Below are 108,644 nucleotides of genomic sequence, written 5' to 3'. Positions count from 1 at the left end.
TGTTGGCTTCTTTCAGTCACCCAAGTCACATACTTTTGTATGCTCCATGGGATGCCTTCACTTGCCGCCTTGCCACAACGTGAACTATTTAGGGTAAACCTGTTTAATATTACTAGGATAAAATCTGTTTAATATTATTAGGGTAAACCCGTTCAGTTTCCCGCAGTGGCGGTTGTGTATGCTCCTTGGGATGCCTTTGTTTTGCCGCCTTGTTACAACCCGAACTATTTAGAGGATTAGCGTGAATTACCGTTATATTTGGGTTTAGAGCACAATTTGCATTGCGCCCCATGGAATAATTTAATGAGAGATTAGAATAGAGCGCATTAAATCAGCCCCATGCTAATCAAGATCTCCCACCAACCTAAACCGATAGTCATGTGAACGAATAAGCTAATGAAGGCCACTAACCCGCCAATGATCCACCAAGAACGGATATCGTTATAACCCGCACCGAATACGATAGGTGCTGCGGCGCCGCCATAGTGAGTTACGCTTCCGCCGTAAGCATTCGAGAACAGCAAGCCTAGAGCGAGTAACATCGGAGGAGCCCCTGCAACCATACCTACAGTGGCAAATACCGGCACCATGGCTGCAACGTAGGCACCACCAGAGGCGAATAAGTAGCGAATGGCAACACTGATGAACATGATGACAAAGAACGCCAGCATCGCTTGGTCACCGAAAGAAAGGTATTGGCTCATGGTATCTGCGAGCCACTTGAAGAAGCCTGCTTTTGTGAGTACGCCTGACATACTGATAATACCACCGTACCAAATCAGGGTATTCCAGCCACCTTTATTCTTCAGTACGTCATCCCAAGTTACAACACCGAGGATCAGGGTTAATGCCATGACCGCAATCGCGACGCTAGACGCGCTAACACCGATAAGGTCAGAGAAAATCCAGCCGCACAGCGCGATAACAAAGACAATCCCCAGCAATTTTTCACGCATAGTCATTGGGCCTAAATCTTCAAGGCCTTTAGCTGCGATCTCTTTGTTATTCACCTTTTTCAACTCAGGCGGATACAGTTTGTAGATCATTAACGGCGTCAAAATCAGCATAATTAAACCCGGTACAGAGGCGGCAAGTGCCCATCCGCCCCAACTTAAATGGATGCCCATAATGTCACTCATCATGGCAAGGGCGAGTGCATTCGGCGCCATTGCTGTCAAGAACATATAGCTGGTGGTTTTGGTCACCATATACACGTTGACGAGGAGGTAGTGACCTGCTTTACGTGGGCTTTTTTCTGGATCAGACCCTAAAGCAACGGCCACACTATTGATAATTGGGAAAACAATTCCCCCAGCACGTGCTGTATTCGATGGCGTCGCAGGAGCGATAATTAAATCAAGGATTGCGGTTACATAACCGAGCCCTAATGTTGTACCGCCTAATTTACCAATCAAAATATAAGAAAGACGTTTACCTAAACCAGTAATAACAAAGGCAGCACTCAGAGTAAATGCAGCAAATACAAGCCATGTCGTACCGGATGCATATCCACTTAAAACTTCACTTGCTTTGACATCTTTAGTACCTGTTACTCCAATAATTACTGCACTTGCAGCAATAGTGGCTAATAAAATAACAGGCTCTGAATATGGTTTAAGTACCAAACCGACAATAGCGGCAAGATAAAGACCGAATAACAACCACGCAATATGTGGTAGCCCCGTTGGTGTAGGTATTAACGCAATAATAATTGGAATGGCTATTAACACGAATAGCTTCCATATTTTTTCTTTTTGCATAAGCCAATTTCCTTGATTAAATCAATATTAAATTTATTTAATATTAAATTGAATGAACTTTAATATTAGGAATTTGTTAAAATGATAATTTTTAATATGGCTGTATCTTGAATGAAATATAATGATTTTAATTTTCAATAATAATTCACTCTAAGGTATATAATTTAGTTAAATAATTAATTGGTTTTTATTTGGTTAAATTGTTTTATTTTTAAATTATTCCTGTTTTATTAATGTTAAAAAATACGTAATGTTAAATAAAGGATTGATTGGGTAATCGAGCAAAAAACCAAGTTAGAATTAATAAATCCGCACTTCCCCCTGGACTCACATTTAGCTGAATACATTCACTATCGAAATGTTTAACCTTAACTAAGTCATCATGGGTATTTATACCAGCAGTTAATAGCTGTTTTGCACGTTGCTTGATCCACGTTAAACTCTTGATACCACCACGATTGACAATATTCGTATCATCATTCAGGCTCATGAGTAAAATTAAGGTATCAAGTAGAGCGATATCGGCGAGTTTGCCTTTAGCAAGTTGCTGCAAATAATAAGGAAGTGAATGTTTGATTACTAACGAATAACCGCCCTCAGCTTCACCTCTTGCACCTGTTAGCCCATGTTTCTGATATAGGCGGTGGCCAGCGGTAGGGTTTTCGGTTTTTTGTTTAAGTTCACTGGTAATTCCCTTACACATACTAGCAACCAATAAGCTGATATTTTCAGGTGAGACACATTGTTGCTGTGCAATCAAACGGCCTATTGCGGTTAAAGCTAAACCTAAGGAGAAAATACTGCCTTTATGGGTATTGACCCCTTTTGTTGCATGGAACATCGACCTTTCACAATCCATTCCGATAGGACGAATGTGGGGTAATAGTTGCTCTACAAGACAATTTTTGTGTTGAGCACCGGCCTGCAAAAATCGTGGAAAATGTGTCGCGATGGCATTGGCACTTAAATGAAAATCTGTCAGTGCCATATCTTTATGGGCACCGGTATTGTGTTTATCCACTAACCCGGGTTTAGGGGTTAAATTCACTTCAGCTAACATCGCCTGCCATGCTAATTGGCTGTAATAGTGGGTTAATTTATCATTTATATGGCTGAGTTGTTTAATAGGTTGCATGCGCTAACTCCTCGATACGATTAAGTATCTCAACCAATGAATGTGTCCGTTGACGAGCACAAGTTTTCGCTTCATTTTCACAAATTAAGCACTGTCTTGGTGGCAGATTTAATTGTGAGCGTGAATATTGTTGTCCATTCGCATCAAACACATCAAAATCCCATAACCGACCAACAGCAGACGATTCTTCCATGCGAATTAACGCTTTTTTAATCTCGATAGCATCCCCGTCAATGGCAGCCAAGCATTCCGGCCCCGTTTTTAATGCCCAAGATTGTTGTGATAAAAACACCCACGGCCCGCATGAAGCAATTTGTTTAAGCGCATTTAGGCCCTGATTAAACACATGTCTAACAAGAGAGTTGTCTTTGACAGCTCCAGGAAAAACGACAGTAAATGAAATCAAGGTTACCTGATGGAGACCAATCCACGCTTGTTGGCGAGCCTGACGGACATCTCGGCTACCCAACAGTTCAGGTAAAGAAATTTCAAATTGCTCTTGAGTATCAGGCAGTGGGTAAAACATATTTACTCCTTCACTTGATGAACAACATCAATGACTGAGCCATCACGATAACGAACGACCGCAACAGCTTTATCTGTAAATTCAATTGGATTAGGAGTACCAGTTAATAATTGTGCTCGTTCGCGTAACCAGCTCATTGAAACGGTTTTAATACCTTGGCTTTCAAGTTGCTGTTTTAATTCAGGACGAGCAGGGTTAACTGTAATTCCATGGTCAGTGACAAGAATATCGACACTGGAACCAGGTGTAACACACGTGAGAACTTCATCCACGAGTGTTGGAATACGGCCACGTACCAGTGGTGCAACAATGATAGATAATTTTGATGCAACAGCTGTATCACTATGGCCACCAGATGCACCACGAATAATGCCATCAGAACCCGTTAACACATTGACATTAAAGCGAGTATCGATTTCTAACGCGCTGAGCACAACGACATCAAGCATATCAACGGAAGCACCTTTTGAATCAAAACACGCATATTGGTTAGCACTGATTTCAATATGATTCGGATTGCGAGCGAGTGATTCAGCTGCCGCTTTATCAAAACTTTGGACATCCAATAATTTACGAATTAACCCTTTTTCATGCAGATCAACGATAGTTGAGGTAATACCGCCAAGTGCGAAGCCTGCTTGAATATTATGGCGTCTCATTTTGTCTTCAAGGAAGCGAGTGACGGCAAGAGAAGCCCCGCCCGTACCCGTTTGTAATGAAAAACCATCTTTGAAGTAACCTGATTTTTCAATAACATCAGCTGCAGTACGAGCAATCAGCAGCTCACGAGGGTTCGACGTCATACGTGTCGCATCAGCCCCAATTTTATCGGCATCACCCACCCGTTTAACTTTGACGATGTAATCGACTTCATCTTGCTTAATACTGGATGGGTTATGGGGGTAATCTAATATCTCTTCAGTGAGCATCACCACTTTTTTCGCGGTTTCAGCATCAATTTTGGCGTAACCTAAAGAACCACAACTTGCGCTTCCGGTGTAGCCATTGGCATTACCGTACTCATCGCAAGAAGGAACCCCGATGAACGCCACATCAATAACTAGTTCACCGCTATGAATTAAATTAGCTCTTCCACCATGCGAATGAATTTGTACAGGTTCTTCTAATTCACCACGTGAAATGGCTTCAGCGAGTGGGCCTCGGATACCAGAGGTATAAATTTTACGGATAACACCATGACGAATATGTTCAACAAGTGGTGAATGGCAAGCACTTAATGAACTAGATGCAAGAGTTAAGTTGCGAAAACCCATTTCAGCAATGACTTGCATCACCATATTGACCGTAAGATCTCCACCACGGAAGGCGTGATGGAAAGAAATAGTCATACCATCTTTAAGACCAGAACGACGGATCGCGACTTGTAAGTCATCACATAATTTGCGATTTCTCGGCTTTTGTACCTGTTGTTGTACTTTGCCGATATCTTTAAATTCACGTAGTACATCGTCAGTATTTGGTTGTAAGTAGGCTGATACGCGAGCCTGGCGCTGAGTATTATTTGTCATTTTATTGCCCCTCACTCTTCCCGAATTCCTGATAATGCTGCTCGTGATAACACGAGGCGAGCTCTGTCAATAACTGGGCCATCGACCATTTTCCCGTTCAATGAAACCACACCTTTACCTTCAAGGGCTGCAGCATCAGCGGCTTCAACAACACGCTGTGCATGGTCGACTTCTTTTTGAGTTGGTGCATATAAATTATGAAGTAACTCAATTTGTCTTGGGTTAATTAATGATTTGCCATCAAAGCCGAGCTGTTTAATGTGAGCGGCTTCGCGTAGGAAACCTTCTTCATTATTCGCATCAGAATATACGGTATCAAACGCTTGAATACCGGCTGAACGAGCGGCTTGTAAAATGGCGCACCGAGCATAGAGGAGTTCTACGCCGTCTGGAGACCGCTCGGTGCGCAAATTGCGGACATAGTCCTCGGCACCTAATGCGATGCCTATAAGTCTTGGTGATGAATGAGCAATATTGACTGCTTGAGTGATGCCCATTGGAGATTCGATAGCGGCGAGCAAACCCGTGCTACCTTCTTCGCGGCCACAACTTTTTTCTATACGTAAGATTTCACTTTCAATATCAATAACATCTTGCGCAGTATCTGTTTTAGGAAGGCGGACAATATTTGCACCACCACGAACAACGGCCTCAAGGTCAGCAACACCAAAGGCGGAATCTAATGCATTGACCCGTACAATGGTTTCAATATCTTGATAAAGCGGGTGCTGCAATGCATGGTAAACCAAGCGACGAGCCGTGTCTTTTTCGCGTAAAGTTACAGAGTCCTCAAGGTCGAACATTAAAGCATCCGCTTTATAAATAAAGGAATTGCTTAACATGGCTGCATTGGAACCGGGCACAAATAGCATACTTCTGCGTGTACGTGATTTTTGTTCTGGAGTCATTATTTATCCTCCCAAGGCAGATAGTCGATATCACAGGCGCGAGCCAATAAGGCTTCTAAACGCGCTTTAAGTACGCATTCCAGTGCACCTTTATCATCTACAATGATTTGTGCTCCTTGAATATCATGCTGCTGAATCATTTCTTGTACGATTTTTGCGATAGCATCCCCAAACTGCTTTTCAACACTACTGGTAATTTGTATTGAGACCTCTTGAGTGTCTTCTAGCGGTTCGATACGAACCATGACATCACTTGATTCAAGTGTGCCAGCTACTGCTGCGTGTTTTATCTTCATATTTCACCTATGGCTAATTCAGAACTTTCGGTGTGGCTTTGAGCGGATGCGACTTGATTGGCGACCATCTCTTGTAAATATTGATAGGTTGCCTCAGGTACAATCGGCTTAATCGCCGCAAGATCTTTTTTAGCGAGCAATCGTCTAACTTGTGAGGCAGAAACTGCCGTTCCATTGATGATTGTTCGCGGAAATTCAACGAGTTCTATAGGTGGAAAATTCATAGCATCGGTTTTTAACCAAAAGCGCATGTCTTGGTTATATTGGTTGGTGACTTGGCAAAATGGTTCCGAGCCTACGAATCGATGGGTTATCCCCAGAGCAGGGGCGATATATTGACGAAATATCTTAATGTCTATTTCGGTATAACAGTTATTGGCAACCGTTTTGTCTTTAATAAAGTAACAAGGAAAAGTCGCCCGAGAAATAATATACTCGGAGCCTTTGTGGATAGTGAGATTTTCTATTCCTTTAGTCCCAGCTTCGATTAAATTTAATCTAACTTTATAAGGGAAACGAGAGGTATCTTCTTTGACAACAAATAGGTGTAGCCAGTCACAGGCCTTCGCGGCTTGTTCTATTAAATAGCGATGGCCAAGGGTGAAGGGATTGGCATTCATGACGATTGCGCCAATTTTTTTTCCTTCCTTACGTTGTGCTTTTAAACTTTCGATATAACGTTTTAGATAACAGCAACTGTTTTCCATTAACACCATAATATCAGGAACGGTGGCAATAGTATGGAAGCCACATTGTTGGAATAAGCTTTCATTTTGAAATTTAGTATAAATAAACAAATGAGTTGTATTATTTTCGTAAGCAAGATTAACCAGTTCTGTTGCTAATTTTAATGCAAGGCCTTCACCTCGAGCATCATCACTAATAGCAACGCATTTAATAACATTTTTTGCTAAGCCTCCGCACGCAATTAATTTTTCATTGCGTGAGATTGTAATAAAAACGTCAATGCTTGAATCAAGCTCTAAATCGTTTTCCTTTAAAAACTGAGTTATTTCAGCAAGTTTCCTGTTCTCATGACGTTTTACTTGGTTAAACGTTATGTTTTCGAACATAATAGTATCCTGCATCTCATTTAGAGATGTTTTTAAAATGTTGCTAATGTTAAAGTTAATTAAATAAATATTTTTGGTTATTCTTATAGAATTAAATATAAATTCTTATTTAATTATCCTCTCTGATATTTATATTAAAGATACTGTATTTAATATATTTGACCTATTTCATGTTTCTTAAATGAGATTGTATTTGTTTAATGGTTTTAAAGTTTTTAATTATTGGATATGTTTTTTATTGCTTGGTTTTAATGTGTTTAATTATTAATATGTGTATTATACCTTTGGCTTGAATCCGATTTATCGGTTATCCTACCTTTTTTGAATTAACAAATTTTTTACTTTTCAGCCAGTAACGAGATATAACATGAAAAAAGAATATGCATTCTCTTCATTGAAAAAAGTAAATTCAGTTTCATTTTCAGTACGAGTTTTTTTTCTGTTATTGATTGTTTCTGTTTTTTTAACGTTCGGGTTGGGCAAATATTTCACGGATACGGCTGAAAATCGATTGATTGCAAACATTCAATCGTTAGCGATGAGCCAAGCAAAGCTGATTGCTTCTATTGATGGTGTGGTGCAATCAGTAAAGAATAGAGATATTCCGAGACTGAAGGTTATTGCTGACAAACTAAACCAAGATTCCAACTATGATTATGTGGTTATCGGTGATGAAAAATCAATTCGGTTATATCACCCAAATAGCCAAAAAATTGGTTTTGAAATGCAGTGGAACAAACCAGGTGCTTTAGATAAAGGAGAAAGTTATTTCATTAATGGCGAAGGTTCGATGGGAAATGCTGTTAGAGCTAAGACGCCTATTTTTGATGAACAAGGTAAAGTGATTGGCGTAGTTTCTATTGGTTACTTATCAAACAAAATTGATACGTCACGCAGTGAATTGTTTGTGCAAACAGGTGCTACCTTTTTAGGAATATTGGTTATTTTGCTGTTTTTATCTTGGGGGTTTTCACGTTTAATTCAAAAACAAATGTTGGGAATGGAACCTGAAGAGATTACTCAACTGGTGTTAGTACAAAAAGGAATATTTGAAGCCGTTTTTGAAGGTGTGATTGCGGTAAATACACAAGGGCAAATAATCAATATCAACTCAAATGCGAGAAAGATGTTATCCCTAAGTAAGCCATTGGGTCAGTTAACAGGAACATTTGTATCAGAGCATATATCGCCAGCTGATTTTTTTATTACCGATCTTGAAACAACTAAGCATGATGTGATTGGCGAGTTTAATGGTTTAAATGTGATTGCAAACCGGGTTGCGATCCGTGATGGTGAACATCTGGTGGGGGCAGTTATTAGCTTTCGTAGTCAAAATGATATTGAATCGTTAAACTCTCAGTTGACCCAAGTTCGTCAATATATTGAAAATTTACGCACTTTGCGGCACGAACATCTTAATTGGATGTCAACATTAAGTGGGTTATTGCAAATGAAAGAATATGACCAAGCGTTGGCTTTGATTAAAGGGGAATCAGAATCTCAGCAGCAATTAATTGATACACTTCGCGGGCAGTTTTTTGATAAGCAGGTTGCTGGTTTATTATTTGGTAAGCACCATCGAGCTAAAGAACTAGGGTTACAGTTAAAATTTATTGCCGGTAGTCAGTTGCATGAATTACCCGATTCGTTAAATAGTACTGAATTTTGTGCGATATTGGGAAATTTACTCGATAATGCATTTGAAGCAAGTTTGAAAAATAATCAGGGTAATAAACAAGTAGAATTATACCTTTCTGATGAAGGGAAGGAGATTGTCATTGAAGTCGCGGATCAGGGGTGTGGTTTCCCATCAGAAATGCAAGATAAATGGTTCGAGCGCGGTGTGACAACGAAAACCGATGTGACAGATGGCCATGGTATCGGGTTATATCTTGTTGCGTCTTATGTTAAACGCTGTAATGGTGCGGTTATTATTGAAGAAAATCAACCGCATGGTACAGTATTTTCAATTTTTATTCCGAAAGTGAAGATATAAAATGATTAAGATAAAAATCCTCATTGTGGAAGATGAGTTACTACTTGCTGAAATGCACAGTGAATATATAAAAGCCTATCCCGCATGTGAGAAAGTGTGGCTTGCAGGTAACCTTGCTGAAGCGAGAAAAATGATTGAATACATGAAACCAGACCTGATTTTATTAGACAACTATTTACCAGATGGTAAAGGGATTGATCTGGTTCATGAGTTAATACAAGAAAGGAATAATGCAGACATTGTATTTACTACGGCTGCAAGTGATATGGATACGGTTTCTGAAGCTATTCGTTTAGGCGTTTTTGACTATTTAGTGAAGCCAATTGCCTATGAGCGTTTAGGCCAAACATTGGATAGGTATATTCAACGTAAATCTGTTGTACAGGACAATAGCAAAACCAACCAAAGTAAAATTGATGATATGTTCAATACCTATGCGCGAGGGGAATCAAAGGAAGAACTTCCAACAGGCATTGATATTATTACACTTGAAAAAATACTCGCTTTGTTCACTGAACCTGATGTGCAATATACGGCAGAAAGTATTGCTGAAACCATCAAACTCAGTCGTACCACTGCAAGGCGTTATTTGGAGTATTGTTTAGCGAAGGATAAAATTGAAGCCGAAATTGAGTATGGCAAAGTTGGCCGACCGCAGCGAATTTACCGTGGCAAGATATGAGTGAATGTTAAAATAAGTAGCTACACCGCCAGAAAATCTGCATTGATTATATTCAATGTAGATTTTCTGGTGTATTACATATCAATTTTTGTTGATCGCATATTATGCTTCAGAGGCTATTTGGGTAAATCACTTACATGTTGATTAGCGTTCATTGTGAGAGTCGAGCGAACCTTCCATAATTGTGGGAAATGCTTTAGATAAATCCGTTGTGCCATTGTGTCTGACATTGTGCCTTTTGTTCCTATACTATTATGGCCTATTGTGCGTATCACCATTTGGTAATGACGCATACGCCATAAGATAGTTTGCTCATCCCAGCCAATTAGCGCTTCACATAAATTGAATACTTCATCATGGATTGATTTTGTATACACCTGAATTAAATCAATATTTTTTTCTTTAATATAAAGTTGAAATCGCTTGTATAACGCTTTCGCGCTCATGGTAACGTTATGCCATCCAGGTGAATCCATACCAGAACCTGTTCCAAATGCGGGACGTATAGTTAAAAAATCATGAGGAGTGAGATGATTGAGTATGTTAATTTGCTCAGTGACTAAATGAATGCATTCTTTCGCACGTTGTATCAAGGCGATAGCATGAGTAACTCGGTGGTGTTGTAGTTCATGTATGGCTTCTGTTATTTCTTCGTTATTTAATTTTAACCATAACTCTGTTGATTGATGGGTAATTTGAAATATTAATTCATCGCGATGCAGCCAATTTTCTTTAGTACGCTGTAATGATAATAATGTTTCAGTTCTGATATATTTTTCGTAATCATTTTTGCCTTCCCCTGAGAGTAAAGACGTAGAAAAATCTTTACTAGCCAAATTCATTTTCTTGTCCATTAAGCTCTCCTTTTTGACACTTATCAAACTAATATAAAGATAAATTGATAGATTATCAGTGACAAAATTTAATGGTCATCTAATTGAATTTATAACATTATATTTTAAATATTTATTACTATTATCGATAGGGTAGAAGTATTTTTACTATCAAGATCACTTGTGTTTATTTTCTAAAATTAACACTTTCTTTTCAGCACGCTCATGGCCTTTAGCGGCTGCGAGTTGATACCAGCGTAGGGCTTTTTTATCATCGGCTTCAACACCCATACCATATTGGTAGCAGGCTCCTGCTGCATATTGCGCATCGACACTATTTTGCTGAGCGGCTTTTATAAACCAGTGACACGCTTTTGCTTGGTCAGCCTTGATACCATCACCGCGCGCATAAATAAGCGCAACATTAAATTGAGCGGAAACTTCACCTTGTTCAGCGGCTTGGGTTAGCCATTTTATGGCTGATTGGGTATTTTTTGGGGTGCCTTGCCCGGTTAGGTACAGCATACCTAAGCTATTTTGTGCGGGGGAAAAACCCAATTCTGCGGCACGGGTAAAATATTGAAAGGCAAGAGGGTAGTTCACCTTATCATACATGCCTACAGCAGCCTGATAACCCAATAAATAGAGTGCTTGAGGATGGTTTTTTTCAGCAAGAGCAAGATATATTTTTTGGGCTTTTTGCTGGTCTTTTGTAACAGCTTTTCCCTCTTCATACCAATAGGCGAGGGTGAGCATAGCAGGTTGAAAATGTTGTTCGGCCGCTTTTTCTAGCCACTGTTCTGCTTTTTCTGGGTTTTTCTCTAATAAATTATCAAGGCCGTATAAGGTATATTCGGCCATATTCATTTGGCCAATAGGATCACCATTTTCGGCTGCTCTGCTCATCCAGTGCAGCATTTGTTTCTCATCTAACTTAACCCCGGTACCTTGTTGGTACATCAAACCAAGGTTAATTTGTGCTTTTGTAAAGCCTTGATTAGCAGAGAGAAGATACCAATGTAAAGCTTGGTCAAACTGATGGTGAGACTGATAAAACATACCTAAATTAAACTGAGCTTCGGCTTGGCCCTGTTCCGCAAGTGCAATTAGCGTTTTTTCATTAATTAGTGGCGTCGCTTCTTCTGCAAAGGCAGGAGAGAAAAATACGTTAATAAAGATAAAAAACAGTAAAAATACTTTTTTCACATGACATCCTTTGGACTAAGCTCTTAACGGCTACGTTATCTTGTTAGATAAGTTCCTGCAATGATATGAAAGACATTTTATATTAATTCTACTAAATCAGATGGTTAATTGTTGCTATTAGCGCATAGAGCAAAAAATACATAAATAATTTAAAAAAAGATGAACTTTTTTCAGTGATACTGTGTCTTAGTAGTATCTATATACTGTTTGCTTGCGTAAACATTCATATATTTACCCTCATCATTCATTTCTTTACACGAAGTAATGTAATAATGCACCTACGTAGTGATAGTTTGAATTTAGCAAAAAGATCCTTGAGTAGAATGCATTATGCCCAGTTTTCAACTGGGCTTTTTTTTATCCAAAATTCCAGTTTGAATGTCTCTTTAGCTGCGACTCTCTAAATCCTTTCTTATCATAAAAGATCATAAAAGAAAAAAGTGTTCATTTGTTATGGATATTTTTAGTTTCCCATAACGTTTAAAGCAATAAATCATAGAGTTATAAACAGGGTGTTATAGTTTCACTATAGAATAATGTTCTTAACATTTAATAAACAAATGACTAATTAGTAATCGATAATAATTTGGTGATTTTGTAAAAAATTGAAGTAAATCACGATTAAATTCAATTCAAGCAGTAATTAATACTAGCTAATTCTTTAATTTTGGTGCATAAATAACGTATATGGCTTAATTGATTATTGGGTTCTGGGCGGGTTATCTGCCAATTAATGTTGAATAAATAATCAAATGTGCTTTAACTCATTGAATTTATGTTTGAGATCCATAAACAAGTCTACACACAGTTTTGTTTGTTTTGAGGTCAGGGAATGATACTCCTCCTACCAAAAGTGAATCTTTTCAACTTTGAATTCTTGAGATCATAACAATGCGAGAGCGCATAGAGCGTTCCGTGGTTTTTTTGCATATGTACAGGTTGTACTAGAGGTAACTTGTGTCCACAACAAATAACAAAGAGGAAGTCAGTCTTAACGCGTTTAAGCAACCTCGCTCATTCTATCTTATTTTTTCTATCGAACTCTGGGAACGTTTTGGTTACTACGGTCTTCAAGGGATCCTTCCAATATACCTAAGCCAAGTGCTGGGTATGTCAGAAACAGAATCAATTACACTTTTCTCGGCGTTTGCAGCATTAGTTTATGGTTTTGTTGCGGTAGGTGGTTGGTTAGGGGATAAAGTTCTCGGAACAAAACGTGTTATTGTTCTTGGAACGATAACACTGATTGCGGGGTACGCATTTGTTGCTTTCTCAGGGCATGACGTGTCGATGGTGTATGTTGGCTTAGCGACTATTGCAGTTGGTAATGGTTTGTTTAAAGCAAACCCATCATCACTGTTATCAACCTGCTATGAAAAAGACGACCCTCGTTTGGACGGTGCATTCACCATGTACTATATGTCCGTGAATATCGGCTCATTCTTCTCAATGATTGCAACACCATGGTTAGCAAAACATTATGGCTGGGATGTTGCGTTCTCTCTTAGTGTTGTAGGCCTGATTATCACATTGATTAACTTCTATATGTGTAAAAAATGGGTTTCTCAACATGGCTCAAAGCCTGACTTCGCTCCTGTCGTGATCTCAAGGTTGGTCGCAACTGTCGCTGGTGTTGTTGCACTCATTGCGATTTCAACATGGCTATTGCATAACCTCGGTATTGCTCGTACAGCATTAGCGATTATTTCTTTGGGTATTTTAGTTATCTTTATCAAAGAAACATTAGCACTGAAAGGTACGGCGCGTCGCCGCATGATTGTTGCATTGATTCTAATGCTTGAAGCGATTGTATTCTTTGTTCTTTATAGCCAAATGCCTACATCGCTAAACTTCTTTGCATTACATAACGTAGAGCATGAAGTTTTTGGTTTTTCTATTGAGCCTGCACAATACCAAGCTCTGAATCCATTATGGATCATGATTGGAAGCCCAATTTTAGCTGCAATTTATAATAAAATGGGCGACAACTTACCGATGCCACATAAATTTGCTATTGGTATGTTGCTATGTTCCGCGGCATTCTTAGTTTTGCCATTAGGTGCGAAATTTGCAAATGAAGCTGGGATTGTTTCTGTTCAATGGCTAGTTATCTGCTATGGCTTCCAAAGTATTGGTGAGCTGATGATCTCAGGTCTTGGCCTTGCGATGGTAGCTCAGTTAGTTCCACAGCGTTTAATGGGCTTTATTATGGGCGCGTGGTTCCTGACTAACTCAGCAGCAGCATTTATCGCAGGGTATGTTGCCTCAATGGCAGCGGCACCAGAAGGTGAACTTACTAGTAAAGTTGAATCTTTAGCTGTGTACAGTGACGTATTCCTGAAGATTGGTTTAGTGACTGGTGTGATGGCAATTTTGATGGTTTTAACTGCTCCGATGTTAAATCGTATGACTCTTGAGCGTTAATTTTCATCTTAAATAGTTGTAATCAAAAGGGCTGAAAAGCCCTTTTGATATATATGACATACTGTATTGTTGCATTAATTAAAATAGCGATTATTAATCAGTTTTAGCGAACGGTCACGGCCATTAACCAAAATGGTATTTGAAATGCGGCTGTAAGCATCTATTGATACACCATCCATCAAGATTGTTGGTGTGATAGCTGTGGCGGCAAATATGACATCAGAAGTACTCACCATCTGGTCTAAAGATAACACCTCACCAATTTCTAACCCCATTTGCTGACAGCGCAAAATTTCTTGTGCCGCGAGCTGTTTGTTTTCTTCGCTATCACCTTTGGCTTTATCTCGAGAAATTAGCCTTGCTTGCATATCACCGCCTAAAGCGCGTGCGATGGCTGCACTGATAATGCCTTCAGGAGCACCACCAGTCCCATACATCATATCAATGGGATGCTCCGGAAGAATGGTAAGTAATGAGGCGAGTACATCACCATCAGGGATGGTAATCACATTCGCACCAAAATTACGGATAGTTTTAATAATATGTTGATGGCGAGGTTTATCAAGCACTGCGATTGAAAGATTTGAAATGGGTTTATTCAGTGCGGAGGAAAGAAATTCTAAATTTTTTTCTAGGGGATTTGCTAGGTGAACAGCTCCTTTCGCTGCGGCACCAACAACAAGTTTTTCCATATACATATCAGGTGCTTGAAGCAGTGTTCCCGTTGGCGCGGCAGCAAGTACGGCAATGGCATTTTTTTCATTACAAGCCACCATACGTGTTCCATCAATAGGATCTACTGCGATATCTAACCCAACAGACCCGGATTGTTTGCCAACTTGCTCGCCAATATATAGCATGGGAGCATCGTCGATTTCACCTTCACCAATGACAATTTTGCCATGAAAATCAATTTCATTTAGGCGATTTCTCATTGCTTCAACAGCGGCTTTATCTGCGGCATTTTTATCTTGTTTACCTACCCAATCGAAGGCAGCTACAGCAGCGACTTCAGTAACGGAAGCGATAGCGGAAGCTAACTCATCACTAATTTTCATTTTTTGTTCGTATCCTAGGTGTATAAAAGAAAAGTACTTATCTCTATGATACGTTTTTTGTGATCTGTCTGGCAAATTATAGGTGATAAAAGCAACAGAGAATTTAGTGCCGCAATGAAATGGCAGCCTATGTTTAGGCTACCATTAATTTGAAAGCTAAAGCATTTCGACGATAGTGATACCGCCAATAATCGAAATTAAGGCAGCAAGTGTACTTAATAACACGGTTCCAGCAGAGGTTTCCGTATAGGCCTGATTACTAATTGCTAATGCAGGAACAGCGGTCGCGGTGGGTAATACACCAATGATAAACGCGGCTTTAAGTAAATCATCTTGTAATCCTAAAGCGAGCCCAGTCCCTAAAATAAGAGCGGCTTGAACAAAGTTTTTTATAAAGACGTTAAATATAATTTCCTTACTTATTGTCAGTTTGATTCCTGAAAGGAGCAATCCAAGGAAGAATAAAGCGACTCCGCCTGCTGTTTTACCTAATTCATTAACTGAGTTTTGTAATATTTCAGGTAATTTAACACCAAAAATAGCCAATAATGCCCCTAGAATAGGAAGAAAAACTAAGGGCTGGGCAATGGCTTTCCCAACAGATTTAAAGACACTATGCCCTTGTTGTGAGCCACTGATCATTAAGAGAGTAAATGGGATAATAATGACAGTATAAATAAGGTTGCCTAATACCATAGCGATTAAGCCTGATGACCCGACAGTTGCGAGCAAGACAGGTGGCCCACAGTAGGCCATATCAGGAAAAGACACCGACAATGCTTGCATTGCAGCATCTTTCTTATTATGACGAAAAATAAACTTACCAAAAATAAAACCAATCACGTATGTTGCAATTAGTCCTACAGATAATGCTAATAAGTAGTCAATATTGAGCAATACTGAGGGGGGAGCCTGTGCAGCAGCTAGAAATAATGCAAATGGTAATGCTATTTTAACTACAAAGTCAGCAAAGGCTTGGGAATACTCTCGTTTGATAAACCCATATTTACCTGATAGCCAACCGACGGCTAATCCAAGAACAATGGGCCCTAAAGCAGCAAGTATAATGTGAGTCAGCATTAAAAATTCTCCCGATATTATGCGATAGGCTTTATTGTATAAAAAATAAGTGAAATTATAGTTAACATTTTCCCTTGTATTAACTTTATTTAAATTAAAACATTTATGTTTTTATCAGTGCTTAATTAAGAAACTAATTAACATAATTATAAATGACTTTAGTCATTTAAGGATAATAAGTATTAGAGTAATGTTTGAAGATAGAGCTATTATATAGATAACATAATAAAAAAAATTGTACTAATAAAATTTTAATGACTAATTTTTTGAGCATCTAAAAAGGAATATTAAGAATAGATAGTTATATCAGTTACTTATTCTTTATGAATGAAATTATCATTAAATGATGATTAAGGGTTTTCTTAGTTACTAAAATAACTAATGGGAGTATTAATAAGTCATAAAAGAAGGGATGTATCGCTTCTTTTTTGTCGAGGGTATACCTAAAAGCAGAATGTAACAAATTATTTTGTAACAGTATATTACATTTAGTTGGCAAGGGGATCAATGCTATCTACACTAGCAATAATCGTGGTCATTATTTTCCAGATTCTAAATTGTGAATTTTATTATGAGGAAACCTATTTGTGGATACTTGGATACTAGTAGGACTCGTATTAGTTTTTCTGCTAGTGCTAGCTCCGATTCTTGCTATTATTGCCATCAATCGAACAGGTCGGTTGCAGTACCAAATTTCGCTGTTAAATCAGAAGGTTTCCTCTTTAGAAACTTTACTTTCAAAAGCAAAATACACGCAAAGCATATCCGTTGATGATGAGACATCTCCCCAACCAAGCTTAGACGAAGGGCGAGGCGCGTCCATAGAGCAAGAGCGGTATGAATTTTCTTTTAGTGCGGATAGTGCGGACGTTAAATTAGACAACGAGATGGGAGCAACTAAAGAGAGCTCCTCAATAAGCCATGTTGCTTACCAGCAAGCTGAAAAAGAACGTAGTTTATCTGATAATGTGAACTCGATTTCTATGAGGGAACAATCTACTCATGAAAATATTAACCCAAATAGGTTTGATAACACGGTAGTACAGCAAATTGACCCAAATCGATTTAATCATAATAAACCTAATACAAATCAAAATAATCAGCATACGGTTAGTCATGATAAATCAATATTCAGCCATTTCTTTAGTTGGTTATTTAAAGGAAACCCGGTTGCGAAAATAGGTATCCTGCTGTTATTCCTAGGTGTAGCATATTTACTGAATTACAGCGTGCAAAATGAAATCATTTCACCGCAAATGCGGTTAATTTTCAGTGCAGTAGGGTGCTTAGCCTTACTAGGAGTTGGCTGGTGGTTACGAAACAAAAAGGCATTATTTGGGTTGATTTTACAAGGAGGGGCGATAGGTTGCTTGTATATCACTATTTTTGCTGCCTTTAAATTATATACGATGGTGCCATATGGAATGGCATTTGCGTTTATGTTACTTATTTGTACCGCAAGTATTGCTTTGGCATTATTGCAGCGAACTATTAGTTTAGCCGTTTTAGCATCAATAGGTGGATATTTAGCACCTGTATTGCTTTCTACTGGCGGTGGAAGCCATGTTGTCTTGTTCTCTTATTACCTGATGCTGTCTATTGGTATTTTGGTTATTAGTGTGTGGCAAGCTTGGCGCCCTTTAAATTTAGTTGGTATGGTGATGACTTATGGTGTTGCCATTTTATGGGGATTAGATAATTACCAGCCAGACTACTATTTATCCAGCCAACTCTTTATCATCGCTAATTTAGTCGTATTTAATGCCTTAACTCAACTGTTTTCACTGCGTTTTGAACATAGCAAGCAACTGATTGTTGATAATACACTTCTGTTTGTTCCCCCTTTTATTAGTATCGCCCTTCAATTCTTTATTTCACAAGGGGAAGATCTACTGCCAGCCTTTATTTCACTGATGGTAGGTTTGTTATATCTGATAACTGGATTACAAGTACATAAGCGCTATAAATCTGCTGGCAAAAATATGGCATTAGCGAATATTATTATTGGTGCTGGTTTTATTACTTTAGCTATTCCACTAGCGTTAACATTTGAGTGGACTTCCATTATTTGGTCATTAGAAGGGCTGTTAATTCTTTGGTTCGGTTTACAGCAAAACCAGAAAAAAATGGCGGCTATTGGCTCTTTATTGATTGTTATTAGCGCAATAACCTTATTAAGTGATTATCCTTATTTATATTGGAGTCGCAGTAGTACTTATATGGTGCCAGTGCTATTAATCGCATGTTTTATGGCCGGAGGGCTTTTCCATACTCGTCGTCATGAAGACAGCAACTTTACTTTATTTAGCTACGGTTTCTTAATTATTGGCTTGGTGACTTGGTTTTGCTGGCTCCCCTTATTTACGGATATTTTATCATGGAGCCGTGAATCTGAAGGCTTTATTATTTTAGTTTTGGTCGTTATTTCTGTTTGGTTCTGGCGTTTATATGCTATCCATATAAATTGGGTGCCATTGCTACTTTGCCAATCCATCCTATGGATTGCGGGATATTATTATCTTGGTTTAGATTTCTTAAATGACCAAAACCCGATGGGGCGTGGCGAAGGTTCTCTTATATGGCCAGTTGTATTGGGTAGTTCTGTTTTATTTGTTATTCATGCGTATAAACTTCGTGATCGCTGGATGCAAAGAGTACTTCATAGCGCTAATTTATGGCTAATTCTTGCATTTATTGGTACTCAGGTGAATTGGTTTGTCTCCATTTTGCCATGGGGAATGCACGAAGTGGGGTATTTTATTTATGTCATGGCGATAACGCTAACCGTGATTGTTCTTTATTGGCTACAACAAAATAGAATGCCACCAATGAAACGTAATGGGTTAATTTACTGGTATGCAATGCTCCCTGTGACAGTGGGGTTAATTGTATTATCTTGCTATGCGAATTTAGAAGATGGCAAATTGACCTTTTGGAGTTATGTGCCGTTAATCAACCCACTAGATGAAGCTGGGTTATTTAGTATTGCGACTCTAATTTTAATACGTAAAGGTTTCACTCAAAAAATACGCAACATGACAGTGGCTAATTTTTGGGTTCTACGTAGTTTATTAGTGGCTATAATTGCACTTTCTGCTTATTGGTTTAACGGTATCTTAATTCGTGCAATAGCAGATTTCGCTGAGCTAAATTGGAACTATGATACTCTTTATGATTCGCGCTTATTGCAAACTGTGCTTTCTATCAGTTGGGCATTGGCTGCACTAGCCTGTATCACTATTGCCGCTATTAAGAAAAATCGTATTTGGTGGTTTATGGGAGCCGGTATTTTTGCTTGTGTTATTGCCAAGTTATTCTTAATTGATATTTATGGGCAGGGTGGTATTTCTCGCGCAATTTCATTTATTGGCGTTGCATTATTAATTTTAATTGTTGGGTATTTTTCACCATTACCACCAAAAGAAACAAAAGGGAAAGTCGAACAGGAGAAACAATCATGAGTTTAATAAAAAATACCGGGCTAAGAAGGTTTTTTGCAGTCTTCTCTTTGTCATTATTGTTTTCAAGTTACTTAAATGCGCAGACAGTAGAAGAGGCTACACCTTATAGCTTTTATCAAGGCTCAGAAATAAATGTACTCGATACATCGACTCCTTTTTATTGGTTAGAGCTCCCTGTAAATGCATACATTAATTCAGCGTACCCCAAGACCTTGCAAGATGTTCGCGTCTTTAACGGTACGGGTAATGAAATTCCTTCAGTCTTATTTTCTGATACGGAAAAGTCCATTTCTAATGAGAAGGTGACTTTTACGCCACAACGTTTAGTGACGCAGGTTGATAGCGTTAATTCTCATGATGATGTGCGTAGAGAAAGGCAACATCTATTAGTTGAATCTATTCCAGGCAAGGTAGATAGAATTGAGTTGCCTAGTATGCAGGTAAAAGACAATGTTGCTTATCAGGCTTATTTATTAACGAGAAATCAAAGTCAAACTAAAGATACGCCAATTAAAAACCTGACATTAGACTGGGCCAAAAGTGAGAATGAATGGCAGGCAAAGGTATTTGTTTTTTCCAGTGATGACAAAGAAAACTGGCTAAATATAGCAACAAACCAGCCAATTATGAATTTGAAGTTAAATTCTGAAACTATCGCAAGTAATAATATTGAATTATTAAATGGTAATTCAAAGGCATTGAATGCACCTTATCTTATGGCTGTGATTGTCAGTGGCCCTGATATTGTTATCCCTGACTTATTAAAAGTAAATGCTACTTCTAGTATACTTAATTCAACTTATCGCCAGGAATTATTCCATTTTGAAATGACCAATGATGGAGTTTCAAAAGACCATGTTATATATCAATTGCCAAGAGCTCAGCCATTAAGTGAATTACAAATACAATTGCAGCAATCAAATCGCGTGATCCCACTAAAAATTGAGTATTCATCTGATAGAGGTGAAAGTTGGAAATTACTCACTAATGTTGTTGCATATAATCAAATAATAGATGGTGAATTAGTTAGTAATCCGAGCACTATACTTTATGGCGAAATGGTAGGTAAAGTAAGAATTTCTGCACTCAAAGGCAGTTGGGAGGACCAACCACCAAGGTTAACGGGGAAACGAGATGCTTATAACCTTATTTTTAATTTACAAGGTCCCGCTCCGTATTTGCTTGTTTGGGGGAATAAACAAGCAAGCTTTGATAAATTGACCACAAGCCAGCTGATAGGGAAACCAGATAGCATTGATGAACTAATGACGAATTACCCTCAGCTTTTTCTTGATAATACAGTCATTGAATTGGGTGGTGTAGATAGGTTAACTGCAACAGACGCAGTTGATGATAATTTTAACTGGCTGACAATTACCTTATGGGTATTGTTATTTATTGGAATATTAGTATTAGGGTATTTTTGCTGGTATTTATTAAGAGAAGTTAACTCTTCAGATAAAACAAATAATGAAGAGCTATAACTAGATTTTTATTAACCAAATAGGGAATGGTTCCCTATTTGGTATTAATTTACGTCGTTGACAGTTTTGACATCTCTTTACTTAATCATGATAACTCTTACTTGTAGTCTGTTTTTTCTGACGGGGATTTGCGCTAAAACAGTTCTAACAGAATAGGAGATGATGATGAAAAAAACATTACTGGCTCGTATATTTATTATGGTTGTTATTTTGACTGGTTTTTCAATAGCTGCCCAAGCTACGAGTAATACGGTATTAACAGAAATTGCAATGCATAATAAAGTGACGTATGAATATGTACTACAAAACACAGATGGAAATGACGCAGATATTGAATTTGAACGGGAAACGAAAGAATTTAATAGTTCACAGTTGCGGAGTATTGTTAACGATAAACGTTTTAGCGGGCGACAATTCAGAATAGATGAAAGGTAAATCATCACTTAACTTTTCTGCGGACATGTTCATATTGAGATTATAAATCTACGATCAAAATAAAGGGGATTCTATGCATCAAGGCCAATGTTTGTGTGGTTCTGTAAAAATCACAACTACAAAAGATATTAGTCATGTCAGTGTATGCCATTGCGGAATGTGCCAAAAATGGAATGGCGGCCCAGGTTTTAGTGTTGATTGCGGTAACGATTTAATAATTAAGGGGCAAGAAGCTGTGACAATTTTCGCGTCATCTCAATGGGGAGAACGTGCATTTTGTAAAAATTGTGGTTCACACCTTTTTTATCATTTACTTTCACCTTCAACATATTATGCATCAGCCGCTTTATTTAAAGAGAGCCAAGATGCGCAAATGAGTATGCAAATTTACATCGATAGCAAGCCTAAGTATTATAACTTTGTAGAAAAAACACCTATGTTGACAGAGAAGGATATTATGGAAATGATGTCCCCATCATCTGACTAAAGTTTCTAGTTATAGTATTAATAGCAAGAAATAGGCAATTCGGCAGTAGCTATTCAGACTGTATTTTTTGATTTTATTGGTTAAATTAAGTTCTTATTTGTCATGCGAACGACTTAAATTTGTTTTACAATTAAGGTAATAACTAGACTTAGAAGTTGTTCAGAGGGATAAAAAATGAACAGTATGAAAGGAATGCGTCATGCGAGTAATATCGCGTGGGTACTGCAATGGATATTAAATATAGGCTTGATAGCACTCGCTGCTGTACTTGTATTCTTCTTAGCTAAAGAAACAGTGACAATGGCTTCATTAATGTTTGGTAGCTCAAAAGGAGCAACGGCTTATGAGTTACTAGAAGGTATTGTCATTTATTTTCTGTATTTTGAGTTTATTGCTTTGATAATAAAGTATTTTATGTCGGGCTATCACTTCCCACTAAGGTATTTTATATATATAGGTATTACCGCAATTATTCGCTTAATTATTGTTGACCATAGTGACCCAATGACAACTCTGTTACATGCAGGGGCGATTTTGGTTCTTGTTGTAGCACTTTATATTGCAAATACTGAAAAATTAAAGCGTGAATAACATACATTAGTGTAATTTACTTGCATACAAAAAAAGGTGTGATTATTATTCCTTTTTTTGTATGCGTAACCACGAAGCCAAACACTTAAGTGATATATTCTACATCTAAACCTATAAGTTTATAAAATTTAAGATATAGCATATTTGAAATATAAAATTAATATAAATAATTCTAATGTTTTAATTTGCAACTGGTTTATCCTGTTAAAACTAATCACAAAAGTATTTTACTTTTATATATAGGTTATTTACTGTTATAAAGTTTCTATTCTAATAACATAAGTAGCTTGTAAATATGACAACTAAAACACTTCCCAAGAAAAAAGGGTTCTTAAACCGTGTTGAGCGCATTGGTAATGTTATGCCTGATGTGACTATGCTGTTTGTTTATGCCCTGATTATATGTTGGTTTTTATCTTATCTACTTTCTTTCGTAGATTTTAGTTATTACCATCCTATTTCAAAAGAAAAAATTGCTATAGTTAATATGTTTCAGTATGAGGAAATAATATTATTTATTACTGCGGCAGTTAAAAACTTCATTAATTTCCCTCCTCTCGGTATAACGATAGTGGCAACGTTAGGTATTGGTATTGCTGAAAGCAGTGGTTTTATTAATACTGCATTGAAAAAAATGTTGTCGTTTATTTCTCCTAGAATGTTAACGCCTACCGTGGTGTTTGTCGGGATTGTTTCTCATATTGCTTCAGACTCTGCCTATGTGATTTTAATGCCAGTGGCAGCGATGATGTTTTATGCGAGTGGTCGTCATCCATTAGCTGGGATTGCTGCTGCATTTGCAGGTTTAGCGGGTGGATTTACTGCAAGCTATACGCCGTCAATTATTGACCCAATAATGCAAAGTTTTACGCAAGATGCCGCACAAATGCTAGCGCCAGGTTATAGCGTAAATGTTTTATGTAACTATTTTTTTAGTTTGGGTGGTACATTTGGGGTTATTTTCACGTGCTGGTTTATTACTGAAAAGATTGTTGAACCATGGTTAAATAAAAATTGCCCGATCAATTCAAACGAAGTGGATACTGATTCTGAAAAAGATTTAGGTAAAATTACGGCTGTTGAGAATCGTGCTTTTCGTATTTCAGGTTTAGTGCTAATTGCGTTAGGTATCGGATTATTTGCATTGTTATGGCCAGAGAACTCTCCATTACGTGGGCCTGATGGCAGCTTAACTAGCCCTAAAGCACCTATTATGCAAATCGTTGTGCCTTTACTGTTTATTTTCTTTGCTTTGCCAGGCATTGTTTATGGTTATATGACGAAATCTTTTACGTCAACAAAAGATGTTGTTAAGGCAATGGAAAATATTACTAAGTCACTTATCCCATTTATTGTTTTTGCTTTTTTTGCTGCCCAATTTTTATATTCATTTCAACATTCTAATTTAGGCACATTATTAGCACTTTCAGGAGCTGAGTTATTACGTACACTTGATATGCCATCTGGAATGACTGTTTTTGGCGTCATTCTATTAACCGCTATTTTAAATATCATGATTACTTCAGCGACATCAAAATGGGCAATCATGGCGCCAGTATTGGTACCGATGCTAATGGCAGTGGGAATTTCACCTGAGTTAACACAAGCGGCATTTCGTGTCAGTGACTCAGCAATGAACGTGAGCACACCGATGTTTCCGTTTTATCCGTTAATCCTGATGTATTGTCAAAAATACTATAAAAATGCAGGAATAGGAACATTGTGCTCAATGATGATCCCGTTTACTGTTGGTTTATTAATTATTTTGACTTCAACATTATATTTGTTCTGGGCTTTTGATATCCCAATTGGTTTCGACAGCGGTTACACCTGGCATCCTGCACAGTAAGTAGGGCCAATACCCTATCTATTAAGTAAATAGATAGGGTAAATATAGTCAATGCAAGGAATATGAAATGAACGAATTAGGTAAACAATTAGAGCAGCGTTTTTACCGCTATCTCGCTATTGAAAGCCAAAGTGACGCAGCAAGCATAGTTGTTCCAAGTACAGAAGGACAACGTGAACTAGCAAAATTATTAGCTCAAGAGCTTGAAAGCTATGGTCTGAAAAATATTTATATTGATGACCATGCCATCTTATATGCAATGCGCCCAGGAAATAAGCCTTCAGCGCCAAAAATAGGTTTTGTGACTCATTTAGATACTGTCGATGTTGGGTTATCTCCCATCATTAAGCCTCAAACTTTGAGGTACGAAGGCCAGGATTTATGTTTAAATGAAAAAGAAAACATTTGGTTTAAGACTGCCGAGCACCCTGAAGCCGCACCTTATATTGGTGAAGATATTATTTTTAGTGATGGAACCAGCGTACTGGGTGCTGATAATAAAGCCGCTGTAACGGTTGTTATGGAATTAATGCATAAACTGCAATATGCGGATTTTGATTGTGGAGATATCTACGTTGCGTTTGTACCTGATGAAGAAATTGGTCTACGCGGTTCTAAAATTATGGATTTAACCCGCTTTAATGTTGATTTTGCTTATACTATTGACTGCTGTGCGCTTGGTGAGGTTGTGTATGAAACGTTTAATGCAGCTTCTATCGAAGTTTCAATTAAAGGTATTACCGCACATCCCATGTCAGCTAAGAATGTATTATTGAACCCTATTCGGGTTGCGCATGATTTTATTGGCTGTTTTGACCGTTTTGATACCCCAGAGCACACAGAGCATCGCGAAGGCTATTTTTATGTCACAGATTTAATCGCAAACCCTGATAATGCTAAAATTAAAATGGCGATCCGTGATTTTGACCGCCATAGTTTTGCAGCTCGAAAACGTTTTATAGAACAAGCTATTGAATTAATAAAAGCACGTCATCCAAGAGCAAAAATTGAATGCAGCATTGTAGATGTGTATAGCAATATTAGTGACTCGTTAGGTGATGATCGTACAGCGATTGATTTAATTTTCGATGCATTGAAAACTCAAGAGGTTGAGCCTAAAGTGATCCCGATGCGTGGTGGTACGGATGGTTCAGCTTTATCAGCAAGAGGCGTCTTAACCCCAAATTATTTTACTGGCGCACTTAATTTCCACTCATGCTTTGAATTTCTACCAATCAGTTCTTTTGAGAAAAGCTACTTAGTATCAGAAACTATTTGTCGTTTAGTTGGGAAAAAATAACGCATCAGTTAACTCGTAATAATAAGGCCACTTAATAAGGTGGTCTTTAATTATTAATTTTCATGAGTCATTCACTTAAATTATAATTTAATATTATTTTTAATAAAACAAAGATAAATTAAAATGTGTATATGACTTTTTTATTTATTCATTTATTATTTTTACAATTAATTTTAAAATCCAATAGGGGAATTAATTGATTAATATTATAATAATTGACGATAATAATATTGCAATTCGTGGTTTTGAGGCGGTTTTTTCACGTCATATACGCTATAAGGTTGTTGCTTCTTTTCCAACAGTGGAACATGCGATTACATGGAATAGATGCCAAAAAGCAAATATGATTTTAATCAGTAGCGATAGCTTTCGTTATGATTCACTAAAAACAATTCAGACACTGCGCAGAACTCAACCGGATGTTGGGATCATTATTTACAATGTCAGAAATAATCCGTCATTTTTTTAAAAGCGCTAGATATCGGTATTTTTGGTTTATTAAGTATTAATGTTACAGAAGAAGATCTTATTGAAGCTATCCAGATTGTGAGTGTTAAACGGCGAATTATCTCTCCGGATATTGCGCAAGACCTTGCTCTCCAGCGGTTAATTTATAGCAATCAACAAGATATATATGATTTATTATCAGGGCGGGAGTTGGAAATCATGTTAATGATTACTCAGGGGATACCTATCAAACGGGTGGCAGAGTCGCTTTCTTTGAGTCCTAAAACAGTAAATACCTATCGATATCGAATGTTTAGTAAACTTAATATCTGTAGTGATGTAGAATTAACTCATATAGCCATCAGTTATGGTTTAATTACAGCAAAACAGGGTTTATCCGAGTGTCAGAACAGTTCGAGCCGAAAGCTTTCTTAAAAACAGTCACTAATCAACCTGGTGTATACCGTATGTATGACGCTGGGGAAACGGTCATATATGTAGGGAAAGCAAAGGATCTTAAAAAACGCTTATCCAGTTATTTTCGTGAAAATGTGGGAAGTCGTAAAACAGAGCAGTTGGTTAAGCAAATCGCCTCTATTGATGTTACGGTGACTCATACTGAAACAGAAGCACTATTACTTGAACACAACTATATTAAGTTGTATCAACCACGTTATAACGTATTGCTGCGTGATGATAAATCTTATCCTTACCTATTTTTGAGCAGTGAAACACATCCTCGAATTTCGATGCATCGGGGGGCGAAACATGCGAAAGGTGAGTACTTTGGCCCTTTCCCCAGTTCTTATGCGGTGAGAGAAACACTGGCGTTAATGCAGAAGTTATTTCCGATACGTCAATGTGAAGATAGCATGTATCGAAATCGCTCAAGGCCTTGTCTGCAATATCAAATTGGCCGTTGCTTAGGTCCTTGTGTTAAAGGCTTGGTTTCCGATGAAGACTATAATCAACAAGTAGAATATGTCCGTTTATTTTTAACCGGAAAAGATAAACAAGTTTTGGCGGGTCTCGTTGAGCGTATGGAAAAGGCAAGTTTAGAACTACGCTTTGAAGATGCCGCACGTTTTAGAGATCAAATTCAAGCGGTAAGGGCTGTTACGGAAGAGCAGTATGTATCTGGGGACAGCGATGACCTAGACGTTATTGGCGTTTCTTTTGAGTCTGGCCTTGCTTGCGTGCATGTACTTTTTATTCGTCAAGGGAAAGTCCTTGGCAGCCGTAGCTATTTTCCTAAAATTCCAGCAGATACACAGCTTGAGGAAGTGGTTCAAACCTTCTTAGGTCAGTTTTATTTACAAGGCAGCGAAAATAGAACGCTACCGGGTGAAATATTATTAGATTTTGCATTAACAGAAAAAGAATTATTAGCGGAGTCTCTTTCTGAGATAGCCGGACGTAAAATTAATATTCAAAGCCAGCCGCGTGGTGTGAGGGCTCGTTACTTAAAATTAGCGAGAACGAATGCATCAATTGCGCTTTCTACAAAATTAGCGCAACACTCGACGGTACAACAACGCATGGCAGCACTAGCAAAAGTCGTTAATTTAGAAAATATTAACCGCATGGAGTGCTTTGATATTTCACATACGATGGGGGAGCAAACCGTCGCCTCTTGCGTTGTATTTGATAAATCAGGGCCAGTTAAATCAGAGTATCGGCGCTATAATATTACAGGGATCACTCCGGGGGATGATTATGCGGCGATGCATCAAGTCTTAACGCGTCGTTATGGTAAACATATTGATGAAAGCAAAGTGCCTGACATCATCTTTATTGATGGTGGTAAAGGCCAACTAGGGCAGGCAAGGGATGTATTTAATTCACTTGAGGTCGATTGGGATAAAAAACACCCATTGCTAATTGGTGTAGCTAAGGGAAGCGACCGTAAAGCGGGGCTTGAAACGTTATTTTTAAAACCTGAAGGTGAAGGTTTTTCATTACCACCAGATTCTCCGGCGTTGCATGTGATCCAGCATATCCGAGATGAGTCGCATAATCATGCGATTACAGGGCATCGACAACGACGAGCAAAGGTCAAAAGTACTAGCGCATTAGAATCTATTGAAGGGGTTGGGCCAAAACGTCGGCAGATGTTGCTAAAATATATGGGCGGGTTACAGCCTTTACGTAATGCAAGTATAGAAGAAATCGCAAAAGTGCCCTCGATCTCATACGCCCTTGCAGAAAAGATTTATAATGCATTGAAACAGTGAGTGTCTTAGGGCAACATATTCATAATATCCAACTTGGTCAAAAAGTTAGTGAGCGTGATGAAATTAAACATACCAACGTGGTTGACATTATTTCGCGTCATCCTAATACCGTTTTTTGTATTAGCCTTTTATCTCCCTGTTACTTGGGGGCCGTTTGCATGTGCGCTTATTTTTGTTATCGCAGCGGTAACTGATTGGTTTGATGGTTTTTTAGCCAGATTGTGGAAGCAAACCACAAAGTTTGGTGCTTTTTTAGATCCAGTTGCTGATAAAGTCATGGTTGCAACGGCGTTAGTGTTAGTCACAGAAAGTTATGATGTTTGGTATGTGACTTTACCTGCGGCAACTATGATTGCACGTGAAATCATTATTTCATCTTTACGTGAATGGATGGCAGAGATAGGTAAACGTAGCAGTGTGGCTGTTTCTTGGATCGGGAAATTTAAAACAACAGCTCAAATGATGTCATTAGTCGGTTTATTGTGGCGCCCAACACTATTAATTGAAAACCTTTCAATTGCACTTATGTATGTGGCGGCTATCTTAACATTTTGGTCAATGTTCCAATATTTAAAGGCTGCATGGAGCGATTTGAGCGAAGCGTGATCGAAATGATTGAAAAAACAGCGAACGATCCAATTATTTCAATAATTGTATTGACTCGATAGGTGAAATCAGTAGAATGCAACGCATCGAACGGCAACATGGTTTACGAAAATAAATAAGTAAATCAGCCAGTTTGAAAAGCATAAGCTGAAAAGTGAAGCTTTACGCGGGAATAGCTCAGTTGGTAGAGCACGACCTTGCCAAGGTCGGGGTCGCGAGTTCGAGTCTCGTTTCCCGCTCCAAATTTCGAAAGAAATTCGGATAAGGCGCGTTAGCAAAGCGGTTATGCACCGGATTGCAAATCCGTGTAGCTCGGTTCGACTCCGGGACGCGCCTCCAAAATTTAGCCCAGGTGGTGAAATCGGTAGACACAAGGGATTTAAAATCCCTCGGCCTTTAGGCTGTGCGGGTTCAAGTCCCGCCCTGGGCACCATCTTAAAGTAATTAAACACCATTAAGTGTTTTATTTTAAGTTAGCTAACCACTATGCATCGTTATTGAATATATGGTTAGTCGGGTAAATTAATAATTTATCCAAGTTTGTGAGAAAGACAATTTGGCCCAGGTGGTGAAATCGGTAGACACAAGGGATTTAAAATCCCTCGGCCTTTAGGCTGTGCGGGTTCAAGTCCCGCCCTGGGCACCATCTCAATTTCAATCAGTCATGATTTAAAATTAACAATTAGCCACCTATAGGTGGTTTTTTTGTATCTAATCCTCTTTAAATCCGTTGTATCTACTCAACTAATATCGGTTTGTTAGTTATATTTCTTCTTTATATTCAATGCATTATTTTTATAAAAGCCCAAAAGTTGCTTTGTTGTGTCAGCTAACGCGTAATTCGTGTAAAAAACCGTAAGTCAGACCGTTCTGTTGATGTTTTGTGGCACTATTTTGATTCTTGAAGAGGATCGAGCTATGTCTAACATGAAAACTGAAGTTGTTGTTGTACGATTAACGAAACACGAACGAGCACTACTAGACACAGTAAAAACAAAACCTTTATTAGCGGATTGGCTGAAAGAAATTGCTATGGCAAAGGCTAAACAGCAGGAGAGTAAAGAAGAATAAGATGGCCTTAACTACGCAGAAATCAATTGAGTCATTTAATGTAATGATAGAAAAGTTAATTTTTGATTAATTATTCGTTTTTGGTAGTATCAAATTAGATGACTTAATTGGAATTTGAGAAGTGATGAATAAAGGGATTTTGTTTACGTTAATACTGGTGTTTGCTTCTGGTTGTACAACGAAAAAATTGGATGCCCCCTATGGGTTCAAATGGGGGCAAACCCCCGTTGATATAAAAAAATTGCATTTAAAAGGATTACAATGCACTGAATTTGAAGAGGGAGGTGCTTTATGTTCATCAGAAAACTCTCCTCAAATAGCAAATAAACTGTTTTTATTGATGTTTTCTCGGGAAAAAAATACATTAATGTTAGTTTCTTCTCAAGGAAAAGATAGCCGCGACCAATCAGTCATTTTGGCCGAGTATGATGCGATTAACCAGAAAATGTTTGAAGTATATGGTTTGCCAAAGCAAACAATCGAGCGTTATAAACGGGATATTTATTTCTTAGATAAAATATCTGATGACGAAACAACGCCATTTAAGCGAGTTTATGAAAAAAATAGCATGCAGATTATGGTTGGTATTGTTAGTAATGCCCATTTTCGCAAAATTCACGATAAAAAAGATATTGTTTACTCAGTTATGGTTATCCATAATTTAATACCAACTAAACCGCAATAAGCGGCTATCAAGTTATTTGACACACGCTAATGTTGTTTTTTATTTCGTTTAGTTATCAGCTCGCACATATCTTTTTGCCGCTGGATGAGTTCTTTAATTTCTGTCGCATAAGTGTCGATAAAGCTGCATTCGAGAGTGGTGGCTTCACCATCGAAAACTTCAACAAAAGTTCCATCCTGTTTTACGCCCCAATAATGGTTACCGTCACCCATGATTTTTAATAGTGGCAAAACATCGGTTAGCTCATAAAGTTCAACTAAACTTTCATAGGCATTTTGTATATTAGCCCATTCAGGAAGATCTTCTGCTTCGATTCCTAAAATGACTAAACCTCGATGAAATGTCCACGCTGGGCCAACATCGAATAATTTAGCTTCAGGCCATAATTCTTCTCGGGCCATGATGCAAAGTGCATTAGTTTTTTGCGAAAAGGCTAAAAAATCTTTGGGTAATGCTATTCCTGTGGATGTAGCTAAATTGGCAATTGCTTTATCCGTAGGCGGTTTAGCTGCAACAGCATGAAATTCATTTTTGTTAATATCTTGCAGTATTTCCCACATGCGGTCATGGAATTGCTCTGGGGACATGATTATTAATTCCTTCATCTCAATAATGTATGTTTCAAGAACACCTATCTTTCAATATTTTATACATAAGTGCGGTGATTATTTAACTAAGATAAATCTCGTAGATGAAAATACTCATAAATGTTGGACTAGTAGAAATTATTTTATGAGTTATATCAGGAAATTATCATGAGAAAAACGTTATTAGTCGCTCTCTTGGCGCTATTTATCCCATTTTCTTCGCAAGCAGGCTCAAAATACTATGATTGCGGAAAAACGCTCATGAGTTTAGAGCAGCAACTGCGTCACGCTTCATACCATGGTAATAAAAACAAAGTGTCCAAAATCAGGAAGAAAATCCATAAAATTAGTAATAAGTGTTATGATAGCCACTCTGGCGCTACTAGAATATATGACCATTATTCTAGAGGAAAAGAAACTAGCCTTGAGCGGGAATTAGATTCATTACGTCGTGTTATTGAAGCGCTTAACGATTTAAAATAGATAATTAATGAGAAAATAAGCCATAAACTGGTCTGTTCTCCCTATTTATTTTCACTCTGTCTTAAGTAAATGGATAATATCAGGTATATTAGACCCTGATTGTTAGCTACCAAGAAAAAATGACTATGATTATCAAACCTAAAATTCGTGGTTTTATCTGCACTACAGCTCATCCGGCAGGCTGTGAAGCCAATGTGCGTGAGCAAATTGCCTACGTGAAATCACGTGGTGAACTGAAAAACGGCCCTAAGAAAGTTTTAGTTATTGGTGCATCTACCGGTTATGGCCTGGCCTCTCGTATCAATGCTGCATTTGGCAGCGGTGCGGCTACCATCGGTGTATTTTTTGAAAAGCCAGGCAGTGAAGGTAAAACAGGCTCTGCGGGCTGGTACAATTCTGCAGGTTTTGACAAAGCAGCGAAAGAAGAAGGCTTGTATGCGAAAAGCATTAATGGTGATGCTTTTTCTGATGAATGCCGTCAAACCGTTATTGATTTAATTAAACAAGATTTAGGCCAAATTGATTTAGTAGTTTATTCACTGGCCTCACCTGTGCGTAAAATGCCTGAAACAGGTGAAATCGTACGTTCGGCCTTGAAACCTATTGGCGAACCGTACAAATCTGTTGCTCTGGATACCAACAAAGATGTGCTAATTGAAGCCGTTGTTGAGCCCGCAAATGAACAAGAAATTGCAGATACAGTAAAAGTCATGGGCGGCCAAGATTGGGAACTGTGGATGAATGCATTAGATGAAGCAGGTGTTTTAGCTGATAATGCACAATCTGTAGCTTATTCTTATATTGGTACAGATTTAACATGGCCAATTTATTGGCATGGTACATTAGGTAAAGCAAAAGAAGATTTAGACCGTGCGGCTCATGCAATTAACCAAAAATTGCAAGCTAAGGGTGGGGCAGCGTATGTTGCTGTATTAAAATCTGTCGTAACACAAGCCTCTTCTGCAATTCCTGTAATGCCTTTATATATCTCTATTGTCTTTAAAATCATGAAAGAGAAAGGGATCCATGAAGGTTGTATTGAACAAATTCAACGCTTATTTGCCACTAAATTATTCAATGACGCAGTGCCAGATACCGATGAAAAGCATCGTCTACGTTTAGATGATTGGGAATTGCGTGATGATGTTCAAAATACATGTCGTGAAATTTGGCAGCAGTTGAATGATAATAACATCAATGAGCTAACAGATTACCAAGGTTATAAAGCTGAGTTTCTCCGTTTGTTTGGCTTCGGTCTAAACGGTGTTGATTATGATGCTGACCTTAGCGGTGAAGTGAATTTTGAAGTAAAAGAGCTGATTTAGTCGCTTTGTCCTTGATTGTTAATATCTTAGAAACCCGCTAATTGCGGGTTTCTTTTTTAGCTATCTTGTAAATCATATGCTTCTGCTTTATTTTGTTCATTAAATTATTCTACTACGATGGCCTCACCATCACGGATCAGTGTTTTAGAAATAATCGCTCCATTTTCATCAAATTCAGTTACTGTGCCAACAAGTTCTCCATTTTTAAAAGTACCAGTAATGCTTGGTTTATTACTTGGAGTGTTATGGTAGATTTTAAATGGTGCCTTGTAGCGCGGTTAATTCGATATCGATACGGCCATTCTCATAGTAGGTTTTGATGTATTTATCCAGACATCCTTTAGATACCCAAGTTTTGAATTTTGGCTGGCCATTATCGTACTCAGTTTCAAATGCGCCTTCAGCAAGATCTTTAGGTGTTTCTGTGGAAGGAAACTCTATCGTTTTTAACTCATTTAATTCCCCAAATTTTGAATCTGAGTTTGAATTGGAATTTGTAGAGCCCCCAAGTTGACATCCGGAAATAAAAATAAAGAAAGTAGTGCGATAGACTTAATTAGTTTTAGCTTGAAAATGTAGCCTCTATTATTACGATAAAAAATAATGGATTCAATTGCATATAAACTATAGCCTTTTTATGACTCACATATTGTGATAGTTATCCTAAACTATTTGTTTCTAATAGATTATAGGTGACTTTTGAAGAGCAGTTTTGCTGAATAAATATTAATGTTAGTCAGCTTAATAATAAGGTAATTTAGCAAGTTAATGTAATTTGCATAATAAGGGAGTTATGGATGTTAGTTGTTGAAATGTTGAGTACTGGCGATGAGGTTTTACACGGACAAATAATTGATACAAATGCCGCTTGGTTAGCAGACTGTTTTTTTCAACAAGGTCTCCCTTTGAGTAGCCGAACAACTGTTGGTGATGATTTAGATAGTTTAGTCGCTACTTTCCTTGAACGTAGTTTATCTGCAGATGTTCTGATTGTTAATGGTGGGCTTGGGCCAACAAGTGATGACTTAAGTGCTTTGGCAGCGGCTAAAGCTGCGGGAGTTCCATTAGTTGAGCATTCACAGTGGATTGAGGTTATGGAGCGCTATTTTATTGCCAGAGGGCGAGTTATGCCTGAGACAAATCGTAAGCAAGCGCTACTTCCTGCCAATGCGGAATTAATTGATAACCCAGTCGGAACAGCTTGTGGCTTTTCATTAGTTTTGAATGATTGTCTAATTTTTTTTACACCGGGGGTTCCTTCAGAGTTTAAAGTTATGGTGAATGAGCAAATTTTGCCGAGGTTACGTGAACGGTTTACATTGCCAGAGCCACCAATTTGTTTACGTCTAACCAGTTTTGGTCGTAGTGAAAGTAGTCTTGCGAAGCAATTTGATAGCTTACCTTTACCTGAAAATTGTGTTTTAGGCTACCGCTCCTCAATGCCTATTATTGAATTAAAACTGACGGGGCCTGCATCACAAAAAGAATTGATGGAGAGAGATTGGCAACTCGTGAAGCAAGGAGTAGGGGATAATCTGATATTTGAAGGTACTGAAGGTTTAGCACAAAAAATTGGTAACTTATTAAAAGAAAAGAAATTAAACGTAATAGCTAGTGAACAATATAGTGCTGGGTTATTAAATTGGACATTGGATTCAGCAGGAATCGTTATTTCTGACAGTCAAATTTTACCATTTGATGTGGAGCAAACATTAGAAACTCTAGCGCAAAGAGCTCAGAATATAACGATTAACCACCCCTTATCTATTGGTTTAGTGATTGGTGAATATCAGGAGCAGTATCTAAACGTTGCATTATCAACCCCAGATAAGTGTTATGTGCAAAGAATTCACTATTTACCAAATAATCATTCGCAGAAAGAAAAGCAAGAAGTCAGTGTAATGTTAGTACTAGATATGCTGTCTCGCTGGTTAAATGGTCGTGAGGTTATTGGCTATTATGAATGGTTAGTACAAACAGAAACACTTATCTTAGAGAGTTAGTGAGTTATGAAATTAAAAGATTATGCGTATATCCCTGTTCTTGAGGAAAGGCCTTTTCAATCGGAATTTCAGTTAGTAATAACAGAATCTATTTACTGGCTGAGTCACATACTAAAAGAAAAGCTCCATAGCCTATATGTTTATGGCAGTGTTGCAAAGGGCTGTGCAAAACCTCAACAATCAGATTTAGATCTGTGCATCATATTACGTGACGATCTTACCCAATCTGAGACAACCAGACTTAATGAAATACAACTACAATTAACGATTAGTCACATCGAGATAAGCAAAATTGATTTTGATATTGGTATACTTACGGATGTGATGAGTGAGGCTAATTTATATAGTTGGGGATATTGGATTAAGCATCATTGCCGTTGCATTTATGGGTATGATTTAGCTACATATTTTAGCCAATTTATCCCTTCGCGGGAAATAGCAGAAGCAGTTAATGGTGATTTTGTTAATGTACTCAATGATTATATTGACCAAATTAATCATTGTAATGATGACGCTGAACTAAAGTTATTATATCGGGCGGCATCGAGAAAACTCATTCGTTCGACCAACATTTTACGTTGGAAAAATGACAATGACTGGCCAGAAACATTATCTGAATATACACAGAAATTAGTCCAACGTTACCCTGAACGGCAATTTGAGATAAATTATTTTTTATATCAAGGAACTGTTCCGTTTGCTGATGAGCAATTCGTGGGGAAATTAATCCAGTTTATCAATTGGTTAGATTGTGAGCGCTCTAATAGTATTAATAAATAAACCCGTTATAGCTCATCAGGCTGCAGTGCATTAACGATATAATTAATACTTGAAACACCCTTTTTGCAGGCCTTGTCTTTTAATATAGTCGGAGTTTTATCAATAGCCATTTTTACTGAAGACAATTGATCTGTGTAGGTTTGTGCCTCAATAATCTCTGGATTATTATTTAAGTATTCAATAACTTCATCAACTTTTTGATAAAATTGGCCACAGGAGTCACCATCAATTTCTAAGGTTTTTAATTCATTTAGCGTATTTGGAATCAGTTGCTTGGTTTGCTGTTGTATCTGCTCGATATACTTTCCTGTTTTTACTTGCTCAACGATAGTCATTACCTGATTTTTCATGTTAAAAAACAAGGTAATAGATGTAATTAAGGCGATAGCAAGAATAATGTTGATGCTTATACTGATCCAGAGAAAGTATCTTTTCATTACATTCCTTGAGTGAAAAATAAACCTGTAATATATAGCCTAGTAGAGTGAATAATGTCGATATGTAAGCTTAACACGAAAAAACAAGGTAACCCAATAATAGGTTACCTAGGTTATTATAATTGATAGTGGTTATCGAACCGTTAAAACAGAAATTTTTGAATTTTGAATAACCATTGATGCTGTAGAACCTAAAAAATATGTGGACATACCGGGACGCTTTGAGCCAATCACAATTAAATCAGCAGAAATTTCTTCAGCAACGCGTAAAATCTCATCCCTTGGTGTTCCCATTAAAACTTGCGCGCTGTACTTATCACTTGAAAGATTAAATTCTTTAATAATCTCTGTGAGTTGTTTTGTGACATTTTCTTGTTCACTATCCGCTTTTTCAGCAAAACCAAATCCCATCGTGGTATAGAAAGGGACAGTAGGAATAATCGCTAAAAAGTGAATGTGTGCTTTTTCATATTTAGCAAGGTATTGAATATGTGTCATAACTAAATGTGCTAAGCTTTTTTCTGTTATATCAATCGGAACCAAAATCTTATTATACATATTTTTCTCCAGCTTTTATTTATTGGTTTATGCAGTAATCGGGTCGTTAGTTTATAAATAGTAGGGCTGTTAAATCAGTAAATGGCCGAGTCAATTAAAATAATGTTAATTTACACATAGGAATTACATACCTCGGGCTCCATCATAGCGGATCAACAAAATAAATACTTTGATGGCGGATTTAACTTAAGAAACTTAATGGTGATATTTATAGGCTGTTTTTCATGCGCTTTGTGCTATACAAAACGTGAGTACTTTGAATCATCACCTTCCTGTTATATGATCTATACATGGTTTGTATACATATCATATTGTTGAGGTTATTTTGGGTATCGTAAAAATTTCAGATGAATTGCATGATTATCTACGCCATGCGAGCCAAGTTATGTCCCGGTCGATTAATTCACAGGCAGAATTTTGGATTAAAATTGGAATGCAAGCTGAATTAAACCCGAATAAGACATTTACTATGTTAATCAATGAAATGTTAGAGAAAGAGTCAATTGAATTAAAAGGAAAGGTTCATGAATAATATTACAATTAAAACAGCAGAAGAAATTGAACTGATGCGTGAGTCTGGACGACTTTTGGCTAGTGTTTTTAAGATGTTGGATTCATTTATCGTACCTGGTATTTCTACGATGGAAATTAATGATAAAGTTGAAAGCTATATTGTTAATGAGTTACAAGCAAGGCCTGCCAGTAAAGGGCAATATGGCTACCAATATGTTTTGAACACGTCTCTAAATGAAGTCGTTTGCCATGGCGTTCCAAAAACAGATGAAATTTTAAAAGCAAAAGACATTATTAATGTTGATATTACGCTAGAGAAAAATGGTTTCATTGCCGATTCAAGTAAAATGTATGTGATGCCGGAAGCTTCACCACTGGCACGTAAGTTAGTTAAAGATACTTATGCCGCTATGTGGGAAGGCATAAAGCAAGTTAAACCAGGCGCAACGTTAGGTGATATTGGTTCTGCTATTCAACATTATGCGGAATCTAAAGGTTATAGTGTTGTACGTGAATATTGTGGGCATGGTATTGGCCGTGAAATGCATGAAGACCCGCAAGTTCTTCATTATGGCGTACGAGGGAAAGGGGTAGAATTAAAAGAAGGAATGACATTTACGATAGAGCCAATGATCAACCAAGGTGGAATGAAAATTAAAACAAAAAAAGATGGCTGGACGGTCGTAACGAGAGATAAAAAATTATCTGCACAATCGGAACATACGGTATTAGTTACTAAAGATGGTTATGAAGTTTTAACACTACGCGATGAAGAAAAATAGCGTTAAAAATAGAGTTTATAAGCTTGCTGCCATTATGGTAACAAGCTTTTTTTATGCAAATTTTTACTATTGTCTCAGTGCTATTGCTATACGATTAAATGCACTCATTAAACCAATAGCGATGGTTAGATCAGAAATTTGAGCATCAGAAAAATGGTGTTTTAATTCATTAAAGAGAGCATCTGATGTACCACTGGTAGCTATATTAACAACCGCTTCTGTCCAAGCTAATGCAGCGCGTTCTAATGAATTAAAATGATGACTGACCTGCCAGCCAGCGAGAGTATCAATTTTTTTGTTACTAACGCCATTTGAACGCAATGAATTTGCATGCATATCTAGGCAAAATGCACAGCCATTGATTTGTGAAACTCTTAAATAGATGAGTTCTATCAGTTCGTTATCTAACCCGCTCTTATCCAATGCATTTTTGCAATCAATAAGCCCTTTATAAGCTTCAGGTGATAAATTGTAATAGGCTAATCTCAGTTCACTCATGAGTGATTCCTTACATATTTTGTTGTCAGATAAAATGCAATGTTTGGTGCGGTTTGGTTGGAAGGTTGCGCTACTTTATTTTATAAAGAAATCACGTTCAATAGCATTAAGTGGCATTTGTGGAAACCAATATTAGATTAGTACGACAAGAATCTATAAATTTTTGATGAATATCGAGAGGAAGTTGGTTGTCTGTAATAATATCTGTGAATTCGTCTATTTGAGCGACACGAAATAATGACCATTTACCGTATTTACTACTATCAGCAAGCATAACAGAACGTGTAGCATTTGTTATTAGATCACGTTTTAGCCCAGCTTTTTCTTCTGTTGGTGTTGTAATTCCTTTTTCTAAACTCCAAGAGTTACAACTAATGAATGCGATATCAGGATAAATACTACGTAATAAAACGCGCCCATGCTCACCAATACAAGATTGGCTACTATCGTCAATTCGTCCACCAACAATTGTGACTTCAATTTGTTTGAATTCAGAAAGAAAAAGAGCAATATGGAGGTCAGAGGTGATAACACGCAGGGGCATATGAGTGAGCTCCCGCGCTAGCTCAAGCATGGTTGTTCCTGCGTCAAGTAAAACTGTGCTACCTGGTTCAATTAAACGGGCTGCTGTTTTCGCAATAGCCCGTTTTTCTCTTAGATTACGCTGGTTTTTTTCCGATGTAGTGGGCTGAACAGGAATGAAACGATTGAGGGTTACACCGCCATGTGTGCGAGAGATAACCCCAGTTTCATCAAGTTTAATGAGATCACGCCGGATAGTAGCCGCTGATACGGATAGTGCTTGTACTAGTTCCTCAACAGTGACGAGGTTATGCTGTTTAAGATACTCAAGTATTAAATCTAATCTATCCATTGTGCTCATTAGTTATACTACATTCATCGCAAGTTTAAGTGAGATGGCCATACTTTCAGGATTTGCTTTACCCGTCCAAGCAATATCAAATGCGGTACCGTGATCGGCTGATGTGCGCAAGAACGGAAGACCCGCAGTGATATTAACACCATCATAAAAACCTAATAATTTCAAAGGAATATGACCCTGGTCGTGATACATGGCAACGACAATGTCATATTGCCCTTGATAGGCTTGTAAAAATACAGTATCTGGAGGACAAGGGCCATAAACATCAATACCTTCAGACCTTACCTGTTCTATAGCTGGTTGTAAATATACGATTTCTTCATCACCAAATAAACCATTTTCCCCAGCATGAGGATTAACGCCTGCGATAGCAATACGCGGTTTTTCATAACCAACGCGTTTTAAAAAGTCTGATGCGATACGAGACACGGTTATGATACGCTCGCTATTTAATGTATCTAAAAATTTACGCAATGCAATATGTGTCGTGACATGGATGACTTTTAATTTTTCTGTATAAAGCACCATGGCATAATCTTTGGTATTGGTTAGCTGGGCAAGAAGTTCAGTGTGACCTGGGTAGTTGTGCCCAGCAAGGTGTAATGCTTCTTTATTTAAAGGTGCAGTAGCAATCGCTTTCACTTCGCCTGCGAGTGCTAGTTCAGTCGCACGTTTAATACAACGAAATGCTAAGTCACCAGCTTGAGCTTGGACCTTGCCCGCAATAAGCGCGCTAGGATCGGCTAAGGGTTCATCAATAATATTGATGGTATCCGCTGAAAATTGAGCTTCTTTGATATTTTGTATCACATTGATTTTTACCTGAGGAACTAACCCCGATTTAATTAATCGCTGCATTGTTGATGCACAACCGATAACAACGGCAGAGGCTCCTGCAAGTTCACCTTCTGCAAGGGATTTGACGATAATTTCTGGGCCAATACCAGCAGGATCTCCCATCGTAATAGCAACAACATTATTTTTCACAATAAATTTCCTCAATATATTTGATGGCTTCGCATAAAGTGGTTATTTGACCAAACCCTCCCGCTTTGGTGATCACGGGTAAATCATCAATTTCACTGTCAATAAAAGTGCCGCAAGGTATACATGGCATTACTTCAGATTGAATTCGATAACCTTTTGCTCCCAAAGTATTGGCAACCGCAATCGCAATATCTCCACCTGTTAAAAAAAGTCCCCCGATGCTGGAAACAGACAGCGTTTTTAAGGTCAGCAAACTAATAAAGTCGCTGATATTTTTTCCCAATTCATTACGTGTCATACCGTAGGTAGTGCATAGGTCATCAATATGATGCCTATCTTGCACATCTCGGCTGGTTCGTATGATGGTGTGTTTTTGTTGGTTTAATGTTTGACTAATTTCTTTGATGAGCGCAGCCATATAGTTATCTTGTGTAGTGGCTGCAAGTACTTGCGTTACATCAACATCAATAACACTGGCATCACAATGCGTTTGTGCATAGTTTACCTGTTCAATTGTTGCGCTGCTCATTGAGCCAGCGACAATAAATAACGGTAGCCCTTGCTTTTTATCCATGAAAATAATCTCAGGCAATGCATTTGCAAAGCCCGCAGCTCCAACGAGTAGGCAAGGTTGAGCTATTGAAAATACAGCCTTAGCAATTAGGGTTAGATCTTCATCATTTTCAGCATCCGTGACGATGATACTGGCTTGCGTTGGCTTTTGTGCTTGTAACCATGTTACGAATTGGCCTGAACGTATTTGGTCTAGATACACTTCAATAACAGGCAGGGTAGTCTGTTGATGGACGATAGTTTGGATGCGTGATGAAACTATTGGTGTTTTAGGGTCAGAAGCAAATTCAGTTTCAACAAGTGCTTTTCCATGAACGAGGCATTCACCATTTAACGTTACGCGTCCTGCCGCAGGAATAGCTGCGGCAACAATAGCAAATTTTAAGCCTGTTTCTGACATAATTGTCTCTATTTCTGCACCGATATTACCGCGAAATGTTGAGTCAATTTTTTTATAAATGACAGGTTTATCCTTCTGAGATAAAAAAGGTTTCAGGCTATTTCGTAGGTTTTCTGAAGCAACTTGTGCATTTAATGCACGACTTTCTGTGTTAAGCACAACGACATCAGCAAACCAAGAATGTTTTTGTGTACTATCAAGAAGTATCTCTGTACGCGCATGCTTTTTAGCAAATTGAACACCGGTATCATTTGCCCCTGTAAAGTCATCCGCAATAACTAATAGCTTCATAAATAACTCCTTACTCTTCAGTTTGTTGGGGTTGTCTTGCTTGTTGACGTTTAGCAACCCAAGAGGTCAGGATAGGGGTTAGAATAGCGGTGGTAATCACGGATGCAGCAATCAATGGAGCCGCAGAAAGCGCGATAGCCTCTAAGGATGGGTCGGCTTGTGCGATAGCGAGTGGTGTTGCCACTGCATTTCCTGCGGTACTTGAGGCTGCAGCACCTGCTATACCAGAGCCTCCAACTAGACGGTCTGCTCGAATATTAAACCAGCCGCCAACAAACGTAGTCAGCGCACCGAGTAAAATACCCGCGAGCCCACCTTGTAATAGCATTTCTAAGTTGATCCCTGCGCCTAGTGCAAACGCGAAGAAAGGAATTAATATTGGCCCACCTTTTGTTAGAAAATCGCGCATATGTGGGTCTAGATTTCCTAAGATCATACCAACAATTAACGGAACAAGAACCGCAACTAATGCCATTAAAGGGATATTTGCCATACCAGCTGCGCCTAGCGCGATCATCGTAAAGAAGGGGCCATCATTAAGAGATAAAATTGAGATAGCACCAACGTCTCGTTTATTACCAAACTCCCCAACTAAAGCGGCATATAAACCACCATTTGAATTACTCATTGCTGCAATAATTGCAACACCAGTTAAACCAAAAATCCCTTCCATTCCAAAGAGATAATCGACTCCTAGGCCAAGAGCAATCGCAACGACTAATTTTGTTAAGGTAATTGTACCTCCTTGTAATAAAGCTTGAGGTGCTGCCTTGAAACTAATTCCTGCACCCATACAAAGCAAGAATGCGCCAATAAGAGCAGGGGCACCATTTTTAAATAGTGATGTCGTAAAGCCACCGATTTCGAGAGCTTGAGGAGCAAAGGTGTTGATTAGGGCACCAAGTACTAATGGCACAACCATCATGCCACCAGGTATACGTTCAATCGATTTTTTTATTTGCATGGTTTTCTCCGCCATGATTTATTTTAGTCACAATGATTATATTTAATCAATCAAAAACAACAGTGATCAAGATCGCAATAATCCCCTTTATTATTAATCGGCGTTACATGCTTAAAATTGCTGTTTTTTTGGTTGAAAATAACGATTTATTGATTTTAAGATGGGGTGAACGTCATCTCAACTGATTAAGGTGGTGATTATAAATAATCATTCATATGTTTTATGATTGAAAATAAGCAGTAATAATTTAAAAGGATAAAACTAGCTTTATAAAAAAATTATCTGTAATGACTTATCAATACATTTTTACCAAGATAGAAACAGTAAATTTAGTGTTTTTAAATTTAGGATTATTAGACTTGTAGTTAGAAAGCAAGTAGTGACAATAGGCGCTTTATTATAATTATTATTTGATAGGGATTAACTCATGCAATTTAAATCAATGATTAAATTGGTTGTTGGCGCTGCATTACTACTAGTTATCGGCCTTGTAGGTATTAACTCATATACCATTGTCCAAGATGGTTCGGTTAAGGTAGGAACATTTTTAGGAAAAGTCGATCCAGTTGCTTATGATGCAGGTTTACATTTTCCAATTAACCCGTTTACAACGTTTGATACGTACTCAACAAAAGATATTCGTGTATCACTAAAAGAGCTAAGAGTACCTTCACAAGATAAACTAAAATCTATTGTTGATATTACGGTAATGCTTCAGTTTGATGGTTCTAAAGCTCCGGTATTACGTATTAATGGTGGTACAGAAAGTGAAGCTTTAGATAAATATGTACGCCAAAAATTGATTTCAACGATTTTGGAATTTGGTAAAGATGTTGCTAATGCGCAAGATCTTTATACAGCAGATACACAAAGAAAATTACAAGAATCTATTCGTGATGCTATTCAAGGGTATGCATCCCCTTATGGCTATACAATAAAAGAAATTATGATCCAAGATATTACTTTGCCTGAAGTTGTACAAGAGCAAGTGGTTAATACTAAAATGCGCCAAGAGCAAATTAACCAAGCAAAAGCAGAGGCAGAAAAAGAGCGTGAATTAGCTCAGAAAAAGGTTGTTATTGCTGAAGCGGAAAGAGAGTCTGCTGAACAACAAGCCATCGCTAGAGAACGTAATGCACAAGCAAGTTCATTTGCGATGCGCCAAGAAGCGGATGCAAAATTGTATGCTGCACAGAAAGAAGCTGAAGCTAATGCGATATTACAACGTACTATTACCCGTGAAATGATCAATTGGAAACAGTTAGAGATTGAACAAATTAAAGCTCACAAATATAAAGGTGAGGTGCCTAATATTGTGGTTGGTGCAGACTATGATGGCAAAATGATTATGGATATGCGTAATAGCCAGTAATTTTCATTAAAAGAATGAATACATTTACAACCTGTTCTATTAAGCTTGAAGTAACCACATAAAGTTGGGCACTTTTAGTCAATTGATTGTATAGCCTGATTTCGATATATAATCGGAATCAGTCTATTTAATATATAGAAGGGCACGTCCAATACTTTTGTTATGCTAAAAATAACTTATTTGCATGATTGGTGAAAATAATTCTGTTATTACCCAATATTCCTATAAATCAATTACAAGATGGTTTACCGGTACGATGATTTAGTGCACCATTATCAATAAGGAATTTTTGCATTTCTGGAAGATTATTTTTACATACATAAGTTAATGCACTTTGGTCATAAGAAAACATGGTTACATCATCAGTCGTTGTACTTCGGTTAATATCTGCCCCTTGCGATAATAAGTATTTAACCGTTTCCATTCTATTATTACTTGCAGCTATCATGATTAATGTTTCACCATCACTTTCAATCTGCTGATTATTCAAGTCTACTTCATTTTTCATTAGCTGATGGACTTTTTTTACAACATTGACATTATTACCGAGTACCGCGGATTTTAGTACGTTATATACGTCACCTGTATCAGTTGCCCAAAGATTAGCATTTTGCGAGATAAGATAATCAACCATTGCTTCATCACCAATAAAGGCAGCCCATCCTAGAGCCGTTTGGTCTAAGCTACCAGTGTCTTTGGCTTCTATATCTTGCCCCTCAGTAACCATTTGTTTTACTTTGTCTAAATCTCCCTGCTTTACGGCATCAAACCATTCGGCATTGACGCCTTCACTAGGACTTTCATAGAAGACTCTCCAAGGTAAACGTTCTTTATTCGCTAGTTCGACCATCGTAGCGTAATCTGTTTTAAAATGCCTATATTTTAAAGGGTTATTATTATTAACAACTTGGGCTTGTGATACTGCCCCAAAAGTAATTAATGAAAAAGCAAATATAATTTTTTTAATATACATATTTAAACCTTATTAATATTTAGTTATTTATCAGTATTGAAAAATAAACGACACAAAGCAATACAAATCATACTTATTGTATTTTTATGCGGTTATTCCGATTTATTTTACTTGAATATATTAAATTTAAATTTTACCTCAAGGAACGATGACATAATCTGGAGCGGCGATAGCAAATAGCTCATTTTTTTCTAATTCAGGCGGGTATATCCACTTAGTATTTATTTCTTGTTTTATTTTTTTCCCTTCCTTTTTAATATAATGTATTTCTCTCTGCCAACCTTCGGTATAAAGAGCCCCCCAAGCCCCTAAATCAAGGCAGGTTACATATTTAGGCTGACTGTAAGGATGAAGAGGAAGCCCTAACAGTTCAGCGGCTGCATTATGCCCTGCAACACGGCCTAAACTTAGGGCATGTTGGCAAGTCATTAAATTATGATTTCCTTGATTATCAGTGGGAGCTTTGACAGTATCTCCTGCGACGAAAACATTTGAGACAGCTTGTGCGTGTAAATAATTATCCGAGATAATCCTATTACTAGCGTCACGTTCACCGCGAATCTGTTCCGTTAGAGAACTTGCTTTTACTCCTGTCGCTAATACGACAGTATTTGATTCGATGTACTCACCGTTTGACAGAGTAACTCCATCATGGCTTAGTGCTTCGACTCGTAATCCCGCGCGTAATTCAACGCCACATTCAATTAAAGCTTGTTGAATTACAGGAGAGATGTCTGCTCCCATTCCGGCTCCCACAGTGGGTTCTGAGTCAATTATAAATACTCGGCTCTTTGTAGATCCACCTAGAATTTTTTTCAGGCGTGTTGGCATTTCCGCGGCGCTTTCTATGCCTGTTAACCCTCCACCTACTACCACAACGGTGTTTCTAGCTAAAGTTTCCGGTTTGTTCTTTAGTGCTTGTAAATGTGTTTCAAGACGATGCGCAGCTTCTAATGAATCAACATCAAAGCCATACTTATCAAATCCAGGAACAGGAGGTACGTTTAATTGGCTACCCGTTGCCAGAATAAAGCGCTCATAAACTAGTGAAGTTTGGTTGCCATTAGCTAGATTAATGGTTAATAATTTTGCATCTGTATCGATATTTTGGATTTTACCTGCAATATATTCAACTCCGACGGCAGCTAGCTGCTTTGAAATATCTGGGGACATATTATCCAGCTTTGCTTCATATAAACGCGGTCGTATAGTGAGGTTAGGCCTTGCTGAAATTAAAATAACTTTGATGCTATTTTCTTTATTAGCTTGTGAAATTACCCGCATTGCTGAAATAGCAGCCCAAAAACCAGCAAAACCAGATCCTGCAATAACAATTTTAGCTGTCATTATTGAATTCCTTTGAAGATTAACGTTAAGTGCTCATTTGCAAATTTTAAATAATAAAAACCCGCACCAGTGAAGATGTTATTAATTAAATACAAACGATGTGAATTTAAGGTAAGGCTATAGGATTATATGTTATGTTTTCCCACGACCTCCTTTGTTTGAACGAACTGTTCTAGCCTCAATTTTTTGATCCATCCAGGAGTTTACATCTCTATAAAAGCTATTAGGCGCGATTTGACATAGACGCTGCGCCACATCAGCAAGGGTTTGGTTAGCTAATACATCTCTCATTGCATTTTCAGCTTGAAGAATGACTTTATGTACGGAGCAGGTACCAGAAATAGCCCATTGTGGTAGACCATTTTCTTCGAAAACAGCACAACGGCGCCGTATTTCCTGACACTCGAAAAGAGGTTTATAGCCTTCTATTGCATCAATTATAGATAGAAATGTAATTTTTTCAGGAGGCAATGCCAATCGATATCCACCTCTAATTCCCTCATTCGAACTCACGATCCCAGCCTTTTCTAACCGAGGCAAAATTTTTGCTAGAAAACTTGGAGAGATGCCTTGTAACTCTGCAAGTTCTCTACTGCTAAGAGAGCGTTCGGGATTATCAACAAACCAAAGTAGACAATGGATACCATATTCAACACTGACAGTAATGTGTGCCATTTATTTAAATTTCCTAAGCATCTATTTATAAACAAGGACAATACAGGTCTCCGTTTTAATTGTCAATAGAACTAAGATAAGGTTAGTCCGCGTTATTAATGTAAGCTGCAACAAGTTGCATTATGGCATTTGATAAATAGAGCTATGGGGCTACAAGCGCTGTCCTTTGTCGTACATATTTCTATGTATGATCCTTAGTTAGAGGCGCTTTATCTTAAGATTGAACGAATTTTTATTGATATATTGAATGAAAATCTAAATGCGGTTTGGTTTTTGCTGAGCTTTTTTGCTATCTGTTCAAATATTCTTATTGGTTACAATATACGCGGAACAAAAGGGAAAAATTGGTTGATACTCATATTGCCATCATTAACCACGTTAGCACTATTTATGATTGCGGAAATTGATGTTCCCGGAGAAGGTATGATCCACGTAACACCGGATGATTTAATTATGCTACAGGAGTTTTTATTTAGAGATGGGGCTTGGCTGGGAAAGTAGGGTAACCGCAAACAACTCCCCACTCGCAAATTTGCGATGGGGAGTCTTACCTTAGCGAACTATAATGCCTAATAAAATTCCGATTGCGCCAAAGTCAGCGTCACTGAATGTCGTATTAGCAATACCAATATCCCCAAGAACAGGTAATAGGAATACAGGTAGGAAGGTAATTAGTAATCCTTGAGCAAATGCACCCAAGATAGCCCCACGACGACCGCCTGTTGCATTACCAAAAACACCTGCAGCAGCACCCACGAAGAAATGCGGTACAACGCCTGGAATAATCACCGTCATATTTAATGCATACAGAACGAACATTCCCAAAACACCAGCAGCGAAACTACTTAAAAAACCGACTAACACCGCGTTTGGTGCATATGGGAAGACAACTGGGCAGTCTAAAGCCGGTTTTGCGTTAGGGACTAATTTGTCAGAGATACCTTTAAACGCAGGAACAATTTCTGCAATAACCATGCGCACACCTTGCAGAATAATATATACACCGGCAGCAAATGTAATGGATTGCATCAATGAGAACATGAACCAATTCTTGCCACCACTGACTTCGCGAACGAAATCACCGCCGGCAAATAAGCATGTAATGATAAAAATAATGAACATGGTGAAAGAGATAGCGACAGGAGTATCTCTTAAAAACAGCAAGCTTTTCGGGACATTCATATCTTCTGTTGAATGTTCTTTGTTACCGAACTTGCTACCAATGAACCCAGCTAAAACATAAGAAATCGTTGAGAAATGACCAATCGCAACGTCATCTGAACCCGTCACTTTTTTCATATAAGGGTGGGCAATTGCAGGGAAAAATACCATACAAAAGCCAACAATTAATGAACCAACAGTCACTAATAGGGTTCCTTCCATTCCTGCGGTAGCTAAGATAACCGCAATCATCATGGACATGAATAAAGTATGGTGCCCTGTAAGGAAAATAAATTTCCAGGGTGTTAAGCGAGCAATCAAGATATTGATTAGCATCGCAAAGAACATAATCATTGCCATTTCACGGCCGAAGCTTTTTTGTGCGATAGACACGATAGCTTCGTTATTTGGAACAACGCCGTTAATACCAAAGGCATGTTGGAAAATGGCTGAGAAATCGCCTAGCGAGCTGACGACTAAGCCTGCACCAGCACCTAAGATCACAAAACCCATGATGGTTTTGATGGTGCCTTTAATACATTCAGTTACCGGTTTTTTCTGCGCGATCAAACCAATAAGTGCGATTAAACCTACAAGAATGGCTGGCTCAGATAAAACATCCTGCATCAGAAAACGAAAAAATGACATAGTGCCTCCGCTTACATTGCACCAAGTTTTTGTAAAGCAACAGTCAGGCGCTCTTTCATTGCAACTTTATCAATCATATTTTCCAGAGCAACGATTTCACCACCAACTTGTTGAGCAACTAATTGCTCTGCAATGTCGCTTGTACCAACAAAGATATCGCTTACGGTGCCTTTTGCGGAACCTAAATCCACATGGTCAACATCTGCACTGACTTGCAGATCTTTTAAAATATTCTTAATGCTCATTTCCATCATTAAGCTTGTGCCCAAGCCATTTCCACAAACAACAGTAATTTTCATAATATTTACCTTAATATCTAATTATTCATATTTAGCGATGATTTTAAGAATGTCATCTACGTTTTCTGATTGCATGATGCTGTCAATATCTTCTTGATTATCAAAAAGTTCAGCTAATTTTGCGATGGCGCCGATATGGCTATTGCTATCGGTTGCTGCGAGTACAATTAATAATTTGATTGGGTCATTGCCCTCAGAACCAAATTCAACCCCTTGTTTAAGAACGGTTAAACCAAGGGATAATTGGTTCACGCCATCTTCAGGGCGTGCGTGAGGCATGGCAATTCCTGGACCTAATACATAATAAGGACCGATTTTTTCGTGCGATTGAATTATTGCATCAACATATCTCGGTTCAATGAGTTTATTATTAATTAATGGGTTACAGGCGATTTTTATCGCTTCTTGCCAATCACTGGCTCTGTCGACGACTTGAATGACGTTAGGGGTCAGTAATGTCGTTAGCATCGGGTTGCTCCTGGTAGAGTGAAATTATTATCTTTGTAATGGTTGAATGAATAGTAGTGTTCTATGGTAGCGCTATCTAGCTGAATCTTTCATTTTCGTGATAGCGCTATCATTTTAAGAAAATATAGCGAACAAAAACAAAATGAGTACACTTGTCGGCTGATTAACAAATTCAACCTGTGGTAAGTTAATCTGAGCTGGTGATTTTTAGTGTTTCTTTAGATTTCAGAGAACCATATTGGCTATTTTTAGCTCATTTAATCTAGAACACGAAAAAAGCAAAAAAAACACGCTTGATTCGAATGAAAATTGTCCATTGAAGAGCAACAACCTTAGGGTTAATAATGAGTTTAGGCTAAGTAAAAGTATTACATGCAAAAAATACGAAAAAGAAAAAATACAGGGCGAGTCACGTTGCAGGATGTCGCAAAATTTGCAGGCGTTGGGTCCATGACGGTCTCTCGAGCTCTGCGTACACCTGAATTAGTATCCGACAAATTACGTGAAAAAATTAATGCTGCGGTTGAAGAACTTGGTTATATACCTAATTCTGCGGCAGGTATTTTGGCTTCTGGTCAAAGCCGTACTGTTGCTGTTTTAATTCCGTCTCTGCGTGATAATGCCAGTTCAGTTTTTCTGCAATCTTTACAAGAAGTGCTGAACAAAAATAATTATCAAGTTGTTATTGGTAGCCATGATTACCAGCAAAAAAAAGAGTCTGAAGTTTTATCGACACTATTACAGAGTAACCCCGCGGCATTGATTATTTTTGGGGCAATAAATTCAGAAAGTGTGTCTAATTATCTAAAGAATTTAGATATTCCAGTTGTCAGTGTTGCAGGGGAGTCGAACCATCCAGTCACGTTGAATATCAAGAGTAACGTTGGTGATGCGGTTAATTTTTTAACTAACTATATGTTACAAAAAGGGTATAAGAAGATAGGCTATATTGGCGCTCAAATGGACAGTAAAATGCAAAGCCAACAATTAAGTGGCTGGAACCGAGCGATGCTGACGTATAACCAAAGTGCAGATCAAAGTATTACAACGCCGTATGTTGCAACGATGGATTTTGGTCGTCAGGCAATTAGTGAGATGTTGACTCGCCAACCTGAGCTTGAAGCTGTGATTTGCAGCCATGAAATGATTGCGCTTGGCGTCATTTTTGAGTGCCAGAGACGTTTAATTCAGATACCTAAAATGTTAGCAATTGCTTGTGTTGAAGGTTCTTCAAATTGTGATCACATTCATCCATCACTGACTTCCGTGCGGATTGATTACAGTAAAATGGCTCGAGAAACAGCGAAAAGACTACAAAAATGGCTTGCTGATGTCGATTGTGATTTTGTTGAACGTAAAGAAGGAGTTGTTTTTCCGTATAAATTTGAAGCAAGACAAAGTGCGTAAAATTTAATTTATTGTTATTAATCACGTTTTATTGAATATCTTGCTTGTCCTTAGTGAATAATAGTGCGGTAACTCACTATTTTGTATAAACAATGGTGGTTTTTTTTTCTCTCGAAATAAGATTGTCGACTTGGTCACTACATCTTTTTTATTCTCTGTTAATGTATGAAAACTGCAAGTTAATGAATTCAGCTTAGCTAGAATTTTATTCAACACTTGCACTATTTTGTCATATTAGATATTCACAGGGGAAAACAATGAAATTACTAAAAACAGTTATTTCCACTACAATTTTAGTTTCTTGCGGTGCGATGGCATCGATGACGGGTTCTGAAGTTTTAAAAGTACAGGATGGAGGAACGCCAAATAAAGTTTACACTTCAAACAAACCGACAATTAAAGTTGCAACGTATAACATTGGTAAAAATGAGTTGGCATCAGATGTCAGTAATCTTGATGAGTTAAATAAGGCGATTGCGAAAATAGATGCTGATGTGATTGTTTTAACAGAAATTGATAATAAAACAGCCCGCAGTAAAAAAGTTCACCAGATAGAAGAAATAGCTAAAGCCAATAAGATGGATTTTGCTTTTGGTAAGGCATTGGATTTTGATGGTGGGGAATATGGTGTGGGAATTTTATCAAAATATAAAATCGATAAATCTAAAGTAATTAATTTACCTTCGGGTGATGCTGAACAACGTGTTGTATTAATATCCCAAATATCAAAACCAGGTTTTGATGCACCAATTATAGTGATGGGAACGCACCTTGATTGGCAGAAAGATCCAACCATTCGCATTGGACAAATTCGCCATATTTTAGATGCAAGTATTGGGGATACGGATACGGGATTTGATAATATTGCGGCATCAATAAAAATATTAGCAGGGGACTTTAATTCAACAGCGAATGAACAGCCTATCCAAGAAATTCGTTATATGTGGAACCCAGTTGAATTAAAGGGTATTGATTATCGTAGCTGGCCAGCGGTAAACCCAGCGATAGATATTGACCATATTTTTACATTTAAAGGCCAAGTTTGGGATGTGAAAAATATGGAAATCCCAACAGATAGCAAAGAGTTTCAATGGTCAAGTGTTAGCGACCACCTACCTATAATTGCTGAATTAGAGCTACAAGAGCAATAGAAGCTTAACAGAAAAATTATCGATAAAAGGCCTTATTTAGTTTGTAGGCCTTTTCAACTGTAAATGCTAACTTAATTGGTTAGCAATTTTTTCCTTTCAACATACCGTTTTTCGGCTACTTCCAAATAAGACTCAACTGTTGAGTATATTTGCTGACTCTGTTCGGCTAATTGTTGAGATGCATCCAATGTTGCATCTGTCTGCTGCTTAAATACGGTAAGAAAATCTTGAATGCTATCGAAATGACCTGCGACGTTAGCATAGTAAAATTGGTATACATAAGACTCCTGAGAGTGGCTTAGCTCTGTGTTATTTTTGATGTTATTAGTTGCAAGTAATAGTAATTGAATATTTGTCATGGTTTACCCTTTTCTTTGGAAAACAATGCTACATGAGATAAAAAAAATATTTTGTCAAATTTGGCCGGATAATTTTATGTATTGGCTAAAAGAAGCAATTTTTACTAGGAATATTCTGTAATTTAGATTGGTGGTATATATCAAAAATTGGATAAAAGAAGATATATAGAGAAGTTTAATGGTAAATTACTATATGGATATTGTTAAATATTCTTATGCATTTTGAGGTTGACTATTAATGTTAACTGTTTGGTATCATAGTAATAACATTTTATTAATTAACTATTTGTTTATTTTTGTTTTATTAATCAATTGGTTGTGTTGTATTGTGCTTAAGGTGGAAGCGATAACTCGGCTAATTTAGTCTGAAAAAAGAGATTAATGAACAATAGGTTAAAAATTAAGATGGCAAATGGTATAAGCTAATGTTTTTTTATATCAAATTGAATTTTAAATGTTTTTTATTTTTTAATGGTGGGATCTAACAAGGAGGGCTTATTTGAAAATAACGAATACATTATAATTTAATTTTAATTTACGCTTATATTGAGTTTAAATACTCATTAAGTGAGTTAATTAACATTTAGACATGACTATTATTAAATTGAATTCTTTTATTACATATTTGGGTTTATTTTTGTTAAGCTATGATGAACAATTAAGGCTTATTATTGTTTCTATGTTTTGGTAAATGAAACTTCTCTAGTTAAAAAAATACAAATTGAAACAGTTAATGTTTCAAGTACTATTTATATTCTTAGTTTAATACTGGTATGCTTACTCATGTGATGTGTAAAATAAAGTATAAATACGAACAGCCTTTATAAATTTAATTGTGTTTGTTTGCTCTGTTGGTGGTGGTTATCGGAGACAGTAATTAGAAAAAACAAGCTATCTAATAAGGTATTCTTATATAGACAAGACTGGATATTATTAAAATAATTATTATTTACTTACAATTGGCTAATGATAACTACTTAAGTGTATTTTTGGGCGGGGTGATTAGGTCATCCTGGTCAATTGGCTTGTTATTGAATAAATGAGAGCTTAAGAATATGAATATTATAAAGTTGCTCACAATTTTATTGTTAACTGGGGGCTCTTTTATTTTAGGGGTGACATTGAACTATTCCCCTACGCCTGATCTTGTGAAAATGGCAAAAAGTAGTGTTGAAGACTATTTATCTTTCCCTGAATCCGCTTCATTTAAAAATGTGAAATATAATTTTATTCGCCAAACTGCGGATAAGGGTGATTTAGGCTACGTTTGTGGTGAAGTGTTTCGGGTTAAGAATGCAAGATTAGAAGGGTATAAAAAATTCATTGTGAAAGCCTATAGTGATAAACAAGGGAAGGTATCCTTGTCAATTCCTATGGTTGAGGGAGATTACGATTTAATGCCAAAGGAAATGGTTGATTCGTTATGGGCAAGATATTGTTTTTAAAATTGAGTGATAGCGTATGCCTTTTATTAAATTAAACGCAATAAGGTAATACGAATCCTAAATAAAGAAAGCCGTAAGCCAGCTTTCTTTAGTATAAATATGACTCAACGTCATATTAGCGTGATTAGCCTTTTAATTCTCTAGCACATTGCTGTAAATGCAAGAAAGAAGTAAATCTTGTATCGTGGCGTGCTTTATAAGCTTCATTGGCTTGGTAGGTGAGGTCAATTGCACTAAATTGGTCCATGGCTTGTGCAACATCGTCACAGACTTTTCCTGCAACTGCACCGAGGATAGCTGAACCGAGTAAAACAGGCTCACTGGCTTGTGTTGAAATCACAGGGACACCGCACGCATCCGCAAGTAATTGGCGGATCAACGGGTGTTGGCCAGCACCGCCACTGACGACAATATTTTCAATTGCAGCACCGGATTTTGCCTGAGCTTCAATGATTTGTCGTAACCCATAGCCAATGCCACACACACCAGCAACATAGAAAGAAAGTAAATTTTCCATGCTGTTATCCATGGTTAAGCCAGCAATGACGGCTCTGGCATGAGGGTCAGCAAAAGGGGCTCGATTTCCTAAAAACTCAGGGACAACATGTATTTTTTCAGCTAGCTCAACAGACTGCGATGGTGACGATGCTTTTTCTAATACTAAATCCGCTAACATAACAGGCAAGGGTTTACCTTGTTCTTTTGCAGTGAGTTTTGCTTGTGCTGAAGCGGGGTGTAAGGAAAGTAACTGGTCAATTGCAGCACCTGCCGCACTTTGGCCACCTTCATTTAGCCACATACCTGGCACCATTGCACTGAAATAAGGCCCCCATACACCGGGTATAAATACGGGTTCTTTGGTGGTCGTCATCGTGCATGAAGATGTACCAAATACGTAGGCCATATTAGCGGTTGCATCGCCATTAACACCAACGGTACCAATACCGCCTGCATGAGCATCTATCATACCTGCGGCGACAGGAGTTCCTGCTAGTAAGCCCATTTGCTGAGCTGCGGTTTCCGTCAAGCCTTCACCACAAGGCGTTCCTGGTTCGACAATAAGCTGCCCAATACGCGCGAAATTTTCATCTGCGAGTTCAGATAAACCAATTTGTTGAAAGTAATCTGCATCCCAGCGCTTTTCATGGGCTAGATATGTCCACTTACAGGTTACCGTACAGGTTGAACGAGCCAAAGAATTAGTCGATTTCCAAGTTAAAAAATCGGCTAAATCAAAAAATTGCCATGCATTATCATAGGATTGACGTAGATTTTCTTTTAGCCATAAAATCTTAGGTGTTTCCATTTCAGGCGAAATTTTACCGCCAACATAGTTTAAAACTGGATGTTTTAATTGATTAATACGCTCAGCTTGCTCTGTCGCGCGGTGATCCATCCACACAATAATATTGCGCTCAGGGTCATTCGATGGGCTAACTGTAATTGGTTGTGTATCTGTTCCGATGACAACTAGTGAACAGGTTGCATCAAAGCCAATACCAGTCACTTGTTGTGGTTTTGCTTTTGATGATGCCATTGCGTGTTTGACACAATAACAAACCGCTTCCCAAATTTCGTTACTTGATTGCTCCGCGAAATTGGCGTTGTCACGAAATAGTGTAATATCATGTTTGGCAGACGCTAACATATTGCCAGACATATCAAAGACACCTGCGCGTGCACTACCTGTGCCAACATCGATACCAATAACGACTTTATCGTTATCTTTTAATGGTGCATGTGAATTATTCATTTTCCCTCCAAGGTGCTAACTGCAATGAATTGCGAGATGACAAGTTAGAGATCAACACTATTAGGCACAATAACAAGGTCACGAATAGTGACATTACGTGGGCGAGTTAACATAAATAATACCGCTTCAGCCACTTCAATTGGTTGCATTAAGCTACCATTTGCTAAGGCTTCCTCCATTTTTTCTTTTGGCCAATCATCAAGTAAGGCAGTAACCACAGGGCCGGGTAATACCGCACCAACACGCACACCATGCTCAGAGACTTGACGGCGTGTTGAATGGACGAAGGCTTGAACAGCAAATTTTGATGCGGTGTAAATCGGTTCCCAAATCACAGGAACAACACCTGCAATTGAACTGGTGAATAACACATCGCCTGATTTTTGAGCAATAAAATGAGGTAATACCGCGCGAACACAACGGAAAGCAGCATTAATATTTAAATTTAAAACTTTATCCCATACATCAGGGTCACCTTCAGCAACGGGGCCGCCAATATAGGCACCAGCGTTAGCATGGAAAATGTCTAAACCGCCTGCTTTTTGTAAAATGGCATCTAACATTCCATCAACTTGTTCCGGTTTCATTAAATCGATAACTAATGGAATTGCATTTTCACCTAATTCTTCAACAAGTTGGTTTAATCGCTCTTCTGCGCGGTCAATTAGAACGACTTTTGCACCTGCTTTGATCAGTGTGCGTGCACATTCAAGCCCAATACCTGAGGCAGCTCCGGTAATTGCTGCGACTTTGTTTTCAATAGAAATGGCCATAATTTACTCCAATCGGATATTTTAGCGAAATGTAAGAATGAAAAGCGCCTGAAATTAATGAAACAGCAATGAGTCACGGGGATGGATAGGTGGCTACATGCGATGGGTTGATAGTATTTATTTTGCAGTATATCAACTCATGCATCATCAATTTCAATATTGCTCAATCGATGTAGCAGTATTGCGACTTTTCGACTTTGGTGTCAAGCTAGTAAAAAATGGAGATGAGAATCTGTGACAAAGATCAGACAAAATAAGAAAACAACGATCTATGACCTTGCCGAATTAGCAGGGGTTTCAGCGAGTGCAGTGAGTGCAATACTCAATGGTAATTGGCAAAAAAGGCGAATTAGCGCACAACTTGCTGAAAAAGTGATCCGCATCGCCGAAGAACAAAATTATGCAGTCAATAAGCAAGCCAGCTTATTGCGCAGTAATAAATCCAAAATAATCGGTATGTTAGTTCCGAAGTATGACAACCGCTATTTTGGTTCTATTGTCGAACATTTTGAGGAAATGGCGCGTGAAAGAGGGTTATTTCCTATCATTACCTGCACGCGGCGTGACCCTGAATTAGAAATAGAAGCCGCACGTGCAATGATTTCTTATCAGGTTGATTGGTTGGTTTCAACAGGGGCAACCAATCCGGATAAAATCACTGAAATTTGCCAAGCTTCCGGTGTCTCAACCTTGAATTTAGACTTACCAGGCTTGTTGGCGCCTTCTGTTATTTCAGACAACTATCTTGGTGCAAAAAATTTAACACAACGTATTTTAAGCAAAAATAAATCTCAGACATCAACACATGAAGCTTTAATTTTTATTGGTGGTCGTGAACATGACCACAATACACGAGAACGTATTCGTGGGTTTATTGATGCACATAATGAAAAAGGTATCACAGTTCCACAAGAAAATATCTTGGCCTGCGGTTATGCTCCCGAAAAAGCGGAAAAAGCACTTTCACGATTTTTTGAACAGAATAATGAAGATCCACAGAAAATAGTGAAATGTGGTTTATTTATTAATTCAACTATTTCATTAGAAGGGGTTATTGATTGGTTAGGTAAAAAAGGCTATATCGGTTCGCGTCAACCTCATTTAGGCTGTTTTGACTGGGACCCTTTTGTTGCACTATTAGGTAATGACATCGAAATGGTTAAACAGGACGTACCAACGATGCTAAATCATATTTTTAAGTTGATAGATAATGAAAATAGCAAAGCACAGTTAATTGAAGTATTACCTGTGGGCGTGGTTAAAGAGTGATGTTAAGTAAGTACCGCTTATCGTTGATGATAAATAAGCGGCGGAAGGTTATTATTTATTCAGTGTGGTAACCAATAATTGATGGCGTTGGTTATAGAATTTTGTATAAGTCATATACCCAGCCAGTATGGTTGAAAGGCTTGCGGTACCTAACAGCATAAAAGTCACCATAATCTGGTATTTAACTGCTTGTAACGGGTCAACTCCAGCAAAAATCAGGCCAGACATCATACCCGGTAAGCTGACAATTCCTACTGTTTTGGCTGAATCCACCGTTGGGATTAATGATGCTCGGATACTGTCGCGAATAATAGCAGCAGAAGCAATTTTTGGGGTTGCCCCTAAACTTAACATTTCTTGAATTTGTTGTTGTTGGCTTGAAAACCGTTGGCCGAGGTTATTAAAGCATAATCCTACTGCAATCATAGCATTACCTGCAATCATTCCAGTGATAGGAATTACCTGCATGGGTGTAAATGCGATGGCGTTAGTTAATATTAAGATTAACAATGTAAGAAATGTACCAGAGGTAATGGCAATTAATGCAGTAACATAAATTTTATCAATATATTTGCTTCTTTTCTTAGCGTTCCACGCGGCATTGACGCAAATAAACATCACCAAGGCAATCGTGAGCAATTCGTGATCAACATTAAAAATATATTTTAGAATGTAGCCAGCGATCAATAGTTGAATAATCGCTCGGCAAGTACTCCAGATAATATCTTTTTCAAGGGACAGTTTTTCTTTATGACTAATAAAAATAGCCACAAGGACTAACAGGATAGAAAAGGTTAATGATTCATTGGAAATAGTTGGTTGATGCACAGTGATATCCTATGATTCGTTGTGATGAACAGGGAGGGTAATAACTTCATTGGTATGAGCGATTTCATCTTGATCATGGGTTACCCATAACACGCCTATTTTTTTGTCACTCGTTAAATGATGGATAAATTCATTCACTATAATTTTGTTTTCTTCATCTAGGGCACTGGTGATTTCATCTAACAGTAAGACTTGTGGAAGAAATTGTAAGTTTCTAATAAGAGAAATACGCTGTTTTTCTCCACCGGAGAGTTCGTTGATCCCTTTATCTAAAATAGATTCATGCAGAGAAAATTGATGCAAATCACTGATGACTTTCTCTTTATTAAGCGGCAATTTTCGAATTTGATAGGGAAAAACGAGGTTGTCATACACGATTTGTCCAAATAAGGTGGGCGTTTGAGTGCAGTATGAAACTTGCTGCCGATAAGTTTCTGGTGAGATGGTATTGATATCTTTCCCTTGAAACTGAATAGTTCCTTGAGTTGGTGAAATTAACGAGGCGATTATTTTTAATAAAGTACTTTTACCGCAGCCAGAAGGTCCTGTAATCAGTTTGAAGTCACCTGCCTGTAAGTTAATCTGCACATTATCAAGAATTGTTTTTTCCTCAATGCTATACCCAATGTTATTAAGTTGTAGTAGTAAGTTACTTTCTTCCATATTATCAATAACCTATAAATTAAATGTGCAGTATTTAGTGTGAGTGATATTCATTTCAATATCTTACTCAATAACCCAGTGCTGATATTGTTTAATATCAATTTAGATATAACTAATATTATGCGCCAATTAACCGAAAATTTATAGGGGAATGAAAAAATGTATTTTTACGGAGCAGTTACAACATAGAGGGGTTTTTAGAAGATTTTTACAGTTAAAGATAAAGTACAAATATTCATTTAGATTATTATTTTGAACATATGCCCATTCGGAATTTAGTGAGGTATTTAATTTGAGAGATATCTCTTTTTTTTTACATGAATAATATAGAACTTAATCGGCAATAATATTATATTAATAATACCAAGTAATTTAATCTTCGTTTAATATTTTGCTGTCTGTCTAAGACAGCACTATATTTATTTCATCTATATATTCAATATCACATCATGATGTTAAGGAATTAAAATGAAAAAATTTAGTGGCTATAACACCAACTTTTCACTTGATGGTAAGGTCGCTTTAATTACCGGGGGAGCAGCAGGTATTGGGTTGGCGATTGCTCAACTGTATGTTGAAAAAGGGGCTAAAGTTGCCCTAATCGATAAGTCAGATAACGTGGTAATGACTGCGGAGAAATTAGGCAATTCAATTGGTATTCAATGTGATATCACAAATTCTACGGCGGTTTCTCAGATGGTAGAACATGTCATTGAGCATTATGGTCGGCTAGATATTGTCGTCAATAGTGCTGGAATTGTAGCACTGGCTCCCGCTGAAAATTTAAGTGAATCCGATTGGGACTTAACCATGAACGTGAACTTAAAAGGGACTTTTTTGGTTTGCCAAGCTGCGGGTAATGTTATGATTAATAATGGAAAAGGAAAAATTATTAATATGGCATCTCAAGCGGGGGTGATTGCCTTAGACCAGCATGCGGCCTATTGTGCGAGTAAAGCGGCAATTATTGGTTTAACCCAAGTATTAGCACTGGAGTGGAGCCCGAAAGGCATACAAACTAACGCCATTTCACCAACCATTGTCATGACAGAATTAGGTAAAAAAGCGTGGGAAGGTGAAAAAGGAGATGAAATGAAAGGAAAAATCCCTGCAAGGCGCTTTGCCGAACCTTCTGAAATTGCGGCATGTGCGCTATTTTTGGCCAGCGATGCATCTGATATGATTACAGGTCATAATTTAGTGATTGATGGTGGCTACAGCATCCAATAATGATATTAAATCAATAATAAAAAAAGCGAGTATAATTAGATATTCGCTTTTTTATTTTGCATGATTTTATTTAAATAAAAAATAAGCCAAATAACATAGGTATTATTTGGCTTGTAATAGGGAATTACAAAGTAGGATAACAGATATTAATTATTGCTATATCAATTAATCATTAGGTTTTAATAATGAAAGCGACATAGTAATAAGTTTTTCTACGGTGAAACCGAAATGTTTAAATAATTGGTCCGCAGGAGCAGACTCACCAAAGCTATTCATACCCATAACTAACCCATCAATTCCTACGTATTTACGCCAGTAATCACTAATACTGGCTTCTATCGCAATGCGATGGCGAATGTGATTGGGTAAAACACGCTGCTGGTATTCTAAGGGTTGTTGGTCGAAGGTATCTGTTGATGGCATCGAAATGACATTCACATTAAAACCTTGTTCTGTCAGTTGTTTCCATGCTTCAACCGCTAACGTGACTTCAGAGCCTGTCGCAATTAATAGTAATTCAGGGGCTTCACTATTACTGCGTAAAATATATCCGCCTCGAGCGATATTGGTGAGCTGTTCGGGAGTGCGCGAATACTGTATTAGGTTTTGACGGGATAACACAAGTGCTGTTGGGTTCTGTTGATGAATGATAGCCTGCTTCCAAGCCACGGCGGTTTCTACTTGGCAACAAGGGCGCCATACTGACAAATTAGGTGTTGCACGTAGTGACACAAGTTGCTCAACAGGTTGATGTGTTGGGCCATCTTCACCTAAGCCAATTGAATCATGGGTATAAATAAGCACTTGCGGTAATTTCATTAATGAGGCCATTCTCACGGCATTTTGTGCATATTCCAAGAACATCAAAAAGGTTGCCGTGTAAGGGCGGAAACCGCCGTGTAATGCAATCCCATTTGCGATGGCGGTCATACCGAATTCTCTGACACCATAATGAATATAGTTGCCAGCAGGTTGTTTATTAATCGGCAGTGAACCAGACCAATAGGTAAGGTTGCTTGGGGCTAAGTCTGCGGAACCCCCGATTAACTCAGGTAAAATAGGGCCAATAATATTTAAGGTATTTTGTGATGCTTTACGTGTAGCTATCGTTGCAGGGTTATCATTTAATTTTTGAATAAAATTATCAATGATATCTGTAAATTTTTCAGGGAGTTGATTAGATAATCGTTGAGTTAGCTGCTCAGCGAGTTCTGGATATTGTTTTGTGTATTCTCGTAATGCTTGTTCCCAACGTAATTGTTGCTCAGCACCACGTTCTAGGGCATTCCAAGGTTCATATATGTCATCAGGGATCACAAAAGGAGGGTACTCCCAACCCAGTTGTTGGCGAGTCAGAGCTATTTCATCTTGTCCGAGTGGCGCGCCATGAGAATCCGCTGTACCTGCTTTATTAGGAGAACCATAACCAATTGTGGTTCTACAGATAATGAGTGTTGGTTTCGTAGTTTGTTGGTGAGCTTGTTCAATGGCCGCTTTGATTGCGGGTCTAGAATGGCCATCGACTTGGCGAATAACATGCCAACCATAGGCTTCAAAACGCTTTGCTGTATTATCAGTAAACCAACCTTGCGTGTTACCATCAATAGAAATGCGGTTATCATCATAAAATGCAATGAGCTTATTGAGTTTTAACGTTCCTGCTAATGAGCACACTTCATGGGAAATCCCTTCCATTAAACAGCCATCACCTAAAAATGTGTAGGTATAGTGGTCGACAACGGGGAAACCAGAGCGATTAAATGTAGCTGCTAGGGTTTTTTCTGCGATTGCCATACCAACCGCATTGGCGATGCCTTGCCCCAGCGGGCCTGTCGTGGTTTCAACACCGGGGGTATAGCCTAATTCGGGGTGACCCGGTGTTTTGGAATGGAGTTGTCGGAATTGTTTTAAATCATCAATGGATAACTCATAGCCTGTTAAATGAAGCAAGCTATAGAGCAGCATTGAGGCATGGCCGTTTGATAATACAAAGCGGTCACGGTTAGGCCAATGCGGGTCCGCGGGGTTGTGCTGTAAATAATCTCGCCAAAGAACTTCAGCAATATCAGCCATTCCCATTGGGGCTCCGGGGTGGCCTGAATTAGCTTGTTGTACGGCATCTATTGAAAGAAATCGAATGGCATTGGCTAATTTATTTTGTGGTTGAGTGGACATTACAAAGCTCCCAAAGTAAAAGCGCCTAAAGTAAAACTAACGTTCCCCATTTTCATACTCACTGATTCGAGCCACTTTTGGTGCCGAACGTCCTCCTTCATAATGGGAAGCCAGCCATGTATCAATAATGCTTTTTGCTAATTCAGGGCCAATTACTCGTGCACCAAAGGTAATAATTTGTGCGTCATTACTTTTTTGAGCTCGCTCAGCGGAGTATGTGTCATGGCACAGTGCTGCACGAATTCCCGTGACTTTATTGGCAACAATCGACATACCAATTCCGGTACCACAAATTAAAATACCGCGCTGGTGCTTGCCTTGTACGATCGCAGTGGCAACCGCATGGGCAACATCAGGGTACATTTCGTCTGCAACCCCAGTGTTTAAACAGTAATCAGTCACTTCAATGTTTAGTTCTGCTAAGTGAGCTTTAATCAAATCTTTCATTTCAAATGCAGCGTCATCCGCGCCAATAGCAATAGATAGCATGATAGAGATCCTTATTGTTGAACGAAAGTTCATAAACCAATCAAATGTACTATTTAGAAAATAGGATCTTATGAACAAATAATCAATAGTTGAACATATGTTTTTATTTTTATGATGATGAATTCTGTGATCTACAGCTTTAAATTTAATTTTTTTTGCAAAAAAGGTAAAAAACAGTCGTTTTAAGGCGATTTTATGAGAATTTTTGCACTGAATCACACTTTGACACTCTCACTATGGGCAAGGGTGAAGAAAAGAAGGTATGGTTAATTTGTATCTTCATTGAACTTATGTTCATTTTACAAACCGCCGAGGATAGAACTATGTGTGAACACTGTGATTCAAAAGCAACGATGAGCGCAGGCATTCCAGAAAAAATGAAAGCCGTGGTTGCTTATGCACCAAAAGACTACCGTTTAGAAACTGTCGATGTCCCTAAAATTAGTGAAGAAGAAATTTTGGTTCGCGTAGAGGCTTGTGGCATCTGTGCGGGTGATGTGAAAGCTTTTGAGGGTGCCCCTAGTTTTTGGGGAGATGCAGAACAGCCCGCTTATATCAAGGCGCCAATGATCCCTGGGCACGAATTTATTGGCCATGTCGTAGGCTTTGGGTCAAAAGTGGAAGGTTTTGCATTAGGTGATCGTGTTATTTCTGAACAAATCGTACCTTGTTGGGAATGCCGTTTCTGTAAACGCGGCGAATACTGGATGTGTGAAAAACATGACTTGTATGGCTTCCAAAACAATGTAAATGGCGGTATGGCGCAATATATGAAATTCACCAAAGAAGCCATCAACTACCATGTGCCTGTCGAGATGCCAATTGAAGACGCTATTTTGATTGAACCTTACGCCTGTTCTTTACATGCCGTGCAGCGTGCCAATGTCAAATTGGGGGATGTCGTTGTGCTTTCTGGCGCAGGAACATTAGGCCTAGGCATGATTGGGGCAATTAAAAAATCCGGTGCTGGTAAGTTGGTCGTTCTGGATTTATTTGATAAACGCCTTGAATTAGCGAAAGAATTTGGTGCTGATATCGTATTAAACCCGAAACGTGATGATGTCGACAAAATTGTCAAAGAGATGACTGAAGGTTATGGCTGTGACATTTACATTGAAGCAACGGGGGCGCCTAAATCGGTTGAGCAAGGCCTGAAGATGATCCGTAAGTTGGGGACTTTTGTGGAGTTTTCTGTATTTAAAGACCCAGTGACAGTGGACTGGAGCATTATCAGTGACCGTAAAGAACTGGATTTATTAGGTTCTCACCTTGGCCCATATTGTTATCCACTAGTGATTGAAGGTATTGGTAATGGTGATTTCCCAACCAAAGGCGTGGTGACGGATATTTTACCTTTAGATAAGTTTGCGGAAGGTTTTTCAATGATGGCGAAAGGCGACCCGCACATTAAAGTGGTTCTCGACCCGAACCTGTAGAGCTGTCGTGGGTTGAAAAAAAGACGAAATTAAAAATATAACGATAAAAATTGGACCTGAATAAATGTCACCCTACCAAGGCTTGTTATTCAGGTCCTAACCCAGCGAATAAGCACTGAGGTCAACAATATGATAATCAATAAACTGTCTAAAGTAACGGGGTTTTCACCAAAGTTACTACTTGGCTATTTTGGCGTCCTGATCTTTATGATGGGGGAAGGCCTAGAACAAGGCTGGCTGTCACCTTTTATAATTAGCCGTGGAATGAGTATTGAAGAATCTTCATTACTATTTAGTGTGTATGGTTTTTTTGCTGCTGTGGCCGCGTGGTTATCCGGCGTATTAGCTGAAATTTATACCGCTCGTCGTGTGATGATTTTTGGTTTTGTGATGTTTGTGATTGGCTCGGTTATTTTCTTATCTGTTGGCTTACCGAGTAACAGCCTGTCTATCATGATCCCGACCTATGCACTGCGTGGTTTTGGTTATCCCATGTTTGCCTACGGCTTCTTAGTTTGGGTGGCCTATGAGGCACCAATTAAAAAATTGGGCTCTGCTGTCGGGATCTTCTGGTTCGTTTATAGCGGCGGGCTGGGTGTTTTAGGGGTGATGTATTCGAGTTATGCGCTGCCAGTTTTAGGTGAAATGGCAACGTTATGGAGTGGACTGATTTTTGTCACTATCGGGGCATTTATTGCTATTGCACTTAACCGCAACAAAGCGGGAGATACACCAGAGGCACCGAAAGAAAAAGTATCGCTCAGCTATGTATTCAAAGGGATCACTATTGCGTTTGAGAACCCAAAAATTGGTTTAGGTGGCATTGTTCGTACCATTAATACCTCGGCAGCATATGGTTTAGTGATCTTTATGCCAATGTTTCTTGCTGACTTTGGTTTTTCCCGCACAGAGTGGTTACATATCTACGCAGCACTTTGGACAGTGAACATTGCTTTTAATCTGATCTTTGGTGTTGTCAGTGACCGCATCGGTTGGCGCAATATTGTAATTTGGTTTGGTTGTGTCGGCTGTATGGTTTGTACCTTAATGTTTTACTACGTGCCTTATTATTTTGGGCACAGTTATACCCTGATGATGATAGCCGCTGGCTTATTTGGTGCGTGCCTCGCAGGATACGTACCACTTTCAGCCATCATGCCGAGTTTAGCGCCTGAAAATAAAGGTGCTGCCATGTCAGTCCTTAATTTAGGCGCCGGTTTAAGTACGTTTGTCGGGCCTGCACTTGTTGGGCTCTTTATTAGTAGCGTAGGTGCGTTTGGCGTGATTTGGATTTTCTCGGGGCTCTATTTATTTAGTGCGATATTGATGAAATTTATTACTGTGCCGGAAGAATTACTTGAACAGTCGGCAAAGATGCAGCTAACACCAGAAAATAAGTAAAAGAGGGAATTATGAACAGAATCATTAATGAACCTGATCTTGTTGTTGAAGATGCAATTCAAGGCTATTTGAAAGCGCACCCTGAATATTTTGCACAAACAGATAACGCGCGGGTTCTAAAATACCCAAAAGCACCAATACAAGGGAAAGTGGGCATTGTCACTGGTGGTGGTTCAGGTCATGAACCTGCGTTTTTAGGCTACGTAGGTGAAAATATGCTAGATGCGGTGGCGATTGGCGAAATTTTCTCCTCGCCAACGGCTGGGGCATTTTTAGATGCGTTCAAAGCTGCAGACAGTGGGGTGGGCGTTGCTTGCTTATATGGTAATTACGCGGGCGATAACATGAACGTTAAGATGGCGATGAAAAAAGCCGAAAAAGCGGGTATGCAAGTCAAAACCGTGGTCGCTACCGATGATGTCGCTTCAGCACCTGCCAGTGAAAAAGAAAAGCGTCGCGGCGTTGCGGGTGAAATTCTTATGTGGAAAGTGGGTTCTGCCGCAGCAAGTAAAGGCTATGATTTAGACGGCGTGATTAATGCGGCACAAAAAGCGATTAATAACTGCCACTCTATTGGTGTTGGGCTAACGTCTTGTACCATACCTGCGGTGGGTCATCCCAATTTTCATATTGAAGATGGGATGATGGAGCTCGGTATTGGTCATCATGGTGAACCAGGCATTGAAATTATGCCAATTCAATCCGCAGCGCAAATGGCAAAAACCATGTTAACGCCAATTTTAGATGATATGCAGGCAAAGCAAGGTGATGAAGTTGTCGTATTAGTTTCAGGGTTAGGTGCCACTCCCGTGATGGAGCTGTACATCTACTATGCAGAGGTTGAAAAACAACTCAGTGAGAAAGGTGTGCGTATTGTTCGTAACTATGTTGGTAACTACTTTACCTCATTAGAAATGATGGGGGTAACACTGACATTAATGAAAGTGGATGATGAATTGAAAACATTGATGGATGTTCCTGCGTATTCATTGGGTTTAACACAGGTCAAATAAGGAGACAACTATGCAAGTTATTTCAACGGGCAACGGTAAGGAAATTACCCTTGATTTAGTGAACATTATTGTTTCTAACCGTGAATATCTAAGCGAAATTGATGGTGCAATAGGGGATGGAGACCATGGCATCAATATGGCGAAAGGCTTCAATTTATGTGCTAAAGCAATTGCAGACCGTGAATTATCACTCAGTGAAGGGTTTGAAGAAATTTCTGATGCATTGATGGAAGGCATTGGTGGTTCAATGGGGCCACTTTATGGCAGCTTCTTTATGGGAATGTCAGACAGCATTTCAGGGAAAAATGCGTTATCACAACAAGATTTCCTCGCTATGTTAAAAAATGGGTTATCTGAACTGCAAGATATCAGTAGCGCGACAGTGGGGGACAAGTGCTTAATGGATACATTGATCCCCGCAGTTAATGCCTTTGAAGAGGCAACAAAAGCAGGAAAAAACTTTAAACAAGCGCTTGATGCGATGCAGGCCGCCGCCGTTGCAGGCCGTGATTCCACGGTAGATTTAGTGGCTAAAATTGGCCGTGCAAGCCGCCTTGGTGAGCGTTCAAGGGGCGTGTTAGATGCAGGCGCGACTTCTTGTTGTTTATTGTTATGTCAATTAGCGCAAAGTGTTGAAAAACAGAGCGCATTAACCAATGCATAATTGTTTTATATAACTCTTTTCGTGGATATATAGACAAAAACCATTGCTATATATCCACTCTCTTTTATAACTCACTTATTAATTGCCACTAGAAACGCTATACTAAAACCTTATCATCCTTGTTGCGATTAACACCAATAAAGAGGAAACCACTATCTTATGGATAGATCACAAACATCTTCCGAAATCGAGCTACTGACTGAAATTGCGATAGCTTATTATCGTGATGAAATTACTCAGGAAGAGATCGCCAATAAGTTTGGTATATCGCGAATTAAGGTAGGGCGCTTACTTAAGCGAGCAAAAGAAGAAGGGATTGTTGAGATCAATGTTCGCTATCACCCTATTTTTAGCACTCAGCTAGAGCAACAGCTACTTTCTCGCTTCCCGATTTCCCGTGCGTTGATTGCCCTCGACCATCCCGATGAAGAAGAACAACGCTACCAAGTTGGCACATTAGTCGCTAATTATTTATCAACAACATTACGAGACAACATGATAGTCACGGTCGGCCAAGGCCGCAATGTTGCTGTAGTGGCTGATAGCGGTGGGGCAGTTCCTGAAAAAGATTGCCGTTTTATTTGCGGAATTGGCGGAACCCACCGGCCGGGAGATTCCATCAATGCGGACCATATCAGCCGCCGCTTAGCGAAGAAATTTGGTGGAACCAGTGAAACTTTATACGCGCCTGCCTATGTTGAAAATAATGAATTAAAACAATCATTTATGAAAAATGGCACCATTAAGGAAACGCTCGATCGCGCCCGTAAAGCGGATATAGCCCTAATTGGTATTGGCGATATGAATGAAGACAGCTATATGGTCAAACTAGGTTGGTTTACACCGCGTGAAATTGTTGATGCGAGTTTAAATCAAGGGGTAATTGGCGATATTGCCGGTTATGATTTTTTTAATGCGCAAGGGCAGCATGTTGATACAGTGATGAATGACAGAGTGATTGGCCTAAGCATAGATGAACTCAAGAAAATCCCTTGTGTAATAGCGATTGCTTCCGAATCCTCTAAGGCTATGGCCATTATGGGGGCACTGCGTACGGGAGCGATTGATATTATCGCAACGAGTGCGAGTAATGTGCGGACGATTTTGAAGATGTCCCAATAGCTCGTCATACTTCAAGCTGTCGCGTTGTTGACTAGGTTCATTTGTTTGTTACCTAGCTGTAATTAGAATCATTCATGCCATCTATTATAAAATGGGTTTACATAACCTAATGAGTTACCTTATTATTTTAAAATATATGGGAGATGGCATTCCTCCTTTTTACAAAACCGCCCGTAGAGGGCTAATGATGCCTACGTTAACCTATTGATTAGATAGGGTACGTAGGTATTATGTGCCCTAATTTAGGGCATAAATGATCTATACTCGTCATACTTCGAGTATAACTGGGAGACTTTCCTTTCATTTATCCCGCCAAACATTAAAGGAAGTTTCTATGTATGCCTCATTATTTGCAATAGCGATTGGTTCAGTGCTTGGCGGATGGCTAAGATGGTTTGTTAGCTTAAGACTCAATCACCTTTACCCAAACATTCCACTAGGCACTGTCGCGGTCAATTTGCTTGGTGGCTTTGTCATTGGCTTTGCCATTTCGTATTTTGCCAATGCAAATATTAGTCCTGCCTATAAATTATTCATTGTGACGGGCTTCTGTGGTGCATTTACCACCTTTTCGACCTTTTCACTCGAAGTGCTGGTGCTAATCCAAGAAGGTAAATTGGGCTTCGCCATTAGTACCATCGCCATCCACGTAATTGGGGCGTTGATTTTTACCTTACTCGGTATGCTGTGCCATAACTGGCTGACACAGGGATAATTTATTTATTTGCTAATAATTGATGTGCAGTGGCTTCATCGGTCACTAAGCCTGTTACCCAACTGCCATTCATAACAGCTTGAATTGCTTTTGTTTTGTGCGCGCCACCCGCAAATGCGATCACAGGCTTATTCGGGGAGGGGAACAGTGGTACACTGGTGTGAGTGTCATCCAAAGTTGTAGAAAGTCGCTCGCCATTAGCTTGGATAAAATGCCCCAATAACTCCGCGGTTACACCTTTTTCTAATAACATTTCCAATTGTTCATCTGTGACAAAACCTTCGGAATTGAGTGGACAGCCTTTGCCGACTTCACCAATACCAATAAAGGTAATATCTGCATTCAGGGCTTTTTCCGTGACTTCCTTATACACGCGATGTTGGCACCACATTGCTTTATCTTCTGGGCTATCGGCGTACAGTGGCGCAGGTAGAATATAGTGTCGGCATTGTAATTTTTCTGCAAAACGTAATGGAATATCATAGCGTGTTGCTGAGCTATCACGGGCAATAGCGCCTATTAATGAAACACATTGGTGCTGGGAGGTTTCTAGGTAAGGAAGGGCATCAATAATACTGCGTAATGTTCTACCTGAACCAATACCAATGACTTGAGGCTTATCGGGGTCGATTAATTGTTCCATGAGCTCAGCACCGGCCACTGAAATCATATCGAGCGTCGCTTCTGTATCAAGTTGCCCTGACGGGACAACAAAGCAATGTGTTAGGTGATACTTTTGCTGGATTTCATTAGCGAGTCTTAAACACTCCGTAATAGGGTGCGTGATTTGCACCTGAACCATACCTTGTTCTTTTGCTAGAGAAATAAGGCGTTGGGCGACTTGTCTCGATAGTCCAAGCTCATGCGCAATTTCCTGTTGTGTTTTACCTGCCACAAAATATAGCCATGCCGCACGTGCAGCTTGTTCCATTTTTTTTAATTCTTTCTGCATGGACATTCTCCTGCTGGTTTCGCTTATTGTAATTCTGGGCAATTGTTTATTAAAAGGGCAAAAGTCAATACTGTGAGCATTATCGCAGTAATTGTGATCAGATTGAAACTAAAATATAACAAACGGGCATATGCCCAAAAAAATAGCAATTATTTAATTTTAGGTTAAGGAGTCACAATGCTAAAGCAGAAATCAGTGTGGATGCACATCGGTGCTGGGTCATTTCATCGTGCTCACCAAGCGTGGTATTTGCACCGCTTGATTCAACAAGGGGATGATAGTTGGTCAATTGCCTTAGGGAATATTCGCAATGATGCGAATGCATTGCTTGATAACTTAGCCAAGCAAAATGGGGAATATACCCTTGAAACAGTCTCACCTGAAGGTGAGCGTCATTATGAAAAAATTACTTCAGTGCGCAAAGTATTACATTGGGATGAGAATTTAAGCCAATTAGTGGAACAAGGCTGTGATAAAGCAACACGTGTTATTGCTTTCACGGTCACGGAGGCGGGCTATTATTTAACCCCACAGCATGAATTAGATGCAGAACAGCCAGACATTAAAGTCGATTTAACGGGCAGAATGAGCACAATATACGGTGCATTAACACAAATTTTACGCGCACGTTTAGCGGCTCATGGTGAACCTGTCACTTTGTTAAACTGTGATAATTTGCGCCACAATGGCGAACGGTTTAGACACGGCTTTTTATCGTTTCTACAATTAAAAGGTGAAACTGAGCTATACCAATGGGTGAAAGAAAATACGCGTTCGCCGAACACTATGGTTGATAGGATCACGCCTCGCCCAACACCAGATGTTGCTGAGCGTGTTAAACAGCAAACGGGTTGGGATGATAAAGCACCTATCATGGGAGAAGCATTCATTCAGTGGGTGATTGAAGATGACTTTATTAATGGACGTCCTGCATTAGAAAATGTCGATGTAGAAATGGTTGAGTCCGTTTTACCGTGGGAAGAAGCGAAAATTCGTATTCTGAATGCAAGCCACAGTTGCATTGCTTGGGCAGGAACCTTAATCGGTTTGAGCTTTATTGATGAAAGCACCCGCCAATCTGCTATCAAACAAATGGCATGGAATTATGTGACGCAGGATGTGATCCCGTCATTGTCACCAAGCCCCCTTGATTTAGAACAATACCGTGATGTAGTACTCGCGCGCTTTAGTAATCCATATATTCAGGATACTAATCAACGCGTTGCCGCCGATGGTTTATCAAAAATTCCCGGGTTTATCACGCCAACTTTACAAGAATGCTATCAGCGCCAGCAGACTCCGGCGGCGACGGCTGTACTACCCGCTTTATTTTTCGTGTTTTTACAGCGTTGGGCTCGTGGTGAATTACCTTATGAGTATCAGGATGGTGTGCTGGATGTCGAGCTATATCAAAAAATGATGAATAGCAGTGATGCATTGTCGCAATTTGTCTCCAGTGAAATGCTATTCGGTTCACTTGCTCATGCTACCGAATTCCACGAATTGATGAGCAACACCGTTGAAAAAGTTGAAAATTGGCTCAAGTCACCTCAACAACCTCTGTAAGGAGAAAGGCGATGTACCTCGGAATTGACTTAGGCACTTCAGAACTTAAGGCTGTATTAATTAATGCTCAGGGTGAAATTGTTGCCTCAAGCCATATGGCATTAACAGTACAAAGGCCACATTCTCAGTGGGCCGAGCAATCGCCAGATAGTTGGTGGGAAGCCACCAATGCGGTTGCCGCTACCTTGCGCCAAAAAGCCCCAGAAGCATGGGCGGCAGTAAAAGCGATTGGCTTATCGGGCCAAATGCACGGTGCGGTATTATTAGATAGCCAGCACCAAGTACTTCGCGACTGTATTTTATGGAATGACACCCGCAGTGCGAAGGAATGTGAATGGCTCATGGAAAATCACCCTGAGTTTCTAACGATTGGCGCTAATTTAGTGATGCCAGGTTTCACAGCACCTAAATTATTGTGGGTTGCACGTCATGAGCCTGAAATATTCAAACAAGTTGCCAAAGTGTTGCTTCCTAAAGATTATTTACGTTGGAAAATGACCGGTCAATTTATCAGTGATATGTCTGATGCTTCAGGCACATTGTGGCTGGATGTGGCTAAGCGTGATTGGTCAGATGAATTATTAGCGGCAACTAATCTAACGCGTGAACAAATGCCGGCTTTAGTTGAAGGAGCTGAAAAAAGTGGTGTGTTACGGGCCGATTTAGCTTCGCAATGGGGTTTAAGTGCAGATGTGATTATTGCTGGTGGAGGGGGGGACAATGCAGCCTCTGCAGTGGGCGTTGGCGCAATTAATGATGGCGATGCTCTGATTTCTTTGGGGACATCTGGTGTTATTTTTGTGGTTAATAATCAACTACAAGCAGCACCACATCAGGGTGTCCATGCTTTTGCTCATGCATTACCAAATCGCTGGCACCAAATGAGTGTGATGTTAAGTGCCGCCAACTGTTTACGGTGGCTTTGCCAACTTCTTTCTACAACTGAAAATCAGCTAATGGAGGAAGTGGGGAAATTGACCGATGACCAGAAGAAGCTAGCGCCTGTATTTTTGCCTTACCTCTCAGGGGAAAGAACGCCTCATAATGACCCCTACGCAATGGGCTCATTTTTTGCGTTAAGAAATGAAACAACGCGTGCTCAGCTTGGTTATGCGGTGATTGAAGGTGTGACCTTCGCCCTGGCGGATGGCATGCAGGTTTTAACGCAAACAGGAACGCAAATTAGTCGGTGTAGCTTAACGGGGGGAGGAGCACGTAGCCCTGTTTGGGCGCAGCTGATTGCTGATGTTATCGATATACCAATTGTGACCCACCCAGCGAGTTCATCGGGAGCTTTAGGTGCGGCTCGTTTGGCATGGCTGGCGGACGGCGGTAATACAGAAACCGTGTGCCAAAAACCAGAGGTGTTAAGTACCTATTTACCGCAGAAACAGTACCAAACTTGGTTAAATCAACGGCTTGATGTTTTCCGTTTATTATACCAACAGCAAAAACAAGCAAGGGAATTATTGCCACAGTAGGCGAGTGTGGCGGTGTTTCCCTACACATCACCGCCACAGCTATCTCTTCGCGATTGATTAAAATAACAAAATTAAAATGAGGAAACTGCAATGGAACAGAAGCAGTATTGGCTTGGTCTACCTAAGCATTTGTTCTGGGGTTTTATTGCTATCGCTATTTTTATGAGTGGTGATGGCTTTGAAATGGCTTTTCTATCAAAACATATTACTGATTTAGGGTTTACACCGGCACAATCAGCGATGGTATTTACTGTCTATGGCTTAATGGCCGCTGTTGCGGCGTGGGCATCTGGTGTTGTGGCTGAAATCATCACCCCCCTAAAAGCCATGATGATCGGGTTCATTCTCTGGATTGTCATGCATGCATTGTTTATGGTGTTCGGTCTGGGCATGAAAAGCTATACCTTGATGCTACTATTTTACGGCATTCGTGGATTAGCTTATCCATTGTTTATTTATTCATTTATGATGATGTTGGTGCAGGTCATTCCTCGAGCGCATCTTGCTGCCGCTACCGGTTGGTTCTGGGCGATGTATTCTGTCGGAATTGGTGTCATTGGTAGCTATTTACCTAGCTTTTCAATCCCAATGATGGGAGAAACGGGAACATTATGGATGGCAATTGGTTGGGTCGCTATTGGTGGCGCAATTGCTTATTTTAGCCTGCGTCATATTCCAGTTGATCGCTCTAAAGTTAATTTACCAATGAAAGATAAAATGGCCGAGTTATCCCGAGCTGCGACTATTTTATTCACGAATAAAGATATTTTTATGGCAAGCCTGATCCGGATTATCAACACAATTTCATTGTTTGGTTTTGCGATTATCATGCCATTATTATTTGTTGACCGCTTAGGGTTCACCATCTCTGAATGGTTACAGATTTGGGCCGTTTTCTTCTTTGTGACTATTTTTACGAATATTTTTTGGGGAATTGTTGGTGAACATATTGGTTGGGTTCGCCAGGTCAGATGGTTTGGTTGTTTAGGAATGGCAATATCCAGCTTAATGTTTTACTACTTACCCGTTTATTTTGGTCATAATTTTGCCATCGCATTAATACCTGCTATTTTATTGGGTATCTTTGTGGCTGCTTTTGTTCCAATGACTGCGGTATTCCCAAGTATTGAGCCACATCATAAAGGTGCTGCAGTTTCGATTTATAACCTTTCTGCGGGGTTAAGTAATTTTGCTGCACCAGCAATTGCCAGTTTAGTATTGCCTTTCTTTGATATTGTGGGTGTAGTGTGGGCCTATACAGGTTTGTATATCTTTGCAGGGATACTGACATTCTTTATTAAAGTGCCACAACCCGGTTTTGAAAATAATCGTAAAATAAAACCAGCTAAGGTGGCGACTGAACAACAAACCAGTCATTAATTTACTTTACCTAATATTATCAAGCCCTGTAGATAGTGAATTATCTATGGGGTTTTTTCTTTATTTAATTCACCTCTATTATTGAGACAAACTAAATTGGACATGAAGGGATATCGTCCTTTTCAAGGGTAATATAAAGAGAAACGGTTTAAAAATAAAATAAAGTAGAATGTTTTATATAAATAGAAATCTGAATCATATTTATAAGGTGATTTTTCATCTTATTGCGATAATTATTGAAAATACAGCGCTGGACAATAGAATATAATTTCATAGATTAAAAAAACAACTATAGTCGATTTGTTTATAAATAATTACTTAAATGACATAAAATATTAACTTCTAAACCTGCATTTAGAGAATATTAAGGTGCTTGTCCCATTTCAATGTTATATCTGACTATTTAATTCATAGCTTCCCTTTATTCCAAGCTGTTTAAATCCGGTTTTACTCTCTATACATCTGAATTTTCGGTGTTATGATGAATTTTGTTGCAAATTCGTGTGTTTGTAGCGAAATACTCTCTATATTGGTGTTTTATTACGCCAAATAAAATTTATAATCCAATCTTAATTAAAATTAATAGTTTGTAATACTAAAAAATAATCTAATAAAAAAAGATAATTGCGGGGAAAAAGTTATGTCACAGATGTTAGCTCTGTTTCTGATAGTAGGGATATTATATATAGGGGATGCTATAGCCGTTAGAACTAAGGCGTGGATCCCATCTGTATTTGTATGTGCAGTGCTCTTCCTTTTAGGTTATTGGACTATTTTCCCGAAAGATATTGTGAGTATTGCGGGTATTCCTCAGGTGGTTGCGGTTACCTTGATGTATTTGTTAATTACAAATATGGGGACCTTATTATCGCTAAAAGAATTATTGCGCCAATGGAAAACCATTCTTATCTCTTTAGCTGGGATTCTAGGCATCATTTTATTAACCTTTATTGTTGGTATAACCTTATTTGATTTAAATACGGTATTAGTTGCAGTTCCTCCGTTGGTTGGTGGTATTGTTTCTTCGTTAATTATGTCAAAAGGTGCTGCGGAGGCAGGTCTTGTTGATCTTTCGGTTTTCGCAATTTTAATTTACGTCATGCAGGGGTTTGCAGGTTATCCATTAACTGCGGTGATGCTAAAAAAAGAGGGGCGCCGAGTTTTAGAAAAATATCGCAATGGCCAATGGCAAGAAACCTTACCGGTAGACGGGGCAAAAGAGGTCGAAGTTAAAACTGTAGTACCTGAAGATGAAATGCCACGTATGTTCAAGAAAATCCCTAATCACTATAACACCAGCTATTTTAAATTCTTACGCTTAGCTGCGGTAGGCTATTTGGCTTATTTGGCCTCATCTTATGCTGCCCCTTATGTGAGTATTAGCCCATTTGTATTGTGTTTGTTATTTGGTGTTATTGCTTCTTCATTGGGTTTCTTAGAAAGACAGCCGTTACAAAAAGCTAATGGCTTTGGGTTCGCAATTATGGCCTTAATGTTGTTTATTTTTGATACATTAAACCACGCAACCCCCGATATGTTATTACGCCTAGTTTATCCGATGGTGGTGTTAATTAGTGCAGCGGTTATTGGGATGTACCTTGCATCTTGGGTGGTTGGTAAAATATTAGGCGTCACCAAAGAAATGGCATTTGCTGTTGCGCTAACAGCGTTATATGGCTTTCCAGCTGACTATATTATTACTAATGAAGCAATCAACGCGTTAACGAAAGACGAAAAAGAACGCCAAGTATTAACTAGCCATATGTTAGGGCCAATGCTAGTTGGTGGCTTTATTTCTGTGACCATGGTTTCTGTCGTATTAGCAGGTATTATGGTGGCTTATATTGTTCCAATTGCAGGGTAAAAATAATGGAAACAAGTACTTCAAGAATTCAGCGCCATTTAGAACAGCTGGCAGAATACACCGCAACGCCGGGTCAGGGTACTACGCGGATGAGCTATAGCGAACAAGATAAACAAGCGCGTGATTATCTAAAACAAGAAATGCGCGCCTTAGGATTACACGTTCGTGAAGATGCTATCGGCAATATTTATGGGCGCTTAGAAGGCCAGCAACCGGATTTGCCTGCAGTCATAGTCGGTTCACATTTTGATTCGGTCCCTCACGGTGGGGCATTTGATGGTCCTGCGGGGATTGTCACCGGTTTGGATGTTGTGGCACGTATTCGTGAACAAAATTTAACACCGAAATATCCCTTAGAAGTGATTGCGTTGGTTGAAGAAGAAGGTACCAGTTTTGGTCGTGGTTTGATGGCTTCGAGTGTAATAACAGGGCTAATTGGCACCAAAGAATTATATCAGTTAAAGGATAGGCAGGGCGTGAGTGCTGCTGCACGTATGGCCGCGGCTGGGTTCAATGCAGACAATGCAGCGCAAGCGGTTCTTAATCCTAAAAATGTCAAAGCGTTCTTAGAGCTACATATCGAACAAGGCCCAGTGTTAGAACAGGCGAATGAAGATGTAGGGATCGTAGAAACTATTGTAGGCATCAGTCAGTTAGAAATTAAATTGACAGGTAAAGCAGGCCATGCAGGTACCACGCCGATGAATATGCGAGCCGATGCATTAGCGTGTGCTAGCCAAATCATTAGCCAAATCCCTGCGCTAGCAACGGCAGTGGGGGATAATACGGTGGCGACGGTGGGGCGGTTAGCGGTATTGCCGAATGGGGCTAATGTCATCCCAAGTGAAGTCACTTTTAGCGTTGATATTCGTTCCAAAAATGATATTGCGTTACGTAAGGTGATTGAGCAAGTTATTGAGTTAACTGAGCAAGTTAGCAATTCATTAGCTATTTCAAGCGATATTGTTCAGCCGTTATATGTTCAGCCAACGGAGCTCAATAGTGATATTCATCAACTGATGCAACAACATGCTAGCGACCAAAACTTACGTTTTCGTTCAATGGTCAGTGGCGCAGGGCATGACACTATGATTTTTGCAGGTATTACTCAAACAGGGTTGATATTTGTGCCAAGTCGTAATGGGTTAAGCCATCATCCAGATGAATGGACGGATTATGCACAAATTGCAAGAGGTGCAGATGTGATGTTTGCTACTGTTAAGTCATTAATAGAATGCTAATTAATAAATAAACCAGGTAAATCATCTGGTTGTGTAATAGGGTAAAAAGGTAGAAAAATGATCAACAAAACAATTACAGCGGCAATCAAAAAACACACACCGGAAATGATTGCTTTTCGTCGTGATCTACACGCTCACCCTGAACTACCGTTTGAAGAAATACGTACTACAAAACGTATTGCAGAAGAATTAGACAAAATTGGAATAGCGTATCAATTAACCGAACCGACAGGTGTTATTGCTGAAATTAAAGGCGGTAAGCCAGGTAAAACAGTTGCTCTGCGTGCAGATATAGACGCATTACCCGTTTTGGAATTGAACGATTCATTAGAATATAAATCGACTATTGAAGGTAAAATGCATGCTTGTGGCCATGATGCGCATACGGCAATGCTATTAACCGCAGCTAAAGCGTTGTATGAAGTACGTGAAGAATTAGCCGGTAATGTGCGTTTGATTTTCCAACCCGCAGAAGAAATTGCTCAAGGCGCATTAGCCATGATCAAACAAGGCGCAATCGAAAATGTGGATAACGTTTTTGGTATGCACATTTGGACAACCACACCATCAGGAAAAGTATCTTGTAATGTGGGAGGCTCTTTTGCTTCCGCAGATTTACTAAAAGTCACCTTTAAAGGCCGTGGTGGTCATGGTTCTATGCCAGAGGCCACCATTGACGCTGCGGTTGTTGCTTCTGCATTTGTCATGAATTTACAAGCGATTGTTTCCCGTGAAACGTCTTCTTTAGACTCAGCCGTGGTCACGATAGGTAAAATGGATGTCGGGACACGTTTCAATGTTATCGCTGAAAATGCAGTATTGGACGGCACGGTACGTTGTTTTGATATCGAAACTCGTAACCGTATCGAAGCTGCGATCCGTCGTTATGCAGAGCATACAGCGGCTATTTATGGGGCGACTGCGCATGTTGATTATATCTATGGGACATTGCCTGTTATTAATGAGGAGCGTAGTGCGCTACTGGCTCAGTCAGTGATTTCACAAGCTTTTGGTGAACAAGCTCTGATTAATGAAAGACCGACACCGGGCGGTGAAGACTTCAGCTTCTACATTGAAAATATCCCAGGGTGCTTTGCTTTGTTAGGCACAGGAAATGCCGAAAAAGACACTCAATGGGCGCATCATCATGGCTGCTTTAATATTGATGAAGACACGATGGCGACAGGGGCTGAACTTCATGCGCAATATGCGTGGAGTTATTTACAGCAACAGGAATTTTAATTGAGTATGTTAATGCTATTAGGGCTAGTTATTTTGCCAATACCGGGGTTACCACTAGCCCTACTGCCTATTTATTTTGCCTATTAAGATTGGTTAAAACTGCGAATAGCGGCCTATTGTATGGCTGCTATTTGTCGTGATGAATAAAAATAGCTTCTCTTAAACGCTGTTGTTGTTCAAAACGTTGTTCTTGGTTGATTTGCTGATCATGGGATAGCTGCATTAGCATTTCATTCATATTATGAACTGAGCTTTCTTCAATCAGTTGATTTATTTTTTCAACAATTTCATCATAGTAGGACATAAAGCAGGCTCCAATTAATATTCACTAAAGTTATCATAACGCTAAGTCTAATGTGTCAGATAGGTGATTAATTCTGTTTATCGATCACCATAACTGCCATCGTATTGGGTTCTAAGGCTCGCATTATATGCGGCTCATCTCCGGGGTAGTGAATATAGTCCCCAACCTGTAACTCAACAGGGTTATCCAATGGGCCGACTAACGCTCTGCCGGACATAATAATGATGTGCTCGCTGACACCATGCATATGAGGCTCTGAAATACGGTCACGACCGGGCTGGGCAACCACAGTATAAATATCACGTCGCGAATCTGCAGGGGCTGATGAGAGCAAAAAGGCCAAATAGTTCGCGTGTTCAGCGCTGACCGGTATCGCCTCCCCATGACGGATCACAGTGACAGCCTCTTGTTTTTCTTCAATTAATCGCGCAAAAGGAATGTCTAAAGCCACACAAAGTGCCCATAAAGTTTCAATGCTTGGGTTACCGCTACCAGATTCCAATTGAGAAAGTGTAGATTTAGCGATACCGGCTTTGCGAGATAGCTCTGATAGGGATAGCCCGCTTTTTTGTCTTTCACGACTAAGGGCTTTCGAAATCAACTCAATGGGCGGGGAAGGTAGATTCAATTTTAATTTTCCTATTTAGATTGCACTTTATACTATCTATCGACATAATGAACGAATGTATTATATATCGAACGGTCTAGGGATGCTAACTTCAATAAGCTCAACATTAAATCATAGCATAGTGAAAAATATAGCTCTTGTCTGTTTTGCTGACTTAATTGTCGGCATTTCTTATGGCGCATTAGCGCTTTCGCAAGGTTTTGATTGGTGGATACCACTTACTTTATCTATTTTAGTGCTCGCAGGGGCGTCTGAGTTTTTGTTTATTGGTGTTATTTTTGCAGGAGGTAGCCCGCTTTCTGCTGCACTTGCGGGGTTGTTAGTCAATTCACGACATATCCCTTTTAGTTTTGCAACTAACGAATTAACGGGGAAAGGAGCGAAGTCATTACTGGGCTACCATATTATGAACGATGAGAGTGTTGTATTTGGTTTAGCACAAGAAACTGAATCAGAAAAACGCGCAGCTTTTTGGTTGTGTGGGATAGGTATTCTATTGTGTTGGCCAATAGGGGTCGTGATAGGTGAGGTATTGGGTAGCTTTATTAGTGATACGCATATATACGGGATGGATGCGATGTTTCCTGCAATCATTTTAGCGCTTTCATTGCCTGCGTTATCGGATAAACGCCTGCGGTTAACTGCCATTATTGGTGCAGTTATTGCGGTTGCAACCACACCAGTATTACCCGCGGGGATCCCTGTATTACTGGCACTATTGAGCTTGGTTATTTATATAAGGAAATAATAATGACAAATAACCCATGGTTAATTATTAGCGGTATTTTGTTGTTGGCGGCAGGTACTTATTTAATGCGAGCGTCAGGTGCTTTGTTGCGCGGTCGAGTGGTACTTTCTGAAAATAGTAAAATGTTATTTTCAGCAGCAGCCATTGTCATTTTATTCTCAGTGGCAGCGACGTCGACATTATTTTCCGGTGATGAGATTTCTGATTGCCCTAAAATTGTAGGCGTGCTGGTGGCAGGGGTACTAACGTGGTTTAAAAAGCCATTTATTATCATTGTGTTGTCAGCTGCGATTGTGACTGCGTTACTTAGGTTATTCTAAATAAGGTTATTCTAATTAGAGTTAATCTGAATAGCGCATATTTATATAGCTTATATAAGCTAGAGCAGATAAAAAAGTGACCCCGACTTGAAGAGAGTTGGGGTCACTGAAATTTACTCAGTGAGATCTTTTATTGTTTCAGAAGAGCCATTTTTTTGGACAGAGGCAATCCCTTTTAGCGCAGATTGCTTGGAAGCATACATTTCACTTTTAGCAATCACTTCATGATTTGCTGCTTTTAAAACGAAATAGTAAGGCTGAGCAACGTCTTTAGTGGATTTTTTTAATTCAAAATACCCCATGTTAAGCTCCTGATTTTCTATTGAAAGGATGTCAAACAAAGTGTTAATAGGTAGCTGATATTAACAATCTGCTTGAATTAAGATTAGTCGTTATTAGGTGTTATTACTAGGGGAAAAGATTCAATTCGGAGAAACTTTTTTTTTAAAAAAAAGCCTCTGGGAAGCAGAGGCAATCGTAGGATATATAGAACTCTTTATTATCCGACTAAAATATCGGCTTTTTCTTGTAACAGCTATCTGATTGTACTTATCGATATAAAAGGTTTTGCCGATAACTTCATTAATCCTCATTGATACTAACTGTTACTTTGCAGTTGGAGCACCAATTGGTTCTGGTGTTGGCATGGTATTCATTGGTTTAAATTCAGGGACTTCCATCACTGTAACTTTGACAATATAGCGTTTGCCATCTTCAATTTTAGGCGCACTATTGGCCAGTTTTTTTACAGTTTCATTCGGTGTCGTCGTTTGTTCTGCAACGCTGTATACCATATTGTGATGGTTACCCATGTGCTGACGAGGCATTTTTTGGTTCACACCATTTGCTGCCGCAGTAAAACCGACGGTTAATAATGCTAAGGCTAATAAACTTGTATTTAATTTTTTCATTTCAGTTTCCTCTGTATTGGTGATAATCAAATCATTCACCAATTCATTTCGCCTCGCAATTGCTTTTACCTCCCCTGACGGAAGCTCCATAATTACTGCACTTTTTATTCAAGCTTATTCCATAATTTTTATAAAACAGTGGGTTAATAGACGATAATTTACATTTTTAGACCACTTGTGCTAATGCAAATTTCAGTGCTGGAGACATCAAAGGGGATAGTCTAGGATGGTAAGTTAGGTTCAACAAAACTCTAACAAAGTGAGTGTGTATGTCAGATAAAAAAATTCCCCTTTCGTTGCTCGACCTTGCGCCAATCATTCAGGGTTCGACAGCGAAAGAGGCCTTTGCTCATTCTCTTGATATTGTCCAACTAGCCGAAAAACTCGGTTATCATCGTTATTGGCTTGCGGAACACCATAATATGACAGGGATAGCAAGTGCGGCCACCTCGGTATTAATCGGCTATCTTGCTGCTAATACGCGCACTTTGCGTTTAGGTTCTGGAGGTGTCATGTTACCGAATCATTCACCGTTGGTGATTGCTGAGCAATTTGGCACGTTAAATACACTTTACCCTGAACGTATTGATTTAGGTATAGGGCGTGCACCAGGAAGTGACCAACGGACTATGCAAGCTTTACGTCGTCATATGAATACGGATATCGATAATTTCCCGCAAGATGTAGCGCAAATTATTAATTGGTTTGATGCCATAAACCCAGATCCAGCAGTGCGTCCAGTACCGGGATTTGGCGAAAAAATTCCAGTTTGGTTGCTAGGGTCGAGTTTATACAGTGCAAGGTTAGCTGCGCAGATGGGGCTCCCTTTTGCTTTTGCCTCTCATTTTGCACCTGATTTGCTGTTACAAGCGTTGGATGTTTATCGTGCTAATTTCCAGCCATCGCAGAGACTATCTAAGCCGTATGCGATGGTTTGCATCAATATCATTGCCGCAGATACTCAACGTGAAGCGGAATTTTTATTTACGTCGATGCAGCAAGCCTTTGTCATGCTACGTCGTGGCCAACCCTCTCAACTTCCTGCACCAGTCGAGAGTATGGAAAATATCTGGTCACCTGCCGAGGAATTTGGTGTTCAACAAGCATTAGGGATGTCACTGGTAGGGGATAAAGCCAAGGTACGTCATGGGTTGGAAACGATATTCAGGCAAACTCAAGCGGATGAAATTATGGTTAATGGCCAAATTTTTGATCATCAAGCTCGTTTACACTCTTTTGAGTTGGCGATGCAGGTAATGAACGAAATTATGTAATGTATATAGCTGAGCGGTTAACACCTGTGCAAGGACGCATTTTTCAGCCTTGATTCAAAAAGAGATAACCCAGAAAAATCTGGGTCATTGACGGCTAGCAAGCTATTTGTGGTTGATGGGGCTCTAAAGGGGGTAAACCGTGAGCAGCACGCGCTCTATCGCAGGCTTCGTTGTAAATACCATCATGCCAAGATTGTTCGAACTCACGACACGGCGTGGGTCTTTGTGCATAAATTGAACAAGACACACACTCACCAATAGTACCTTCTAAAGCAGTACAGCGGGTATTTTGTTTTTGATTGGTGCCATGCATACAACTCATAAATGGGGTAATTTGCTCAGTTAAATGTTGTGGTACAACACCACCGCCACTTTCTGCCTCAGCCCAATAAAAAGAGACACGAAAATAGGCACAACATGCGCCGCAGCTTACACAAGGGTTTTCTGAAGAAGCAGTTTTTAGGATATGGACATTATTAGTCATATTAAAAAACCATAAATTATGTTGATAAAATACCCATAGGAAATGGGTTGACGCAACACAAGCAGGAAGCTCAAGAAAACGTTGCTCAGGCTTTATTATCTTACGTAATTCCAGTTTATTGCAATATTATTCAGCACAAAAAACTGATTTTTTTAATGTTCACCAAGGTTAATAAAATTGACGTATTTGTGATAACCATAAAAAAACCTGCCTTCTGGCAGGTTTTTATTTGAGCTATGATGATAAATTAAACGTGTTTTAAATCTGCGTCATCATTTTGGTTGAATATCGCTTTATCGGTTTCACCCATCAATTGGCTAGTCACAGTACCTGCTGTCATTGAACCACTGACATTCAGTGCAGTACGGCCCATATCAATTAATGGTTCAACTGAGATTAACAGGGCAACTAATGTGACAGGTAATCCCATTGCGGGCAGTACAATTAATGCTGCGAAAGTTGCGCCGCCACCAACACCAGCAACCCCCGCTGAACTGATAGTAACAATACCGACTAATGTCGCAATCCACAGTGGATCGAACGGGTTGATGCCCATTGTCGGTGCGACCATTACGGCTAACATCGCAGGGTAGATACCGGCACAACCGTTTTGACCAATCGTTGCACCAAAAGATGCAGAGAAGCTAGCAATAGACTCAGGGATACCGAAACGACGTGTTTGTGTTTCAATATTCAGTGGAATACTTGCTGCACTTGAACGACTCGTGAATGCAAAGGTTAACACTGGTCCAGCTTTTTTAAAGAACTTAATTGGGTTTAAGCCTGTTGTCGCAACTAAAATACCGTGTATGACAAACATAATGCCTAACGCAACATAAGACGCAATAACAAAAGTTCCTAAGTTGATGATGTCATGTAAGTTTGAACTTGCTACAACTTTAATCATCAGCGCCATTACGCCATATGGCGTTAAACGCATTACTAAGCGAACTAACTTCATTGCCCAAGCTTGCATTACATCAATCGCTGCTAAGGCTTTTTCACCGCGCTCTTTATCATCTTTAAACAATTGCAGTGCGGCAACGCCGAGGAAGGCAGCAAAAATAACGACACTAATAATCGATGTTGGATTTGCTCCAGTTAAATCCGCAAATGGATTTTTTGGAATAAATGATAAAATTAATTGAGGTACGGTTAAGTCAGAAACTTTCCCAATATAATTGCTTTCTATTGCAGATAAGCGAGCAGTTTCAGATTGACCTTGAACTAAACCTTCTGCGGTCAGGCCGAATACATTGGCAATTAAAATACCAACTAACGCAGCAATAGCAGTGGTAAATAACAAAGTGCCAATTGTTAAAAAGCTAATTTTACCCAGTGAAGAGGCTTTATGTAATCTTGCCACCGCACTTAGAATTGAAGCAAATACCAATGGCATAATCACCATTTGTAATAGCTGCACATACCCATTTCCGACAATATTAAACCACAGAATGGAGTCTTTTACCGTTTGGTGGCCACTACCGTACACGAGGTGTAGTATTACCCCATAGGCAACACCGAAAACCAGACCGACTAAAACTTTTTTAGATAGGCTCCAGCCTTTAGCCCCTAGTTTTGCCAACAGTATTAGTAGTGCTACAAAGCCGAGCACATTAATAATTAGAGGAATATTCATTCCGAACTCCAAATCATATTTTTATAAGGTGTGTTACTTGCCCTTTAATCCTTATTGGTTATAAGGATTTAGTTACTTCAAACAACTGGTTATATGTTATCAGCTGATAAAACACATTTCTTATACCAAAAAGTAATAAGATAGTATTATTCATACTTACATTATATGACAAAACTATAAATTATGTAGGGAAGTATGTATCTATTTGATTATGAATGTATTTTATAATCACATCAACGTGATTATAAAAATCGAATTGGTAACCTGCGGGTAATAAGCAGGCACAAACGGTCAAAATAATGGCAACAAAGCGTTCTCCACGTTGGCTATTTTTACCGCGGATCATGGGAAAACAAAAACGTTGGGGGAGTGGCCATAGTAACGGTACCCCCGAAGGCGTGAGCATATCGGCGACTAGATGGCTGATATAACCCAATAAAAAGGCTTGGATAATATCATTTGGGATTGCCCATTCTGTAGGTACCCATTGATAACAAGAAATCATCAATAGAAACCATGCAACTAGGCTATGAGTAAACCCTCGGTGCCCACAAAGCTTGGAAATGGGTAATGAAAAAATCCGTAGTAGCCGACCAGGAATTGAGGAGGGGTGGTCAATATCGGGCAATAATGCGCCTAATAAGGCTCCTGGAACCATGTGCAGCCAATCACCATGAGCAATCTCTGGGGTGATTTGAAGTTTATGAGCCATTATTAAAGAGGCGACGGAAAAAAGCAGATGCCCTTCAGCTGTCATGGTGGATAAAATACCATCTGTTTATCTATACAGTTGATTGGCAGTATAAAGTGTTTGAAAAGAATATGATAGTACTAGAAAGGTAAAAAAACTCTTATTTATTAGCAGATAAGGAAAGGATTTTATAAATTAACACAATTCCCCTACCTAAGTTAGATAGGGGAGAACACTTCTTAGACACACAAAGTATTCTTAACGTAAATGTTCAGCCTTTAAGTCATTCAGTGAGGCTAGTTTGATATCGGCTAAACCAAAGCGCGGATCATTAAAATGCTTGCTGTCAGGTACCACAATTGAACGCATTCTGGCCGCTTTTGCAGAAATCATACCGTTAAATGAATCTTCTAATGATGCGCAATTGACCGGTTTAGTTGATAACTCAGCTGCTGCTTTAAGATAAACTTCAGGATGAGGTTTACTCAAGGGCAAATCAGCCGCAGAAATAACCGCAGAGAAATAATCACGAATATCCAGAAGATTTAAAACTTTTTCCAACATGTACAAAGGAGAGGCGGAAGCCAATGCAATTTTTAAATCCATTGAACGGCAAAGTTCCATGGCATGCTGCACTCCGGGTAGAATAGGGCGAGTTTCTTCAACTAAACCAACAACACGGTCAATGATGCGTTGTGTGGCTTCTTCTTGGCTACATCCTTGCCAAGGGGAGGCGTGGTACCAAAGCTCCACCACATGGTCAATACGTAAACCTAAGGTATCAGGCAGGGTATCAGCAATTGAAACGTCGACACCCAATTGTGAAAAAATCTCAAGTTCAGCCTGTGCCCAAAAAGGTTCCGAGTCGATCAGTAAACCATCCATATCAAAAATGACCGATTGGATGGGAAGATTATGGTACATGTCAAAACTCCATTCATGTCGTATCTATTAACGAAGGAGCAATGATATCAGTAAACAGGCTTCAAGCGTATTACTTGAGGTCAGTATTAGGGCAATATTGAAGAATTATCGGACAGCATGAAGTAAAAATATAATGATAATTAATAACCATACTATTTTGATTAGTCTGAAAGTCTCAATATTGTTATCAATTATGAATTGAAATTTGGAGACGATGACTTTTTTCAGCTATGATTAGCGTTGAAAAATCATTGTAAAATTTTATCAAAAATAATAACGCTGAGGAAAAGCAGTAATGAATTACCATAATGCCAATTATGTCGCAATCGGCAAACGTATTCTGGGTTGGGTTGTTTTTCTGTTAGCATTAATTTCGACATTGGCGTCTTTAATTAAACTGGCTGGCATGAAGGGGCTTGCAGGTGAAGGGATCAATGCGGTCGCTAATGATTTTATTAAATTAATGGCGGAAATGGCCCGCCAAACTACGCCTTTCCTAAATTTCTTTTGGAATAACTCACCAGTACCTCAAGTTGCTAATGGGTTTTCTGGCAGCAATATCAGCTTTATCATCATTTTTATTTTTATTTTTGTTGGGCTCGCATTAAGTGCATCAGGTTTGCGCATGTACCGACAAATTAAGTTTATCCGTGAAAGCTTAGAAGACCACGTGATTATAGAAAAAGCAAAAGGCATAGACATCTCAAAAGAAGAACTAGAAGCTAAGGTAACTATTCCACGTCACACCATTTTCTCTCAATTTTTTCTTCTTTATTTTTGGCCAATTGTATTGGGGGTTGGCTTGTATTTTCTTCTACGCTTCCTTAACTGGTAATTTTCGTCATACTTCGAACCGTAGCTGTGTTGGCTTCTTTTGGCTATTTGGGTCACATACTTGTGTATGTTCCCCAAATTTTCGTCGTACTTCGAACCGTAGCTGTGTTGGCTTCTTTCGGCTATTTGGGTCACATACTTGTGTATGCTCCCCAAACTATCCTCAATTGCCGCCTTGCCACGGCTCGAATTATTTAGAAAATTAATTATTTGTCGTGCTTAATATTAAAAAGCTGGAGCTTATTTTTCGCTGAGTAGGCTATCAATAATTGTCTGCGCTTGGTGGTAACTTTGTTCGTTACCAAATATGTGGGCTTGATTGAGTAAATAATATAACTGATAAATTGGTTGCCTATCTAAAAATCCATTTGGCAATGGCCAAACACTTTGGTAGCCATCGATAATTTGGATCGGAAGTTCTTGATATAACGGTAACATCGCAATATCACATTCTCTATCGCCCCAATAACAGGCGGGGTCATACAGTACTCCTTCAATATTTTGAGTGATAGCACAGTTTGCTGGCCATAAATCACCATGTAATAAAGAAGGTTGTGGTTGATGTCCTGCAAGTTTGTCCTTAACAATATCGACAATTTGCTGAATATCGCTAAATACCATTCCTTTTTCGGAAGCGAGTTGTAATTGTAAGCCAATACGCTTTTCTGCAAAAAATGAATTCCAACGCTTTTCCCAGCCATTAGGCTGTACAATTGTGCTTAGCATTGTATCAAAATCAAACCCGTAACTAGGCTGCTCTTCCCATTGATGTAAACGCGCTAGTTGTTGACCAAAATGCCATGCGTTGGTGCCATCGAAAGGTTTTAGAGGGAAATATTCGAGCAGAAGAAAACTATGGTGCTTATTACTGCCAACACCGTAAACCTTAGGAACGGTTATAGTTTGGCTTTTAGCGAGCATTTCAAGTTGTTCAGCCTCTTGTTTAAATAAAGGCAAAAACTCACGCCGATTTTGTTTAATGAACACGGTGTGTTCGCCATAGTCAATTCTTAACGTATGGTGAATATCACCACCAGACAGAATGACTTTGTTACGTAGCTCCGCCTCACCTAAGTGTTCACTTAATAAACGACACATTGCTTGCCACATGACTCACCTCGCTCTGCTTTGGTCTTCATTAATATAATACTATAGCGGCAGTTTAGGAATTAACAGTGATAATTGCTTAAAAAGAAGCCGCTATCACGAAATAGTTAACTAATTATCAGGTTGATAACTATAATCAGAGAGTGACTCAAATTTAACGTGTGACGAACCAAATGAGAATGTTCAAATAATGGGAAATAAGTAGCTACAGAACTCACATTATCAGCGAGAAGCCTAGCAATGAAAGTTTATGAGGGATAAGTAGGGGCTGGATTAACGTTGTACGACGAAAATGCGTTAAGACATTAGGCTGGTAGTAAGTATTGATTATTTTAATAAAAAGCTGAACTTACGAATTTGTGAGTTCAGCTTTTTACTTTTAGAGCATTCAATTATCAGGCTGTATGCATACTTTGTGGGTTAGCTTGCCCTTTTTTGCGGGCTAATACGATTTTGCTATACAGTAATGCAATCACAAAATACACAGCCTGTGTAACAACGATAGTTGGTCCGGTTGTTGCGTTGATGTGAAAACTCAGGATAGTCCCAATAACACTCGATGTTACCGAAGCAATGATAGCGACGATGAGCATTTTCCCAAAACTACGGCATAACACAAAAGCAATGATGCCTGGGGAAATTAGCATTGCAATCACCAAAATAATACCAACTGCTTGCAATGAAGCAACAATGGTGAGAGCGAGTAGCGATAGCAAGCCATAATGGATTAACTTCACAGGCAAGCCAATGACTCGTGCTTGGTTAGGATCAAAGCAATACAACATGAAATCCTTACGTTTCAGTAGGATAATTGCAATGGTTACTCCTGCAAATAGTAATATTTGTTTAAACTCGCTATCGGTTATCCCTAAAATATCACCAAATAGAATATGCGTAAGGTGCTGTTCGGTATCTATTTTAGCAAACATAACCAAGCCGATAGCAAACATGCCTGAGAAGACGATACCCATCACCGTATCTTCTTTTATACGGCTATTTTCCTTTAAATAACCTGTAGCCACAGCACAAAACAAGCCAGATGCAAATGCCCCTATCGCTAATGGGATACCGAGTAAAGAAGCAATAATGATCCCCGGTAAAACGGCATGGGAAATTGCATCGCCCATCAATGACCAACCTTTTAATACTAAAAAGCAAGAGAGGATAGCGCATACCGTTCCGCTGACAATGGCTGTAATCAATGCTTTTTGCATAAAGGGAAATGCAAACGGAGCCATCAGTAAGTCAATGAAATCACTCATGAGATGCTCCTTGTTGGTGTGATTGGTGCAGCCGGGCGACTTCCTGTTTGGCTTTACGTTTTGAGGCAAAAATACCGTGCTTAGGTGCAAAGAAAAATGCCAGTAGGAAAATAATGGTTTGTAAGGTGACTATTAACCCACCTGTAGCACCATTAAGGAAATAACTGATATAAGCACCAACAGCACTGGTTACGGTACCAATCGTGACTGAAATAATAAGTAAGCGTTTAAATTGGTCGGTTAATAAATAGGCAGTCGCACCTGGTGTGACGACCATCGCAATCACAAGGATTGCGCCAACTGTTTGTAAAGCAGCAACAGTACACGCACTTAATAATGTGAAGAAAATAATTTTTAGGCGTAGAGGATTTAAACCTATTGAGCGTGCATGGTTTTCATCGAAAAAAACGGCTAATAAATCTTTCCATAAGCACAACAGGATAATAAATGAAACGCCGATAATAATTTCTACTTGTAATACGTCAGAATCCGCAATACCTAAAATATTACCAAAAATAATACTTTGTACATTAACAGATGTTGGATTCAATGAAACAATCAACAAACCTGCCGCGAAAAAAGTAGAAAAGATAAAGCCAATAACAGCATCTTCACGTAAACGAGTTAGATGCTTTATTAATGTCATGGCAAGTGCCGCAAGGATCCCGGTAAAAAAGGCGCCTGCCGCATAGGGTAAACCTAAAGCATAAGCACCCGCCACCCCAGGAACAACGGAGTGGGAGAGGGCATCTCCCATCAATGACCAGCCTTTCAACATCAAATACGCCGATAAGAATGCACAGACTGCACCAACAATGGCGCTGACCCAAATGGCTTTTATCATAAAATCATATTCAAAGGGCTGTAATAACATCTCAATCATTCGGAACCCTTAGCTTGGTTTTTTCGAACGGGTGCATCATGGTCATGACCATAGAATACAGCCGCTCTTTCATCATCGGTAATGACGGTGACAGAGCGCGGGTCATCATCGTCATGAAGCTCTTGACCAGACAGGTTAATATGACGCAATACACCACCGAAAGCTTGTTGCAGGTTTCGTTGCGTAAATGTCGTTTCAGTAGGCCCGCTCGCTAAAACAGTGCGATTGATTAAGATAACATGGTCGCAGAACTCAGGCACACTGCCCAAGTTATGAGTTGAAACGAGAATGAGATGGCCTTCGTCACGCAAACTACGTAGCAGGTCAATAATGGCATTTTCGGTTTTAACATCAACCCCAGTGAAGGGTTCATCGAGGAGTAAAACTTTACCTTCTTGTGCGAGCGCCCGCGCTAAAAAAACTCGTTTTTTCTGGCCTCCTGAGAGCTCGCCTATTTGTCGATGCTCAAGCCCTGCAAGGTCAACTCGCTCTAATGCCATTTTGACAGCGTCTTTATCGGCTTGTTTAGGGATGCGAAAAAAACCCATTTTGCCATAACGACCCATCATCACGACATCAGAAACGAGAACGGGAAAATTCCAATCTACTTCTTCTGTCTGTGGGACGTACGCAATCACGTTTTCTTTAAGCGCGGTTTTTATCGGTTGATCATTTAATGTCACACTGCCAGAAGATGGGGTGACAAGCCCCATAATAGTTTTAAATAGCGTTGACTTACCACTACCATTTACGCCAACTAAGGCACAAATAGAGCCACCAGAGATAGTAAAGCTTGCGTCATAGATAGCGGTGTGACCATTATTATATGTCACAGTCGCATCATCGACGATAAGATTCGGGTGTTCGAATTGACTTGAGTGATTCATATTACTGTGAAAATCCTTTCGCTATCGTGTCTACAGTCGTATTTAAAAGGTCAATATATGTTGGTACTGGGCCATCAGCAGTTGAAAGTGAATCTACATATAATACGCCACCGTATTTTGCCCCTGTTTCTTTACTGACTTGGCGAGCCGGTTTGTCAGAAATTGTACTTTCACTGAATACTACAGGGATGTTGTATTTACGGACAGTATCAATTACCTTTTTTACTTGTTGAGGAGAGCCTTGCTCTTCCGCATTGATTGGCCATAAGTAGACTTCTTTAAAGCCGTAATCATTAGTTAAATAGCTAAATGCGCCTTCACTTGAAACTAACCAACGTTCATTTTCTGGAATGCGATTTAAGCGTTCACGCAAAGGGGCGTCAAGCTCAGCAATTTGTTGCGCATATTTTTTTGCATTGGCATTATATGTTTCAGCATTTTCAGGGTCATATTTGACCAGAGCTTGACGAATATTTTCAATATAAATCTTAGCATTAGCAGGAGACATCCATGCATGTGGGTTCGGGTTGTCTTTATACTCACCTTCACGGATTGGCATTGGCTCAATACCTTCAGTGACCACGACAGCAGGGACATTTTTAAAGTTTTCAAAGAAACGTTGGAACCACACTTCCAAATTCATCCCATTCCATAAGATTAAATCTGCATCATAGGCTTTCATGATATCTTTAGGTGTCGGTTGATAACCGTGAATTTCTGCTCCAGGCTTTGTTATAGACTCGACAATTGCCGCATCTCCAGCTACATTTTGAGCGATATCTTGAATAATGGTAAAAGTGGTTACGACTTTAAACTTTTTAGCAAAAGCAGGCTGACTAAAAAAGATGATTGCTATCAAAGCAAACATACTGGTTAGTAAAGGTGCAGATAATCGAGATGCGTTATTCTTCATAAAAGTTGACCCTGACATTATTGGTTTAGCGTTTTTTAACATACAGTTGTTAAGGTTTATAACAATTATATTTTATATCCCAACTGATAATGATTATCAATATCAGTTGGGAAAAATAAATATAAAAAGTGTGGAATAGCATTATTTGTCATTATAGGCTTCTAAGTCCCATGGTTATTTGTATGACTAAAACACGTCCCGAAGTAAAAGTTAAGTAAAAATTATTTTATTTTTCTTAGGATTAGTTATTCTGCCATCGGCTTTCATCGCAGAGGATTCGACAGTGAAAAAAATAATTGGCGGTACTTTTGTGTTACTGCTGCTTGCAGGTTGTTCAAGCGAACCAGATAGGCCTGTAACAAAACAGCGAATGTTAGAGCCGACAGGGCCAATAACAGCACAAAATACGGCATTTCCAAGAACACCTTTTGATGAATTTATTCGTGACTCTGCGGCTCGCTACAGTGTAGATGAAACTTTAATTAGAGCAATTATTGAGGTCGAATCCAATTTTAGACCTGAAGTTGTCAGTAAATCCAATGCAATAGGTTTGATGCAGATTAAAGCTTCGACAGCAGGACGTGACGCCTATCGTTACCAAGGGAAATCGGGGGAGCCGAGTTCTCGTGACCTAAAAGATCCACAAAAAAATATTGATATTGGTACAGCTTATATTCGTATTTTAAGGGAACAGCACCTTGCGGGAATAAGCCATCCTCAGACATTATATTATGCAACGGTTGTTGCTTATGTGAATGGGGCTGGAGCGTTATTAAGAACGTTTGATAATGATAAAGGTCGGGCGATAGCGATGATTAATCGCTTATCACCGGAAGAGTTTTATCAGCATGTACAAACAAAGCACCCTGCACCGCAAGCTCCACGCTATTTGTGGAAAGTCAAAAATGCTTACAATGCACTAGCGATGTCTTATTGATATTCTTTCATTAAGTGTGGGAGTTGCGCGACAATTTCAACAATGCCGTTGATAACAAACTGCACTCCCATACAGATTAATAAGAACCCCATCACCCGCGCGATAGCATCAATACCACTGTTTCCAAGCCACCTCATGATAGAAGTTGCGCCTCTTAAACCAATCCAAACGATAAGACTTGCAATAAAAAAAGTAATCACGGGGGCAACTTTTAAGACCCATGGAGCAAAACTCACATTACCTTGTAATGATGCAGTGGAGCTGATGATCATCGCAATAGTTCCCGGGCCCGCAGTACTTGGCATTGCAAGGGGAACAAAGGCAATACTAGGTGATTCTTGGCGTTTTTTGGGGACATTTGGGTCATCAAGCGCATTGGTGGTCTGGTCTTCTCCTACATCACTACTAGGGAATAGCATGCCAAAGCCAATAAATGCCACAATTAATCCTCCGGCAATTCGCAGCCCTGGGATTGATATTCCAAATGTGTTCATGACTAATTGGCCTGCATAAAAAGCGATTGTCATGATTGCAAATACATAAATAGAGGCCAACAGCGATTGATGATCACGCTGTTCTTTTGTCATATTAGCAGAGATGCTTAGCATGACCGCAATTGCAGTTAAAGGGTTGGCAAGAGGAAGTAACAGTACCAGGCCAATACCAACGGCTTGAAATAGCTCAAAAAAGTTTGTCATGGAAGTTAGATTCAAGCTCCTGATTAATGTGAATAAAACACCTTATCCCAAATGATAGCAAAATTTCTTATAGATCTGTAGGTTAGCATTTATATCTAGTAAGGTGTTTTGTGGTAGGAGTACTGCGACAGTACTGATGAGTAAAAGTCAGTATTATTAATTTGTAGATAATTGGAGTTGTTCACATTAACTGTGGATAACCGTGGCCTTGAACTGTGAGTAACTTGTTTTTTTTGTTAAATAACAATTGGATGAGTTGTTGTGGTAAAAGTATTCAATTTTTATAGGCAAAAAAAAACCTTTTTATAGGGGGATAAAAAGGTTAAGGGCATTTCGTAACAGGTTGTCATTAAGTTGATATGGAATGTAGTATATCTGCTGCAATGTTATTTACTGATAATTTATGTAAATTCATTAAAAGAATTCAATGTAACAGACAACCCAAGAGTAAAAAAATATGTTAAACGGAATCAACCATTTAACTTTAGCGGTAACTGACTTAGATAAAAGTATTAGTTTTTATCAATCACTACTTGGTATGAAGTTACATGCGAGTTGGAAAAAGGGCGCCTATATTTCCTGTGGCGATTTATGGTTATGTTTATCATTAGATACAACTCGCCAATTTTTGTCCCCAGAAAAAACGGATTATACACACTATGCCTTTAACGTTGATGCGAAAGACTTTCTTATCGTTGTTGATAGGCTAATGCAAGCGAATGTCATTGTCTGGAAAGAAAATAAAAGTGAAGGAGATTCTTTTTATTTTCTTGATCCGGATGGCCACAAATTAGAATTACATGTAGGCGGTTTATTACAACGCTTAAAGAGCTGCCAAGAAAAACCGTATGAAGAAATGAAATTTTATTAAAAAGAGTTATGGATTTCTTTACAAAGGATTTTTAGTTTTAAAAATAGCTTTACGCAGAGTTGTATATCCTATTTTCAGTTAATTTTGAGTAATAGGAAAAAGAATGAAAAAACTTATAGCGACATTAGCCGGAGCGTCTATGCTATTAGTTTTGGCAGCCGCCATGGTACTAATCGTTTTTCCTCAGCAGTGGAAGCAAAGTATTTATCCGAATATATCTCAAGTCTTACCAACTTCACTCAGTGCTATTTTACCGCAGAGTTTAGCCAGTAATGATATTTGTAATAGCTTAGAGGATAACCTGCAAAGTTTTGCTAACTATCTTAAAGTGAATCAGGATATCGTTGATGTAAAAGGAATGAATAGCTTAGATGAACAACTGGCTAATATTCAAACCAGAATTGATTCTATGCCAAGTGATGTCCGAAATTTAGTTTGCCAGCAGGAATACAGTAAATTAGAAGGTTTAAAAAGTGTGTTTTCATTAGGTTCCAGTAACTAATCTTTTTGCAGTTAATATTACCCCTCTATCTATTCTTCCGCTCAAATTTATATATTCATATATGTTATGCTAATAACATCATGTTGGCTTAAGGGTAATGTAATGAATATATTTAAATTGCCATTATTGAATTGGTTAGTGGCTAATGGCATTGCGGTTTATTTTCTTTTCAGGCAAGGTCTTTTAGACTGGACATTTTCTGGTTGGATGGGAATTTTAGGTATATTAGTTGCGCTGGAGAGTGTGAGTTGGGTCGCGACGAGTCTTTATTACTTTTATAAACATAAAACATCACCAAATCCTACGGTTAAGGCAACGCATTTAGTCACTAATGGGCCTTATCGATTTTCACGTAATCCGATGTATTTAGCTTTTACATCAATGAGCTTGGCTTTAGCTTTTTTCTCGCATTCTTCTTACTTTTTGGTCGCAGGGCTAGTATTTTGGCTGATTACTGATTTATATACGATCCCACAGGAAGAACGTTTTTTATCTGCATCATTTAAAAATGAGTGGGAAGATTACAGTAAGCAAACGAGACGTTGGTTATAGATTAGTAGAAATGAGACGCTTTATCATTTAATCTGTTTTGTATACTACAAAATTTATACAAAATATATTAAGGATAATAATGAACTATCAGGTTGCGCAATTTTGGATATATTCGGGTAAACTCGCGTGTTTTATAGTGATTAGCGTATTTTTTGCTTTTTTTTCGGTAAGTGGTTTTATGCTTTATTTATTTACCGTTGGGATTGTTTGGGCTGTCGTAGTCTCATTTAAAATTCATGGAATGAAAGAAAAAGGAATAATCTTAAAAAATAGCGATGTTTCTGATTGGATGGTATATGTGAATGGTATTCCAGTCCAAGAAAGGAGACAAACGCTGTCCAATCCCTGTTTTGCAACGATACAGCATGCGAAGTCATTCTTTAGTATTGCCTTTATTATTCGGGCGCTAATTCAAATTATCTTTTGTGTCTATTTATTTTGGCAAATAGATAAATTAGATAACATTTTTGTACTATTATTCGGGTTAATTACCACGTCCTACATCGTTTATTCATTATGGCAATCAATTCAATCGGTTATCATTCTTCAACAAAATAAGATAATTAGTGAAGAGTTATTCGCACCTAGTGGATCCCGTTGGTATCGTGTGTTTTTTAAGCAAAAAGAAAAACTATTTCCTGCATTGGATAACTTATTCATCATTTAATCAGGAAGGTGTTGATTTTTCATATGAAGAAGAACAATTCACGGTATTACGCTATCACCATAAAATAGGTCTGTGTTATCATTAGCAGTTGAGTTGCTCACGATGTAACGAAATAGGGCATTTAAGTTTCCCATATTTGTGTACATATCTTGCATAGTGAAGTGAGAAATCGTTAGTAACGTATTGATTTATAACTTTGGAATAATCAAGCAAGTGATCTTTCGTGTGGGTCACCACTGCTGATAAGGATTTTTTAATGCCTGTTATTACTCTTCCTGATGGAAGTCAGCGTCAGTTTGACCATCCCGTTTCTGTGATGGATGTTGCTCGAGACATCGGAGCGGGTTTAGCTAAAGCCTGTATCGCGGGTCGAATTAATGGTGAACGCGTTGATGCATGTGAAATAATTGAACATGATGCAAATGTATCCATTATTACGAGCAAAGATGAAGATGGACTCGAAATTATTCGTCACTCTTGTGCTCACCTGTTAGGTCATGCAATCAAACAATTATGGCCAAACACTAAAATGGCTATTGGGCCGACTATCGACAATGGTTTTTACTATGATGTCGATTTAGACCACATGCTGACCCAGGAAGACTTGGAAAAGCTTGAAAAGCGTATGCTTGAGCTTGCCAAAACAGATTATGATGTGGTGAAAAAACGTGTTTCTTGGAGCGAAGCTCGTGAAACATTTGTGGCTCGAGGCGAAGACTATAAAGTTGAAATATTAGATCAAAATATTAGTCAAGATGACCACCCTGGTTTATATCATCACGAAGAATATGTTGATATGTGTCGCGGTCCACACGTACCGAATATGCGTTTTTGCCACCATTTTAAACTACAAAAAGTGGCTGGTGCATACTGGCGTGGTAACAGCGATAACAAAATGCTGCAACGTATTTACGGCACCGCATGGGCTGATAAAAAACAATTGGCAGCCTATTTATTACGTTTAGAAGAAGCAGCTAAACGTGACCACCGTAAAATTGGTAAACAGTTAGATTTATACCATATGCAAGAAGAAGCGCCGGGAATGGCATTCTGGCATAATGACGGTTGGACAATTTTCCGTGAACTGGAAACCTTCGTACGCACTAAACTGAAAGCTTATAACTATCAAGAAGTGAAAGGGCCATTTATGATGGACCGCGTATTATGGGAAAAAACAGGTCACTGGGATAACTATAAAGACGCTATGTTCACCACTTCATCTGAAAACCGTGAATATTGTGTAAAACCAATGAACTGCCCAGGTCACGTACAAATTTTTAACCAAGGTTTGAAATCATACCGTGACTTACCATTGCGTATGGCAGAATTTGGCAGCTGTCACCGTAATGAGCCATCAGGTGCATTGCACGGCTTAATGCGTGTGCGTGGCTTTACTCAGGATGATGCACATATCTTCTGTACTGAAGAGCAAATCTTAAGTGAAGTCACTAGCTGTATTGAAATGATTTATGATGTTTACGCAACTTTCGGTTTCGAAAAAATAGTTGTAAAACTATCAACCCGTCCTGAAAAACGTATCGGTACTGACGAGATGTGGGACAGAGCGGAAGAAGACTTAGCTAATGCCCTGAAATCAAAAGGTATTGAATTTGAGTACCAACCTGGTGAAGGCGCATTTTATGGCCCGAAAATTGAGTTTACACTGTATGACTGCCTTGACCGTGCATGGCAATGTGGTACTGTCCAGTTAGACTTCTTCTTGCCGGGCCGTTTGACAGCTTCCTATGTAGGTGAAAACAACGAACGTATCGTTCCTGTTATGATCCACCGTGCAGTGCTAGGTTCACTAGAACGCTTCATTGGTATCTTAACAGAAGAGTATGCCGGCTTTTTCCCAACATGGTTAGCACCACAGCAAGTGGTTGTAATGAACATTACTGATAGCCAAGCAGACTATGTTCAAGAATTAGTAAGCAAGCTGCAAAGTGTTGGCATTCGTGCGAAAGCGGACTTACGTAACGAGAAAATCGGCTTTAAGATCCGTGAGCACACACTGCGTCGCGTCCCTTACATGTTAGTATGTGGTGATAAAGAAGTTGAATCAGGTAAAGTTGCTGTTCGTACCCGTCGTGGTAAAGACTTAGGCAGCCTTGATGTCAACGAATTCATGACAAAACTTCTTGAAGAGATCCGCAGTCGTCAACTCAATCAGATGGAGGAATAAGGTATTAAAGGCGGAAAAAAACTCCTAACAGCGCGTCCAAATCGTATTAACGATGAAATTCGCGCAACAGAAATCCGTGTCACTGGTTTAGACGGTGAGCAACTTGGTGTTATGAGTGTGCGTGAAGCCCTCTTTAAAGCAGAAGAAGCTGGTGTTGACTTAGTCGAAATCAGCCCAAATGCTGAACCACCGGTTTGTCGTATCATGGATTACGGTAAATATCTTTATGAGAAAAGCAAATCTCAGAAAGAACAAAAGAAAAAACAAAAAGTTGTTCAAGTGAAGGAAATTAAATTCCGTCCGGGAACAGACGAAGGCGACTACCAAGTTAAGCTACGTAGTTTAATTCGCTTTTTGGAAGATGGTGACAAAGCTAAAGTGACACTGCGTTTTCGTGGTCGCGAAATGGCTCACCAACAGATTGGCTTGGAAGTGTTGAACCGCATCAAAACCGATCTGGATGAACTGGCATCTGTTGAATCATTCCCATCAAGGATTGAAGGACGCCAGATGATCATGGTATTGGCACCAAAGAAAAAATAATTAAGCCAGTATGGTTATAGCAAGTAATTGCTAGAGTCTAGCAGCGCTCATTTTGGGCGCTGCTTCTCTGTTTTATCCGGGTTTTCTTTTTATTAATGATGAAAGTAATCTCATAGCAGCTAAGATACGGGTGTATTTTACGTCTTGTTATTTGCTTCATTAATGGATAAAAATAATTACGTCAAAGCAATAATTGGCCTCAATAGCCAAGCTTTTAAACAGTTCAGTATGATTTATTGCAAGATTTACTTGAGTAATCTGGCAAGAAGCATTAAAATCCGCGGTCGAATCACTTTGTCAGTGCATAGCGCATGAAGACAAACACAGAATATCGTACACACGTCAGGTATTAACTATTGAGTGACGAGTGTATTTGCTTGAGAGAAGCAAATCTCTTTATCCAATTGGAGGAATGAAGTATTAAAGGCGGAAAAAGAATCCCAACAACACGTCCAAATCGTATTAATGATGAAATTCGTGTTCCAGAGGTCCGTTTAACGGGTTTAGACGGTGAACAGTTAGGCATCATGAGCGCACGCGAAGCGCTTGAAAAAGCTGAAGAAGCAGGTGTAGACCTAGTTGAAATTAGCCCAAATGCTGAACCGCCAGTTTGTCGTATCATGGATTACGGCAAATTCCTTTATGAGAAGAGCAAATCTCAAAAAGAGCAAAAAAAGAAACAAAAAGTTGTTCAGGTGAAGGAAATTAAATTCCGCCCTGGTACAGATGAAGGTGATTATCAGGTCAAACTACGCAACCTGACTCGCTTTCTGGAAGATGGTGATAAAGCTAAAGTTACACTACGTTTCCGTGGTCGTGAAATGGCTCACCAGCAGATTGGTCTGGAAATGCTTAACCGCATCAAAGCTGATCTGGAAGAGCTGGCATCCGTAGAGTCTTTCCCTTCAAGAATTGAAGGGCGTCAGATGATCATGGTGCTGGCACCGAAGAAGAAATAATTAGGCCTGCAAGTAATATTCATTTATAGCAATATAGATGTTATTCGCCTAGTTAATTCGTAGTTAATCACAATGCGAAGTTGGAAATAAAAGAAATGCCAAAGATTAAAACTGTACGTGGCGCAGCAAAGCGCTTTAAAAAAACTGCAGGCGGTGGCTTTAAGCGTAAGCATGCAAACCTTCGTCATATCCTGACTAAAAAGTCAACTAAGCGTAAACGCCATTTACGTCCGAAAGGAATGGTATCTAAGGGCGATCTGGGTCTGGTAGTAGCTTGCCTGCCTTACGCATAAGTAAACAATTTAGTTAATTAAGATAAAAGACGATAGGAGATAGCTATGGCTCGCGCAAAACGTGGTGTAATCGCACGTGCACGTCACAAAAAAATTCTGAAGCAGGCGAAAGGTTACTATGGTGCACGTTCACGTGTTTACCGCGTAGCATTTCAAGCGGTAATCAAAGCTGGTCAATACGCTTACCGTGACCGCCGTCAACGTAAACGTCAGTTCCGTCAACTGTGGATCGCACGTATCAACGCTGCGGCTCGTCAGAATGGTCTGTCTTACAGCCGTTTCATCAATGGCTTGAAAAAAGCTTCAATTGAAATCGACCGTAAGATCTTAGCAGACATCGCAGTTTTCGATAAAGCAGCATTTACTGCTTTAGTTGAAAAAGCGAAAGGCGCTTTAGCTTAATTGTTTGCTTGAAAAGAGGAGGGGAACTTCCTCTTTTCATTTATAGCTATTTGTGTTAATACTTTAGACTCAGATAGTTATTAGGAATTTATTATATGCATTCTGTAATTTTTCGTTTCTTTTTTTACTTTAGCACCTGAATGTCGGGGGCTTTTGCGCGTAAATAGAAAAAAGAAATGAAAAATTACGCTAAAGCCTCCTTAGGGAGGCTTTTTTGTTTCTAGTTTTAGATTAAGTACAGTAAAATCAGTTAAGTACTCATTCATTACCAAATAGAATGTGAAGCTTAATATATAGTGAATAACTAGCAAAAAGACCAAGTGGTCATAAAGGGGAAACAATGCCACATCTCGCTGAGTTGGTTGCACAGGCAAAAGCAGCCATTGAACAGGCCCAAGATGTTGCTACGTTGGAGTCAGTGCGTGTTGAATATTTAGGCAAGAGCGGCCATTTCACACTACAGATGAAAACGTTGCGTGATCTGCCTACTGAGGAACGTCCAGCAGCAGGGGCTGTGATAAATGAAGCTAAAGTACAGGTTCAAGATGCACTGAACGCCCGTAAGGACGCGATGCAAGCTGAAATTCTTAATGCACGTCTAGTGTCAGAAAAAATTGATGTGTCATTACCAGGGCGTCGTATGGAAAATGGTGGGTTACACCCAGTCACCCGTACAATTCAGCGAATTGAAGAATTTTTTGGCGAATTAGGTTTCTCTGTTGAAACAGGTCCAGAAATCGAAGATGACTACCATAATTTTGATGCGCTAAATATACCTGCTCACCACCCCGCGCGTGCGGACCACGATACTTTTTGGTTTGATGCAAAACGCTTACTGCGTACGCAAACATCGGGTGTGCAAATCCGTACAATGAATGGCCAACAACCACCGATTCGTATCATTGCCCCAGGTCGTGTATATCGTAATGACTACGACCAAACGCATACACCCATGTTCCATCAAACAGAAGGCCTGATTGTTGATAAAGATATCAGCTTTACCAATCTAAAAGGCACATTACATGATTTTTTGAATAACTTCTTTGAAGAAGAAGTCCAAGTACGTTTCCGCCCATCTTATTTCCCATTCACAGAACCTTCAGCAGAGGTTGATGTTATGGGCAAAAATGGCAAATGGTTAGAAGTATTAGGCTGCGGTATGGTACATCCAAATGTATTACGTAACGTAGGTATTGACCCAGAAGTCTATTCAGGTTTTGCATTTGGTATGGGAATGGAGCGCTTAACAATGCTGCGTTACGGTGTTTCTGACCTACGTGCATTCTTCGAAAATGATCTTCGTTTCCTCAAACAGTTTAAATAAGGCGGGTCTATCTCATGAAATTCAGTGAACTATGGTTACGCGAATGGGTGAACCCGGCGATCAGTAGTGAAGCATTATCAGAACAAATCACGATGGCAGGTTTGGAAGTTGACGGTGTAGATGCGGTTGCTGGCCAATTTCACGGCGTTGTTGTCGGTGAAGTGGTTGAGTGTGGTCAACACCCCAATGCAGACAAACTGCGTGTCACAAAAGTTAACGTGGGTGGTGAGCGTTTATTAGATATCGTCTGTGGTGCACCAAACTGCCGTCAAGGTCTGAAAGTTGCTGTTGCTACCGTGGGTGCAGTATTACCCGGTGATTTTAAAATTAAAGCCGCAAAATTGCGTGGCGAGCCTTCTGAAGGTATGCTGTGCTCTTATTCTGAGCTGGGTATTTCCGATGATCATAGCGGAATTATTGAATTGCCGCAGGATGCCACTATCGGTACCGATATTCGTGAATATCTAAAACTTGATGATAATGCGATTGAAATCAGCATTACACCTAACCGTGCAGATTGCTTAAGTATTCTTGGGGTTGCACGTGATGTCGCAGTTATTAATAAATTAGCGTTAAATGAACCAGTTATTAATGCTGTATCTGCGACAACAAAAGATACATTCCCAATTCGAGTCGAAGCGCCAAATGCGTGCCCACGTTTTTTAGGGCGAGTGATCAAAAATATTGATGTTTCAGCACCGACACCAATGTGGATGAAAGAAAAGCTACGTCGTGGTGGAGTCCGTTCTATTGACGCTGTTGTGGATATTACCAACTACGTTTTATTGGAATTGGGCCAACCTCAACACGCCTACGATCTAGACCGTTTAGACGGTGCTATTGTTGCTCGTATGGCTAAAGATGGTGAGAAACTGGTTCTTCTTGACGGTAGCGAAGCAACATTGAAATCAGACACCTTAGTGATTGCTGATGAATCTAAAGCACTCGGGATCGCGGGTATTTTTGGTGGTGAGCACTCAGGCGTTAATAACGAAACCAAAAATATTTTATTAGAGTGTGCGTTTTTTGACCCATTATCGATTACAGGTCGCGCACGTAACTACGGTTTACATACCGATGCTTCACACCGTTTTGAACGCGGTGTTGACCCACAGTTGCAGTTTAAAGCGATTGAACGTGCAACCTCACTGATTGTAGATATTTGCGGTGGTGAAGTGGGTGAAATCATTGATGTCACCAGTGAACAGCATTTACCGAAAGCAGCCAATATTAAGCTGACGCGCAATAAATTAGACCGTTTGATCGGCCACTTTATTGAAGATGAGTTAGTCACTGATATTTTGACGCGTTTAGGATGTAAAGTCACGATTTCGGCTAACACATGGGATGTTGTTGCTCCAAGTTGGCGCTTCGATATGCAAATCGAAGAAGATTTAGTGGAAGAAGTCGCGCGTGTTTATGGCTATAACAGTATTCCTGATGTGCCACTGCGTGCCGACCTGGTCATGACTAATCATAAAGAAGCTAACTTACCTTTAAAACGTATTAAAGCGATGTTAGTTGATCGTGGTTATCAAGAAGCAATTACATATAGTTTTGTTGATCCTAAAGTTCAAGCTTTACTGCACCCACAACAAGACGCATTGATTTTACCTAACCCGATTTCTGTCGATATGTCAGCGATGCGTTTATCGCTGTTGACTGGTTTATTAGGAACGGTTGTCTATAATCAGAATCGTCAACAAAATAGAATTCGTTTATTTGAGACAGGTCTGCGCTTTATTCCTGATAATCAAGCAGAATATGGAATCCGTCAGGAACCAATGCTTGCCGGGGTGATTGTAGGCAATAGATTTGAAGAACATTGGTCATTAGATAAACAAGTTGTTGACTTCTTTGACTTAAAAGGTGATCTTGAAGCTGTTTTTGAATTGACTGGGAAACTAAATCAAATTACATTTAAATCTGAGGCACACCCTGCATTGCATCCAGGTCAAAGTGCTGGGATTTATCTGGAAAATGAACACATTGGCTTTATTGGTGTGGTCCACCCAGAATTAGAACGCAAACTCGATTTAAATGGTCGTACGGTGGTGTTTGAGGTTCGTAGTGATGCGATAGCACAACGTGTCATCCCTGAAGCTAAGGCGATTTCGCGCTATCCATCGAACCGCCGTGACATCGCTGTAGTCGTGCCAGAAGATGTGGCCGCTGCTGAAGTTTTAGCAGAGTGTAAAAAAGTTGGCATAAATCATATAGTTGGCATAAACTTATTTGATGTGTACTGTGGTGAAGGAATAGCAGATGGCTACAAGAGCCTTGCTATCAGTCTTGTCTTCCAAGATACCCAACGTACCATGGAAGAAGAAGAGATCACTGCTACCGTTGATCTGTGTATTGCTGCGTTAAAACAGCGATTCCAAGCCTCCTTGAGGGACTAAACCTATGGCGCTTACTAAAGCTGAAATGTCAGAAAATTTGTTTGAAAAACTGGGTATTAGCAAACGTGATGCTAAAGACCTCGTAGAAACTTTCTTTGAAGAGGTTCGCCTTTCCTTAGAAAATGGTGAGCAAGTAAAATTATCTGGATTCGGTAACTTTGATTTACGTGATAAAAATCAACGTCCCGGACGTAACCCAAAAACTGGGGAAGATATTCCAATTACTGCACGCCGTGTTGTTACCTTCCGCCCAGGCCAAAAATTAAAAAGCCGTGTAGAAAAAGCAACACCGAAAGAGTAATTATATCATTTGATATGAAAAAAGACCGCCTAGGCGGTCTTTTGTTTTTATATAACTGATTGTTTTATAGATGGATTTATAAAACGTCATCCACATTACATCCACATGTAACCCACTTTTAGCATTAGCCCCTTGCAATAAGGGGCTTTACTTATCGTTTAAAGCCGACTTTAATTTATTCTTAATTCAATAAGGGGAAATATAATGCTTAGAATATTTTTTGGTGATGTAAAACACACTACGAGTACCAATTTTTTTACCCAAGTTAAAAAACTTTTTATTTGCTCTGCGTTTTCCGTATTTGCATTGATGGTTGGTATCAGTTCGGCTTCTGCTGCACCGTACCTCAAATCAAGTGAAGATTGCACAAAGCAAAATGAAGTTTACGCAACAATGAATGATGCAATGGAATATTTCAGTGATTATTACCCTGAAAATAATTCACTCGAAATTATTAGCGAATCACCATTAAAAGTTAGGCTTTCAGCAGTAGCTTTTGAGCAAGACGGGCAAGACGTAAAGGAGCTACTAGCTAAACGAGCCATTGTCTATGGTGTTTATCGCTCATTAATTAATACACCCAATGATAAAGTTACTATCACTTCTTATTTAGTTGATACGAATGGAAAAAAACTGAAAGATTCACCTGAATATACAACAATTATCACTAAACCACAGGCATTAGAGATCATTAAAAAATATATTCCGGTTAATAATTTGAGTGAACTAACCGATGATAGCTGCTCTTTTACTACACGGTTCAATGAATTACGATTTGATGATAGTGGTAAAAAAGGCTTTGATACTTTTTTCAACGAATTGATTAGTGTTTCTAAGTAATATTTAGCCCCTCAATTGAGGGGCTTTGATTTCTATAATGCTAAAGACGGTTGTTGGTATTTGTTCGGATGCGGTTCAACAACATTAACATGTGCGGGTTTAACAACAATTTTTGTCACTGATTCGTGACTGACAAATGTGCAACCACAATTAATATTTTGGCATTGGTTGTAGCGTTCTTTGGTTTCGGATGATACTTGATAGGAACTACGAGTGTGTGCAGCGTGACCGCATTCAGGACAATTCATCATGATTATATATCCTTTGTCATGATGTTGATGTTACGTAAATTATATCATGTGTTTTTATACAGTCTAAAAAATTATTCATCAGCCATATCTAAATCTGAAATCTTCACCTCTAACTCTAATGCGCTTGTAAAACCACTGTCATTCAGTGAATGAACGACTCGCGTTAATGTCCAGTCCGCATTATCAATTTCGGGTTTAAATCCGCTGACGGTGATAGGCATTTCAGGGTAAAGATCTGCACGGCCAACAGCGAGTTGAATCGAAAATGACGCAACACCACGTTGGATTTTTTCCCAATTGGCTTTTGCGGCTCGGGCGGCATTTTCTTTCGTGGCGTAGGTATGAGAAAGTGTGAGAACGTTCCCTTGTTCGCCGGCTAAATATTCCCCTTGCTTTTCTTTCGGTTCAGCGGGTTTTGCAGGTTGTTTGCTTTTTCGCTTACGCTTTACCGTCACTGCTTTTTTCTTTTTCGGCTCACGTGTATCAAGCCAGTTAGCAATAACACCGGTGTATGCACCACGATCGGCAAGTGAAAAACGGTGTCCGTCACCTACTGAGCGGGTGATATGCATTGTTTGAATGGGTTGTCCAGTTGCGGTGAGCCCTTGGCCTTGTTTCATAAACAGTAAGTTTCCGTTTTTAACCGCAACAATTGCTCCCTCTGATTTAGCCACTCGTGTGAGAAATGAGCCGTCCGATTCGTTGGTTTGGTCAATATGAGCGAGTTTAATTTTATCTAATTTTTCATCAATAACCGCCTTTAACTTATTGCGTTCCGCCAAGGTGCGGACAATATCGCCCAACGATTTTTGATGGTAAGACTGCTCACGCTTGATGTTTAAAGTGTCGCGAAAGTCCGCACTACGACCACGGATCGTGAGCTTATCTGGCACGCCGCTATGTTCAACCTCATCAACCGTAAATGTCCCCTTGTAAATCAGCGGTGAGTTTTTCCAGCCAAGGTGTAATGACAGGGTTTCACCTCGCTTTGGTAAGGCGAGTTGTCCGTCGCTATCATCCAATTCAATATCTAATTGGTCAGCTTCAAAGCCGCGGTTATCCGTCATGGTTAATGACATTAAACGCCCCTGAATCAGACTATTAATATTTTCACCGCCTGCCGCAAGCACAAATGCAGGGGTTAGTTCATCCTTGGTTAAAAAACTCATAGCGGTAAGGCTCCACGAATATCATTGAGTTGCTGACCTAGATCACCAAACATTTGAGACAGCGATTCGTCCGTGCGTTTTAATTTCAGCGTAAATTCAATTTTTCTGGCCGAGCCATCATCAAAAAAAATACTTTTCGATTGGGTGATTTCTTCAA

General features: G+C 39.1%; 109 protein-coding genes, 4 tRNA genes, 1 pseudogene, 1 riboswitch and 1 other annotated feature (1 of these 116 only partly in view). Of the genes and pseudogenes, 64 read left to right on the top strand and 50 right to left on the bottom strand.

Annotation, left to right across the window (positions count from 1 at the left end; translation table 11 throughout):
- Window positions 1-326 precede the first annotated feature (326 nt).
- From PSE72_RS04110 to citC, 7 genes are all read right to left on the bottom strand, one after another.
- On the bottom strand, window positions 327-1,760 hold the full coding sequence (locus tag PSE72_RS04110; RefSeq protein ID WP_198641250.1) for an anion permease: 1,434 nt from the start codon (window positions 1,758-1,760) through the stop codon (window positions 327-329).
- A gap of 253 nt (window positions 1,761-2,013) precedes the next feature.
- Entirely contained in the window at window positions 2,014-2,895 is an 882-nt protein-coding gene (gene citG / locus PSE72_RS04105) for a triphosphoribosyl-dephospho-CoA synthase CitG (RefSeq protein ID WP_198641249.1), read from the bottom strand.
- Window positions 2,882-3,421, bottom strand: a complete 540-nt coding sequence (gene citX / locus PSE72_RS04100) for a citrate lyase holo-[acyl-carrier protein] synthase (RefSeq protein WP_272690909.1) — start codon at window positions 3,419-3,421, stop codon at window positions 2,882-2,884. The genes citG and citX overlap by 14 nt, the downstream gene beginning before the upstream one ends.
- A gap of 2 nt (window positions 3,422-3,423) precedes the next feature.
- Complete coding sequence (citF, locus tag PSE72_RS04095; protein WP_198641247.1) at window positions 3,424-4,950, bottom strand: citrate lyase subunit alpha; 1,527 nt, start codon at window positions 4,948-4,950, stop codon at window positions 3,424-3,426.
- Window positions 4,951-4,961: 11 nt separating this feature from the next.
- Window positions 4,962-5,858 (bottom strand): citrate (pro-3S)-lyase subunit beta, encoded by an 897-nt coding sequence (gene citE / locus PSE72_RS04090; protein WP_004910068.1) that lies wholly within the window; start codon window positions 5,856-5,858, stop codon window positions 4,962-4,964.
- Entirely contained in the window at window positions 5,858-6,154 is a 297-nt protein-coding gene (gene citD, locus PSE72_RS04085) for a citrate lyase acyl carrier protein (RefSeq protein ID WP_004910070.1), read from the bottom strand. Before citD ends, citE begins: the two co-directional genes overlap by 1 nt.
- Window positions 6,151-7,227, bottom strand: a complete 1,077-nt coding sequence (gene citC / locus PSE72_RS04080) for a [citrate (pro-3S)-lyase] ligase (protein WP_180359458.1) — start codon at window positions 7,225-7,227, stop codon at window positions 6,151-6,153. The genes citD and citC overlap by 4 nt, the downstream gene beginning before the upstream one ends.
- Before the next feature lie 367 nt (window positions 7,228-7,594).
- On the opposite strand from citC, the gene dpiB reads away from it, so the two are divergent.
- A complete protein-coding gene (gene dpiB / locus PSE72_RS04075) occupies window positions 7,595-9,223 on the top strand; it encodes a sensor histidine kinase DpiB (RefSeq protein WP_115167427.1) in 1,629 nt (542 codons plus the stop codon).
- A gap of 1 nt (window position 9,224) precedes the next feature.
- On the top strand, window positions 9,225-9,905 hold the full coding sequence (gene dpiA / locus PSE72_RS04070; RefSeq protein ID WP_115167426.1) for a two-component response regulator DpiA: 681 nt from the start codon (window positions 9,225-9,227) through the stop codon (window positions 9,903-9,905).
- A gap of 116 nt (window positions 9,906-10,021) precedes the next feature.
- Here the strand turns inward: dpiA and PSE72_RS04065 are convergent, their stop codons facing one another.
- Together PSE72_RS04065 and PSE72_RS04060 are read right to left on the bottom strand one after the other, a co-directional pair.
- Window positions 10,022-10,759, bottom strand: a complete 738-nt coding sequence (locus tag PSE72_RS04065; RefSeq protein WP_232800763.1) for a tryptophan 2,3-dioxygenase family protein — start codon at window positions 10,757-10,759, stop codon at window positions 10,022-10,024.
- 156 nt (window positions 10,760-10,915) lie between these two features.
- Complete coding sequence (locus tag PSE72_RS04060) at window positions 10,916-11,944, bottom strand: SEL1-like repeat protein (protein WP_115167425.1); 1,029 nt, start codon at window positions 11,942-11,944, stop codon at window positions 10,916-10,918.
- 957 nt (window positions 11,945-12,901) lie between these two features.
- On the opposite strand from PSE72_RS04060, the gene dtpA reads away from it, so the two are divergent.
- Window positions 12,902-14,368, top strand: coding sequence for a dipeptide/tripeptide permease DtpA (dtpA, locus tag PSE72_RS04055; RefSeq protein WP_109911202.1), 1,467 nt, complete (start codon window positions 12,902-12,904; stop codon window positions 14,366-14,368).
- 74 nt (window positions 14,369-14,442) lie between these two features.
- Here dtpA and glpX read toward each other — a convergent pair whose 3' ends face one another.
- Together glpX and PSE72_RS04045 are read right to left on the bottom strand one after the other, a co-directional pair.
- Window positions 14,443-15,420, bottom strand: coding sequence for a class II fructose-bisphosphatase (gene glpX / locus PSE72_RS04050; RefSeq protein WP_181937027.1), 978 nt, complete (start codon window positions 15,418-15,420; stop codon window positions 14,443-14,445).
- Window positions 15,421-15,582: 162 nt separating this feature from the next.
- Window positions 15,583-16,506 (bottom strand): AEC family transporter, encoded by a 924-nt coding sequence (locus tag PSE72_RS04045; RefSeq protein WP_115167423.1) that lies wholly within the window; start codon window positions 16,504-16,506, stop codon window positions 15,583-15,585.
- 587 nt (window positions 16,507-17,093) lie between these two features.
- Between PSE72_RS04045 and PSE72_RS04040 the strand changes: the two genes are divergently transcribed.
- From PSE72_RS04040 to PSE72_RS03960, 17 genes are all read left to right on the top strand, one after another.
- Window positions 17,094-19,967 carry a DUF2339 domain-containing protein gene (locus PSE72_RS04040; protein WP_198641243.1) on the top strand — a complete coding sequence of 958 codons (2,874 nt, stop codon included), beginning with the start codon at window positions 17,094-17,096 and terminating at the stop codon, window positions 19,965-19,967.
- Entirely contained in the window at window positions 19,964-21,451 is a 1,488-nt protein-coding gene (locus PSE72_RS04035) for a DUF3999 family protein (RefSeq protein WP_004910146.1), read from the top strand. The genes PSE72_RS04040 and PSE72_RS04035 overlap by 4 nt, the downstream gene beginning before the upstream one ends.
- A 165-nt stretch (window positions 21,452-21,616) precedes the next feature.
- Complete coding sequence (locus PSE72_RS04030; RefSeq protein WP_115167422.1) at window positions 21,617-21,886, top strand: hypothetical protein; 270 nt, start codon at window positions 21,617-21,619, stop codon at window positions 21,884-21,886.
- A 73-nt stretch (window positions 21,887-21,959) separates the two neighbouring features.
- Window positions 21,960-22,373, top strand: a complete 414-nt coding sequence (locus PSE72_RS04025) for a GFA family protein (protein ID WP_004910151.1) — start codon at window positions 21,960-21,962, stop codon at window positions 22,371-22,373.
- Between the two features lie 183 nt (window positions 22,374-22,556).
- Window positions 22,557-22,964, top strand: coding sequence for a phosphate-starvation-inducible protein PsiE (gene psiE / locus PSE72_RS04020; RefSeq protein WP_371021253.1), 408 nt, complete (start codon window positions 22,557-22,559; stop codon window positions 22,962-22,964).
- A 295-nt stretch (window positions 22,965-23,259) separates the two neighbouring features.
- Window positions 23,260-24,813 (top strand): AbgT family transporter, encoded by a 1,554-nt coding sequence (locus PSE72_RS04015; protein WP_115167421.1) that lies wholly within the window; start codon window positions 23,260-23,262, stop codon window positions 24,811-24,813.
- Between the two features lie 67 nt (window positions 24,814-24,880).
- Entirely contained in the window at window positions 24,881-26,113 is a 1,233-nt protein-coding gene (gene pepT / locus PSE72_RS04010) for a peptidase T (RefSeq protein ID WP_115167420.1), read from the top strand.
- A 196-nt stretch (window positions 26,114-26,309) separates the two neighbouring features.
- Entirely contained in the window at window positions 26,310-26,582 is a 273-nt protein-coding gene (locus tag PSE72_RS04005) for a hypothetical protein (protein WP_272690908.1), read from the top strand.
- A gap of 197 nt (window positions 26,583-26,779) precedes the next feature.
- A complete protein-coding gene (locus PSE72_RS04000) occupies window positions 26,780-26,995 on the top strand; it encodes a LuxR C-terminal-related transcriptional regulator (protein WP_336298875.1) in 216 nt (71 codons plus the stop codon).
- The gene (gene uvrC, locus PSE72_RS03995; protein WP_109911211.1) at window positions 26,962-28,794 is read left to right on the top strand and encodes an excinuclease ABC subunit UvrC; all 1,833 of its coding nucleotides are present in this window, start codon (window positions 26,962-26,964) and stop codon (window positions 28,792-28,794) included. The genes PSE72_RS04000 and uvrC overlap by 34 nt, the downstream gene beginning before the upstream one ends.
- 57 nt (window positions 28,795-28,851) lie before the next feature.
- A complete protein-coding gene (gene pgsA / locus PSE72_RS03990; RefSeq protein ID WP_115167418.1) occupies window positions 28,852-29,400 on the top strand; it encodes a CDP-diacylglycerol--glycerol-3-phosphate 3-phosphatidyltransferase in 549 nt (182 codons plus the stop codon).
- Between the two features lie 166 nt (window positions 29,401-29,566).
- Window positions 29,567-29,642, top strand: a tRNA-Gly gene (locus tag PSE72_RS03985).
- A 23-nt stretch (window positions 29,643-29,665) separates the two neighbouring features.
- A tRNA-Cys gene (locus PSE72_RS03980) sits at window positions 29,666-29,739 on the top strand.
- A 7-nt stretch (window positions 29,740-29,746) separates the two neighbouring features.
- Window positions 29,747-29,833, top strand: a tRNA-Leu gene (locus PSE72_RS03975).
- 126 nt (window positions 29,834-29,959) lie between these two features.
- Window positions 29,960-30,046 (top strand) — tRNA-Leu (locus PSE72_RS03970).
- Between the two features lie 272 nt (window positions 30,047-30,318).
- Window positions 30,319-30,471 carry a hypothetical protein gene (locus PSE72_RS03965; RefSeq protein ID WP_042851570.1) on the top strand — a complete coding sequence of 51 codons (153 nt, stop codon included), beginning with the start codon at window positions 30,319-30,321 and terminating at the stop codon, window positions 30,469-30,471.
- A 121-nt stretch (window positions 30,472-30,592) separates the two neighbouring features.
- A complete protein-coding gene (locus PSE72_RS03960) occupies window positions 30,593-31,156 on the top strand; it encodes a hypothetical protein (protein ID WP_272690907.1) in 564 nt (187 codons plus the stop codon).
- Between the two features lie 26 nt (window positions 31,157-31,182).
- Here PSE72_RS03960 and PSE72_RS03955 read toward each other — a convergent pair whose 3' ends face one another.
- Window positions 31,183-31,743: an SMI1/KNR4 family protein gene (locus PSE72_RS03955; protein WP_115167416.1), complete on the bottom strand. Its 561-nt coding sequence runs from the start codon at window positions 31,741-31,743 to the stop codon at window positions 31,183-31,185.
- Between the two features lie 168 nt (window positions 31,744-31,911).
- Between PSE72_RS03955 and PSE72_RS03950 the strand changes: the two genes are divergently transcribed.
- From PSE72_RS03950 to PSE72_RS03935, 4 genes are all read left to right on the top strand, one after another.
- Complete coding sequence (locus PSE72_RS03950; RefSeq protein WP_115167415.1) at window positions 31,912-32,226, top strand: DUF1090 family protein; 315 nt, start codon at window positions 31,912-31,914, stop codon at window positions 32,224-32,226.
- A 125-nt stretch (window positions 32,227-32,351) separates the two neighbouring features.
- Window positions 32,352-33,551 carry an enoyl-ACP reductase FabV gene (fabV, locus tag PSE72_RS03945; protein WP_109911334.1) on the top strand — a complete coding sequence of 400 codons (1,200 nt, stop codon included), beginning with the start codon at window positions 32,352-32,354 and terminating at the stop codon, window positions 33,549-33,551.
- Window positions 33,552-34,348: 797 nt separating this feature from the next.
- A complete protein-coding gene (locus tag PSE72_RS03940; RefSeq protein WP_272690906.1) occupies window positions 34,349-35,554 on the top strand; it encodes a nicotinamide mononucleotide deamidase-related protein YfaY in 1,206 nt (401 codons plus the stop codon).
- A gap of 6 nt (window positions 35,555-35,560) precedes the next feature.
- Entirely contained in the window at window positions 35,561-36,334 is a 774-nt protein-coding gene (locus PSE72_RS03935; protein WP_115167413.1) for a nucleotidyltransferase domain-containing protein, read from the top strand.
- 5 nt (window positions 36,335-36,339) lie between these two features.
- Here PSE72_RS03935 and PSE72_RS03930 read toward each other — a convergent pair whose 3' ends face one another.
- Together PSE72_RS03930 and PSE72_RS03925 are read right to left on the bottom strand one after the other, a co-directional pair.
- A complete protein-coding gene (locus PSE72_RS03930; protein WP_115167412.1) occupies window positions 36,340-36,771 on the bottom strand; it encodes a DUF5339 family protein in 432 nt (143 codons plus the stop codon).
- Window positions 36,772-36,903: 132 nt separating this feature from the next.
- Window positions 36,904-37,329 carry a universal stress protein gene (locus PSE72_RS03925; protein ID WP_217007742.1) on the bottom strand — a complete coding sequence of 142 codons (426 nt, stop codon included), beginning with the start codon at window positions 37,327-37,329 and terminating at the stop codon, window positions 36,904-36,906.
- Window positions 37,330-37,654: 325 nt separating this feature from the next.
- Here PSE72_RS03925 and PSE72_RS03920 point away from each other — a divergent pair, with 325 nt between their 5' ends.
- The gene (locus PSE72_RS03920; RefSeq protein WP_004910200.1) at window positions 37,655-37,861 is read left to right on the top strand and encodes a ParD-like family protein; all 207 of its coding nucleotides are present in this window, start codon (window positions 37,655-37,657) and stop codon (window positions 37,859-37,861) included.
- Complete coding sequence (map, locus tag PSE72_RS03915) at window positions 37,854-38,624, top strand: type I methionyl aminopeptidase (RefSeq protein ID WP_004263445.1); 771 nt, start codon at window positions 37,854-37,856, stop codon at window positions 38,622-38,624. The genes PSE72_RS03920 and map overlap by 8 nt, the downstream gene beginning before the upstream one ends.
- Before the next feature lie 66 nt (window positions 38,625-38,690).
- Here the strand turns inward: map and PSE72_RS03910 are convergent, their stop codons facing one another.
- The 5 genes from PSE72_RS03910 to PSE72_RS03890 all read right to left on the bottom strand — a co-directional run bounded on the left by PSE72_RS03910 (window position 38,691) and on the right by PSE72_RS03890 (window position 43,220).
- Complete coding sequence (locus tag PSE72_RS03910; protein WP_109911217.1) at window positions 38,691-39,122, bottom strand: carboxymuconolactone decarboxylase family protein; 432 nt, start codon at window positions 39,120-39,122, stop codon at window positions 38,691-38,693.
- 106 nt (window positions 39,123-39,228) lie between these two features.
- Complete coding sequence (locus PSE72_RS03905; protein WP_109911218.1) at window positions 39,229-40,005, bottom strand: DeoR/GlpR family DNA-binding transcription regulator; 777 nt, start codon at window positions 40,003-40,005, stop codon at window positions 39,229-39,231.
- Between the two features lie 3 nt (window positions 40,006-40,008).
- On the bottom strand, window positions 40,009-40,992 hold the full coding sequence (locus PSE72_RS03900) for a D-threonate 4-phosphate dehydrogenase (RefSeq protein ID WP_109911219.1): 984 nt from the start codon (window positions 40,990-40,992) through the stop codon (window positions 40,009-40,011).
- On the bottom strand, window positions 40,982-42,256 hold the full coding sequence (dtnK, locus tag PSE72_RS03895; RefSeq protein WP_110731867.1) for a D-threonate kinase: 1,275 nt from the start codon (window positions 42,254-42,256) through the stop codon (window positions 40,982-40,984). Before dtnK ends, PSE72_RS03900 begins: the two co-directional genes overlap by 11 nt.
- Window positions 42,257-42,266: 10 nt before the next feature.
- Complete coding sequence (locus tag PSE72_RS03890) at window positions 42,267-43,220, bottom strand: 2-keto-3-deoxygluconate permease 1 (protein WP_109911221.1); 954 nt, start codon at window positions 43,218-43,220, stop codon at window positions 42,267-42,269.
- 427 nt (window positions 43,221-43,647) lie between these two features.
- Here PSE72_RS03890 and PSE72_RS03885 point away from each other — a divergent pair, with 427 nt between their 5' ends.
- Entirely contained in the window at window positions 43,648-44,592 is a 945-nt protein-coding gene (locus tag PSE72_RS03885; protein WP_004910213.1) for an SPFH domain-containing protein, read from the top strand.
- A gap of 229 nt (window positions 44,593-44,821) precedes the next feature.
- Here the strand turns inward: PSE72_RS03885 and PSE72_RS03880 are convergent, their stop codons facing one another.
- From PSE72_RS03880 to PSE72_RS03870, 3 genes are all read right to left on the bottom strand, one after another.
- Window positions 44,822-45,565: an ankyrin repeat domain-containing protein gene (locus tag PSE72_RS03880; RefSeq protein ID WP_217007741.1), complete on the bottom strand. Its 744-nt coding sequence runs from the start codon at window positions 45,563-45,565 to the stop codon at window positions 44,822-44,824.
- A 138-nt stretch (window positions 45,566-45,703) separates the two neighbouring features.
- On the bottom strand, window positions 45,704-46,912 hold the full coding sequence (locus tag PSE72_RS03875; protein WP_217007740.1) for an NAD(P)/FAD-dependent oxidoreductase: 1,209 nt from the start codon (window positions 46,910-46,912) through the stop codon (window positions 45,704-45,706).
- Between the two features lie 132 nt (window positions 46,913-47,044).
- Complete coding sequence (locus tag PSE72_RS03870) at window positions 47,045-47,587, bottom strand: RrF2 family transcriptional regulator (protein ID WP_004910219.1); 543 nt, start codon at window positions 47,585-47,587, stop codon at window positions 47,045-47,047.
- 258 nt (window positions 47,588-47,845) lie between these two features.
- Here PSE72_RS03870 and PSE72_RS19870 point away from each other — a divergent pair.
- A pseudogene (locus PSE72_RS19870) lies at window positions 47,846-48,088 on the top strand (hypothetical protein); the annotation flags it as partial.
- 51 nt (window positions 48,089-48,139) lie between these two features.
- Here PSE72_RS19870 and PSE72_RS03860 read toward each other — a convergent pair.
- From PSE72_RS03860 to PSE72_RS03850, 3 genes are read right to left on the bottom strand one after another with little or no spacing between them, the layout of a single operon-like run.
- Entirely contained in the window at window positions 48,140-49,396 is a 1,257-nt protein-coding gene (locus PSE72_RS03860) for a PTS ascorbate transporter subunit IIC (RefSeq protein WP_036958647.1), read from the bottom strand.
- A gap of 11 nt (window positions 49,397-49,407) precedes the next feature.
- A complete protein-coding gene (locus PSE72_RS03855) occupies window positions 49,408-49,695 on the bottom strand; it encodes a PTS sugar transporter subunit IIB (protein WP_004910231.1) in 288 nt (95 codons plus the stop codon).
- Window positions 49,696-49,716: 21 nt separating this feature from the next.
- Window positions 49,717-50,163 (bottom strand): PTS sugar transporter subunit IIA, encoded by a 447-nt coding sequence (locus PSE72_RS03850; protein ID WP_109911223.1) that lies wholly within the window; start codon window positions 50,161-50,163, stop codon window positions 49,717-49,719.
- A gap of 372 nt (window positions 50,164-50,535) precedes the next feature.
- Here PSE72_RS03850 and PSE72_RS03845 point away from each other — a divergent pair, with 372 nt between their 5' ends.
- Together PSE72_RS03845 and PSE72_RS03840 are read left to right on the top strand one after the other, a co-directional pair.
- Window positions 50,536-51,570: a LacI family DNA-binding transcriptional regulator gene (locus tag PSE72_RS03845; protein WP_115167410.1), complete on the top strand. Its 1,035-nt coding sequence runs from the start codon at window positions 50,536-50,538 to the stop codon at window positions 51,568-51,570.
- A 257-nt stretch (window positions 51,571-51,827) separates the two neighbouring features.
- Window positions 51,828-52,721: an endonuclease/exonuclease/phosphatase family protein gene (locus PSE72_RS03840; protein WP_115167409.1), complete on the top strand. Its 894-nt coding sequence runs from the start codon at window positions 51,828-51,830 to the stop codon at window positions 52,719-52,721.
- Between the two features lie 71 nt (window positions 52,722-52,792).
- Here the strand turns inward: PSE72_RS03840 and PSE72_RS03835 are convergent, their stop codons facing one another.
- Window positions 52,793-53,080, bottom strand: a complete 288-nt coding sequence (locus tag PSE72_RS03835; RefSeq protein ID WP_115167408.1) for a hypothetical protein — start codon at window positions 53,078-53,080, stop codon at window positions 52,793-52,795.
- 1,055 nt (window positions 53,081-54,135) lie between these two features.
- On the opposite strand from PSE72_RS03835, the gene PSE72_RS03830 reads away from it, so the two are divergent.
- Entirely contained in the window at window positions 54,136-54,525 is a 390-nt protein-coding gene (locus PSE72_RS03830; RefSeq protein ID WP_004910246.1) for a hypothetical protein, read from the top strand.
- Between the two features lie 124 nt (window positions 54,526-54,649).
- Here PSE72_RS03830 and PSE72_RS03825 read toward each other — a convergent pair whose 3' ends face one another.
- Window positions 54,650-56,278 (bottom strand): FGGY-family carbohydrate kinase, encoded by a 1,629-nt coding sequence (locus PSE72_RS03825; protein ID WP_004910248.1) that lies wholly within the window; start codon window positions 56,276-56,278, stop codon window positions 54,650-54,652.
- A 44-nt stretch (window positions 56,279-56,322) separates the two neighbouring features.
- Complete coding sequence (locus tag PSE72_RS03820) at window positions 56,323-57,051, bottom strand: SDR family oxidoreductase (RefSeq protein WP_004910250.1); 729 nt, start codon at window positions 57,049-57,051, stop codon at window positions 56,323-56,325.
- A 234-nt stretch (window positions 57,052-57,285) separates the two neighbouring features.
- Between PSE72_RS03820 and PSE72_RS03815 the strand changes: the two genes are divergently transcribed.
- The gene (locus PSE72_RS03815; RefSeq protein ID WP_115167407.1) at window positions 57,286-58,320 is read left to right on the top strand and encodes a LacI family DNA-binding transcriptional regulator; all 1,035 of its coding nucleotides are present in this window, start codon (window positions 57,286-57,288) and stop codon (window positions 58,318-58,320) included.
- Between the two features lie 51 nt (window positions 58,321-58,371).
- Here PSE72_RS03815 and fetB read toward each other — a convergent pair whose 3' ends face one another.
- Complete coding sequence (fetB, locus tag PSE72_RS03810) at window positions 58,372-59,148, bottom strand: iron efflux ABC transporter permease subunit FetB (RefSeq protein WP_004910254.1); 777 nt, start codon at window positions 59,146-59,148, stop codon at window positions 58,372-58,374.
- Between the two features lie 9 nt (window positions 59,149-59,157).
- On the bottom strand, window positions 59,158-59,811 hold the full coding sequence (fetA, locus tag PSE72_RS03805) for an iron efflux ABC transporter ATP-binding subunit FetA (RefSeq protein WP_115167406.1): 654 nt from the start codon (window positions 59,809-59,811) through the stop codon (window positions 59,158-59,160).
- 468 nt (window positions 59,812-60,279) lie between these two features.
- Here fetA and PSE72_RS03800 point away from each other — a divergent pair, with 468 nt between their 5' ends.
- Complete coding sequence (locus PSE72_RS03800) at window positions 60,280-61,041, top strand: SDR family oxidoreductase (protein ID WP_272673805.1); 762 nt, start codon at window positions 60,280-60,282, stop codon at window positions 61,039-61,041.
- Window positions 61,042-61,206: 165 nt separating this feature from the next.
- On the opposite strand, the gene tkt is transcribed toward PSE72_RS03800, so the two are convergent.
- Both tkt and rpiB read right to left on the bottom strand, forming a co-directional pair.
- Window positions 61,207-63,216 (bottom strand): transketolase, encoded by a 2,010-nt coding sequence (gene tkt, locus PSE72_RS03795; RefSeq protein WP_110731868.1) that lies wholly within the window; start codon window positions 63,214-63,216, stop codon window positions 61,207-61,209.
- Between the two features lie 36 nt (window positions 63,217-63,252).
- On the bottom strand, window positions 63,253-63,705 hold the full coding sequence (rpiB, locus tag PSE72_RS03790) for a ribose 5-phosphate isomerase B (protein ID WP_109911228.1): 453 nt from the start codon (window positions 63,703-63,705) through the stop codon (window positions 63,253-63,255).
- 323 nt (window positions 63,706-64,028) lie between these two features.
- On the opposite strand from rpiB, the gene PSE72_RS03785 reads away from it, so the two are divergent.
- The 6 genes from PSE72_RS03785 to crcB all read left to right on the top strand — a co-directional run bounded on the left by PSE72_RS03785 (window position 64,029) and on the right by crcB (window position 70,056).
- Window positions 64,029-65,141, top strand: a complete 1,113-nt coding sequence (locus PSE72_RS03785; protein ID WP_004910265.1) for an MDR/zinc-dependent alcohol dehydrogenase-like family protein — start codon at window positions 64,029-64,031, stop codon at window positions 65,139-65,141.
- 129 nt (window positions 65,142-65,270) lie between these two features.
- The gene (locus tag PSE72_RS03780) at window positions 65,271-66,542 is read left to right on the top strand and encodes an MFS transporter (RefSeq protein ID WP_272690905.1); all 1,272 of its coding nucleotides are present in this window, start codon (window positions 65,271-65,273) and stop codon (window positions 66,540-66,542) included.
- Between the two features lie 11 nt (window positions 66,543-66,553).
- Window positions 66,554-67,555, top strand: a complete 1,002-nt coding sequence (locus PSE72_RS03775) for a dihydroxyacetone kinase subunit DhaK (RefSeq protein WP_115167404.1) — start codon at window positions 66,554-66,556, stop codon at window positions 67,553-67,555.
- A 10-nt stretch (window positions 67,556-67,565) separates the two neighbouring features.
- The gene (dhaL, locus tag PSE72_RS03770; RefSeq protein ID WP_109911230.1) at window positions 67,566-68,219 is read left to right on the top strand and encodes a dihydroxyacetone kinase subunit DhaL; all 654 of its coding nucleotides are present in this window, start codon (window positions 67,566-67,568) and stop codon (window positions 68,217-68,219) included.
- Between the two features lie 159 nt (window positions 68,220-68,378).
- Window positions 68,379-69,341 (top strand): sugar-binding transcriptional regulator, encoded by a 963-nt coding sequence (locus PSE72_RS03765; RefSeq protein WP_004910275.1) that lies wholly within the window; start codon window positions 68,379-68,381, stop codon window positions 69,339-69,341.
- Window positions 69,342-69,471: 130 nt separating this feature from the next.
- Window positions 69,472-69,542: riboswitch (Fluoride riboswitch) on the top strand.
- Window positions 69,543-69,675: 133 nt separating this feature from the next.
- A complete protein-coding gene (crcB, locus tag PSE72_RS03760; RefSeq protein ID WP_004910278.1) occupies window positions 69,676-70,056 on the top strand; it encodes a fluoride efflux transporter CrcB in 381 nt (126 codons plus the stop codon).
- Window position 70,057: 1 nt separating this feature from the next.
- Here crcB and PSE72_RS03755 read toward each other — a convergent pair whose 3' ends face one another.
- Window positions 70,058-71,008 carry a sugar-binding transcriptional regulator gene (locus tag PSE72_RS03755; protein ID WP_115167402.1) on the bottom strand — a complete coding sequence of 317 codons (951 nt, stop codon included), beginning with the start codon at window positions 71,006-71,008 and terminating at the stop codon, window positions 70,058-70,060.
- Window positions 71,009-71,185: 177 nt separating this feature from the next.
- Between PSE72_RS03755 and dalD the strand changes: the two genes are divergently transcribed.
- The 6 genes from dalD to PSE72_RS03725 all read left to right on the top strand — a co-directional run bounded on the left by dalD (window position 71,186) and on the right by PSE72_RS03725 (window position 79,782).
- Window positions 71,186-72,574 carry a D-arabinitol 4-dehydrogenase gene (gene dalD, locus PSE72_RS03750; RefSeq protein ID WP_115167401.1) on the top strand — a complete coding sequence of 463 codons (1,389 nt, stop codon included), beginning with the start codon at window positions 71,186-71,188 and terminating at the stop codon, window positions 72,572-72,574.
- Window positions 72,575-72,585: 11 nt separating this feature from the next.
- On the top strand, window positions 72,586-74,055 hold the full coding sequence (xylB, locus tag PSE72_RS03745) for a xylulokinase (RefSeq protein WP_115167400.1): 1,470 nt from the start codon (window positions 72,586-72,588) through the stop codon (window positions 74,053-74,055).
- Window positions 74,056-74,145: 90 nt separating this feature from the next.
- A complete protein-coding gene (locus tag PSE72_RS03740) occupies window positions 74,146-75,435 on the top strand; it encodes an MFS transporter (protein ID WP_115167399.1) in 1,290 nt (429 codons plus the stop codon).
- 640 nt (window positions 75,436-76,075) lie between these two features.
- A complete protein-coding gene (locus PSE72_RS03735; protein WP_198641236.1) occupies window positions 76,076-77,299 on the top strand; it encodes a hypothetical protein in 1,224 nt (407 codons plus the stop codon).
- A 5-nt stretch (window positions 77,300-77,304) separates the two neighbouring features.
- The gene (locus PSE72_RS03730; protein ID WP_198641235.1) at window positions 77,305-78,540 is read left to right on the top strand and encodes a Zn-dependent hydrolase; all 1,236 of its coding nucleotides are present in this window, start codon (window positions 77,305-77,307) and stop codon (window positions 78,538-78,540) included.
- Between the two features lie 57 nt (window positions 78,541-78,597).
- Window positions 78,598-79,782 carry an amidohydrolase gene (locus PSE72_RS03725; RefSeq protein WP_115167398.1) on the top strand — a complete coding sequence of 395 codons (1,185 nt, stop codon included), beginning with the start codon at window positions 78,598-78,600 and terminating at the stop codon, window positions 79,780-79,782.
- A 127-nt stretch (window positions 79,783-79,909) separates the two neighbouring features.
- On the opposite strand, the gene PSE72_RS03720 is transcribed toward PSE72_RS03725, so the two are convergent.
- Window positions 79,910-80,086, bottom strand: coding sequence for a DUF2526 family protein (locus tag PSE72_RS03720; RefSeq protein WP_004910298.1), 177 nt, complete (start codon window positions 80,084-80,086; stop codon window positions 79,910-79,912).
- A 67-nt stretch (window positions 80,087-80,153) separates the two neighbouring features.
- The gene (locus PSE72_RS03715) at window positions 80,154-80,714 is read right to left on the bottom strand and encodes a helix-turn-helix domain-containing protein (protein ID WP_004910302.1); all 561 of its coding nucleotides are present in this window, start codon (window positions 80,712-80,714) and stop codon (window positions 80,154-80,156) included.
- A gap of 82 nt (window positions 80,715-80,796) precedes the next feature.
- Here PSE72_RS03715 and PSE72_RS03710 point away from each other — a divergent pair, with 82 nt between their 5' ends.
- Together PSE72_RS03710 and PSE72_RS03705 are read left to right on the top strand one after the other, a co-directional pair.
- Entirely contained in the window at window positions 80,797-81,462 is a 666-nt protein-coding gene (locus PSE72_RS03710) for an AzlC family ABC transporter permease (protein ID WP_217007738.1), read from the top strand.
- 2 nt (window positions 81,463-81,464) lie between these two features.
- Window positions 81,465-81,782, top strand: a complete 318-nt coding sequence (locus PSE72_RS03705) for an AzlD domain-containing protein (RefSeq protein ID WP_115167397.1) — start codon at window positions 81,465-81,467, stop codon at window positions 81,780-81,782.
- Between the two features lie 113 nt (window positions 81,783-81,895).
- Here PSE72_RS03705 and PSE72_RS03700 read toward each other — a convergent pair whose 3' ends face one another.
- Both PSE72_RS03700 and PSE72_RS03695 read right to left on the bottom strand, forming a co-directional pair.
- Complete coding sequence (locus tag PSE72_RS03700) at window positions 81,896-82,084, bottom strand: YegP family protein (protein ID WP_004263611.1); 189 nt, start codon at window positions 82,082-82,084, stop codon at window positions 81,896-81,898.
- Window positions 82,085-82,387: 303 nt separating this feature from the next.
- The gene (locus PSE72_RS03695) at window positions 82,388-82,783 is read right to left on the bottom strand and encodes a hypothetical protein (protein ID WP_115167396.1); all 396 of its coding nucleotides are present in this window, start codon (window positions 82,781-82,783) and stop codon (window positions 82,388-82,390) included.
- Window positions 82,784-82,962: 179 nt separating this feature from the next.
- Between PSE72_RS03695 and PSE72_RS03690 the strand changes: the two genes are divergently transcribed.
- Entirely contained in the window at window positions 82,963-83,967 is a 1,005-nt protein-coding gene (locus PSE72_RS03690; protein WP_115167395.1) for a luciferase-like monooxygenase, read from the top strand.
- 94 nt (window positions 83,968-84,061) lie between these two features.
- On the opposite strand, the gene PSE72_RS03685 is transcribed toward PSE72_RS03690, so the two are convergent.
- The 4 genes from PSE72_RS03685 to hxpB form a co-directional block, all read right to left on the bottom strand.
- On the bottom strand, window positions 84,062-84,451 hold the full coding sequence (locus PSE72_RS03685; protein WP_115167394.1) for a YkgJ family cysteine cluster protein: 390 nt from the start codon (window positions 84,449-84,451) through the stop codon (window positions 84,062-84,064).
- Window positions 84,452-84,698: 247 nt separating this feature from the next.
- Entirely contained in the window at window positions 84,699-86,090 is a 1,392-nt protein-coding gene (locus tag PSE72_RS03680; RefSeq protein ID WP_004910323.1) for an L-cystine transporter, read from the bottom strand.
- 181 nt (window positions 86,091-86,271) lie between these two features.
- Window positions 86,272-86,847 (bottom strand): metal-dependent hydrolase, encoded by a 576-nt coding sequence (locus PSE72_RS03675; RefSeq protein WP_004910326.1) that lies wholly within the window; start codon window positions 86,845-86,847, stop codon window positions 86,272-86,274.
- A 192-nt stretch (window positions 86,848-87,039) separates the two neighbouring features.
- Complete coding sequence (gene hxpB / locus PSE72_RS03670) at window positions 87,040-87,705, bottom strand: hexitol phosphatase HxpB (RefSeq protein ID WP_109911239.1); 666 nt, start codon at window positions 87,703-87,705, stop codon at window positions 87,040-87,042.
- A 295-nt stretch (window positions 87,706-88,000) separates the two neighbouring features.
- On the opposite strand from hxpB, the gene PSE72_RS03665 reads away from it, so the two are divergent.
- Window positions 88,001-88,540, top strand: a complete 540-nt coding sequence (locus PSE72_RS03665; protein ID WP_115167392.1) for a YniB family protein — start codon at window positions 88,001-88,003, stop codon at window positions 88,538-88,540.
- A gap of 239 nt (window positions 88,541-88,779) precedes the next feature.
- Here the strand turns inward: PSE72_RS03665 and PSE72_RS03660 are convergent, their stop codons facing one another.
- From PSE72_RS03660 to PSE72_RS03640, 5 genes are all read right to left on the bottom strand, one after another.
- The gene (locus PSE72_RS03660; protein ID WP_115167391.1) at window positions 88,780-89,649 is read right to left on the bottom strand and encodes a fructosamine kinase family protein; all 870 of its coding nucleotides are present in this window, start codon (window positions 89,647-89,649) and stop codon (window positions 88,780-88,782) included.
- 392 nt (window positions 89,650-90,041) lie between these two features.
- Entirely contained in the window at window positions 90,042-90,908 is an 867-nt protein-coding gene (locus PSE72_RS03655) for a metal ABC transporter permease (protein WP_042851806.1), read from the bottom strand.
- Entirely contained in the window at window positions 90,901-91,791 is an 891-nt protein-coding gene (locus PSE72_RS03650) for a metal ABC transporter permease (RefSeq protein ID WP_115167390.1), read from the bottom strand. Before PSE72_RS03650 ends, PSE72_RS03655 begins: the two co-directional genes overlap by 8 nt.
- Window positions 91,788-92,678: a manganese/iron ABC transporter ATP-binding protein gene (locus PSE72_RS03645; RefSeq protein WP_109911242.1), complete on the bottom strand. Its 891-nt coding sequence runs from the start codon at window positions 92,676-92,678 to the stop codon at window positions 91,788-91,790. The genes PSE72_RS03650 and PSE72_RS03645 overlap by 4 nt, the downstream gene beginning before the upstream one ends.
- 1 nt (window position 92,679) lies before the next feature.
- Window positions 92,680-93,591 (bottom strand): metal ABC transporter substrate-binding protein, encoded by a 912-nt coding sequence (locus PSE72_RS03640; protein WP_115167389.1) that lies wholly within the window; start codon window positions 93,589-93,591, stop codon window positions 92,680-92,682.
- A gap of 283 nt (window positions 93,592-93,874) precedes the next feature.
- On the opposite strand from PSE72_RS03640, the gene PSE72_RS03635 reads away from it, so the two are divergent.
- The gene (locus PSE72_RS03635; RefSeq protein WP_115167388.1) at window positions 93,875-94,528 is read left to right on the top strand and encodes a transglycosylase SLT domain-containing protein; all 654 of its coding nucleotides are present in this window, start codon (window positions 93,875-93,877) and stop codon (window positions 94,526-94,528) included.
- Here PSE72_RS03635 and PSE72_RS03630 read toward each other — a convergent pair.
- Window positions 94,522-95,226 (bottom strand): MarC family NAAT transporter, encoded by a 705-nt coding sequence (locus tag PSE72_RS03630; RefSeq protein ID WP_115167387.1) that lies wholly within the window; start codon window positions 95,224-95,226, stop codon window positions 94,522-94,524. The genes PSE72_RS03635 and PSE72_RS03630 overlap by 7 nt on opposite strands.
- Before the next feature lie 457 nt (window positions 95,227-95,683).
- On the opposite strand from PSE72_RS03630, the gene fos reads away from it, so the two are divergent.
- From fos to PSE72_RS03565, 14 genes are all read left to right on the top strand, one after another.
- Window positions 95,684-96,097: a fosfomycin resistance glutathione transferase gene (gene fos / locus PSE72_RS03625; RefSeq protein ID WP_109911244.1), complete on the top strand. Its 414-nt coding sequence runs from the start codon at window positions 95,684-95,686 to the stop codon at window positions 96,095-96,097.
- A gap of 103 nt (window positions 96,098-96,200) precedes the next feature.
- Complete coding sequence (locus tag PSE72_RS03620; protein ID WP_004910352.1) at window positions 96,201-96,599, top strand: hypothetical protein; 399 nt, start codon at window positions 96,201-96,203, stop codon at window positions 96,597-96,599.
- Window positions 96,600-96,701: 102 nt separating this feature from the next.
- On the top strand, window positions 96,702-97,151 hold the full coding sequence (locus PSE72_RS03615) for a methyltransferase family protein (RefSeq protein ID WP_004910353.1): 450 nt from the start codon (window positions 96,702-96,704) through the stop codon (window positions 97,149-97,151).
- 79 nt (window positions 97,152-97,230) lie between these two features.
- Window positions 97,231-97,818 (top strand): hypothetical protein, encoded by a 588-nt coding sequence (locus PSE72_RS03610; protein WP_115167386.1) that lies wholly within the window; start codon window positions 97,231-97,233, stop codon window positions 97,816-97,818.
- 256 nt (window positions 97,819-98,074) lie between these two features.
- Window positions 98,075-100,003: a threonine--tRNA ligase gene (thrS, locus tag PSE72_RS03605; RefSeq protein WP_115167385.1), complete on the top strand. Its 1,929-nt coding sequence runs from the start codon at window positions 98,075-98,077 to the stop codon at window positions 100,001-100,003.
- 3 nt (window positions 100,004-100,006) lie between these two features.
- On the top strand, window positions 100,007-100,546 hold the full coding sequence (gene infC, locus PSE72_RS03600; protein WP_115167384.1) for a translation initiation factor IF-3: 540 nt from the start codon (window positions 100,007-100,009) through the stop codon (window positions 100,544-100,546).
- Between the two features lie 419 nt (window positions 100,547-100,965).
- Window positions 100,966-101,505: a translation initiation factor IF-3 gene (gene infC / locus PSE72_RS03595; protein WP_071524539.1), complete on the top strand. Its 540-nt coding sequence runs from the start codon at window positions 100,966-100,968 to the stop codon at window positions 101,503-101,505.
- A gap of 95 nt (window positions 101,506-101,600) precedes the next feature.
- Window positions 101,601-101,798 (top strand): 50S ribosomal protein L35, encoded by a 198-nt coding sequence (gene rpmI, locus PSE72_RS03590; RefSeq protein ID WP_004263702.1) that lies wholly within the window; start codon window positions 101,601-101,603, stop codon window positions 101,796-101,798.
- Between the two features lie 45 nt (window positions 101,799-101,843).
- Window positions 101,844-102,200 (top strand): 50S ribosomal protein L20, encoded by a 357-nt coding sequence (rplT, locus tag PSE72_RS03585; RefSeq protein ID WP_004263714.1) that lies wholly within the window; start codon window positions 101,844-101,846, stop codon window positions 102,198-102,200.
- A gap of 89 nt (window positions 102,201-102,289) precedes the next feature.
- Window positions 102,290-102,419 (top strand) — a sequence feature (Phe leader region).
- Window positions 102,296-102,340 (top strand): pheST operon leader peptide PheM, encoded by a 45-nt coding sequence (pheM, locus tag PSE72_RS19930; protein WP_136134757.1) that lies wholly within the window; start codon window positions 102,296-102,298, stop codon window positions 102,338-102,340. It overlaps the preceding feature by 45 nt.
- A gap of 121 nt (window positions 102,420-102,540) precedes the next feature.
- Window positions 102,541-103,524: a phenylalanine--tRNA ligase subunit alpha gene (gene pheS, locus PSE72_RS03580; protein ID WP_198641229.1), complete on the top strand. Its 984-nt coding sequence runs from the start codon at window positions 102,541-102,543 to the stop codon at window positions 103,522-103,524.
- Window positions 103,525-103,538: 14 nt separating this feature from the next.
- On the top strand, window positions 103,539-105,926 hold the full coding sequence (gene pheT / locus PSE72_RS03575) for a phenylalanine--tRNA ligase subunit beta (RefSeq protein ID WP_198641228.1): 2,388 nt from the start codon (window positions 103,539-103,541) through the stop codon (window positions 105,924-105,926).
- A gap of 4 nt (window positions 105,927-105,930) precedes the next feature.
- Window positions 105,931-106,227, top strand: coding sequence for an integration host factor subunit alpha (gene ihfA / locus PSE72_RS03570; protein ID WP_115167383.1), 297 nt, complete (start codon window positions 105,931-105,933; stop codon window positions 106,225-106,227).
- A gap of 204 nt (window positions 106,228-106,431) precedes the next feature.
- On the top strand, window positions 106,432-107,067 hold the full coding sequence (locus PSE72_RS03565; RefSeq protein ID WP_272690904.1) for a hypothetical protein: 636 nt from the start codon (window positions 106,432-106,434) through the stop codon (window positions 107,065-107,067).
- Window positions 107,068-107,099: 32 nt separating this feature from the next.
- Here PSE72_RS03565 and PSE72_RS03560 read toward each other — a convergent pair whose 3' ends face one another.
- The 3 genes from PSE72_RS03560 to PSE72_RS03550 all read right to left on the bottom strand — a co-directional run.
- Entirely contained in the window at window positions 107,100-107,318 is a 219-nt protein-coding gene (locus PSE72_RS03560; protein WP_112308381.1) for an ogr/Delta-like zinc finger family protein, read from the bottom strand.
- Window positions 107,319-107,389: 71 nt separating this feature from the next.
- On the bottom strand, window positions 107,390-108,487 hold the full coding sequence (locus PSE72_RS03555) for a phage late control D family protein (protein ID WP_272519796.1): 1,098 nt from the start codon (window positions 108,485-108,487) through the stop codon (window positions 107,390-107,392).
- Window positions 108,484-108,644, bottom strand: partial view of a phage tail protein gene (locus PSE72_RS03550; RefSeq protein WP_102140782.1) — the 3' end only. 286 nt of this gene lie beyond the right edge of the window; 161 of the gene's 447 nt are visible here — the last part of the coding sequence; its start codon lies beyond the right edge, outside the window; it ends in the stop codon at window positions 108,484-108,486. The genes PSE72_RS03555 and PSE72_RS03550 overlap by 4 nt, the downstream gene beginning before the upstream one ends.

Origin of the sequence: Providencia sp. PROV116 (genome assembly GCF_028482485.1) — a bacterium.
Classification (GTDB): Bacteria; Pseudomonadota; Gammaproteobacteria; order Enterobacterales; family Enterobacteriaceae; genus Providencia; species Providencia rettgeri.
This window is presented reverse-complemented; position numbering and strand designations above follow the sequence as displayed.

What these genes read in the sequence shown, in the direction of transcription:
- PSE72_RS04110 (WP_198641250.1), bottom strand. Translation starts at nt 1,760, where the DNA reads ATGCAAAAAGAAAAAATATGGAAGCTATTCGTGTTAATAGCCATTCCA.
- citG (WP_198641249.1), bottom strand. Translation starts at nt 2,895, where the DNA reads ATGCAACCTATTAAACAACTCAGCCATATAAATGATAAATTAACCCAC.
- citX (WP_272690909.1), bottom strand. Translation starts at nt 3,421, where the DNA reads ATGTTTTACCCACTGCCTGATACTCAAGAGCAATTTGAAATTTCTTTA.
- citF (WP_198641247.1), bottom strand. Translation starts at nt 4,950, where the DNA reads ATGACAAATAATACTCAGCGCCAGGCTCGCGTATCAGCCTACTTACAA.
- citE (WP_004910068.1), bottom strand. Translation starts at nt 5,858, where the DNA reads ATGACTCCAGAACAAAAATCACGTACACGCAGAAGTATGCTATTTGTG.
- citD (WP_004910070.1), bottom strand. Translation starts at nt 6,154, where the DNA reads ATGAAGATAAAACACGCAGCAGTAGCTGGCACACTTGAATCAAGTGAT.
- citC (WP_180359458.1), bottom strand. Translation starts at nt 7,227, where the DNA reads ATGTTCGAAAACATAACGTTTAACCAAGTAAAACGTCATGAGAACAGG.
- dpiB (WP_115167427.1), top strand. Translation starts at nt 7,595, where the DNA reads ATGAAAAAAGAATATGCATTCTCTTCATTGAAAAAAGTAAATTCAGTT.
- dpiA (WP_115167426.1), top strand. Translation starts at nt 9,225, where the DNA reads ATGATTAAGATAAAAATCCTCATTGTGGAAGATGAGTTACTACTTGCT.
- PSE72_RS04065 (WP_232800763.1), bottom strand. Translation starts at nt 10,759, where the DNA reads ATGGACAAGAAAATGAATTTGGCTAGTAAAGATTTTTCTACGTCTTTA.
- PSE72_RS04045 (WP_115167423.1), bottom strand. Translation starts at nt 16,506, where the DNA reads ATGCTGACTCACATTATACTTGCTGCTTTAGGGCCCATTGTTCTTGGA.
- PSE72_RS04035 (WP_004910146.1), top strand. Translation starts at nt 19,964, where the DNA reads ATGAGTTTAATAAAAAATACCGGGCTAAGAAGGTTTTTTGCAGTCTTC.
- PSE72_RS04030 (WP_115167422.1), top strand. Translation starts at nt 21,617, where the DNA reads ATGAAAAAAACATTACTGGCTCGTATATTTATTATGGTTGTTATTTTG.
- PSE72_RS04025 (WP_004910151.1), top strand. Translation starts at nt 21,960, where the DNA reads ATGCATCAAGGCCAATGTTTGTGTGGTTCTGTAAAAATCACAACTACA.
- psiE (WP_371021253.1), top strand. Translation starts at nt 22,557, where the DNA reads ATGAAAGGAATGCGTCATGCGAGTAATATCGCGTGGGTACTGCAATGG.
- PSE72_RS04015 (WP_115167421.1), top strand. Translation starts at nt 23,260, where the DNA reads ATGACAACTAAAACACTTCCCAAGAAAAAAGGGTTCTTAAACCGTGTT.
- pepT (WP_115167420.1), top strand. Translation starts at nt 24,881, where the DNA reads ATGAACGAATTAGGTAAACAATTAGAGCAGCGTTTTTACCGCTATCTC.
- PSE72_RS04000 (WP_336298875.1), top strand. Translation starts at nt 26,780, where the DNA reads ATGTTAATGATTACTCAGGGGATACCTATCAAACGGGTGGCAGAGTCG.
- pgsA (WP_115167418.1), top strand. Translation starts at nt 28,852, where the DNA reads ATGAAATTAAACATACCAACGTGGTTGACATTATTTCGCGTCATCCTA.
- PSE72_RS03965 (WP_042851570.1), top strand. Translation starts at nt 30,319, where the DNA reads ATGTCTAACATGAAAACTGAAGTTGTTGTTGTACGATTAACGAAACAC.
- PSE72_RS03955 (WP_115167416.1), bottom strand. Translation starts at nt 31,743, where the DNA reads ATGTCCCCAGAGCAATTCCATGACCGCATGTGGGAAATACTGCAAGAT.
- PSE72_RS03950 (WP_115167415.1), top strand. Translation starts at nt 31,912, where the DNA reads ATGAGAAAAACGTTATTAGTCGCTCTCTTGGCGCTATTTATCCCATTT.
- fabV (WP_109911334.1), top strand. Translation starts at nt 32,352, where the DNA reads ATGATTATCAAACCTAAAATTCGTGGTTTTATCTGCACTACAGCTCAT.
- PSE72_RS03940 (WP_272690906.1), top strand. Translation starts at nt 34,349, where the DNA reads ATGTTAGTTGTTGAAATGTTGAGTACTGGCGATGAGGTTTTACACGGA.
- PSE72_RS03935 (WP_115167413.1), top strand. Translation starts at nt 35,561, where the DNA reads ATGAAATTAAAAGATTATGCGTATATCCCTGTTCTTGAGGAAAGGCCT.
- PSE72_RS03930 (WP_115167412.1), bottom strand. Translation starts at nt 36,771, where the DNA reads ATGAAAAGATACTTTCTCTGGATCAGTATAAGCATCAACATTATTCTT.
- PSE72_RS03925 (WP_217007742.1), bottom strand. Translation starts at nt 37,329, where the DNA reads ATGTATAATAAGATTTTGGTTCCGATTGATATAACAGAAAAAAGCTTA.
- map (WP_004263445.1), top strand. Translation starts at nt 37,854, where the DNA reads ATGAATAATATTACAATTAAAACAGCAGAAGAAATTGAACTGATGCGT.
- PSE72_RS03910 (WP_109911217.1), bottom strand. Translation starts at nt 39,122, where the DNA reads ATGAGTGAACTGAGATTAGCCTATTACAATTTATCACCTGAAGCTTAT.
- PSE72_RS03905 (WP_109911218.1), bottom strand. Translation starts at nt 40,005, where the DNA reads ATGAGCACAATGGATAGATTAGATTTAATACTTGAGTATCTTAAACAG.
- dtnK (WP_110731867.1), bottom strand. Translation starts at nt 42,256, where the DNA reads ATGAAGCTATTAGTTATTGCGGATGACTTTACAGGGGCAAATGATACC.
- PSE72_RS03890 (WP_109911221.1), bottom strand. Translation starts at nt 43,220, where the DNA reads ATGCAAATAAAAAAATCGATTGAACGTATACCTGGTGGCATGATGGTT.
- PSE72_RS03885 (WP_004910213.1), top strand. Translation starts at nt 43,648, where the DNA reads ATGCAATTTAAATCAATGATTAAATTGGTTGTTGGCGCTGCATTACTA.
- PSE72_RS03880 (WP_217007741.1), bottom strand. Translation starts at nt 45,565, where the DNA reads ATGTATATTAAAAAAATTATATTTGCTTTTTCATTAATTACTTTTGGG.
- PSE72_RS03875 (WP_217007740.1), bottom strand. Translation starts at nt 46,912, where the DNA reads ATGACAGCTAAAATTGTTATTGCAGGATCTGGTTTTGCTGGTTTTTGG.
- PSE72_RS03870 (WP_004910219.1), bottom strand. Translation starts at nt 47,587, where the DNA reads ATGGCACACATTACTGTCAGTGTTGAATATGGTATCCATTGTCTACTT.
- PSE72_RS03860 (WP_036958647.1), bottom strand. Translation starts at nt 49,396, where the DNA reads ATGTCATTTTTTCGTTTTCTGATGCAGGATGTTTTATCTGAGCCAGCC.
- PSE72_RS03855 (WP_004910231.1), bottom strand. Translation starts at nt 49,695, where the DNA reads ATGAAAATTACTGTTGTTTGTGGAAATGGCTTGGGCACAAGCTTAATG.
- PSE72_RS03850 (WP_109911223.1), bottom strand. Translation starts at nt 50,163, where the DNA reads ATGCTAACGACATTACTGACCCCTAACGTCATTCAAGTCGTCGACAGA.
- PSE72_RS03845 (WP_115167410.1), top strand. Translation starts at nt 50,536, where the DNA reads ATGCAAAAAATACGAAAAAGAAAAAATACAGGGCGAGTCACGTTGCAG.
- PSE72_RS03840 (WP_115167409.1), top strand. Translation starts at nt 51,828, where the DNA reads ATGAAATTACTAAAAACAGTTATTTCCACTACAATTTTAGTTTCTTGC.
- PSE72_RS03835 (WP_115167408.1), bottom strand. Translation starts at nt 53,080, where the DNA reads ATGACAAATATTCAATTACTATTACTTGCAACTAATAACATCAAAAAT.
- PSE72_RS03830 (WP_004910246.1), top strand. Translation starts at nt 54,136, where the DNA reads ATGAATATTATAAAGTTGCTCACAATTTTATTGTTAACTGGGGGCTCT.
- PSE72_RS03825 (WP_004910248.1), bottom strand. Translation starts at nt 56,278, where the DNA reads ATGAATAATTCACATGCACCATTAAAAGATAACGATAAAGTCGTTATT.
- PSE72_RS03820 (WP_004910250.1), bottom strand. Translation starts at nt 57,051, where the DNA reads ATGGCCATTTCTATTGAAAACAAAGTCGCAGCAATTACCGGAGCTGCC.
- fetA (WP_115167406.1), bottom strand. Translation starts at nt 59,811, where the DNA reads ATGGAAGAAAGTAACTTACTACTACAACTTAATAACATTGGGTATAGC.
- PSE72_RS03800 (WP_272673805.1), top strand. Translation starts at nt 60,280, where the DNA reads ATGAAAAAATTTAGTGGCTATAACACCAACTTTTCACTTGATGGTAAG.
- tkt (WP_110731868.1), bottom strand. Translation starts at nt 63,216, where the DNA reads ATGTCCACTCAACCACAAAATAAATTAGCCAATGCCATTCGATTTCTT.
- rpiB (WP_109911228.1), bottom strand. Translation starts at nt 63,705, where the DNA reads ATGCTATCTATTGCTATTGGCGCGGATGACGCTGCATTTGAAATGAAA.
- PSE72_RS03785 (WP_004910265.1), top strand. Translation starts at nt 64,029, where the DNA reads ATGTGTGAACACTGTGATTCAAAAGCAACGATGAGCGCAGGCATTCCA.
- PSE72_RS03780 (WP_272690905.1), top strand. Translation starts at nt 65,271, where the DNA reads ATGATAATCAATAAACTGTCTAAAGTAACGGGGTTTTCACCAAAGTTA.
- PSE72_RS03775 (WP_115167404.1), top strand. Translation starts at nt 66,554, where the DNA reads ATGAACAGAATCATTAATGAACCTGATCTTGTTGTTGAAGATGCAATT.
- dhaL (WP_109911230.1), top strand. Translation starts at nt 67,566, where the DNA reads ATGCAAGTTATTTCAACGGGCAACGGTAAGGAAATTACCCTTGATTTA.
- PSE72_RS03765 (WP_004910275.1), top strand. Translation starts at nt 68,379, where the DNA reads ATGGATAGATCACAAACATCTTCCGAAATCGAGCTACTGACTGAAATT.
- crcB (WP_004910278.1), top strand. Translation starts at nt 69,676, where the DNA reads ATGTATGCCTCATTATTTGCAATAGCGATTGGTTCAGTGCTTGGCGGA.
- PSE72_RS03755 (WP_115167402.1), bottom strand. Translation starts at nt 71,008, where the DNA reads ATGCAGAAAGAATTAAAAAAAATGGAACAAGCTGCACGTGCGGCATGG.
- dalD (WP_115167401.1), top strand. Translation starts at nt 71,186, where the DNA reads ATGCTAAAGCAGAAATCAGTGTGGATGCACATCGGTGCTGGGTCATTT.
- xylB (WP_115167400.1), top strand. Translation starts at nt 72,586, where the DNA reads ATGTACCTCGGAATTGACTTAGGCACTTCAGAACTTAAGGCTGTATTA.
- PSE72_RS03740 (WP_115167399.1), top strand. Translation starts at nt 74,146, where the DNA reads ATGGAACAGAAGCAGTATTGGCTTGGTCTACCTAAGCATTTGTTCTGG.
- PSE72_RS03735 (WP_198641236.1), top strand. Translation starts at nt 76,076, where the DNA reads ATGTCACAGATGTTAGCTCTGTTTCTGATAGTAGGGATATTATATATA.
- PSE72_RS03730 (WP_198641235.1), top strand. Translation starts at nt 77,305, where the DNA reads ATGGAAACAAGTACTTCAAGAATTCAGCGCCATTTAGAACAGCTGGCA.
- PSE72_RS03725 (WP_115167398.1), top strand. Translation starts at nt 78,598, where the DNA reads ATGATCAACAAAACAATTACAGCGGCAATCAAAAAACACACACCGGAA.
- PSE72_RS03720 (WP_004910298.1), bottom strand. Translation starts at nt 80,086, where the DNA reads ATGTCCTACTATGATGAAATTGTTGAAAAAATAAATCAACTGATTGAA.
- PSE72_RS03710 (WP_217007738.1), top strand. Translation starts at nt 80,797, where the DNA reads ATGCTAACTTCAATAAGCTCAACATTAAATCATAGCATAGTGAAAAAT.
- PSE72_RS03705 (WP_115167397.1), top strand. Translation starts at nt 81,465, where the DNA reads ATGACAAATAACCCATGGTTAATTATTAGCGGTATTTTGTTGTTGGCG.
- PSE72_RS03700 (WP_004263611.1), bottom strand. Translation starts at nt 82,084, where the DNA reads ATGGGGTATTTTGAATTAAAAAAATCCACTAAAGACGTTGCTCAGCCT.
- PSE72_RS03695 (WP_115167396.1), bottom strand. Translation starts at nt 82,783, where the DNA reads ATGGAGCTTCCGTCAGGGGAGGTAAAAGCAATTGCGAGGCGAAATGAA.
- PSE72_RS03690 (WP_115167395.1), top strand. Translation starts at nt 82,963, where the DNA reads ATGTCAGATAAAAAAATTCCCCTTTCGTTGCTCGACCTTGCGCCAATC.
- PSE72_RS03685 (WP_115167394.1), bottom strand. Translation starts at nt 84,451, where the DNA reads ATGACTAATAATGTCCATATCCTAAAAACTGCTTCTTCAGAAAACCCT.
- PSE72_RS03680 (WP_004910323.1), bottom strand. Translation starts at nt 86,090, where the DNA reads ATGAATATTCCTCTAATTATTAATGTGCTCGGCTTTGTAGCACTACTA.
- PSE72_RS03675 (WP_004910326.1), bottom strand. Translation starts at nt 86,847, where the DNA reads ATGACAGCTGAAGGGCATCTGCTTTTTTCCGTCGCCTCTTTAATAATG.
- hxpB (WP_109911239.1), bottom strand. Translation starts at nt 87,705, where the DNA reads ATGTACCATAATCTTCCCATCCAATCGGTCATTTTTGATATGGATGGT.
- PSE72_RS03665 (WP_115167392.1), top strand. Translation starts at nt 88,001, where the DNA reads ATGAATTACCATAATGCCAATTATGTCGCAATCGGCAAACGTATTCTG.
- PSE72_RS03660 (WP_115167391.1), bottom strand. Translation starts at nt 89,649, where the DNA reads ATGTGGCAAGCAATGTGTCGTTTATTAAGTGAACACTTAGGTGAGGCG.
- PSE72_RS03655 (WP_042851806.1), bottom strand. Translation starts at nt 90,908, where the DNA reads ATGAGTGATTTCATTGACTTACTGATGGCTCCGTTTGCATTTCCCTTT.
- PSE72_RS03650 (WP_115167390.1), bottom strand. Translation starts at nt 91,791, where the DNA reads ATGATTGAGATGTTATTACAGCCCTTTGAATATGATTTTATGATAAAA.
- PSE72_RS03645 (WP_109911242.1), bottom strand. Translation starts at nt 92,678, where the DNA reads ATGAATCACTCAAGTCAATTCGAACACCCGAATCTTATCGTCGATGAT.
- PSE72_RS03640 (WP_115167389.1), bottom strand. Translation starts at nt 93,591, where the DNA reads ATGAAGAATAACGCATCTCGATTATCTGCACCTTTACTAACCAGTATG.
- PSE72_RS03630 (WP_115167387.1), bottom strand. Translation starts at nt 95,226, where the DNA reads ATGACAAACTTTTTTGAGCTATTTCAAGCCGTTGGTATTGGCCTGGTA.
- fos (WP_109911244.1), top strand. Translation starts at nt 95,684, where the DNA reads ATGTTAAACGGAATCAACCATTTAACTTTAGCGGTAACTGACTTAGAT.
- PSE72_RS03620 (WP_004910352.1), top strand. Translation starts at nt 96,201, where the DNA reads ATGAAAAAACTTATAGCGACATTAGCCGGAGCGTCTATGCTATTAGTT.
- PSE72_RS03615 (WP_004910353.1), top strand. Translation starts at nt 96,702, where the DNA reads ATGAATATATTTAAATTGCCATTATTGAATTGGTTAGTGGCTAATGGC.
- PSE72_RS03610 (WP_115167386.1), top strand. Translation starts at nt 97,231, where the DNA reads ATGAACTATCAGGTTGCGCAATTTTGGATATATTCGGGTAAACTCGCG.
- thrS (WP_115167385.1), top strand. Translation starts at nt 98,075, where the DNA reads ATGCCTGTTATTACTCTTCCTGATGGAAGTCAGCGTCAGTTTGACCAT.
- rpmI (WP_004263702.1), top strand. Translation starts at nt 101,601, where the DNA reads ATGCCAAAGATTAAAACTGTACGTGGCGCAGCAAAGCGCTTTAAAAAA.
- rplT (WP_004263714.1), top strand. Translation starts at nt 101,844, where the DNA reads ATGGCTCGCGCAAAACGTGGTGTAATCGCACGTGCACGTCACAAAAAA.
- pheS (WP_198641229.1), top strand. Translation starts at nt 102,541, where the DNA reads ATGCCACATCTCGCTGAGTTGGTTGCACAGGCAAAAGCAGCCATTGAA.
- pheT (WP_198641228.1), top strand. Translation starts at nt 103,539, where the DNA reads ATGAAATTCAGTGAACTATGGTTACGCGAATGGGTGAACCCGGCGATC.
- ihfA (WP_115167383.1), top strand. Translation starts at nt 105,931, where the DNA reads ATGGCGCTTACTAAAGCTGAAATGTCAGAAAATTTGTTTGAAAAACTG.
- PSE72_RS03565 (WP_272690904.1), top strand. Translation starts at nt 106,432, where the DNA reads ATGCTTAGAATATTTTTTGGTGATGTAAAACACACTACGAGTACCAAT.
- PSE72_RS03560 (WP_112308381.1), bottom strand. Translation starts at nt 107,318, where the DNA reads ATGATGAATTGTCCTGAATGCGGTCACGCTGCACACACTCGTAGTTCC.
- PSE72_RS03555 (WP_272519796.1), bottom strand. Translation starts at nt 108,487, where the DNA reads ATGAGTTTTTTAACCAAGGATGAACTAACCCCTGCATTTGTGCTTGCG.